The sequence below is a fragment of the uncultured Sphingomonas sp. genome (assembly GCF_937871615.1).
In the GTDB taxonomy this organism is placed as follows: Bacteria; Pseudomonadota; Alphaproteobacteria; order Sphingomonadales; family Sphingomonadaceae; genus Sphingomonas.
Window position 1 is genome coordinate 1 of sequence record NZ_CALMPA010000011.1, and the last position, 113754, is coordinate 113754.

109 protein-coding genes and 1 tRNA gene (1 of these 110 only partly in view) are annotated in these 113754 nt (G+C 67.5%); 54 read left to right on the top strand and 56 right to left on the bottom strand.

What is annotated here, in order from left to right; genetic code table 11:
- The first annotated feature begins 122 nt into the window (after positions 1-122).
- Positions 123-1589, top strand: a complete 1467-nt coding sequence (locus tag Q0316_RS01065) for a lipopolysaccharide biosynthesis protein (protein ID WP_298668354.1) — start codon at positions 123-125, stop codon at positions 1587-1589.
- 21 nt (positions 1590-1610) lie between these two features.
- On the opposite strand, the gene Q0316_RS01070 is transcribed toward Q0316_RS01065, so the two are convergent.
- From Q0316_RS01070 to Q0316_RS01100, 7 genes are all read right to left on the bottom strand, one after another.
- Positions 1611-1686 (bottom strand) — tRNA-Val (locus tag Q0316_RS01070).
- A 44-nt stretch (positions 1687-1730) separates the two neighbouring features.
- A complete protein-coding gene (locus Q0316_RS01075) occupies positions 1731-2675 on the bottom strand; it encodes a MarR family winged helix-turn-helix transcriptional regulator (protein WP_298668357.1) in 945 nt (314 codons plus the stop codon).
- 136 nt (positions 2676-2811) lie between these two features.
- Complete coding sequence (locus Q0316_RS01080; RefSeq protein ID WP_298668360.1) at positions 2812-4278, bottom strand: NAD(P)(+) transhydrogenase (Re/Si-specific) subunit beta; 1467 nt, start codon at positions 4276-4278, stop codon at positions 2812-2814.
- A gap of 101 nt (positions 4279-4379) precedes the next feature.
- Positions 4380-4679 carry an NAD(P) transhydrogenase subunit alpha gene (locus Q0316_RS01085; protein WP_298668363.1) on the bottom strand — a complete coding sequence of 100 codons (300 nt, stop codon included), beginning with the start codon at positions 4677-4679 and terminating at the stop codon, positions 4380-4382.
- 3 nt (positions 4680-4682) lie between these two features.
- On the bottom strand, positions 4683-5063 hold the full coding sequence (locus tag Q0316_RS01090) for a hypothetical protein (protein ID WP_298668366.1): 381 nt from the start codon (positions 5061-5063) through the stop codon (positions 4683-4685).
- Complete coding sequence (locus Q0316_RS01095) at positions 5060-6181, bottom strand: NAD(P) transhydrogenase subunit alpha (protein WP_298668369.1); 1122 nt, start codon at positions 6179-6181, stop codon at positions 5060-5062. Before Q0316_RS01095 ends, Q0316_RS01090 begins: the two co-directional genes overlap by 4 nt.
- Before the next feature lie 5 nt (positions 6182-6186).
- Positions 6187-6312: an aa3-type cytochrome c oxidase subunit IV gene (locus Q0316_RS01100; RefSeq protein WP_298668371.1), complete on the bottom strand. Its 126-nt coding sequence runs from the start codon at positions 6310-6312 to the stop codon at positions 6187-6189.
- Between the two features lie 157 nt (positions 6313-6469).
- Between Q0316_RS01100 and Q0316_RS01105 the strand changes: the two genes are divergently transcribed.
- Positions 6470-7891: a sigma-54 dependent transcriptional regulator gene (locus tag Q0316_RS01105; protein ID WP_298668374.1), complete on the top strand. Its 1422-nt coding sequence runs from the start codon at positions 6470-6472 to the stop codon at positions 7889-7891.
- Between the two features lie 3 nt (positions 7892-7894).
- On the opposite strand, the gene Q0316_RS01110 is transcribed toward Q0316_RS01105, so the two are convergent.
- From Q0316_RS01110 to Q0316_RS01135, 6 genes are all read right to left on the bottom strand, one after another.
- Positions 7895-8590, bottom strand: a complete 696-nt coding sequence (locus Q0316_RS01110; RefSeq protein WP_298668377.1) for an HAD family hydrolase — start codon at positions 8588-8590, stop codon at positions 7895-7897.
- A gap of 7 nt (positions 8591-8597) precedes the next feature.
- Positions 8598-9653: a dihydropteroate synthase gene (gene folP / locus Q0316_RS01115; RefSeq protein ID WP_298668380.1), complete on the bottom strand. Its 1056-nt coding sequence runs from the start codon at positions 9651-9653 to the stop codon at positions 8598-8600.
- A gap of 47 nt (positions 9654-9700) precedes the next feature.
- Positions 9701-10825 carry a site-specific DNA-methyltransferase gene (locus tag Q0316_RS01120; RefSeq protein WP_298668384.1) on the bottom strand — a complete coding sequence of 375 codons (1125 nt, stop codon included), beginning with the start codon at positions 10823-10825 and terminating at the stop codon, positions 9701-9703.
- A gap of 322 nt (positions 10826-11147) precedes the next feature.
- Positions 11148-11756, bottom strand: coding sequence for a ribonuclease HII (locus Q0316_RS01125; RefSeq protein ID WP_298668387.1), 609 nt, complete (start codon positions 11754-11756; stop codon positions 11148-11150).
- A complete protein-coding gene (gene thiD / locus Q0316_RS01130) occupies positions 11744-12925 on the bottom strand; it encodes a bifunctional hydroxymethylpyrimidine kinase/phosphomethylpyrimidine kinase (RefSeq protein WP_298668390.1) in 1182 nt (393 codons plus the stop codon). The genes Q0316_RS01125 and thiD overlap by 13 nt, the downstream gene beginning before the upstream one ends.
- 7 nt (positions 12926-12932) lie before the next feature.
- Positions 12933-13157, bottom strand: coding sequence for a DUF1272 domain-containing protein (locus tag Q0316_RS01135; RefSeq protein WP_298668393.1), 225 nt, complete (start codon positions 13155-13157; stop codon positions 12933-12935).
- 74 nt (positions 13158-13231) lie between these two features.
- Between Q0316_RS01135 and Q0316_RS01140 the strand changes: the two genes are divergently transcribed.
- Positions 13232-14515 (top strand): amidohydrolase family protein, encoded by a 1284-nt coding sequence (locus Q0316_RS01140; RefSeq protein ID WP_298668396.1) that lies wholly within the window; start codon positions 13232-13234, stop codon positions 14513-14515.
- A 40-nt stretch (positions 14516-14555) separates the two neighbouring features.
- Here Q0316_RS01140 and Q0316_RS01145 read toward each other — a convergent pair whose 3' ends face one another.
- A complete protein-coding gene (locus tag Q0316_RS01145; protein WP_298668399.1) occupies positions 14556-15182 on the bottom strand; it encodes a TonB family protein in 627 nt (208 codons plus the stop codon).
- Between the two features lie 105 nt (positions 15183-15287).
- Complete coding sequence (gene glmM, locus Q0316_RS01150) at positions 15288-16640, bottom strand: phosphoglucosamine mutase (protein WP_298668402.1); 1353 nt, start codon at positions 16638-16640, stop codon at positions 15288-15290.
- 82 nt (positions 16641-16722) lie between these two features.
- Here glmM and Q0316_RS01155 point away from each other — a divergent pair, with 82 nt between their 5' ends.
- The 5 genes from Q0316_RS01155 to gyrB all read left to right on the top strand — a co-directional run bounded on the left by Q0316_RS01155 (position 16723) and on the right by gyrB (position 24028).
- Complete coding sequence (locus Q0316_RS01155; protein ID WP_298668405.1) at positions 16723-17985, top strand: cation:dicarboxylase symporter family transporter; 1263 nt, start codon at positions 16723-16725, stop codon at positions 17983-17985.
- A 70-nt stretch (positions 17986-18055) separates the two neighbouring features.
- Entirely contained in the window at positions 18056-18862 is an 807-nt protein-coding gene (locus Q0316_RS01160) for a Coq4 family protein (RefSeq protein ID WP_298668408.1), read from the top strand.
- A 181-nt stretch (positions 18863-19043) separates the two neighbouring features.
- Complete coding sequence (gene recF, locus Q0316_RS01165; protein WP_298668752.1) at positions 19044-20087, top strand: DNA replication/repair protein RecF; 1044 nt, start codon at positions 19044-19046, stop codon at positions 20085-20087.
- A 154-nt stretch (positions 20088-20241) separates the two neighbouring features.
- Positions 20242-21480: an MFS transporter gene (locus tag Q0316_RS01170; RefSeq protein ID WP_298668411.1), complete on the top strand. Its 1239-nt coding sequence runs from the start codon at positions 20242-20244 to the stop codon at positions 21478-21480.
- Between the two features lie 67 nt (positions 21481-21547).
- On the top strand, positions 21548-24028 hold the full coding sequence (gyrB, locus tag Q0316_RS01175) for a DNA topoisomerase (ATP-hydrolyzing) subunit B (protein WP_298668414.1): 2481 nt from the start codon (positions 21548-21550) through the stop codon (positions 24026-24028).
- Between the two features lie 43 nt (positions 24029-24071).
- Here gyrB and Q0316_RS01180 read toward each other — a convergent pair whose 3' ends face one another.
- From Q0316_RS01180 to betI, 3 genes are read right to left on the bottom strand one after another with little or no spacing between them, the layout of a single operon-like run.
- Complete coding sequence (locus Q0316_RS01180) at positions 24072-25049, bottom strand: copper resistance protein B (protein WP_298668417.1); 978 nt, start codon at positions 25047-25049, stop codon at positions 24072-24074.
- Entirely contained in the window at positions 25046-26818 is a 1773-nt protein-coding gene (locus Q0316_RS01185) for a copper resistance system multicopper oxidase (RefSeq protein ID WP_298668420.1), read from the bottom strand. The genes Q0316_RS01180 and Q0316_RS01185 overlap by 4 nt, the downstream gene beginning before the upstream one ends.
- 50 nt (positions 26819-26868) lie before the next feature.
- Positions 26869-27468 carry a transcriptional regulator BetI gene (gene betI / locus Q0316_RS01190; RefSeq protein ID WP_298668423.1) on the bottom strand — a complete coding sequence of 200 codons (600 nt, stop codon included), beginning with the start codon at positions 27466-27468 and terminating at the stop codon, positions 26869-26871.
- An 82-nt stretch (positions 27469-27550) separates the two neighbouring features.
- On the opposite strand from betI, the gene Q0316_RS01195 reads away from it, so the two are divergent.
- The 3 genes from Q0316_RS01195 to Q0316_RS01205 all read left to right on the top strand — a co-directional run bounded on the left by Q0316_RS01195 (position 27551) and on the right by Q0316_RS01205 (position 31266).
- A complete protein-coding gene (locus Q0316_RS01195; RefSeq protein ID WP_298668426.1) occupies positions 27551-28723 on the top strand; it encodes an aromatic ring-hydroxylating dioxygenase subunit alpha in 1173 nt (390 codons plus the stop codon).
- A 265-nt stretch (positions 28724-28988) separates the two neighbouring features.
- A complete protein-coding gene (locus tag Q0316_RS01200) occupies positions 28989-30599 on the top strand; it encodes an NAD(P)/FAD-dependent oxidoreductase (RefSeq protein ID WP_298668430.1) in 1611 nt (536 codons plus the stop codon).
- A gap of 4 nt (positions 30600-30603) precedes the next feature.
- Entirely contained in the window at positions 30604-31266 is a 663-nt protein-coding gene (locus Q0316_RS01205; RefSeq protein WP_298668433.1) for a DUF1275 family protein, read from the top strand.
- On the opposite strand, the gene Q0316_RS01210 is transcribed toward Q0316_RS01205, so the two are convergent.
- The gene (locus Q0316_RS01210) at positions 31242-32513 is read right to left on the bottom strand and encodes an amino acid permease (RefSeq protein WP_298668437.1); all 1272 of its coding nucleotides are present in this window, start codon (positions 32511-32513) and stop codon (positions 31242-31244) included. The genes Q0316_RS01205 and Q0316_RS01210 overlap by 25 nt on opposite strands.
- A gap of 154 nt (positions 32514-32667) precedes the next feature.
- On the opposite strand from Q0316_RS01210, the gene Q0316_RS01215 reads away from it, so the two are divergent.
- A complete protein-coding gene (locus Q0316_RS01215; RefSeq protein WP_298668440.1) occupies positions 32668-33636 on the top strand; it encodes a cell wall hydrolase in 969 nt (322 codons plus the stop codon).
- 210 nt (positions 33637-33846) lie between these two features.
- Here the strand turns inward: Q0316_RS01215 and fghA are convergent, their stop codons facing one another.
- From fghA to Q0316_RS01230, 3 genes are read right to left on the bottom strand one after another with little or no spacing between them, the layout of a single operon-like run.
- The gene (fghA, locus tag Q0316_RS01220; RefSeq protein ID WP_298668443.1) at positions 33847-34683 is read right to left on the bottom strand and encodes an S-formylglutathione hydrolase; all 837 of its coding nucleotides are present in this window, start codon (positions 34681-34683) and stop codon (positions 33847-33849) included.
- A 5-nt stretch (positions 34684-34688) separates the two neighbouring features.
- A complete protein-coding gene (locus Q0316_RS01225) occupies positions 34689-35795 on the bottom strand; it encodes an S-(hydroxymethyl)glutathione dehydrogenase/class III alcohol dehydrogenase (protein WP_298668446.1) in 1107 nt (368 codons plus the stop codon).
- Positions 35796-35814: 19 nt separating this feature from the next.
- Positions 35815-37047: an FAD-dependent oxidoreductase gene (locus Q0316_RS01230; RefSeq protein ID WP_298668449.1), complete on the bottom strand. Its 1233-nt coding sequence runs from the start codon at positions 37045-37047 to the stop codon at positions 35815-35817.
- Between the two features lie 140 nt (positions 37048-37187).
- Between Q0316_RS01230 and Q0316_RS01235 the strand changes: the two genes are divergently transcribed.
- Together Q0316_RS01235 and Q0316_RS01240 are read left to right on the top strand one after the other, a co-directional pair.
- Positions 37188-37862, top strand: coding sequence for a response regulator transcription factor (locus Q0316_RS01235; RefSeq protein WP_298668452.1), 675 nt, complete (start codon positions 37188-37190; stop codon positions 37860-37862).
- 2 nt (positions 37863-37864) lie between these two features.
- Positions 37865-39211 carry a HAMP domain-containing sensor histidine kinase gene (locus Q0316_RS01240; RefSeq protein ID WP_298668455.1) on the top strand — a complete coding sequence of 449 codons (1347 nt, stop codon included), beginning with the start codon at positions 37865-37867 and terminating at the stop codon, positions 39209-39211.
- 65 nt (positions 39212-39276) lie between these two features.
- Here the strand turns inward: Q0316_RS01240 and Q0316_RS01245 are convergent, their stop codons facing one another.
- Both Q0316_RS01245 and Q0316_RS01250 read right to left on the bottom strand, forming a co-directional pair.
- Positions 39277-41739, bottom strand: a complete 2463-nt coding sequence (locus tag Q0316_RS01245; protein WP_298668458.1) for a TonB-dependent receptor — start codon at positions 41737-41739, stop codon at positions 39277-39279.
- 551 nt (positions 41740-42290) lie between these two features.
- On the bottom strand, positions 42291-42731 hold the full coding sequence (locus Q0316_RS01250) for a winged helix DNA-binding protein (protein ID WP_298668461.1): 441 nt from the start codon (positions 42729-42731) through the stop codon (positions 42291-42293).
- Between the two features lie 68 nt (positions 42732-42799).
- Here Q0316_RS01250 and Q0316_RS01255 point away from each other — a divergent pair, with 68 nt between their 5' ends.
- Genes Q0316_RS01255 through Q0316_RS01265 form a run of 3 tightly spaced genes read left to right on the top strand, consistent with a single transcriptional unit; the run spans position 42800 to position 46969 of the window.
- The gene (locus Q0316_RS01255) at positions 42800-43957 is read left to right on the top strand and encodes an HlyD family secretion protein (protein ID WP_298668463.1); all 1158 of its coding nucleotides are present in this window, start codon (positions 42800-42802) and stop codon (positions 43955-43957) included.
- On the top strand, positions 43954-45534 hold the full coding sequence (locus Q0316_RS01260; protein ID WP_298668466.1) for an MDR family MFS transporter: 1581 nt from the start codon (positions 43954-43956) through the stop codon (positions 45532-45534). The genes Q0316_RS01255 and Q0316_RS01260 overlap by 4 nt, the downstream gene beginning before the upstream one ends.
- 13 nt (positions 45535-45547) lie before the next feature.
- Positions 45548-46969, top strand: coding sequence for an efflux transporter outer membrane subunit (locus Q0316_RS01265; protein WP_298668469.1), 1422 nt, complete (start codon positions 45548-45550; stop codon positions 46967-46969).
- Here Q0316_RS01265 and Q0316_RS01270 read toward each other — a convergent pair.
- Positions 46966-48366, bottom strand: coding sequence for a short-chain fatty acyl-CoA regulator family protein (locus tag Q0316_RS01270; protein ID WP_298668472.1), 1401 nt, complete (start codon positions 48364-48366; stop codon positions 46966-46968). The two genes, Q0316_RS01265 and Q0316_RS01270, sit on opposite strands and share 4 nt — an antisense overlap.
- A 162-nt stretch (positions 48367-48528) precedes the next feature.
- On the opposite strand from Q0316_RS01270, the gene Q0316_RS01275 reads away from it, so the two are divergent.
- Positions 48529-48684 (top strand): hypothetical protein, encoded by a 156-nt coding sequence (locus Q0316_RS01275; RefSeq protein ID WP_298668474.1) that lies wholly within the window; start codon positions 48529-48531, stop codon positions 48682-48684.
- A 96-nt stretch (positions 48685-48780) separates the two neighbouring features.
- The gene (locus Q0316_RS01280; RefSeq protein WP_298668477.1) at positions 48781-50376 is read left to right on the top strand and encodes an isocitrate lyase; all 1596 of its coding nucleotides are present in this window, start codon (positions 48781-48783) and stop codon (positions 50374-50376) included.
- Between the two features lie 147 nt (positions 50377-50523).
- Here the strand turns inward: Q0316_RS01280 and Q0316_RS01285 are convergent, their stop codons facing one another.
- The 4 genes from Q0316_RS01285 to Q0316_RS01300 all read right to left on the bottom strand — a co-directional run bounded on the left by Q0316_RS01285 (position 50524) and on the right by Q0316_RS01300 (position 54536).
- Entirely contained in the window at positions 50524-51891 is a 1368-nt protein-coding gene (locus Q0316_RS01285; RefSeq protein ID WP_298668480.1) for an L-serine ammonia-lyase, read from the bottom strand.
- A 65-nt stretch (positions 51892-51956) separates the two neighbouring features.
- Entirely contained in the window at positions 51957-53273 is a 1317-nt protein-coding gene (locus tag Q0316_RS01290) for a HAMP domain-containing sensor histidine kinase (RefSeq protein WP_298668483.1), read from the bottom strand.
- Positions 53273-53941 carry a response regulator gene (locus Q0316_RS01295; protein ID WP_298668485.1) on the bottom strand — a complete coding sequence of 223 codons (669 nt, stop codon included), beginning with the start codon at positions 53939-53941 and terminating at the stop codon, positions 53273-53275. Before Q0316_RS01295 ends, Q0316_RS01290 begins: the two co-directional genes overlap by 1 nt.
- Positions 53942-54002: 61 nt before the next feature.
- Entirely contained in the window at positions 54003-54536 is a 534-nt protein-coding gene (locus tag Q0316_RS01300) for a hypothetical protein (RefSeq protein WP_298668488.1), read from the bottom strand.
- A gap of 172 nt (positions 54537-54708) precedes the next feature.
- On the opposite strand from Q0316_RS01300, the gene rph reads away from it, so the two are divergent.
- Together rph and rdgB are read left to right on the top strand one after the other, a co-directional pair.
- On the top strand, positions 54709-55422 hold the full coding sequence (rph, locus tag Q0316_RS01305; RefSeq protein ID WP_298668491.1) for a ribonuclease PH: 714 nt from the start codon (positions 54709-54711) through the stop codon (positions 55420-55422).
- Positions 55419-56045 (top strand): RdgB/HAM1 family non-canonical purine NTP pyrophosphatase, encoded by a 627-nt coding sequence (gene rdgB, locus Q0316_RS01310; RefSeq protein WP_298668494.1) that lies wholly within the window; start codon positions 55419-55421, stop codon positions 56043-56045. The genes rph and rdgB overlap by 4 nt, the downstream gene beginning before the upstream one ends.
- Positions 56046-56165: 120 nt before the next feature.
- Here the strand turns inward: rdgB and Q0316_RS01315 are convergent, their stop codons facing one another.
- Positions 56166-57035 (bottom strand): 3-hydroxybutyryl-CoA dehydrogenase, encoded by an 870-nt coding sequence (locus Q0316_RS01315; protein WP_298668500.1) that lies wholly within the window; start codon positions 57033-57035, stop codon positions 56166-56168.
- Positions 57036-57107: 72 nt separating this feature from the next.
- Here Q0316_RS01315 and Q0316_RS01320 point away from each other — a divergent pair, with 72 nt between their 5' ends.
- Entirely contained in the window at positions 57108-57269 is a 162-nt protein-coding gene (locus tag Q0316_RS01320; RefSeq protein WP_298668503.1) for a hypothetical protein, read from the top strand.
- On the opposite strand, the gene Q0316_RS01325 is transcribed toward Q0316_RS01320, so the two are convergent.
- The 13 genes from Q0316_RS01325 to Q0316_RS01385 form a co-directional block, all read right to left on the bottom strand.
- Complete coding sequence (locus tag Q0316_RS01325) at positions 57242-58150, bottom strand: flagellar motor protein MotB (RefSeq protein ID WP_298668506.1); 909 nt, start codon at positions 58148-58150, stop codon at positions 57242-57244. The genes Q0316_RS01320 and Q0316_RS01325 overlap by 28 nt on opposite strands.
- A 64-nt stretch (positions 58151-58214) precedes the next feature.
- Complete coding sequence (gene motA, locus Q0316_RS01330) at positions 58215-59078, bottom strand: flagellar motor stator protein MotA (RefSeq protein WP_298668509.1); 864 nt, start codon at positions 59076-59078, stop codon at positions 58215-58217.
- Between the two features lie 111 nt (positions 59079-59189).
- Positions 59190-60080, bottom strand: a complete 891-nt coding sequence (locus Q0316_RS01335; RefSeq protein WP_298668511.1) for a flagellin — start codon at positions 60078-60080, stop codon at positions 59190-59192.
- Positions 60080-61426: a flagellar hook-associated protein FlgK gene (gene flgK, locus Q0316_RS01340; protein WP_298668513.1), complete on the bottom strand. Its 1347-nt coding sequence runs from the start codon at positions 61424-61426 to the stop codon at positions 60080-60082. The genes Q0316_RS01335 and flgK overlap by 1 nt, the downstream gene beginning before the upstream one ends.
- Positions 61426-61767, bottom strand: coding sequence for a rod-binding protein (locus tag Q0316_RS01345; protein ID WP_298668516.1), 342 nt, complete (start codon positions 61765-61767; stop codon positions 61426-61428). Before Q0316_RS01345 ends, flgK begins: the two co-directional genes overlap by 1 nt.
- Positions 61764-62915, bottom strand: coding sequence for a flagellar basal body P-ring protein FlgI (locus Q0316_RS01350; protein ID WP_298668518.1), 1152 nt, complete (start codon positions 62913-62915; stop codon positions 61764-61766). The genes Q0316_RS01345 and Q0316_RS01350 overlap by 4 nt, the downstream gene beginning before the upstream one ends.
- The gene (locus tag Q0316_RS01355; protein ID WP_298668755.1) at positions 62915-63613 is read right to left on the bottom strand and encodes a flagellar basal body L-ring protein FlgH; all 699 of its coding nucleotides are present in this window, start codon (positions 63611-63613) and stop codon (positions 62915-62917) included. Before Q0316_RS01355 ends, Q0316_RS01350 begins: the two co-directional genes overlap by 1 nt.
- Positions 63614-63630: 17 nt before the next feature.
- Positions 63631-64419: a flagellar basal-body rod protein FlgG gene (gene flgG, locus Q0316_RS01360; RefSeq protein WP_298668520.1), complete on the bottom strand. Its 789-nt coding sequence runs from the start codon at positions 64417-64419 to the stop codon at positions 63631-63633.
- Between the two features lie 12 nt (positions 64420-64431).
- Positions 64432-65184: a flagellar basal body rod protein FlgF gene (locus Q0316_RS01365; protein ID WP_298668522.1), complete on the bottom strand. Its 753-nt coding sequence runs from the start codon at positions 65182-65184 to the stop codon at positions 64432-64434.
- Between the two features lie 26 nt (positions 65185-65210).
- Positions 65211-66473 carry a flagellar hook protein FlgE gene (locus tag Q0316_RS01370; protein WP_298668524.1) on the bottom strand — a complete coding sequence of 421 codons (1263 nt, stop codon included), beginning with the start codon at positions 66471-66473 and terminating at the stop codon, positions 65211-65213.
- A 20-nt stretch (positions 66474-66493) separates the two neighbouring features.
- Complete coding sequence (locus tag Q0316_RS01375; protein WP_298668526.1) at positions 66494-67180, bottom strand: flagellar hook capping FlgD N-terminal domain-containing protein; 687 nt, start codon at positions 67178-67180, stop codon at positions 66494-66496.
- A gap of 3 nt (positions 67181-67183) precedes the next feature.
- On the bottom strand, positions 67184-67591 hold the full coding sequence (gene flgC, locus Q0316_RS01380; protein WP_298668528.1) for a flagellar basal body rod protein FlgC: 408 nt from the start codon (positions 67589-67591) through the stop codon (positions 67184-67186).
- A 2-nt stretch (positions 67592-67593) separates the two neighbouring features.
- Positions 67594-67938, bottom strand: a complete 345-nt coding sequence (locus Q0316_RS01385; protein WP_298668531.1) for a flagellar basal body protein — start codon at positions 67936-67938, stop codon at positions 67594-67596.
- 324 nt (positions 67939-68262) lie between these two features.
- Here Q0316_RS01385 and Q0316_RS01390 point away from each other — a divergent pair, with 324 nt between their 5' ends.
- The 8 genes from Q0316_RS01390 (at position 68263) to Q0316_RS01425 (ending at position 74361) form a co-directional block, all read left to right on the top strand.
- Positions 68263-68937, top strand: a complete 675-nt coding sequence (locus Q0316_RS01390; RefSeq protein ID WP_298668534.1) for a MotA/TolQ/ExbB proton channel family protein — start codon at positions 68263-68265, stop codon at positions 68935-68937.
- Positions 68934-69482 (top strand): flagellar motor protein MotB, encoded by a 549-nt coding sequence (locus Q0316_RS01395; RefSeq protein ID WP_298668536.1) that lies wholly within the window; start codon positions 68934-68936, stop codon positions 69480-69482. The genes Q0316_RS01390 and Q0316_RS01395 overlap by 4 nt, the downstream gene beginning before the upstream one ends.
- Positions 69479-69979, top strand: coding sequence for a flagella basal body P-ring formation protein FlgA (locus tag Q0316_RS01400; protein ID WP_298668538.1), 501 nt, complete (start codon positions 69479-69481; stop codon positions 69977-69979). Before Q0316_RS01395 ends, Q0316_RS01400 begins: the two co-directional genes overlap by 4 nt.
- A 63-nt stretch (positions 69980-70042) precedes the next feature.
- Positions 70043-70345, top strand: a complete 303-nt coding sequence (gene flgM, locus Q0316_RS01405) for a flagellar biosynthesis anti-sigma factor FlgM (protein ID WP_298668541.1) — start codon at positions 70043-70045, stop codon at positions 70343-70345.
- Positions 70332-70646: a flagellar protein FlgN gene (locus Q0316_RS01410; protein ID WP_298668544.1), complete on the top strand. Its 315-nt coding sequence runs from the start codon at positions 70332-70334 to the stop codon at positions 70644-70646. The genes flgM and Q0316_RS01410 overlap by 14 nt, the downstream gene beginning before the upstream one ends.
- Positions 70647-70699: 53 nt before the next feature.
- Positions 70700-71551, top strand: a complete 852-nt coding sequence (locus Q0316_RS01415; protein ID WP_298668547.1) for a lytic transglycosylase domain-containing protein — start codon at positions 70700-70702, stop codon at positions 71549-71551.
- Positions 71552-71557: 6 nt separating this feature from the next.
- On the top strand, positions 71558-73618 hold the full coding sequence (gene flhA / locus Q0316_RS01420) for a flagellar biosynthesis protein FlhA (protein ID WP_298668550.1): 2061 nt from the start codon (positions 71558-71560) through the stop codon (positions 73616-73618).
- The gene (locus tag Q0316_RS01425) at positions 73615-74361 is read left to right on the top strand and encodes a sigma-70 family RNA polymerase sigma factor (protein ID WP_298668553.1); all 747 of its coding nucleotides are present in this window, start codon (positions 73615-73617) and stop codon (positions 74359-74361) included. The genes flhA and Q0316_RS01425 overlap by 4 nt, the downstream gene beginning before the upstream one ends.
- Before the next feature lie 575 nt (positions 74362-74936).
- Here the strand turns inward: Q0316_RS01425 and Q0316_RS01430 are convergent.
- Positions 74937-75755 (bottom strand): flagellin, encoded by an 819-nt coding sequence (locus Q0316_RS01430; RefSeq protein WP_298668557.1) that lies wholly within the window; start codon positions 75753-75755, stop codon positions 74937-74939.
- A 263-nt stretch (positions 75756-76018) separates the two neighbouring features.
- On the opposite strand from Q0316_RS01430, the gene Q0316_RS01435 reads away from it, so the two are divergent.
- The 19 genes from Q0316_RS01435 to Q0316_RS01525 all read left to right on the top strand — a co-directional run bounded on the left by Q0316_RS01435 (position 76019) and on the right by Q0316_RS01525 (position 92656).
- Positions 76019-77281 (top strand): sigma 54-interacting transcriptional regulator, encoded by a 1263-nt coding sequence (locus tag Q0316_RS01435; RefSeq protein ID WP_298668560.1) that lies wholly within the window; start codon positions 76019-76021, stop codon positions 77279-77281.
- Positions 77278-77628 (top strand): flagellar hook-basal body complex protein FliE, encoded by a 351-nt coding sequence (gene fliE, locus Q0316_RS01440; protein WP_298668563.1) that lies wholly within the window; start codon positions 77278-77280, stop codon positions 77626-77628. The genes Q0316_RS01435 and fliE overlap by 4 nt, the downstream gene beginning before the upstream one ends.
- 1 nt (position 77629) lies before the next feature.
- The gene (gene fliF, locus Q0316_RS01445) at positions 77630-79345 is read left to right on the top strand and encodes a flagellar basal-body MS-ring/collar protein FliF (RefSeq protein ID WP_298668566.1); all 1716 of its coding nucleotides are present in this window, start codon (positions 77630-77632) and stop codon (positions 79343-79345) included.
- Positions 79342-80373, top strand: coding sequence for a flagellar motor switch protein FliG (gene fliG, locus Q0316_RS01450; RefSeq protein ID WP_298668569.1), 1032 nt, complete (start codon positions 79342-79344; stop codon positions 80371-80373). Before fliF ends, fliG begins: the two co-directional genes overlap by 4 nt.
- Positions 80366-81115, top strand: a complete 750-nt coding sequence (locus Q0316_RS01455; protein WP_298668572.1) for a FliH/SctL family protein — start codon at positions 80366-80368, stop codon at positions 81113-81115. Before fliG ends, Q0316_RS01455 begins: the two co-directional genes overlap by 8 nt.
- Positions 81116-81122: 7 nt before the next feature.
- Positions 81123-82451 (top strand): FliI/YscN family ATPase, encoded by a 1329-nt coding sequence (locus Q0316_RS01460; protein WP_298668575.1) that lies wholly within the window; start codon positions 81123-81125, stop codon positions 82449-82451.
- A 92-nt stretch (positions 82452-82543) separates the two neighbouring features.
- Positions 82544-82963, top strand: a complete 420-nt coding sequence (locus tag Q0316_RS01465) for a hypothetical protein (RefSeq protein ID WP_298668578.1) — start codon at positions 82544-82546, stop codon at positions 82961-82963.
- Positions 82964-83003: 40 nt separating this feature from the next.
- A complete protein-coding gene (locus Q0316_RS01470) occupies positions 83004-84569 on the top strand; it encodes a flagellar hook-length control protein FliK (protein ID WP_298668581.1) in 1566 nt (521 codons plus the stop codon).
- Positions 84570-84586: 17 nt separating this feature from the next.
- Positions 84587-85225 carry a flagellar basal body-associated FliL family protein gene (locus Q0316_RS01475; protein WP_298668584.1) on the top strand — a complete coding sequence of 213 codons (639 nt, stop codon included), beginning with the start codon at positions 84587-84589 and terminating at the stop codon, positions 85223-85225.
- Positions 85226-85231: 6 nt separating this feature from the next.
- Entirely contained in the window at positions 85232-86170 is a 939-nt protein-coding gene (locus tag Q0316_RS01480) for a flagellar motor switch protein FliM (RefSeq protein WP_298668587.1), read from the top strand.
- Positions 86167-86469 (top strand): flagellar motor switch protein FliN, encoded by a 303-nt coding sequence (fliN, locus tag Q0316_RS01485; protein ID WP_298668592.1) that lies wholly within the window; start codon positions 86167-86169, stop codon positions 86467-86469. Before Q0316_RS01480 ends, fliN begins: the two co-directional genes overlap by 4 nt.
- Positions 86470-86479: 10 nt before the next feature.
- Positions 86480-86746: a flagellar biosynthetic protein FliO gene (locus tag Q0316_RS01490; RefSeq protein WP_298668596.1), complete on the top strand. Its 267-nt coding sequence runs from the start codon at positions 86480-86482 to the stop codon at positions 86744-86746.
- A complete protein-coding gene (fliP, locus tag Q0316_RS01495; protein WP_298668599.1) occupies positions 86743-87627 on the top strand; it encodes a flagellar type III secretion system pore protein FliP in 885 nt (294 codons plus the stop codon). Before Q0316_RS01490 ends, fliP begins: the two co-directional genes overlap by 4 nt.
- Positions 87628-87774: 147 nt before the next feature.
- Positions 87775-88047, top strand: a complete 273-nt coding sequence (gene fliQ / locus Q0316_RS01500; RefSeq protein ID WP_298668601.1) for a flagellar biosynthesis protein FliQ — start codon at positions 87775-87777, stop codon at positions 88045-88047.
- Positions 88048-88050: 3 nt separating this feature from the next.
- Positions 88051-88824, top strand: coding sequence for a flagellar biosynthetic protein FliR (gene fliR / locus Q0316_RS01505; protein WP_298668605.1), 774 nt, complete (start codon positions 88051-88053; stop codon positions 88822-88824).
- Positions 88824-89951: a flagellar biosynthesis protein FlhB gene (locus Q0316_RS01510; RefSeq protein WP_298668609.1), complete on the top strand. Its 1128-nt coding sequence runs from the start codon at positions 88824-88826 to the stop codon at positions 89949-89951. The genes fliR and Q0316_RS01510 overlap by 1 nt, the downstream gene beginning before the upstream one ends.
- A gap of 54 nt (positions 89952-90005) precedes the next feature.
- Positions 90006-91514: a flagellar filament capping protein FliD gene (gene fliD, locus Q0316_RS01515; protein ID WP_298668613.1), complete on the top strand. Its 1509-nt coding sequence runs from the start codon at positions 90006-90008 to the stop codon at positions 91512-91514.
- The gene (locus Q0316_RS01520) at positions 91493-91915 is read left to right on the top strand and encodes a flagellar protein FliS (protein WP_367179605.1); all 423 of its coding nucleotides are present in this window, start codon (positions 91493-91495) and stop codon (positions 91913-91915) included. The genes fliD and Q0316_RS01520 overlap by 22 nt, the downstream gene beginning before the upstream one ends.
- 171 nt (positions 91916-92086) lie before the next feature.
- Complete coding sequence (locus tag Q0316_RS01525) at positions 92087-92656, top strand: HNH endonuclease (RefSeq protein ID WP_298668615.1); 570 nt, start codon at positions 92087-92089, stop codon at positions 92654-92656.
- A 94-nt stretch (positions 92657-92750) separates the two neighbouring features.
- Here the strand turns inward: Q0316_RS01525 and Q0316_RS01530 are convergent, their stop codons facing one another.
- The gene (locus tag Q0316_RS01530; protein ID WP_298668618.1) at positions 92751-96320 is read right to left on the bottom strand and encodes a hydantoinase B/oxoprolinase family protein; all 3570 of its coding nucleotides are present in this window, start codon (positions 96318-96320) and stop codon (positions 92751-92753) included.
- A gap of 112 nt (positions 96321-96432) precedes the next feature.
- Here Q0316_RS01530 and Q0316_RS01535 point away from each other — a divergent pair, with 112 nt between their 5' ends.
- The 5 genes from Q0316_RS01535 (at position 96433) to Q0316_RS01555 (ending at position 101045) form a co-directional block, all read left to right on the top strand.
- The gene (locus Q0316_RS01535; protein ID WP_298668621.1) at positions 96433-96942 is read left to right on the top strand and encodes a winged helix DNA-binding protein; all 510 of its coding nucleotides are present in this window, start codon (positions 96433-96435) and stop codon (positions 96940-96942) included.
- 11 nt (positions 96943-96953) lie between these two features.
- Positions 96954-97622, top strand: coding sequence for a DUF969 domain-containing protein (locus Q0316_RS01540; RefSeq protein WP_298668623.1), 669 nt, complete (start codon positions 96954-96956; stop codon positions 97620-97622).
- Positions 97619-98581 (top strand): DUF979 domain-containing protein, encoded by a 963-nt coding sequence (locus Q0316_RS01545; RefSeq protein ID WP_298668626.1) that lies wholly within the window; start codon positions 97619-97621, stop codon positions 98579-98581. The genes Q0316_RS01540 and Q0316_RS01545 overlap by 4 nt, the downstream gene beginning before the upstream one ends.
- Entirely contained in the window at positions 98578-99573 is a 996-nt protein-coding gene (locus Q0316_RS01550; protein ID WP_298668629.1) for a DUF2891 domain-containing protein, read from the top strand. The genes Q0316_RS01545 and Q0316_RS01550 overlap by 4 nt, the downstream gene beginning before the upstream one ends.
- Positions 99574-99653: 80 nt before the next feature.
- Positions 99654-101045 carry an amidohydrolase gene (locus Q0316_RS01555; RefSeq protein ID WP_298668632.1) on the top strand — a complete coding sequence of 464 codons (1392 nt, stop codon included), beginning with the start codon at positions 99654-99656 and terminating at the stop codon, positions 101043-101045.
- A gap of 60 nt (positions 101046-101105) precedes the next feature.
- Here the strand turns inward: Q0316_RS01555 and Q0316_RS01560 are convergent, their stop codons facing one another.
- From Q0316_RS01560 to alr, 11 genes are all read right to left on the bottom strand, one after another.
- On the bottom strand, positions 101106-102359 hold the full coding sequence (locus Q0316_RS01560; RefSeq protein ID WP_298668634.1) for a TolC family protein: 1254 nt from the start codon (positions 102357-102359) through the stop codon (positions 101106-101108).
- A complete protein-coding gene (locus Q0316_RS01565; RefSeq protein WP_298668637.1) occupies positions 102356-102655 on the bottom strand; it encodes a DUF3240 family protein in 300 nt (99 codons plus the stop codon). Before Q0316_RS01565 ends, Q0316_RS01560 begins: the two co-directional genes overlap by 4 nt.
- Entirely contained in the window at positions 102648-105725 is a 3078-nt protein-coding gene (locus Q0316_RS01570) for a CusA/CzcA family heavy metal efflux RND transporter (RefSeq protein ID WP_298668640.1), read from the bottom strand. The genes Q0316_RS01565 and Q0316_RS01570 overlap by 8 nt, the downstream gene beginning before the upstream one ends.
- Positions 105726-105739: 14 nt before the next feature.
- Positions 105740-106858: an efflux RND transporter periplasmic adaptor subunit gene (locus Q0316_RS01575; RefSeq protein ID WP_298668643.1), complete on the bottom strand. Its 1119-nt coding sequence runs from the start codon at positions 106856-106858 to the stop codon at positions 105740-105742.
- A gap of 28 nt (positions 106859-106886) precedes the next feature.
- Positions 106887-107927, bottom strand: a complete 1041-nt coding sequence (locus Q0316_RS01580; protein ID WP_298668645.1) for a HAMP domain-containing sensor histidine kinase — start codon at positions 107925-107927, stop codon at positions 106887-106889.
- Positions 107924-108601, bottom strand: a complete 678-nt coding sequence (locus tag Q0316_RS01585) for a response regulator transcription factor (protein WP_298668648.1) — start codon at positions 108599-108601, stop codon at positions 107924-107926. The genes Q0316_RS01580 and Q0316_RS01585 overlap by 4 nt, the downstream gene beginning before the upstream one ends.
- Positions 108602-108626: 25 nt before the next feature.
- Positions 108627-109595 carry an ornithine cyclodeaminase family protein gene (locus Q0316_RS01590; protein WP_298668651.1) on the bottom strand — a complete coding sequence of 323 codons (969 nt, stop codon included), beginning with the start codon at positions 109593-109595 and terminating at the stop codon, positions 108627-108629.
- Positions 109570-110709, bottom strand: coding sequence for a membrane dipeptidase (locus Q0316_RS01595; RefSeq protein ID WP_298668762.1), 1140 nt, complete (start codon positions 110707-110709; stop codon positions 109570-109572). Before Q0316_RS01595 ends, Q0316_RS01590 begins: the two co-directional genes overlap by 26 nt.
- Positions 110699-112036, bottom strand: a complete 1338-nt coding sequence (locus Q0316_RS01600; protein ID WP_298668765.1) for an amidohydrolase family protein — start codon at positions 112034-112036, stop codon at positions 110699-110701. The genes Q0316_RS01595 and Q0316_RS01600 overlap by 11 nt, the downstream gene beginning before the upstream one ends.
- A 104-nt stretch (positions 112037-112140) precedes the next feature.
- A complete protein-coding gene (locus Q0316_RS01605) occupies positions 112141-113400 on the bottom strand; it encodes a D-amino acid dehydrogenase (RefSeq protein ID WP_298668654.1) in 1260 nt (419 codons plus the stop codon).
- A protein-coding gene (alr, locus tag Q0316_RS01610; protein WP_298668657.1) for an alanine racemase crosses the window boundary here: on the bottom strand, positions 113397-113754 show its final stretch. It continues 758 nt past the right edge of the window; 358 of the gene's 1116 nt are visible here — the last part of the coding sequence; its start codon lies off the right edge, out of view — the gene reads right to left on this strand; it ends in the stop codon at positions 113397-113399. The genes Q0316_RS01605 and alr overlap by 4 nt, the downstream gene beginning before the upstream one ends.

A 113754-nucleotide genomic window follows, 5' to 3' on the forward strand; every position in this document is an offset into this window, starting at 1 on the left:
TTCTATGCCCACCCCACCAAACCGTCAAACACTTTTTGCAATTTTATTTCCTAAAGCAGGAAAAGACCGGAAAACCGTGACTTTAACCCGTTGTGAAGGGCGCCCCGGCTAAGCGCGGCACGATGGACGCGACCACCCACCAACCGAATCAACCGACAGAATCGCTCGCAAAGCAGGTGCGCAACGCCGTGATCTGGCGATCGGGAAGCCAGATCCTCGCCCAGTTGGTGCAATGGGCCGCGACCTTCCTCGTGATTCGGATTCTGAGCCCGCACGATTACGGCCTTTACGCGATGACCAGCGTGGTGCTGGTGTTCCTCAACATGCTCAACGGCTATGGGCTGGCGAGCGGGCTGGTGCAGCGGCAGGCGATCACGCGACATGAGGTCCGCCAATTGTTCGGTATGCTGATCGCGCTCAACCTCACGCTGGCGCTCGTGCAGCTCGCGCTCGCGCCGGTCGCGGCGAGCTATTACCGCCAGCCCGAGGTGGCGACGCTGCTGCGCGTGCAGAGCCTGCTCTATATCGCCACCCCGTTCATCGCGCTCCCATACGCGCTGCTCAGCCGCGAAATGGATTTCCGGCGCCAGGCGAAGGTCAATATGATCGCCTCGATGGTCAGCGCGAGCACCGCGCTGGGCGGGGCGCTCGCCGGGCTCGGCGTATGGACGCTGGTGTTCGCGCCGATGGCGCTGTTCTTCACCCGCGCGATCGGCATGACGATCGCCGCGCGCGCGCTGGTGTGGCCGTCGTTCGATTTTCGCGGCGCCGGCGGGCTGGCCCGGTTCGGCGGGGTGATGGCGGCGAGCCAGTTGTTCTGGTTCCTCCAGAGCCAGGCGGATGTGTTCATCGCCGGGCGGCATTTCACGCCGCACATGCTGGGCATCTATACCACCAGCCTGTTCCTGACGCAGATCTTCGTCTCGAAGTTCGTGCCGCCGCTGAACGAAGTGGCGTTTTCCGCTTATGCCCGCATCCAGCACGATGCAGACGCCACCGCCGCCGCGTTCCTCAAGGCGGTGCGCATCATCATGCTGGTCGCGCTGCCCTTTTATTTCGGGCTGGCGACCACCGCCGAGCCACTGGTGCTGACGATGCTGGGTGACAAATGGGCCGAGGCGATCCCGGTGGTGCGCCTGCTGGCCTGCGCGATGCCGTTCATGACATTGCAGGTGCTGTTCAGCCCGGCGTGCGACGCGCTGGGGCGACCGGGGATCGGCGTGCGCAATGGCGCGACCGGGGCACTGATCCTTGCCACCGCCTTTCTGATCGCGGTGCGCTGGGATGCGATCGGGCTTGGATGGGCGTGGATCGGCGCTTATCCGATCTATCTGGGCTTCACCTGCTGGCGCTCCCTGCCGGTGATCGGCGCGAGCTTCCCGCGCATGGCGGCGGCGATCGCGCCGCCACTCGCCGCGGCCTCGGCGATGGCGGCGGGGGTGCTGCTGGTCGATGCGCAATTGCCGCCGCTCGCTCCCCTATTTCATCTGGCGGTGCTGGTCGCGGTGGGGGCGGGGATCTACGGCGCCACGCTGCTGACGTTCGCGCGCGGCACGATCATGGAACTGGTGGCGCTGATCCGGCACTGAATCGCGTGCCGAACGACAAAATGGTGGGCGGTGACGGGCTCGAACCGCCGACCCTCTCGGTGTAAACGAGATGCTCTACCAACTGAGCTAACCGCCCTTGCGATGACGCCGATGGCAGAGGGCGCGCGATATCGCAAGCGTTCAGACGAGCGGCAGTGCCATCGCCCGCGCCATACCGACATAGGCGCGCATCCCGTCGAGCGCGGTTCTCGTCAATCCCATGAACGCGCGGCGGCGATCGAACGGATCGGCGCGACGCTCGAACAGCCCTGCGTCGCTCATCCGCCCGATCCAGCGCAGCGCGGTGGTCGGCGGCACGGCGGCGGCAATGCACAAGCTCGATACCGACACTTCCGCGCGCTCCAGATGGGCGGCGAACAGATCGAGCATCATGTCCCACGCCGGATCCTCGAACAGCCCCTTGCCGAATTGCTTGTCGCGCAGCCGACGCGCCCGGATGACCTGGCGGATTTCGACCGGATCAATCGCGATCGGCTCCTCGGCGCGTGCGGCAAACGAGGCGCGCCCGTCCGCGACCGAATCGCGCGGATCGCCGACCGGCTCCTGCGGACGGCTGAGCCGGGCGAGCACATCGGCGATCCGCGCCACTTCCGCGTTGAGCCGGGAAAGCCGCGCCGCCTCGCTCTCGGCGACATGATCGTGCATCGTCGCGCCGTTTAGCGCACGCCACACCGCAACCGTGGCGGCCCAGTCGCCCGGCTCCGGATCGCACAGCAATTCGACGCGGCGACCGATCAGCCCCGCGCCGGCGATATCAATCTGTTCGCGCGTCACCCCGGCGACAATCGCGAGATCGCGCCCGGTGGCGATGCCGTCGATCCGGTAGAGTGTCGCCGCGAGCCGTTCGTCATCCACGTCGCGCGCATCGAGCAGGAGCAGCGGCGCGGTGGCGGTCGCTTCGAGGTGATCCGGCGCTTCGGCCCATCCCACGCTGGCGAGCACCCGGCCACCCGCCACCGTCACCGCATCACGCAGCGGGCATTCGTGGGAGAATCGCGGCGTGGCGACGATCAGCGCATCGAACCGTGCCTGGCTTTCGGCGGCTGGTATCATCTCGTGGAACATTCCGGGCTCCGATCAGCAACGACCGGCGGCAAATTACGCAAACAACCGAAACGGTGCAGCGCGTTCATCTCCGTTTCGGATCGTTGGCACCCATGCAGGGCGAGCGTCGATCCGAAATGGATGTATCGCCCGACCATCAATCGAGCGACTTGACGATTTCCTCGACCATCTTCTTCGCGTCGGCGAGCAGCATCATCGTATTGTCCATATAGAAAACGTCGTTGTCGACGCCGGCATAGCCGACCCCGCCCATCGAACGCTTCACGAACAGCACCGTCTTCGCCTTCTCCACGTCGAGCACGGGCATCCCGTAGATCGGCGAGGTCTTGTCGGTCTTGGCCGCCGGATTGGTCACGTCGTTGGCGCCGATCACGAAGGCCACGTCGGCCTGCGCGAACTCGGAGTTGATATCCTCCAGTTCGAACACCTCGTCATATGGCACGTTCGCTTCGGCGAGCAGCACGTTCATATGGCCGGGCATCCGCCCTGCGACCGGATGGATGGCATATTTGACGCGGACGCCATGCTCCTTGAGCTTGTCTCCCATTTCGCGCAGCACGTGCTGCGCCTGCGCCACCGCCATGCCATAACCGGGAACGATGATGACCTGTTCGGCCTGGCTCATCAGGAACGCCGCGTCCTCCGCCGATCCGCGCTTCCACGGCCGATCGGCCTTGGCCGCCCCGCCGCTCGTCACCGCCTCCGCGCCGAACCCGCCGGCGATCACGCTGATGAAGCTGCGGTTCATCGCGCGGCACATGATGTAGCTGAGGATCGCGCCCGACGAGCCGACCAGCGCGCCGGTGATAATCATCGCCGTATTGTGCAGCGTGAAGCCCATCGCCGCCGCCGCCCAGCCCGAATAGCTGTTGAGCATCGACACCACCACCGGCATGTCCGCGCCGCCGATCGGGATGATGAGCAGGAAGCCGATCGCGAAGCTGAGCGCCGTCACCGTCCAGAACACCCAAGGCGCCTGATCCTGCGTGAAATAGGCGATCAGGATGAGGATGCCGACCAGCACGCCGAGGTTCAGCACATGCCGCGCGGGCAGCAGGATCGGCGCGCCGCTCATATTGCCGTTCAATTTGGCGAAGGCGATCACCGAGCCGGAGAAGGTGATCGCGCCGATCGCGACGCCGAGCCCCATCTCGATCCGGCTGACCGTCAATATCTGCCCCGCCGCATCGACTATGCCAAACGCGGTCGGGTTAAGATAAGCGGCGGCGGCGACCAGCACCGCGGCCATGCCGACGAGGCTGTGAAACGCGGCGACGAGCTGCGGCATCGCCGTCATCGCGATCTTGCGCGCGGTGACAAGGCCGATGGCGCCGCCGATGCCGATCGCGGCGAGGATTTCGAGCAGGGCGACCGGATCGAGATCGAGCCCGGCAACCGCCTTGTGCTCCCCGATCTCCAGCGACGCGCCCAGCCCATGCGTCACCAGCGTCGTCACCACCGCCAGCCCCATGCCGATCATGCCGAAACGGTTGCCGCGCTGGCTCGATGTCGGGCTGGAAAGCCCGCGCAGCGCGAGGATGAAGCACACGCCGGCAATCAGATAGGCCAGTGCCGCCCAGGGATTCACCGCGACGTGTTCCATTCCATTCCCCCTAAACCTCACCCGGCAGGCACCGGGACTTTCTTATCGCAAGCGCGCGCCTGCGGCACACGATCCCGGCTTTCGCCGGGACGATGCCGGCGTCAGTGCCGGTTCGCTGCCGGCCGATCCTTCTTCTTGTACATCGCGAGCATACGCGCGGTGACCGCGAAGCCGCCGAAGATGTTGACGCTCGCCAGCGCCACCGCGATCAGCCCGAGCCATTTCGAGCTGGCGCTGCCCGCTGCCGCCGAGGCGATCAGCGCACCGACGATGATGACCGAGGAGATCGCGTTGGTCACCGCCATCAGCGGCGTGTGCAGTGCGGGTGTGACCGACCACACCACATAATAACCGACGAAGCACGCCAGCACGAAGATCGACAGGATCGAGATAAAGTCCACGGCTCAGCCCCCCACCTTGCGCGCTGCCCGCGCGACGATATCCGCCGCGCAGCGCGCGATCTGCGCCTCGCGGCACGACCCGTTGAACGATCCGAGCCGGCGCGACGACAAATTGCTGCCCGGCTCGACCAGATCGACCATGTAATCGAAACGGTCGCCCTTTTCGGTGACGTTGCCGAGAATGACCAGCGACAGCCCCGCCCGGTCATCGCCATCCGCCGGGCGCAGGCGCTTCGCCTCCCCCAGGCTTGCGATCAGCGCATCCGACAATCGCTGCGTCAGCGCGGCATCGCCGGTGGCGCGCACGTCCACCGCCCGGCGCTCCGCCGGCTGCGGCACGGCAGCCGCGAGCAGCGCGGCGGCGGTCGCCAGCACAAGGCTCACCCCAAAAGCCTCGCGTTCACCACCTTGCCATCGCGGGTCAACCGGATCGCATCGCCGATCTCCTCGTCGAGGATCGGGCGGCCCTGCTCCTTGTCCCAGAAGGCGGAGAGGAAATTGTAGAGATTGCGCGCGAACAGCGCGGAGGCGTCGGCCGCGAGCCGCGACGGCACGTTGCGATGCCCAACGATCTTCACGCCATGCCGCTCGACCACCTGACCGGCGACCGAACCCTCGACATTGCCGCCCTGCTCCACCGCGAGATCGACGATCACGCTGCCGGGCCGCATCGAGGCGATCTGCGCATCCGAAATCAGCCGGGGCGCCGCGCGACCGGGGATCAGCGCGGTGGTGATGACGATATCCTGTTTGGCGATGTGCGATGATACCAGTTCGGCCTGCGCCTTCTGATATTCCGCCGACATCTCGGTGGCATAGCCGCCCGATCCTTCGCCCTCGATCCCGGCGACATTCTCGACGAAGACCGGCTTGGCGCCGAGCGACTGGATCTGCTCCTTCGTCGCCGAGCGCACGTCGGTCGCCGAAACCTGCGCGCCAAGCCGCCGCGCGGTGGCGATCGCCTGAAGCCCCGCGACGCCCACGCCCATGACGAAACATTTCGCGGCGGAGATCGTCCCCGCCGCCGTCATCATCATCGGGAAAGCGCGGCCATATTCCCCCGCCGCGTCCAGCACCGCCTTATAGCCGGACAGATTCGACTGCGACGACAGGATATCCATTGATTGCGCGCGGGTGATGCGCGGCATGAATTCCATCGCCAGCGCCTCGATACCGGCAGCGGCATAGGTATCGACGCGCGCGCGCTCGCCGAACGGGTTGAGCCCGGCAGCGAGCCAGACGCCCGGCTTCACGCCGGCCAGCGTCGCCGGATCGGGGCCTTGCACGCCAAGCAGGATATCGGCGCCGGCGATGACAGCCGCGCGATCGCCCAGCGTCGCGCCGGCATCGGCATAGCCCTGATCGGCGACATCGGCGGCGCTTCCCGCGCCATGCTCGACCGCGACATCCGCGCCGAGCGCGATGAACTTGCGGACCGTTTCCGGCGTGGCGGCAACGCGCCTTTCGCCATCCACGGTTTCCTTAAGGACGGCGATCTTCATGCGGATCAGCGATGGATCAGCCAGATGACCAGGGCTACGATCACTATCGCGCCAACGCTTCCCCACTTGAGCAGATTCATAACGCCTGCATAAGTCGCGACATGCGCTTTCATTCCGGACTTATCGGCCATTGCGTCCTCCCGCTCCCCTGATTCGTCCTGCTCCTTATCGACGCTTAGGCCGGGCCTCAAGCCCGGTGGCCGTCACGCGCCGGTGCTTAAGCGAGCTTTTACCCATCCGGGCTATCTGCCGATTCCGTCCCCGCCGTATCGGAATGGAACAAAAAGAATGACGCGCAACGGGCAACGGCTGCTGATGCTGATCGACGATGATCCCGGCCGGCGCCGGCTGGTCGCGGCGCTCGCCGCGCGCGGCGGCTGGCGCACCGTGTTCGCGGATGATGCGGAAATGGCCATCGCGACGCTTGGCACCCAGGATGGGATGCAGCTCGACGCTGTGGTGCTCGATCACCATGGCGAGGACGATGGCGCGGGCACGCTGATCGGGGAATTGCGTGGCCGTCGCCCGGCGCTGCCGGTGCTGGTCGCCGCCACCGACGGATCGGTTTCCCATGCCGTCGCCGCGATGCGCGCCGGCGCGACCGACTTTCTGGTCAAGCCGCTTGCGCCGGAACGGCTGCTCGCCGCGCTGGAGGCGGCGGTGGCGGGGACGGAGGCTGGCGAATTGCGCCCGCTGACCGAAAAAATCCCGGCGATGCTGGGCTTCGACGAGATCGTCGGCTCGGCGCCCGATTTCCGCGCCGCGCTGGCGATCGCGGCCAAAGCGGCGCGCGCGCGCGTGGCGGTGCTGATCGACGGCGAAAGCGGGGTGGGCAAGGAAGTGGTGGCGGAGGCGATCCACGCCGCCTCGCCGCGCGGGCGAAAGCCGATGATTACGGTCGATTGCGGCGCCATCTCCGCCAATCTCATCGAAAGCGAGCTGTTCGGGCACGAGCGCGGCGCCTTTACCGGGGCGTTCGAGCGCAAGGTGGGCAAGTTCGTCGACGCCGATGGCGGCACGATCTTCCTCGACGAGATCGGCGAGATGCCGCTCGATGCGCAGGTGCAGTTGCTGCGCGTGCTGCAATCCGGCGAACTCCAGCCGATCGGCGCACGCCATGCCCGCGAAGTCGATGTGCGGGTGATCGTTGCGACCAACAAGAACCTGGGCGAGGAGGTGGAGGCCGGGCGCTTCCGCGAGGATCTCTATTACCGGCTCAATGTCGTGCAGGTGACGATCCCGCCGCTGCGCAATCGCGTCGGCGACATTCCCGCGCTGGCCCGTCACTTGCTCGCGCGCATCGCCCGCCAGCCGGGGCTGCGCCAGCTCGGCATTACCGACGACGCGCTTGCGCTGCTGGTCGAATATGACTGGCCGGGCAACGTCCGCCAGCTCCAGAACGCATTGTTCCGCGCGGCGGTATTATGCGACGGCGACGCCCTGACCCGCGGTGACTTTCCGCAGATCGCCGCGCTCGCGGCGCGCCGCGATGCCGTGCCAAGCACGCAGCGGATGGCGCCATCGGGCGGGGTGACATTGTTCAGCGCGGATGGCCATCTGCGCCCGCTGGAGGAGATCGAGGCGGATGTGATCCGGCTGGCGATCGGCCATTATCGCGGGCGGATGACCGAGGTGGCGCGCCGGCTCGGCATCGGCCGATCGACGCTCTATCGCAAGCTGGTGGAACTGGGCATCGACAACGCGGCTTAGGCGCTAGCCAAGTCCGTCGATCCAGCCCGGCAGATCGGCGAGCCGCGCCAGCGTCGCGAAACGCGCCCGGTCTTCGGGCGGTGCCGCGGCTTCGTGCGCCCATCCTCCGGGCTGCGGGATGAAGGCCGCCCAGGCGCCGGCGGCGAGCGCGGGCAATACATCCGATCGCATCGAATCGCCCGCCATCACGCATCGTTCCGGCCGTGCGCCGTGGCGTTCGAACAGGCGGCTGAAGGTTTCGGGCGTCTTTTCGCTGACGATCTCGATCGCGGAGAAGCGGTTGCCCAGCCCGGAGGCCGCGAGCTTCATTTCCTGATGCAGCAGATCGCCCTTGGTCACCAGCACCAGCCGCCCACGATCGGCAAGTTCCGCCAGCGTATCCTCGATCCCGTCGAACAATTCCACCGGGTGACCCAGCAAGGCGCGCCCGGCGGCGAGAATCTCGCGCACCGCGGACAGCGGCAATGCATCGCCCCCCAGTTCAAGCGCCGCCTCGACCATCGACAGCGTGAAGGCCTTGGCGCCATAGCCATAGAGCGCGAGGTTGCGCCGCTCGACCGCCGCCAGCGTCGCGCGGGCGATCCCGGCTTCAGCGAAGGGGGCGAGCATCGCGACCAGCGCCTCCTCCGCCACGGCGAAGAAGCGCATGTTGTGCCACAGCGTGTCATCGGCATCGAGGCAGATGAGATCGACGGGCATCGCGCGTTCAGCCAACCAGCGCCCGATCGCGCAAGCCCCGCCAGACACGCAGCGCCTGCACGGTTTCGGCGACATCATGGACGCGCAATATCTGCGCTCCGGCGTCCGCGCCCTTGATCGCCAGCGCGATCGAGCCGCCCAGCCGCTCATCCACCGGCGCCTCGCCGGACAAGGCGCCGATCATCCGCTTGCGGCTCACCCCCAGCATGATCGGGCAGCCAAGCCCGTGGAACAGCGCGAGGTGATTGATGAGCGCCAGATTGTCGGCGAGCGATTTGCCGAAGCCGATGCCCGGATCGACGATGATGCGCCCGCGATCGACCCCGGCGCCTACCGCCGCTTCGACGCGCGCCTCCAGCCAATCGAACACCTCACCCACCACATCGGCGTATCCGCTGCCGCCATGCGGGCCGGCCTTTGGGTCCGGCGAGTGCATCAGGATTACCGGGCAACCCGCACGCGCCACGACATCCGCCGAGCGTTCGTCCCACAACAGCGCCGACACATCGTTGACGATCCGCGCGCCGGCGGCGAGCGCCGCCTCCATCACCGCGGCCTTGCGCGTGTCGATCGAAACGAGCGCGCCCGCCGCCGCCAGCCGCTGCGCCACCGGCGCAACGCGCTTCGCCTCATCGCCTTCCCACACCAGCGGCGCGCCGGGGCGGGTCGATTCGCCGCCAAGGTCGATCAGCGCGGCGCCGGCGGCGAGCATGTCGATGCCCGCCGCCGTCGCGCCCGCCGGGTCGTCGGCATAAGCGCCGCCATCCGAGAAACTGTCCGGGGTGACATTCAGGATTCCCGCGACGAGCGGCTGATCGAACCGCAACACCCGCTCGCCCAGCGTCAATGCGGGGCGCGGCATGGTGATGCGTTCGTGGAGCAACTGCGCGCGCGCGCCGAATGCAGCGATATCGCTGACCGGCGCGACATAACGCGCCGCACCGTCGCGCACCTCATAGGCGCCGAACCACAGCATCCCCCCGGCAAGCCGCGCGACGCTGCCCTCCGGCAGCCCGACCGGCGTATCGACGAAATGAATCGGGCGAATCTGGAGGCTGCTCACGTCATGTCACCCCGAACCTGTCGTCGACATGATGCCCGATAGCGATCTTATATCTGTGTCGCGAGCAGATAGGTTTGCCGCAATGCGTCGATCGGCTTGAGTTGACCGTCGGCCTCATAATGCCAGAACGTCCAGCCGTTGCACGCTGGCGCCTTCTGCAATGTCGCGCCAAGCTTGTGGATCGAGCCGATCGTGCCGCAATCGCTCGCCAGGCTACCGTCCGCGCGCACCGTGGCGCGGAAGCGGCGCCTGGCGTCGGTGACGATGCTGCCCGCCGGAAGCATGGCGTTTTCCACCAGCACGCCGAACGCCACCTTGGCCTGCTGGCGCGGGGACTGCATCGTCGAAAGCGCGGATTCGTCGAGCGGCAGCGCATCGGTGATGCGCTCGATCGCCGCCGCGCAATAGCCCGGCTCGCGCTCGATCCCGATCCAGCGGCGCCCGAGGCGCTTCGCCACCGCGCCCGTCGTGCCGGTGCCGAAGAACGGATCGAGCACCACGTCGCCCGGCTTGGTGCAGGCGAGCAGCAGGCGATAGAGCAACGCCTCCGGCTTCTGCGTCGGATGGACCTTCTGCCCATTTTTCTTCAGCCGCTCGCCACCACCACAGATCGGGAATTCCCAATCCGATCGCATCTGAAGCTCGTCGTTGAGCGTCTTCATGCTGCGATAGTTGAAGGTATATTTCGCTTTCTCGCCCTTTGACGCCCAGATCAGCGTTTCATGCGCGTTGGTGAAGCGCGTGCCGCGGAAGTTCGGCATCGGATTGGCCTTGCGCCAGATGATGTCGTTGAGGATCCAGTAACCCAGATCCTGCACCGCCGTGCCGACGCGGAAGATGTTGTGATAGCTGCCGATCACCCAGATCGTGCCGTTATCCTTCAGGATGCGGTGCGCCTCCTTGAGCCAGGCGCGGGTGAACGCGTCATAGGCGGCGAAGGTGTCGAACTTGTCCCAATCGTCGGTCACCGCGTCGACATGGCTGCCGTCGGGCCGGAACAACTCGCCGCCGAGCTGCAGATTATAGGGCGGATCGGCGAAGATCATGTCCACCGACTTTGCCGGCAGCGTCTTCATCGTCGCGATGCAATCCCCCATGAGGATCTGGTCGAGCGGCAGAACCGCTTCCTCGGCGCGCTCGCGCTTCGCCGCAACCTTCTCGATAACCCCCATGCGTACCCCCTTAATGAAGCGCCAGAAGCGCGAAGGAGATGGAATCCGTCAAGCGTTCAATGGTTAACGCAATCCGTTTCCAATTCGTTAACGAGGCGGAACATTTCGAGGCCACGGGCAGATGTAGAGTCTCGCCCGACTCGCTTGACTCAATATCTCGCGGTGTGACGCGAAAGACTCAATCGCGCGCGGGACCGTGAAAAATTGTCGAACCGCCGCCCGATGAGCGCCGATCCGGCGTTCCGACGCCTCTCGCGTGATTCGGCGGCCATCCCGAATCAATCAGCGCGGCGCATGATTCACCGCCACGCCGCCACGCGCGCTACAACGCCAGTGCCGCCTGCGCGACGGGGGCGAAGCTGCGGCGGTGGAGTGGTGTCGGGCCGTGTTCACGCAGCGCGCTCAGATGCGCGGCGCTGCCATAGCCCTTGTTCGAGGCCCAGCCGTAATGCGGCCAGGTTTCGTGATGCCGGATCATGATCGCGTCGCGCGTGTGCTTGGCGATGATCGAGGCGGCACCGATCGACAGCGACAGCGCATCGCCGCCAACCAAAGCGGTGGCGGCATAATCCCAGCGCGGCAGACGATTGCCGTCGACCAGCACGTGCCCCGGCGCGTGGCCGAGTTGCGCGGCCACCGCGTCCACCGCGAGGGTCATCGCCTTCATCGTCGCCCAAAGGATGTTGAGCGTATCGATCTCCTCCGCCTCGATCACCCCCACCCCGACGATCGCGCAATCGCTGATCCGCGCGAACAGCGCCGCGCGCGCGGTGGCGGACAGCCTTTTCGAATCGTCGATCCCGCGCGGCACGCCCTTTGCCGGCAACACCACCGCGGCGGCGACCACCGGCCCGGCGAGCGGCCCGCGCCCGGCTTCATCCACCCCGGCCACGGGGGACGGATAGCGGCGTTCATGCGTCAATCCGGGCACGGCAGGCGCCACGGCGGGAAGCGGCGATTCTCGCCCGCCGTATAGAGACACAATGGGTTGCCGGCGGGATCGGCGAGCCGCGCCTCGCGCCAGCCCCACGGCTGGTCGATCGGCTCCGCGACCGTGATACCGCGCGCGCGGGCGGCGGCAACGGTGGCATCCATGTCCGCCACTTCGAGGAAGACGATCGCCCGATGCCCGATCTCGCCCGCCGCTTCGATCGACAATGTCGTGCCCCCTGCGCTCTCGAACCGCGCATAACGCGCTTCGCTGTCCACGATCGGCACCAGCCCAAGCGCGCGGTAGAAGGCGAGGCTCGCCGCATGATCGGTGGCGGGCAATGTGATCTGGTTTGGCAGCATCCCGCCCAGATCCGCATCGAGCCGCACCCGCTGGTGCCCCATCGGGCCATGCCCCGCGCCGAACCCCGGCGCCTCGCGCAGCGCGATACGCACGAACAGCCGCGCGCGGGAGATCGCGTCCGGCAGCGTCATTCCCCGCCCCAGCCCCTCGGCGATGGCGCTGGCAAGCGTGCAGCCCGTGCCATGGCTATGCTTCGTGTCGATGCGCGGTGCGGACCAGCACGCGATCTCGCCATCACGTCCAACCAGCCGATCGACGATCGTGTCGCCCTCGGCGTGCCCCCCCTTCACCAGCACCGCCACGCCGCTCGCCCGCGCATATTCGGTCGCCGCCATCGCCGCCGCGTCATGCGACGACACATCGCCCCCGGTCAGCGCCGCCAGTTCGGGCAGGTTGGGCGTAATCACCGTGGCGCGCCGCGCCAGCCGCGCCATCCCCGCGATCGTCCGCTCATCCGCCAGCACGGAGCCGCTCGTCGCCACCATCACGGGATCGAACACGATCGGCACGCCATAGCACCCGGACGACAATTCATCGACGATCGCATCCACCGTCTCGCCGCCGCCCAGCATCCCGATCTTTACGGCATCCACGCCGATATCCCCGGCAACGCACGCCATCTGCCCCACGACGAACGCGGGCGGCACCGCATGGACCGCCTCCACCCCCAGCGTGTTTTGCGCGGTGAGCGCCGTGATCGCGGTCATCGGATGGCCGCCGAGCATCGTCACGGTGCGGATATCCGCCTGAATGCCGGCGCCGCCGCCCGAATCGGAACCGGCGACGATCAGGACGCGCGGGGTCATTTCCGGCTCAGCCCTTGAAATGGCGCCTGGTGGAGGCGGGGTGCTTCCTCAGCGCGTCGCCGACCCGCGCCGGGCGATCGAGCAACTCCCCGCCGCAATTCGGGCAATGCTCGTCAAGCCGATCCGCGCAATCCGCGCAGAAAGTGCATTCGAACGAACAGATGAAGGCGCCGCCCTCGTCGGCGGGCAAATCGACGCCGCAGCGTTCGCAATCGGGGCGCATCTCTAGCATGAAGGCGTCATAGTGCCGGATAGACGCCGGTGGAAGCGGCGCGACGCCGGTTCGACGAAAAGGGGAGACGGGAAATGGGGTGGATCGCGATCGCAGCGGCAACGCTCGCCGCCGGGGCGCTATCCTGCGCGGCGCAAGCCGAGACGCGCTATGTCCATGCCGGGCGGCTGATCGACACCGAGCACGGCAAGGTGCTGGAGGATCAGCGGATCGACATCGTCGATGGCCGCGTGGTCGCGGTCGCGCGCTGGTCCCCGCCGCCCGCCGGAGCGACGGTGATCGACTGGTCGGCGCTTACCGTGCTTCCCGGCCTGATCGACAGCCACACCCATGTCGCCGATGGCTATGCCGACAGCAGCGACCCGGCGGAGGCGCTCCACCATTCCGCCGCCGCGACGATCCTTAAAGGCGCACGCCGCGCACGCGAAACGCTGGAGGCCGGGTTCACCACGATCCGCGACGTTGGCGTGTTCCGCGGCCTTTCCGATGTCGCGCTGCGCGATGCGATCGAGAGCGGCGACGTGGTGGGGCCGCGCATGGTGGTGGCCGGCGCCTATGTCACCATCCCCAATGGCGGCGGCGCGGTGACCGGCGCGGCGCCCGACGTGGCGGTGCCGGCGGACATGCGCCTGGGCTATGTCCGCTCCGCCGACGATGCGCGCAACGCCGCCGATCTGCTGCTCGGGCGCGGCGCCGATTTCATCAAGCTGATCGCAACCGGCGCGGTGCTGGCGGTCGGCTCGACGCCGGGCGCGCTGGAACTGACGCCGGAGGAAATGAAGGCCGCCTGTGATGCGGCGAAACGGCGCGGCAGCTATTGCATCGCCCACGCCCATGGCGCGGAGGGCATCAAGGCGGCGATCCGCGCCGGGGCGCGCTCGATCGAACACGCCAGCCTGATCGACGACGAGGGGCTGCGCATGGCGAAGGACGCTGGCGTGTGGCTCGATATGGATATCTTCGACGGCGACTGGATCGACGCGGAAGGGACGAAAAACGGCTGGCCGACCGAATATCTCCAGAAGAACCGCGATACCACCGAGGCGCAGCGCCAGGGCTTCGCCAAGGCGGTGAAGATGGGCGTGAAGCTTTCCTTCGGCACGGATGCCGGTGCCTATCCCCACGGCATCAACGCGCGGCAATTCGCCTATATGGTGCGCTATGGCATGACCGCGATGCAGGCGATCCAGTCCGCCACCATCGTCTCCGCCGCGCTGCTGGGCAGGAGTGCGGATATCGGCGCGCTGTCACCGGGCCATTATGCCGATATGGTGGCGGTGGCCGGCGATCCATTGAGTGATGTGCGCGTGCTGGAGAAAGTGGCGCATGTGATGAAGGGGGGCGAGGTGGTGCTATAGCGGGCGCACTTCAAGCGAGGCGAGCGGAAGACGATTGCGATCACGGCGTCTGCGGTTGAACGACCAGCCTCACCGCCACCGATCGCACCGCCTCGGGCGTAACAGTCGCCGTCATGCTCTTCGGCGCGGAAATGGTCAGTTGCTGCCGGATTTGCTGACAGGCGATTTGATCCGCCGCATCGCTGCCGCTTGATTGCAGGATATCGCACGAACCGGCGTGACCGGTCGCGTCGAAGATCACCTTGGCCCGGACCGGCGACTGATAGCCGGCCGGAACACGGGAGACCTTCAGATCGAAACCGATTGTCGTGCTGGAAAAGTACGGGTCCGCTCCCCAGGCGACGGCGGTGCGAAATCCTGCGGATACCGGCTGATGGTTTCCGTCCGTCGCGGGATCGAATTTCGCCCGCGCCTTGAACAGCGCGCACGTCCGCTTGTCGAGCAGGTTCGATCCGCTGGTCTCGGTCACATCGCAGGACGTGACTTTTCCTTCCGTCGAAACACTCAGCGCGATGGACACGATACCATATTCGTCATGCTGCAACGCGGTCTGGGGATAATCCTGAAGGGTGATGACCGCAGCGGCATTGCGGAGGCGAGGTGGCTGCACCTCTCCCGCAATCGCCCCCGTCTGCGTAGCGGCAAGCATCAATATGGCGAACATCATTGCCCCCCGGATCGCGAGCCGCGATGATGACACAGAAGCCAAGGCGCGGCAAAATCAAAGCAAGCGCGCGATATCGGCCCGAGAAGCGCGAACAACCGCTTGAATCTACACCGCCGCCCGCACCGCCTCGCACACCCGGTCCACCACGGCCTCCACCTGCGCGCGATCATCGCCCTCGGCCATCACGCGGATCACCGGCTCGGTGCCCGAGGCTCGGATGACGAGGCGACCGCGACCGTCGAGTTCGGCCTCCGCCGCCGCGATCGCCTGCTTCACGGAGGGCGCCTCCAGCGGCTTTGCGCCGCGATCGAAGCGGACGTTCTTCAATAATTGCGGCAGCGGATCGAAGCGATGGAGCACCTCGCTCGCGGGCGCGCCCGAACGCTGCACCTCGGCGAGTATCTGTAGTGCTGCGACCAGCCCGTCGCCGGTGGTGCCGTAATCCGACAGGATGATATGGCCGGATTGCTCGCCGCCGACATTGTATCCGCGCGCGCGCATCGCCTCCAGCACATAACGGTCGCCCACCCCGGTGCGGATCAGCCCCAACCCCTGCGCGGCGAGGTGGCGCTCCAGCCCGAGGTTCGACATGATCGTCGCGACCAGCCCGCCGCCAGCGAGCCGCCCGCGCCGCGCATAGGCGGTGGCGATGATCGCCATGAGCTGATCGCCGTCCACCACCGCCCCGGTTTCATCGACCACGATCAGCCGGTCCGCATCGCCATCGAGCGCGATGCCGATCGCCGCCCCGCTTGCCACGACGGTTTCGGAAAGCGTCTGCGGCGCGGTCGAGCCGACGCCATCGTTGATGTTGCGGCCATTGGGGGTGACGCCGATCGCCACGACCTCCGCCCCCAATTCCCACAATGCGGCGGGCGCGACCTGATAGGCGGCGCCGTTGGCGCAATCGACCACCACCTTCATCCCGTCGAGCCTCAAATCATCGGGGAAGGTGGATTTGGCGAAATGGATATAGCGCCCCTGCGCGTCGTCGATCCGCCGCGCGCGGCCGATCTGCGGCGCGGGCGCGAGCGAAACCGCCCCGCTATCCACGCCGTCGATCAGCGCCTCTATCTCCATTTCCGCCTCGTCGGACAGTTTATACCCGTCCGGGCCGAACAATTTGATCCCGTTGTCGGCAAACGGATTGTGGCTGGCGGAGATCATCACGCCCAGATCGGCGCGCATCGACTGGGTGAGCATCGCCACCGCCGGGGTGGGCATCGGCCCGGTCATCACCACATCCATGCCGACGCTGGTGAACCCCGCGACCAGCGCGGATTCAAGCATATAGCCGGAAAGCCGCGTGTCCTTGCCGATCAGCACGCGGTGGCGGTGTTCGCCGCGCTGGAAATAGGTGCCGGCGGCCATGCCGACCTTCATCGCCATCGCCGCCGTCATCGGCGACATATTGGTGAGGCCGCGAATCCCGTCGGTGCCGAAATATTTTCTTGCCATCGCCTGCGTCCGCTTCCTCTATTCGCGCGCTGCGCTCGGCTGATAGCGTCGCGGAATCAAAAGGGCGAGCCAAAGGAACCGCATGTCGCCATCCTCACGCATTCTGCTGGCGCTGATCGCCGGCATCGTCGGCGGCATCGCGATCGCCGGCTTCGCGCCGCAGGCGGTCGATCCGGTCGCGGCGGTGGCCGGGCCGATCGGGCAGGCATGGCTCAACGGCCTGCAGATGACGATCGTGCCGCTGGTCTTCTCGCTGCTCGTCACCGGGATCGCCGCGACGGCGGAGGCGGCGCAGGCCGGGCGGCTCGCGGGGCGCGCCGTGGGGCTTTACCTGATCGTGATGGCCTCCTCGGCGATCGCCGCCGCGTTCCTCACGCCGCTGTTCCTTGATATCGCGCCGCTGCCGATCGAATCCGCCGCCGCGTTGCGCCATGCGCTGGCCGGCGCCGAGACCGTGCCGCCCGTCCCTCCGGTCGGCGATTTCCTCGCCGGCATCATTCCGGCCAACGCGCTGAGGGCATCCGCCGACAGCAATTTCCTGTCGATGATCGTCTTCGCGCTGATCTTCGCCTTCGCGCTGATGCGGATCGAGCCGCGATTGCGCGATCTGCTCACGCGCTTCTTCTCGGCGATCCGCGATACGATGCTGGTGGTGATCGGCTGGGTGCTGTGGATCGGCCCGCTCGGCGTGTTCGCGCTGGCGCTGGTGGTGGGCGCGAAGGCCGGGAGCGGGGCGTTCCACGCGCTCGTCCACTATATCCTCACCGTCTCGGCGGTGGGGTTCACGGTGTCGCTGCTCGCCTATCCGCTGGCGGTGATCGGCGGGCGGGTCGGCCTCGGCCAGTATATCCGCGCGGGATTGCCGGCGCAGGCGGTGGCGATCTCGACGCAATCCTCGCTCGCCTCGCTGCCGGCGATGCTGGCGAGTTCGCGCGCGATGGGCGTGCCGGTGGCGACCGCCGGCGTCACGCTGCCGCTCGCCGTCGCGATTCTGCGGGCGACCGGGCCGGCGATGAACTTCGCGGTGGCGATCTATGTCGCGACCTGGTTCGGCGTGCAGCTCCATCCCGCGACGCTGGCGGCGGGCGCGCTGGTGGCGATGCTCACCTCGCTCGGATCGGTGAGCCTGCCGGGCACGGTGAGCTTCGTCGGCGCGATTTCCCCGGTCTGCGCCACGCTTGGCGCGCCGGTCGCGCCGCTCGGGCTGCTCGTCGCGGTGGAGACGATCCCCGATATCATGCGCACGCTGGGCAATGTGATGTGGGATCTCGCCACCACCGTCACGCTGGCGCGCGGCCAGCGCGTGATCGAGGACGAGGCCGATGCGATCGTGGAACAGATGTGAGGCGTCGCGGATTATTGACAAAGGGTGTGAACAACACTTATTGACATATCTGTCAGTAAGGAGCGATTCGATGGCCGCCACCCTTCCTCCCCTGCCCGGCACGACTGGCCGGCGCGATTGGCGCACCGCGTTCGACGCGATCCGCAAGCTGCTCGCCAACGGCGACGATACGGTGCAGGTGTTCCGCATCATGCGCTCGCTCAACGTCGGCGCGACCGAGACGGGTTACGCGCGGCTGATCGCCACCGAACAGGGCGGGCGGATCGCCTATGAGCAGGTCGAGCTGGCGCAGGTTTTCTCGCGACCGGGCTTCGCCAGCCAGTTCGCGCCGGGCACGATCGGCGCGGCCTATCGCGATTTCCTCGAAACCACCGGCTATTCCGCCGACGGCCTCGCCGATGTGAGCCGCGAGGGGATGAGCGACGAGGATATGCCGCATCCCTATGCCTGGTTCGGGCGGCGGGTGCGCGATACGCACGATATCTGGCACGTCCTGACCGGCTATAAGGCCGATGAGAGCCTGGGCGAAGCCGCGCTCGTCGCGTTCAGCTATGCGCAGGTCGGCGGGCTCGGCTGGGCGTTCATCGCCGCCGCCGCCTCGCTCAAGAGCCTGCGGGTCACCAAAGGCACGCTGTTCGCCAGGGCGGTATGGGAAGGCTATCGCCACGGTCGCGCCGCGAAATGGATTTCGGGCGAGGATTACATGACGCTGCTGCACGAGCCGATCGAGGCCGCGCGCGCGCGATTGGGGATTCGCACGCCCACCGCCTATCTGAAGGCGCAGCACGAACTGGGGCCGGAAATGGCCTCCTATCTCAGCGAGCGGCGCGAAAAGGCCGCCGCCGTTGAACCGGAACCGCGGCGCCTCGCCGCCTGAGAGATATCCCGCTCCCTCGGGAGAGAGGATGGAGGGGGGCCACGGTGCGCCGAGATTCAAATGGCGCACCGCCCTCCATCGAAATGACCGCCATCCGGCATCCATGCCCCCCATCACCGCGAGCAATGCCGCGCGCCAAGCGCTGTCGCCAGCGCCGCCGCCAGCGCCTATGGCCGGTGCGATGCTCGACCGGCTGGTTCTCACCGACTTCCGCAACCATGATGCGCTGACGCTCGCGCCCACGCGCGGCTTCGTCGTGCTCATCGGGCCGAACGGCGCGGGCAAGACCAACGTGCTGGAGGCGGTGTCGCTGCTCGCGCCGGGCCGGGGCTTGCGCCGCGCCGCGCTGGGCGAAATCGCGCGGACGGGCGGCGCGGGCGGGTTCGGCGTCGCCGCGACGCTCGCGGACACGACCGAAATCGCCACCGGCACATTCGCCACCGCGCCCGAGCGGCGCGTCGTGCGCATCAACGGCGGCGGCGCCACCGCGAACGCGCTGGCCGAGCGGCTCTCGATATTGTGGCTGACCCCGGCGATGGACCGATTGTTCGCGGAGCCCGCCTCCGGCCGCCGCCAGTTTCTCGATCGGCTCGCGCTGGCGCTGTTTCCCGGCCACGCCACGCACGCGGCGCGCTATGATGCCGCGATGCGCAGCCGCAATCGGTTGCTCGCCGAGGATCGCCCGGACGCCGAATGGCTCGCCGCGCTCGAACGCCGGATGGCGGAACATGGCGCCGCGATCGACGCGGTGCGGCGCGAGACGGTCACCGCGCTGGCCGAACGGCTGGCGGGGCAAGCAGCCGGCGACTTCCCCCGCGCGACGCTGGCGCTGGAGGGGTGGAGCGGCGATGCGGCCACGCTCGCGGACCAGCTCCGCGCCGGGCGCACCCGCGATATCGCCGCCGGTCGCACATTGGCGGGGCCGCATCGCGCCGATCTGCTGGTGCGGCATCTGGAAAAGGATCGCGCGGCTGCACTCGCCTCCACCGGCGAGCAGAAGGCGCTGATGCTCGGCATCGTCCTCGCCCATGCCGAACTGGTCGCCGCGCGCACGGGGGCACCGCCGATATTGCTGCTGGACGAAGTGGCCGCCCACCTCGATCCCGCCCGCCGCGCGGCGCTGTTCGCGCGATTGTCCGGGCGCGGGCAGGTGTGGATGACGGGCACGGAACCGGCGCTGTTCGCCGATGTCGATGCCAGCGCGTCCCGGATCGCGCTCGGCTGAAGCCGTTGCCGCGCACCCGTTCTGACAGGTTCGCACGCAAAGGGGTTTACCCCGGCGATCACGCCGCTACGCTGCAACCATGGAGCGGGAACGAGTAGCCGCCACGGAACACCGTGGCGAGTGGCGTGGCGGTTGGCGGATTGTCGCCGCGGCGATGATCGGCATCGGTTTCGGGCCGGGGCTGGTGCAGAATCTGTCGAGCCTGTTCGTTCCCGGCCTGACCGCGACGTTCGGCTGGACACGCGGCGATATGGCGACCGCCGCCGCGATCGGGCTGATCGGGGCGCTGATCGTGCCGCTGATCGGGCGGCTCGCCGATCGCATCGGCGCGCGCCCGGTGATCGTGGCGGGCACGTTGCTGCTTGCCGGCGCGCTGACTGGTTTCACCGTGACGAACGGCTCGATCTGGTCCTATCAATTGCTCATCTTCTGCTCGGCGCTCAGCGTGGGCGGGACGAGCGCGGTGGTCTATGGCCGGATCATCGCGCCGCGTTTCGTGCGGCATCGCGGCATCGCGCTTGGCGTCGCGACTTCCGGGCTGTCGCTGTCGACATTGTTGCTCTCGCCGGTGATCGCCGGGGTGATCGCCGATCACGGCTGGCGGGCGGGCTTTCTGACGCTCGCCGCGCTCGCCGCGCTGATCGGGTTGCCGCTCGTCCTGCTGCTGCTGCGTGGCGCGGTGGTCGCGCCGGTGCATCATGCCGGCGCGCCCGAGGATATCGCACCCGAGACGTTTCTCGCCGGCATGACCGGGCGTGAGGCACGGCGCGATTCGCGCTTCTGGCGGCTGGGCGCGGCGGCGGCGCTCATCAACATCGCCAGCGTCGGGCTGGTTACCCAACTCGTCCCGTTCGGCATTGATCGCGGGCTAAGCCTCGAACATGCGGCGCTGCTCGTCACCAGCTTCGCCGCGGCGCAGATCGTCGGGCGGCTGGCGATGGGGCTGATGGTCGATCGCTTTCCCGCGCAGCGCACCGCCGCGGCATTCGCGGGCGTTTCCGCCATGGCGTTCGCGGCATTGCTGATGCCGCTGCCCGGCGCGGTCGCGATGATCGCCGTGGTGTTCTTCGCGCTGCTGATGCACGGCGCGGAGAATGACCTTCTGCCCTATCTCACCGCGCGATTGTTCGGCCTGCGCGCTTATGGCGAAACCTATGGCGCGCTGCTGACGCTGGCGCTGTTCGGCACGGCATCTGGCGTGATGATGTTTGGCCGACTCCATGATTCCACCGGCGATTACGCGATCCCGCTGGCGGTCTCCGCCGGGGCGCTGGCGCTGGCGGCGCTGCTGTTCCTCACACTTGGCGATCGCCGCGCGCCGGCCACCGCGCGGCGCGACCGCACCCGATATGACGGCGCCGCCGCAGGCGTCGCACCGACAGCGGCGTCTTAGCGTTCAACCCAATCGCCCTTCCGCCATTTCGCTTTCGTTGCACCGCGGCAATGCCTATATGATCGGCATGGCAGATCCTCAGAATTCGGAATACGGCGCTTCTTCGATCAAGGTGCTGAAGGGCTTGGACGCGGTGCGCAAGCGGCCGGGCATGTATATCGGCGACACCGACGACGGATCGGGCCTCCACCATATGGTGTTCGAGGTTTCCGATAACGCGATCGACGAGGCGCTGGCCGGCCATTGCGATCGCGTGGACATCACGCTCAACGCCGACGGATCGGTTTCGGTGACGGATAACGGGCGCGGCATCCCGACCGGCATTCACCCGGAAGAAGGCGTATCGGCGGCGGAGGTCATCATGACCCAGCTCCACGCCGGCGGCAAATTCGAGAATACGTCGGACGACAACGCCTATAAGGTATCGGGCGGGCTGCACGGCGTCGGCGTCAGCGTGGTCAACGCGCTCAGCGAATGGCTCGATCTCACCATCTGGCGCGATGGCGAGGAGCATTACATGCGCTTCGCCCATGGCGACGCCACCGCCCCGCTCAAGGTGGTCGGCAAGGCGGAAGGGAAGAAGGGCACGCGCGTCACCTTCCTGCCCTCTCCGGCGACGTTCAAGATCGTCGAATTCGATTTCGAGAAGCTGGAACATCGCTATCGCGAACTCGCCTTCCTCAATTCGGGCGTGCGCCTGTTCCTGAGCGACGCGCGGCACGAGGAGCCGAAGACGGTCGAGCTATATTACGAGGGCGGGATCGCCGCGTTCGTGAAGTGGCTCGATCGCGCCAAGCAGCCGCTGATCCCGGAGCCGATCGCGATCACCGGCGATCGTGACGATGTGGGCATCGAAGTCGCGCTGGAGTGGAACGACAGTTATTACGAAAACGTCCTGTGCTTCACCAACAATATCCCGCAGCGCGACGGCGGCACCCACCTCGCCGCGTTCCGCTCCGCGCTGACCCGCACGCTCAACGCCTATGCAGACAAATCCGGCATCCTGAAGAAGGAGAAGGTGAGCCTGCAGGGCGACGATATGCGCGAGGGGCTGACCGCGATCGTTTCGGTGAAGCTGCCCGATCCGAAATTCTCGTCGCAAACCAAGGACAAGCTCGTCAGTTCCGAGGTGCGCCAGCCGCTCGAAAGCCTGATGGCGGACAAGATGGCTGAATGGCTGGAGGAAAATCCGGCGCACGCGCGCACGATCATCCAGAAGATCATCGACGCCGCCGCCGCGCGCGAAGCCGCGCGCAAGGCGCGCGAGGCGAGCCGCAAATCGGTGATGGGCATCGCGAGCCTGCCCGGCAAGCTCGCCGACTGTCAGGAAAAAGACCCGGCCAAGTCCGAGCTGTTCATCGTCGAGGGCGATTCGGCCGGCGGCTCCGCCAAGCAGGGCCGCGATCGGCATTTCCAGGCGATCCTGCCCCTGCGCGGCAAGATTCTCAATGTCGAGCGCGCGCGGTTCGACCGGATGCTCGGCAGCCGCGAGATCGGCACGCTGATCCAGGCGATGGGCACCGGCATCGGTCGCGACGAATTCAACGCCGAGAAGCTGCGCTACCACAAGATCGTCATCATGACCGACGCCGACGTGGACGGCGCGCATATCCGCACCCTGCTGCTCACCTTCTTCTACCGGCAGATGCCCGAATTGATCGAGCGCGGGCACCTCTATATCGCGCAGCCGCCGCTCTATAAGGCGACGCGCGGGCGCTCCGAAGTCTATCTCAAGGACGAAAAGGCGCTCGACGATTATCTCGTCGATGCCGGTGTGTCGGCACTGGTCCTGGAAACGGTGGGCGGCTCGCGTTCGGGGCAGGATCTCGCCGAACTGGTCGAGCACGCACGGCGGATGCGGACGCTGATGCGTTATGCGCCGCGCCGCTACGATCCGGTCATCATCGAGGCGCTGGCGCTGGGCGGCGCGCTCAATCCCGATATTGATCGCGCGCGGCGCGAGGCGGCGGTTACGGAAGTGACGCGGCGGCTCGATTCCGGCGATCGCGAGGCGCGCTGGTCCGCGCGGCTGACCGATGAGGGCGGCATCCATTTCGAGCGGCTGTGGCGCGGGGTTACCGATCACCACGTTATCGAGGGCACGTTCCTCGGATCGGCGGAGGCGCGCAAGCTCCACACGCTCGCCGCCGAGCAGGCCGAAGCCTTCGCCGCCGCGGGCAAGCTGGTGCCGCTGAAGGGCGCCACGCCCGCCGAGGAGATCGCCGAGGACGAGGATGAGGGTGGCCAGGCGGCGACGATCGGCAAGGGCGAAAGCCTTGTCGCGCGCCCCTCGCAATTGCTCGACGCGGTGCTCGCCGCCGGTCGCAAGGGGCTGTCGATCCAGCGCTACAAGGGGCTGGGCGAGATGAACCCCGAGCAATTGTGGGAAACCACGCTCGATCCGTCGAACCGCTCGATGCTCAAGGTGGCGATCGACCAGGCGGATATGGCCGACGAGATCTTCACCCGGCTGATGGGCGACGTGGTGGAGCCGCGCCGCGAGTTCATTCAGGAAAATGCGCTCTCGGTCGCCAATCTCGACGTGTGAGGGCTGGCGTCAGGCGCGCCCCGGCGCCTGACGCCACCACGCTTCAGAACCACGTCCGGATGCCGAGCACCAGCGCGGCGGCGCCAGTGTCTTCGCCACGCGCGCGCGCGAAATCGGCGGTGCGCCCGATACGCCGCTGCCACGCCACGCCGACATAGGGCGCGAATTCGCGCGCGATCTCGTAGCGCAGCCGCAAGCCCAGTTCCGCCTCGCTCAGGCCGGCGCCGATGCCGGTCGCGCGGATATCCTGCGCGGCCAGATTCAGCTCGACGCGCGGCTGAAGGATCAGCCGTTGCGTCACGCGTTGATCGTAATACCCGCCGACGCGCGCGGTCAGTTCGCCGCTGGTCGACAGGAAGGCGGCGGCATCGACCTCGAACCAGTAAGGCGCCAGCCCCTCCACGCCGATCGTCGCATGGGTGCGCGGGACATCGCCGCCGAAATCCTGCCGCACACCGGCCTGAAGGTTGAAATACGGCCCGATCGCGCGGCTGTAGAGCGCCTGCGCCTCGCCGCCGTCGAGCTTGCCGCCGAACGCGCCTTCGCCCTCGCTCTTGATGACGAAGCGGTTGATATCGCCGCCGAACCAGCCTTCGCCGCTCCAGTGATAGCCGTCATGCCCGGCGCCGATGCGCACCTCGGCCAGATCGATCATCACCTGCGAGAAATTGCTGCCACCATGCTCCCGCCGCAACACGGCGCGCGACGCGGCCATCGCCTCGGCGCCCCAGAAGCGATCGGCGTAATTGGCGACGGGCGCGGGCGGTGGCGGGGCGTTGCCAGCGGGCAGCGCGGTGCCACCCGTCGCCGGCATCGCATGGCCCGCGTGCGCATCGGCCGGCGCGGCAGGCTTGCAATGCCCCATCGCCGCATGTTCCGGCGGGCAGGCCTGAGCGGCGGGCGGCGTGTCGGCGGCGGGCATCGTCATGCCGCCATGCCCGGCGTGATCCATCGTCTGCGCCATCGCCGCGCCGCTCCACAGCAGCGTCGCCAGCCCGAGCGGATAGGCGAGCCGCCTCATGCCGCGCCTCCCGCGCGCGGGCGAACCGAGACGACCTGCATCATCCCGGCGTGCATATGATAGAGCAAATGGCAGTGGAATGCCCAGTCGCCGACCGCGTCGGTCGTCACGTCGAACGTCACCGTGCCGCCGGGCTGCACCTGCACCGTATGTTTGCGCGGCGCATATTCGCCATGCCCGGTGACCAGTTCGAAGAAGTGGCCGTGGAGGTGGATCGGATGGCCCATCATCGTATCGTTGACCAGGGTGACGCGGACCCGCTCGTCCTTCGTGAACGGGATCGGCGCCTTCACCGCGCTCAGCTTCTCGCCGTCGAACGCCCACATATAACGTTCCATATTGCCGGTGAGGTGGATGCGCATCTGCCGACCGGGCGCGCGGACATCGGGGTTGCGCGCCGCCGCGATCAGATCGCGATAGACGAGCACGCGGTGCCCCACATCGGCCAGCCCCTGCCCCGGCTCTCCGGTGCGATCGACCGGCATGGGTGAGATCGTCTGGACGGCGGGGGTTTTCTTCACCTCGGGCGCCACCGCGAAATCGCGCATCCCATGCTTCATCGGCGCGGATGCGGGCGCGCCGGGGGTACAATGCCCCATCGCGGCATGTTCGGGCGGACAGGCGGCATCCCCCGCCGGCATCGCGGCCATCGCGCCATGATCCATCCCCCCCATCCCCATATCACGCATCGTGGCGAGCGGGCGCGGGCGGAGCGCGGGCACCGCCGCCACCATGCCCGCGCGCGGGGCGAGCGTGGCGCGCGCCATGCCCGAGCGATCGACGCTTTCGCCGACGATCGTATAGGCACGGTCCTCGCGCGGCTCGACGATCAGGTCATAGGTCTCGGCCACCGCGACCTGCAGTTCATCGACCGTCACCGGGCGCACGGGCTGGCCGTCGGCCTGCACCACCGTCAACGCGAGGCCGGGGATGCGCAGGTTGAACGTCGTCATCGCCGAAGCGTTGATGACGCGCAGCCGCACCCGCTCGCCCGGCGCGAACAGCGCGGTCCAGTTATCCCGCGGGCCATGGCCGTTGACGAGATAGGTATAGGTGGTCGCGGTCACGTCCGAAATATCGGTCGGGTCCATCCGCATCCGCCCCCATTCCAGCCGCTCGCGCTCGGGCTGGTCGCGCCCGGCGAGCAGGCCGGCAAGCGTCTGCTGCTGGCGGTTGTAATAACCGCCCTGCATCTTGAGCTTGCGGAACAGGGCATGGGGATGGAGCGCGCTATAATCCGACAGCACGATGACATGCTCGCGATCGGAACGGATCGGATCTTCGCCCGCCGGGTCGATCACGATCGGGCCGTAATGGCCGAGCTGTTCCTGCAACCCCGAATGGCTGTGATACCAATAAGTGCCCGACTGAACGATCGGGAAACGATAGGTGAAGGTCCGCCCCGCCTTGATTCCGGGGAAGCTCACGCCGGGAACGCCATCCATCTCGGCGGGAAGGATCAGCCCGTGCCAGTGGATCGAGCTATCCTCATCCAGCGCGTTTTCGACATGCAGCCGCACCTGCTGCCCCTCGGTCAGCCGGATCAGCGGCGCGGGGACGGTGCCGTTGATGCCGATCGCGTGGCGGGCCTTGCCGTCGATCGACAGCATCTGGCGGGCGATGCGCAGGTGGATATCCTCCCCCGCAACCGACGGGAGCGGGCGCGCGATGCCGGGTGACACGGCGCGCGCCCAGGATGGGAAGGCCGCCGCTGCGCCCAAAGCGGCGCTGCCGCGCAAAACGGCACGGCGATCGAAGGCGATGGTCATCATTGCTCCCGGTTGAACTCGGCTGGAGGTAGGGATGCCGGGCCGCGCTGTCACCCCGTCCGCAGCAATGCCGCGATCTGCATCTCGGCGATCGAGCGCGCCTCGCCAGCATCGAGCACATCGGGCGACAGGCACAATTCCAGCCACAGCCCGTCGACCAATGCGGTGATCGCGATCGCGGCGCGGCGCCGCGCAACGTCGGCGATCCCACAATCGGCGAGCAACCGCTCCAGCCCGGCGCGGAAACGGGCATATTGCTCGTCATGCAGCCGCGCCACATCGTCGCGCGCGATGACGAGGCTCCAGAACGCCACCCATGTCGCGAGCAGCGCGCGATCCGCGATCGGCGGGGCGAAGCTCGCCGCGACATAGGCGGACAGGCGCGCGCGCGGATCGCCGCCCGCCGCCGCCACCGCCGCGTCCAGCGCCGCGGTCACCTCGCTGCCCACCTGCGCATAGGTTGCCGCGATCAGCGCATCGACCCCGCCGAAATGATGCGTGACAAGGCCGGGCGACACCCCCGCCTCCTGCGCGATCGCGCGGACCGAGGCGCCGCTCGCCCCGTCGCGCGCCAGCACGCGCGTCGCCGCCGCGATCAGCAGCCTGCGGCGTTCCTCGGCATCGGTGCGGGTGAAGGCGGCTTTGGTCACGTCACGTCGCTATCACGGACGGGGATTGTCCGCGCGCGTTTCTTATTATACGATCGTATAGCAAGCAACCGGAGTCGCGCGCATGGCCACCCTCGCCCAGCCCCTTGTCGATCCCGATGCGGATTTCTCGCTGCCGGGGTGGATCTACACCGATCGCGAATTTTACGAGGCGGAGATGGCGCGGGTGATCCGCCCTTCGTGGCAGATCGTCTGCCATGAAAGCGATCTCGCCCGCCCCGGCGAGTGGCGCACGATCGCCTATCTCGGCGAACAGGTGGCGGTGGTGCGCGGCGAGGATGGGGCGATCCGCGCGTTCCACAACGTCTGCCGCCACCGCGCGATGCGGATTCTGGAGGGCGCTTCGGGCTGCGCGAAGAAGCTGGTCTGCCCGTATCACGCCTGGACCTACGAACTCGACGGGCGGCTTTCCGGCGTGCCGATGAAGCGCGATTATCCCGCGCTGAAGCTGGAGGATAACGGCCTGGTCCCGGTGGGGGTTTCGGTATGGCGCGGCTTCGTCTTCATCCGGCTGGAAGATGATGGCGGCCCATCGGTGGCGGAGATGATGGCGCCTTACGACGCCGAGATCGCGCCCTATCGCTTCGAGGAGATGCGCACGATCAGCGATGTGCGGCTGCGCGATCGCGCGGTGAACTGGAAGAATGTCGGCGACAATTATTCCGACAATCTCCACATCCCGGTCGCGCATGACGGGCTGACGCGACTGTTCGGCAAAAGCTACGCGATCGAGGCGGCAGGGTGGGTGGACAAGATGTCCGGCCAGCTCGTCGATCGCCCGTCGGACAATGTGTGGGAACGCTTCTATCAGAAGCATCTGCCGCGCGTGGAGCATCTGCCGGAGGAAAACCAGCGGCTGTGGCTATATTACAAACTGTGGCCGAACATGGCGTTCGACATTTACGCCGACCAGATCGACTTCATGCAATGGCTGCCGACTTCGCCCACCACATGCGTGCTGCGCGAGATGTGCTTCGCGCTGCCCGATGCGCGGCGCGAGATGAAGCTGGTGCGCTATGCCAACTGGCGGATCAACCGCGTCGTCAACGCGGAAGACACCTGGCTGATCGAGCGCGTGCAGCAGGGCATGGCCTCGTCAAGCTATACGGTCGGGCCGATCGGCGCGAGCGAAGTGTGCCTGCGCAGTTTCGCCGCGAAGATCAGGGATCGCATACCCGAAGCGCGGCTGCATCGCGCGCCCGCGCCGGGCTGGTCGCGCCGGCCGCACGGGATTTGAAGGAAAAGACGCACGCCACACCGTTCGCCCTGAGCTTGTCGAAGGGCCGCCCTTCCTCCGCGGAAGAAAAGGACAGGGCTTCGACGGGCTCAGCCCGAACGGTACAAGGGCTTGAGGGAAACGCCCCGTCATTCCCGCGAAGGCGGGAATCCGGATGCGCTACCGTTCCGGCTCTATCGAAATGGCCGGTGCGAATGGATTCCCGCCTTCGCGGGAATGACGGATGAGAGGTTTTGAGCGGACGGAAGTGAGGTCGGGGACGAAAATGAGCAGGAAATACGACGCGATCATCATCGGCGGCGGGCATAACGGCCTCGTCTGCGCTTTCTATCTCGCCCGCGCGGGCCTCAGGGTGCGCGTGCTCGAACGGCGCGATATCGTCGGCGGCGCGGCGGTGACCGAGGAGTTCCACCCCGGCTTCCGCAATTCGACCGCGAGCTACACCGTCAGCCTGCTCCGCCCCAAGGTGATCGCGGACATGAAGCTGCACGAGCACGGCTATCGCATCATCGAGCGGACGATCAGCAACTTCTTCCCGTTCGAGAACACCTATCTGAAGCTCGGCGGCGGCACCTTGCGCACGCAGGCGGAGTTTGCCCGCTTCAGCCAGAAGGATGCGCAAACCTATCCGCATTATGATGCCGCGCTGGAGAAGGTGGCGCAGGTGCTGCGGGATATCGCGCTCAAGGTGCCGCCCAATGTAGGCGGCGGGCTGCGCGCGCTGATGTCCGGCGCGACGCAGGGCTGGCCGCTGGCGAAGATGGGGATCGAGGCGCAGCGCGATCTGCTCGACGTGTTCACCAAATCGGCGCGCGATTTCCTCGACGGCTGGTTCGAGGACGATCACGTCAAGACGGCCTTCGCGTTCGATGCGGTGGTGGGCAATTTCGCCGGCGTCTCCACACCCGGATCGGCCTATGTGCTGCTCCACCACGTCTTCGGCGAGGTGAACGGCAAGCTTGGCGCCTGGGGCCATTCGGTCGGCGGCATGGGCGCGATCACCCTGGCGATGGCGCGCGCGTGCGAGGAGGCGGGCGTGGAGATCACGCTCGAAGCGCCCGTCGATCGCGTGCTGGTCGATGGCGGCAGGGCCGTGGGCGTGCGGCTGGAAAGCGGCGAGGAGATCGCGGCGAAGATCGTCGCCGCCAATGTCGGCCCGGCCTTGCTCTATCGCCGGATGGTCGATGCGAGCGACCTGCCCGCCGATTTCCAGCGGCGGATCGACAATTACAAGCTCGGCTCGGGCACGTTCCGCATGAACGTCGCTTTGTCCGAACTGCCCGATTTCACCGTGCTGCCGGGCAAGGAAAAGGCCGAGCATCACACCGCCGGCATCATCATCGCGCCGGGCATGGATTATATGGACGCGGCGTATGACGACGCGAAGAAATCCGGCTGGTCGAAAAAGCCGATCGTCGAGATGAAGATTCCGACCACCGTGGACGACAGCCTCGCCCCGCCGGGCGGGCATGTCGCGAGCCTGTTCTGCCAGCAATTCTCGCCGGTGCTGTCCGAAGGGCGCTCGTGGGACGACGTGCGCGAAGAGGTGGCGGACCTCATCATCGACACGGTCAACGATCACGCGCCCAATTTCAAGGCGAGCGTGATCGCGCGGCAGATCCATTCGCCGCTCGATCTGGAGCGCAAGTTCGGGCTGATCGGCGGCGATATCTTCCATGGGCACATGAGCCTCGATCAGCTCTGGGCGGCGCGCCCGGTGCTCGGGCATGGCGATTATCGCTCGCCGGTGAAGGGGCTATACATGTGCGGATCGGGCACGCATCCCGGCGGCGGCGTCACCGGCGCGCCGGGGCATAACGCCGCGCATGAGATTTTGCGCGATCGCTCGCTTGTCGGGCGTTTCCTGCCTATCTGAACGCATGATCCACTATGATCGCCGTCGCCAGTCGCTCGCCACCGCGCTCGCCGCGCTGGCGGGCTTTGTCGACGCGATCGGTTTCGTGAAGCTCGGCGGCCTGTTCGTCTCCTTCATGAGCGGCAATACCACCAGGATGGCGGTGGGGCTGGCCGGCGGATCGGCGGTGGCGGCGATCGCGGCCGGACTGATCGCGGCGTTCGCCGCCGGGGTGGTACTGGGGGCGTTGGTCGCCGCCGCCACCGGCACCGCGCGCAAGATGGCGGTGCTCTCGCTGACGGCGGCGCTGCTCGCGGTCGCGGCGGCGATGGACAGGTTCATCGCTGGCGGCTGGACCGCGCTGGCGATGGCGGCGGCGATGGGCACGATCAACAACGTCTTCCTGCGCAACGGCGAGGTGTCCGTGGGCGTCACCTATATGACCGGCACGCTCGTCAAGCTCGGCCAGCGCATCGCCGCGGTCGTGCTGGGCGACGATGCGGACGGCTGGATCGCCTATCTGCGATTGTGGCTGGGGCTGCTGGCGGGCGCGGTTAGCGGCGCCATGCTCTATCCGCGCATCGGCTCGCTCAGCGTCGCGCTGGCGGCGGCGGGGGCGGCGGTGCTGGCGCTGATCGCGCGGCGGATGGGGCCGTCCGAGCCCTATCCGCGCCGCACCCACCAATAAACGGGCAGGCCGAGCGCGAGCAGCGCCAGCCCCCACAGATCGGCTTTCAGCCCCAGCCCATAGGTCATCCACGCGACAAACCCCGCCGCGATCACCGCCGCGAGCTTCACCGGCACATCGCCCCGCAGCAGCTTCAGTGCCGCCAGCGCACTCGCGAAATAAGCGAGCATCCCGGCGGCAAGGCTGATCGAGGCCACCTCGGCGAACAGATCGCCCGTCTTGCCGGTGTAGTTTAGCACCATCACCAGCGTCACCAGCACGCCCGATACGAGATGCGCGCGCGCGGGCGTGCCGTTCGCGCTTTCCTTGCCGAACCAGGCCGGGAACACGCCGCCGCGCGCCATCGCCCAGGGCATTTCACCTTGCAGCAGGATGAAGCCGTTGAGCGCGCCGAACGCGCTGACCGCCGCGAACAAGGCGACCAGCTCCCCCGTCCCCTCGCCGAACGTGCGCGCGAGAAACGCCGCGACCGGCGCGGGCGAGGCGGCGATCTCCCCGCTTGGCATCAGCAGCGCGATGGCGGCGGCAACCGCGAAATAGACGGCGCCGGTGAGCGCCGTGCCCGCCAGCGTCACCAGCGGGACTATGCGCGTCGGGTTTTCCACCTTGTCCGCCGGCACCGTCGCGGATTCGACGCCGAGAAACCCCCAGAAGGTGAGCGCCGCCGCCCCCGCCACCGCGCTCGGGCCGATCGGCACCGGCGGGTTGGCGGCCAGCGCGCCGCCGCCGTCGCGCAGCAGCAGCCACGCGGCGAGCAGCACCACGCCAGCGAGCGGCACCAGCTTCACCCCCGCCGTCACCATCTGCACGCGCCCCGCGAGCCCGACGCCATGGATGTTGACCGCCACCAGCCCCCAGATCAGCATCAGCGCGACAAGGATCGCCGGCAATCCGCTGCCAACCACCGGAAAGGGCACGCTGAGCGCGCTCACCACCGCCACGGCCACCGCGCCGTTGCCGGCCCACACCAGCACCCAATAGCTCCACGCCACCGCGAAACCGATCGCCGGGCCGAAAGCCGCATTGGCGAATGCGTAGGGGCCGCCCGCCGCCGGCACGATCCCCGCCAGCCGCGCGAAGACGAAGGCGAGGCACATCGCGCCCGCGATCGTGATGCCCCAGCCGATCAGCGCGTTGGTGCCGAGCGGCGCAAGCGTGGCGGGCAGCAGATAGATGCCCGATCCGATCATATTGCCGACAACCAGCGCCAACGCCGGCCAGACCCCAAGCGCGCGCCTGTCGTGCATCCCCGGTCATCCTCTCAACATTGGCGCGGCAGACGGCGCGCGCAATTTGTGGGGCAAGAGCGCGCGCGCGGCAAGCCGCCACGGAGGGGCGGCGTTAACCGTGCCTTAGCCCGTCTCCTTTACGCTGGCGTGATTGCAACTCGCGCCGGAGCCGATGCTGAGGCCCATTCTTCTCGCCGTCCCCGCTCTCGTGCTGGCGACATCGTGCGTGCCCAAGGCCGGCCCGCCGACATACGCCCCCGCGGCGACGGCGGCGGCGCGCCCGATCAAGAACCCGCGCGAACTGCTTCAGCGGCTCGATCTCGACGTGCCGATGGATATCGTGGAGGAAGCCGCGCTGGCAAAGCTCGCGCCCCCGGCGGTGCGCAATGGCGCGCCCGCATTCGAGGTGGCCGGCCAATCGCCCGACGATGCCGCGCGCGCGCTCGATTGCCTGACGCAAGCGGTTTATTACGAGGCGCGTTCCGAGCCGCTCGATGGCGAACGCGCGGTTGCGCAGGTGGTGCTCAATCGCGTGCGCGATCGCGCCTTTCCCAAAAGCGTGTGCGGCGTGGTCTATCAGGGATCGGCGCGGCGCACCGGCTGCCAGTTCACCTTCACCTGCGACGGATCGTTGCTGCGCCCGCGCGAACCGGGCGCCTGGGCACGCGCCAGCGCGGTGGCGGCGGCGGCGCTGGCGGGCGAAGTCTATGCGCCGGTTGGCTCGGCCACGCATTATCACGCCAATTATGTGCTGCCGTGGTGGGCATCGAGCCTGACGCGGATCGGCGCGGTCGGCACGCACATCTTCTATCGCTGGCGTGACGCGATGGAAAACGCGCTCGCCTTCCGCCAGCGTTACGATGGCGCCGAACCCGATATCGGATCGCCCCTCACCATGGCCGAGGCGCTGGGGGTGACGGTGCATCGCAGCGGTGACGCGGCGGAAAGCGGCGGCAGCGAGGCGATCGGATCGGTGACGATCCACCGCACCGGCGCGAGCGCGAAAGCGGCGATCGCGAATGCCGGCGCGGCAAAACTCATCGCGCCCGCCGTCCGCTCGACGGTCAGCGCGGGGGTGCGCGTCCATCGCGACGTCGCGCCGCCGGAGGAAATCGATTCGGTCGATGAGGGGGCCGGTTAGAGCACCCCGCGAAAGCAGGGAGGGGATAGTCGGGACACCTATCCCGTTCGGGTTGAGCCTGTCGAAGCCCTGCGCTTCCTCTCAAGAGCAAGCAGCCCTTCGACAAGCTCCGGGCGAACGGAGGGGGAGAGCGCGATTCACCACGCCATGCCTGGCTAGGGCGCATATTTCCCTCGTCATCCCGCCCTTGAGACGGGGTGACGGGCGGGTTCAGCTCAGCCGCTCCGCGTGCCAGCGCAAGTGGTCCGCCATGAAGCTGGAGATGAAATAATAGCTGTGGTCGTAGCCGGGTTGCATCCTGAGCGTCAGCGGGATGCCGGCACGCGCGCAGGCGGAGGCGAGCAGCTCGGGCTTCAACTGCGCTTCGAGAAACTGATCCGCCGCGCCCTGATCGACCAATAGCGCGGGGACGCGCGCGCCATCCTCGATCAGCGCAACCGCATCATGCGCGCGCCAGCCCGCGCGATCCGGCCCGAGATAGCCGCCCAGCGCCTTCTCGCCCCATGGCACCTGCGATGGCGCGACGATCGGCGCGAAGGCGGAAACCGCGCGATAACGATTGGGGAAAGCAAGCCCGATCGTCAGCGCGCCATGCCCGCCCATCGAATGGCCCATCACCGATTGCCGCGCCGGATCGGCCGGGAAGTTCGCCGCGATCAGCGCGGGCAACTCCTCGGTAATGTACGACCACATACGATAATGCGTCGCCCATGGGGCTTCGGTCGCATCGACATAGAAGCCAGCGCCGAGCCCGAAATCATAGGCGCCGTCCGCGTCATCCGGCACGCCTTCGCCGCGCGGGCTGGTATCGGGCGCGACGAGAATCAGGCCAAGCTCCGCGCAGGCACGGCGGAACTCGCCCTTTTCGGTGACATTGGCGTGCGTGCAGGTGAGGCCAGAAAGATACCACACCACCGGCAGCGCCGCGCCGGCCTCATGCGGCGGAACATAGACCGAGAAGGTCATGTCCGTGCCCGTCGCGGCGGAGGCGTGGCGATACACGCCCTGCGTACCGCCGAACGCCGTGCTGGTGGAAGCGGTTTCCATCGCGATCAGTAAACCACCACGCTACGGACGCTTTCGCCCGCGTGCATCAGATCGAAGCCCTTGTTGATCTCGTCCAGCGACAGCCGGTGCGTAATCATCGGGTCGATCTGGATCAGCCCGTTCATATACCAGTCGACGATCTTCGGCACGTCGGTGCGCCCGCGCGCGCCACCGAACGCGGTGCCCTTCCACACCCGCCCGGTGACGAGCTGGAACGGGCGGGTGGCGATTTCCTTGCCTGATTCGGCCACGCCGATGACGATGGATTCACCCCAGCCACGATGCGCGCATTCCAGCGCCTGCCGCATGACGACGGTGTTGCCGGTGCAATCGAAGGTATAATCGCCGCCGCCATCGGTCATCGCGATCAGATGCTGGACGATATCGCCGACATTGTTCGGATTGACGAAATCGGTCATGCCGAACTTGCGGCCCCATTCCTCACGATCCGGATTGATATCGACGCCGATGATGCGCGCGGCACCGGCGAATTTCGCGCCCTGGATCACGTTGAGCCCGATCCCGCCAAGCCCGAACACGATGACGGTCGCGCCCGGCTCCACCTTTGCGGTGTTGACCACCGCGCCGACCCCGGTGGTGACACCGCAGCCGATATAGCAGCTCGTGTCGAACGGCGCGTCGGTGCGAATCTTCGCCACGGCGATTTCGGGCAGCACGGTGAAGTTCGAGAAGGTCGAGCAGCCCATGTAATGATGGATGGTCTGGCCCTTGTAGCTGAAACGGCTCGTGCCATCGGGCATCAGCCCCTTGCCCTGGGTGGCGCGGATCGCGGTGCACAAATTGGTCTTGCCGCTGAGACACGATTTACACTGGCGACATTCCGGCGTGTAGAGCGGGATGACGTGATCGTCGGGCGAAACGCTGGTCACGCCCGCGCCCACCTCACGCACGATGCCGCAGCCTTCGTGGCCGAGGATGGATGGGAACAGCCCCTCGCTGTCCAGCCCATCGAGCGTATAGGCATCGGTGTGGCAGATGCCCGTCGCCATGATCTCGACCAGCACCTCGCCGGCCTTGGGGCCTTCGAGATCAAGCTCGACGATTTCGAGCGGCTTCTTCGCTTCGAACGCGACGGCGGCACGGGTTTTCATCTCAGGCCAAGCTCCTGTCTTACGCGGCGAGCATTTCCTTAAGCGGAACGCTGGCGTCGGCAAGCCGCTCCGGCGCGATCGCGGCGCGGGCGAGCACCAGCGCGCGGCCCTGCACGTAATCCTTCGTCGCGTTCACGCAGTCGAGCGCGATCACGCGCCCCTGCTTCAGATAGATCACGCTGAACGACCGCGCGGCGATATCGCCACGCACCACGACCGCATCATGGCCGGTCGAGAGGCCAACCGTCTGGAGCTTCAGATCATATTGGTTCGACCAGAACCACGGCACCGCATCATAAGGCTGCGGCTCGCCCATGATCGCCTTGGCCACCGTCGTCGCCTGATCGTTGGCGTTCTGCACCGATTCGAGCCGGATGCGCGCGCCATCCGCAAAACCATTCTCATGCGCAGCGCAATCGCCGATCGCATAAACGTCGGGCAGGCTGGTGCGGCAATGTGCATCGACATCTACGCCATTGCCGCCGCCCGCGCCCGCCGCGAGCAGCGGCTCCACCGCGGGCACGATGCCGATGCCGACGATCACCATCTCGCATTCGAGCAACCCGCCATCGGCCATCCTGACGCCGCTCACCGCGCCGCCATGTTCCTCGATCCCCGCCACCGAAGCACCAAGCCGCACCGCCACGCCATGCGCGCGATGCTCCGCTTCGTAGAAGCGCGACAGCGGCTCACCGGCGACACGCGCGAGCACGCGGGGCAGCGCCTCCAGCACCGTCACCTGCTTGCCGAGCTTGGACAGCACGGCGGCTGCCTCCAGCCCGATATAGCCGCCGCCGATCACCACGACGCGGCTGGTCGCCTCAAGCTCGCCCATCAGCCGATCGACATCGGCGCGGGTGCGCACCGCGTGGACACCGGCAAGATCATGGCCGTCGCACGTCAGCCGGCGCGGGCTGCCGCCGGTGGCCCAGATCAATGTGCCATAACCGATCGTCGCGCCGTCCGCCGTCGTCACCCGATGCGCCGCCGGATCGACCGTGATGACGCGCCGCCCAAGCAACATCGTCACCTGCTTGTCCGCCCAGAAGCTCGCCGGGCGGATCAGGATGCGGTCAAACTCCTTCTCGCGCGACAGATAATCCTTGGAGAGCGGCGGGCGTTCATAGGGCAGTTCCGGCTCATCGCCGACAAGCCCGATCGTGCCGGCGAACTTGCGCTGCCTGAGCGCCACCGCCGCCTGCGCGCCGCCATGGCCGCCACCCACGATCAACACGTCGAAATGTTCGGCCATCACGCGCCCTTTTCGCCCTCGCCTCGCCTGTCGCGCTTTCCACCACGCGAAAGCGCCCGCCGAGTCAATGACAGAACTGTCACTTGGTATGCCGGCGCAACGATCATATGTCGGCGCGAAGGGGGGCGCGGAGAACGGCGATGAACCTGCTGCTGGTGGAAGACGACGAGGGCTATGCCACGACGCTGGCGGAGGAATTGCGCGCGCTCGATCATGAGGTGACGGTCGCGCCCAACGGGGCCGCCGCGCTCCAGATCGCCGATCGCGAGCCGTTCGACGCGGCGATCATTGATCGGATGCTGCCGCAGATGGACGGCACCGCCGTGCTGCGCCGCCTGCGCGAAAGCGGCAAGATGCTGCCCGTGGTGATGCTGAGCGCGCTCGGTCGATCGAGCGAGAAGGTGGAGGGGCTGGATGCGGGTGCCGACGATTATGTCGTGAAGCCGACGCCCGCCGCCGAACTCGACGCGCGGCTGAAGGCGCTGCTGCGCGGGCGGCAATGGACGCATGGCGCAAGCGACACGGTGCGCGCCGGCGATATCACCGTAAGCCCGGCGCGTTTCCGCGCGTGGCGCAACGATCGCCCGCTCGATCTTGTCCGCCTCGAACTGCAATTGCTTGCCGAACTCGTTCGCAACGCGGGCACCGTGCTGACCCGCGCGATGCTGATCGAGCGCGTCTGGGGCTATGATTTCGAACCGACCACCAACATCGTCGATGTCCAGATCCGCGCGCTGCGCCGCAAGCTGACGGCGAACGGCGAAGACGATCCGATCGTCACCTTGCGCGGCATCGGCTATATGCTGCGCGACTGACCGTGCCGGCGCTGCGATCTCTGCGATCGCTGACACTCGCCTTCCTCGGCGCCCTTTTTCTCGCGATCTCGCTGACCGGCATCGCCACCTATAGCGCGATACACCGCTCGATCGCGGAACTGGTCGACAAACGCATCGCCGGATTAAGCGAAGACATATTGAGCGAATCGCCGCCGGGCGATGCGCGGGCGATCCTCGCGCATCTCGCCGCATTGTCGCGCGATCGCGACACCGCCGATGTCGGCTTCGCGCTCACCGATGCGCAGGGGCGGTGGCTGGGCGGCAATCTGCGCCTCCCATGGCCTTTACCGCAAGGATCATCCACGTTTACCGCCAATGATGGCATCGCCGGGCTGACTGCGGGCCGCGCGCTGGTGCGCGACGCGGGGCACGGGCTGACGCTGACCCTGATCGCCGAGACGGACCCGATCGACAAGCACGGCGCCGCGCGCAACCGGCTCTATCTGTTCGGATTCGGCTCGATCGTGGCGATCGTCGTCGCTGGCACGATCCTGTTCGTCACGCTGGTCAGCCGGCGCATCGGGGAGGTGCAGGAGACCGCGCGCGCGATCATCAATGGCGATATGCAGCGGCGCCTGCCGGTCGATCCGTCCGGCGGGGCGTTCGCCGAACAGGCCACCACCTTCAACCGGATGCTCGATCGCATCGCCGGATTGATGGCGGAGATCAGCAACGTAAGCAACGATATCGCCCATGACATGCGCACCCCGCTCGCGCGGCTGCGCAGCCGGCTGGCGCTGATCGCGCAACGCCCGGAGGCGCAGGGGCTGAGCGATGAGATCGCGGAGACGATCGCGCAATGCGACGCGCTGCTGGCGATGTTCGCCGCGGCGCTGCGCATCGCCGAAGTGGAAGGCGGAGACCGTCGCGCGGGCTTCGCGATGCTCGATCCGGGGCAATTGCTGGCCGAGTTCGGCGAGATGATGGCCCCCGTCGCCGCGGAAAGCGGACACGAGCTGGTCGTCGGGCGCCATGACGCGGTGCTGATCGAGGGGGATCGGCAATTGCTGAGCCAGGCGCTCATCAACCTCGTTGAGAATGCGCTGCGCCACACGCCCGCGGGCACAAGGATCGCGCTCGAACTGACAGCAAAGGACGATGCGGCAGAGCTATCGGTGCGTGATAACGGGCCGGGCATCGCGCCGGAGAATCGCGAACGCGCGCTGCGCCGCTTCGGGCGGCTGGAGCCGAGCCGCAATCGCGCCGGCCACGGCCTTGGCCTGCCGCTGGCCGATGCGGTGGCGCGGCTGCATCAGGGAGCACTGACGCTCGGCGATGCCCGGCCCGGCCTTATCGTGACGATCCGCCTGCCACGCATCCGCGCATGAAAAACGGGGCGGAAGGTTGATCGCCTCCCACCCCGCTATTCCGTTTCCCGTTTCCGTAATGTCGATCAGAAGTTGATCGCGCCCTCCACGCCGAAGGTGCGCGGCGGATTGAAATTGGCGTAATAACCAAGCGTCTTCGCATTTTCGCTGCTGACGCGATACATATGCTGTTCGTTGAGCAGATTGCGGCCCCACACCGAAACGGTCAGCTTCTGGCCGTTCCCCGAAAGCGGGATATCGGCCAGCGCGATGCGGCCGTTCACGACAAAGCTCGAATCGGTCAGCAGGCTCTGATCCTGGAAGCTGTGCTGCGGATCGGCATAATTGGCATCGAGGTGGAAGCGCAGCTTGCTGTCGCTGCCCACCGGAAGCCAATAGTCGATGTTGCCCGAGGCGGCGTTCCGCGGCGTATAGACCGTGTACACGTTGGTGATAACGCCAAAGGTCGCGCCGGGGATCGGGTTCGGCGTCGGCGGCACGTGGGTATATGTATATGCGTATGACAGGCCGAGCGTCAGGTTGTCGACCGGCTTCACGGTCAGATCGGCCTCGATGCCCCGGATGCGCGAAATGCCCGGCGCATTGGCGGTGTTCTGCGTATGCAGGTTGAAGGTCGGGTTGGGGATATTGGTGCCCGGCAGGAACTGGTTGGTGTCGACATAATCGAAGTCGATCTGGGTGCCGGAGCGGTCCATCATGTAACCCGCGAGGTTCAGGCGGACGCGATTCTGGAGGAAGTCCATTTTCGCGCCGAGTTCATAGGCCTTGACCGTTTCCGGGCCGAAAGGTCCGAAATCCGATGAGCGGCCATTCGCGCCGCCCGCGCGATAGCCGGTCGAATATTTGGCATAGAGATTGACGCCCGGCGCCGCATCAAACGCCAGCGTGACCATCGGATCGAGCCGGCTCTTCTTGTAATGAAGCTGCCAGTTCGTCGAAACGCCCGATACGATATAGAGCGTGCCGTCGCGCTTGTCGTTGGTGTAGCGCGCGCCGGCGGTCAGGTGCAGGGCCGGCGCCCAGTCCGGCGTATAGGTGAACTGGCCGAACGCCGCATAGCTGCGCGCGCGGGCGAAGCTGCCGCGCTGCAGGAAGCGCGAATTATAATCCCACCCGTTGTTGCCCGACGTGATCGGGCCAAAGATCTGCGACGGCAGGATCGTATAGCCGGAGCCATCGGCGTTCCACTGGTTCGACGACGGGGTCGCCGCGGTTTCGCGGGCCTGTTCGTAGAAATAGTAGAGGCCGGCGACGTAATCGAGTTGAGGGATGCTGCCGACCGCCTGAAGCTCCTGGCTGAACTGGCTCTGATAGAGATCGGACAGCGAATAACGGCTGAACTTGCCGTTGGGCGCGAACGGCACGCGCGCCGCGCCGCCCGAATTGTCGAACTGGTTGGTCGAGACCTTCCGCCAGGCGGTGATCGAGCGCAGTTCCAGCTCGGGCGCGACCTTGTACTTCATGTTGAGGCCGACGCCCTGCGTCCTGTCCACCGACCATTGCTGCGGCACGCCGATATCGGAGGCGCTCTGGCGATCGCCATGCACGCTGACCAGCGGCGACAGCGGCGCGATACAGGCGTTGGCGGCCAGCGGCGCCTTCTGGTTGCAGGGGGTGCCGTTGAGCGTCAGCGTGTTGCCGACGAACGTGCCGACGGGCAGCCCGGTCGGGTTATAGTTCACGAGCTGGCTGAAGAACGGGGTGTTCTTGTCCTCCGCCTTGTCGAAAGTGACCTCGGCGCTGAAATCGCTCGTCGGGGTCCACAGCGCGGCGACACGACCGCCGACGCGGTCATAGGCGTTCCAGCCGAGTTGCCCGGCAAGCGGGTTCTTCACCGTGGCATCCTGATGCTGATAGACGCCGTCCACCTTGATCGCGATATTGTGCCACGCGGGCAGGTCGATATGCGCCTCCCCGGTGCGGGCGCCGTAATTGCCCACGCCCGCGCTCACCCGGCCGCCGAATTCGCCGGTCGGCGCCCTGGTGACGATGCTGACCGCGCCGCCTTCGGTGTTGCGACCGAACAAAGTACCCTGCGGCCCCTTGAGCACTTCGATCCGCTCGACATCGAACAACGCGGCGTTCAGCCCCTGCGAACGGCCGAGATAGACGCCATCGACATAGACGCCGACGCCCGGCTCACGCGCGGTCTGGTTCTGATCGAACGGCACGATGCCGCGAATGCCGACGGTGAGCGCGGACTGGCGCGCCTCGAACGTCGCGACGCGGAGCGAAGGAACGCCGCCATCGGCGAAGTCGATCAGGCTCTGGATATGGCGATCCTTGATGACCGTGGGATCGACGACCGCGATCGCGATCGGGGTCTTTTGCAGGCTCGTTTCCCGCTTGGTCGCGGTAACGACGACATCCTTGAGGCCGCCGTCCGCATTGGCATCAGGCTCGGCAGTGGCCGCGGCATCGGCAGGGGCCGCATCAGCGGCGGTCGGCGCGGCATGAGCCACGGCGGGCAGCGCGAACAGCGCGGCACCGGCAAGGAGACGCAGCCGCGCCCGCGAAAGAATCGTCATGTGTTCTATCCCCAAATACGGGCTGCTTCGGCCCGTCGGAGGCCGCCCTATTTCGGTCGCGCGGCAGCGCGGTGACACTTCGATGACGATGAGCGACCAATTGAGTTCATTTTAATTTCATATTGAGGCGCGCGGCCTCAACCGGGAACGGACGCGCCTCGGATGAAAATCCACAAATGACAGGGAGTTAGCGCGCGAGGCGCAATCGCCAACCAGCCGGCGGCGCGTGGTTCGCGCGCGACTTTCGACTATCTGAAAATAAACCGATCGGGGGAAACGGCGTTCATCACCACGCGGCACAGGCCGGTGTGCGAGGAAGGCGCTCCGCTATCGTGCCGGCATCAGCCGAGCAGCGCGAAAGCGACGCCGAAGATCGTCAGGGCGATGCCGCTCGCACAGGCCAGCAAGCCCATGTCACATTGGCAAACCCCGGAATTGATCCGTTCCATCATCCATCTCCTGTCCGTCGCGACGCTCTGGCGGCATCTTGCAACAGGAATGATGGAGCGTATCACATGCGTGCGCGGACGCAAGCACATGATGAAGGGCGATCATGCTTCCTTCAGCGACTCGGCCAATTTGCCCAGCAACGCCGCGAGCACCCCATGTTCCTCGTCGCTGAGCGCGGCGAATTGCTCGGCGAGCAGGCGCTGGCGCAGCGGTTCGCCGGCGGCGAGCGCACGCGCGCCAGCCGCGGTGATCGCGACTCGCTTGACGCGCCGGTCAGCGGGATCGGCAACGCGCTCGACCAGGTGATCGCGCTCCAGCCCGTCGAGCGCCTCCGTCACGGTGCGTGGCGCGAGATCGAACAACTCGGCGATATCCGCCGCGCGCGCCGTGCCATCCCGCGACTGGACGAACAGCAGCATCCTGGTCCGCGCAAGCGACGTGCCTTCACGCGCAAGCTCGCGATTCAGGCGCCGCTGGACGTGAAGATAGACGGTCGCGAGGTTCTTGATGAGTTGATCGTCGCATTTCATGAGGAACCTCAATACATGGTATTGCATTATGCTGCAACTGCGAGCATTGGGGCGCCCGCCAACCGAATCCAGGAACCATCATGGCCGATCAGACGCCCGACCCCATCGCGACGCAGCCGGCGGAGGAACGCCCCTCCCCGCTGAAGAATCCGCGCGTCCGCCTGATCCTCATCATCGTCATCGCGGGCGCGCTGATCGGCGGAATCGCCTGGTTCATCCGCTACGAAAGCTTCGGAAAGTTCCAGCAATCGACCAACGACGCCTATGTGCAGGCGGATGCGGTTACGGTGTCGCCGAAGATTTCCGGCTATGTCGACAAGGTGTTCGTCGCCGACAATCAGGCGGTGAAGGCTGGCGAGCCGCTGCTCCGGATCGACCCGCGCGACTATGATGCGCAGGCCGCGCAGAGCCGGGCGCAGATCGACGTGGCGAAAGCCAATGCCGCCGGCGTACAGGCGCAGATCAGCGAGCAGCAGGCCGCGATCGTCCGCGCGCGCGCCGATCTCGCCGCCGCGCGGACCGCCGCTGCCTTCGCGCATAGCGAGGCGGCACGCTACCAGCCACTCGCCGCGTCGGGCGCGGAAACCCGCGAGCGGCTCTCGCAGCTCCGCAACGACGCGGTTCAGGCCGATGCCAAGGTCGCGGCGGCTGGGGCCGCGCTGGTCAGCGCCGAACGCCGCGTCGGCACGCTTCTGGCACAGGTCAAACAGGCGCTGGCGCAGGGCGAGGGCGCGCGCGCGCAACTCGCCGCCGCGAACACCAATGTCGGCGCAACCCTGATCCGCGCCGCGATCGACGGGCGCGTCGGCAACAAGACCGTGCGGCAGGGCCAGTTCGTTCAGGCCGCGACCCGCCTGATGACGCTGGTGCCGGTGCGCGATCTATATATCGACGCCAATTTCAAGGAAACGCAGCTTGGGCTGGTGCGGGTCGGCCAGCCGGTGTCGGTGCGCGTCGATGCGCTTCCCGGCGTGGAGATTCCGGGCCGCGTCGCCAGCGTCTCGCCGGGCACGGGCGCGCAATTCTCGGTGCTGCCGCCGCAGAACGCCACGGGCAATTTCACCAAGATCGTCCAGCGCGTGCCGGTGCGGATCGCGATCAGCCCCGGGCCGGAGACGCGCGCGTTGCTCGTGCCGGGCCTGTCGGTCGAGGTTACCGTCGATACCCGTTCGGCAAAGGATGCCGCGAGCCGCATCCGGCGCGAGCAGGAACAGCATAACGAGCGGATCGGAAAATGAGCGCCGCCACCGCCGATGCGCCGCACGGCGCCGCGGCAACATCCCGACAGGGATTGCCGGAACGCGCCGACGCCGCCGCCTGGCTGGCGGTGGGCGCGGGCAGCCTCGGCGCGATGATGGCGACGCTAGACATCTCGATCGTCAATTCGTCGCTCCCCACGATCCAGGGCGAGATCGGCGCGAGCGCGACGGAAGGAACCTGGATCGCCACCGCCTATCTGGTGGCGGAAATCGTCATCATCCCGCTTTCGGCATGGCTGGAACGGATGCTCGGCCTGCGCACCTTCCTGCTGATCGCCACGATATTGTTCACCGGCTTCTCGATGCTGTGCGGCATTTCGACCAACCTGACGATGATGATTATCGGGCGGGTCGGCCAGGGCTTCACCGGCGGGGCGCTGATCCCCACCGCGATGACGATCATCGCCACGCGATTGCCCCGATCGCAGCAGCCGATCGGCAATGCGCTGTTCGGCGTCACCGCGATCCTGGGGCCGGTGCTCGGGCCGCTGGTGGGCGGCTGGCTGACCGAGAATGTGAGCTGGCATTACGCCTTCTTCATCAACCTGCCGATCGGCATCATGCTCGTCACGCTGCTGCTCGTCGCGATGCCGCATCGCAAGGCGCATCTCGGCGAATTGTTCAACGCCGACTGGATGGGAATCGCCGGCCTCGCGCTCGGCCTCGGCGGGCTGACCGTGGTGCTGGAGGAGGGCCAGCGCGAGCAATGGTTCCAGAGCCGCGAGATCGTTATCCTGTCGCTGGTTTCCGCGCTCGGCTTCATCCTGCTGTTCGCCGGGCAGGTTTTCGCCAAGCGCCCGGTAATCAAGCTTCGCCTGCTGCTCGATCGCCAGTTCGGATCGGTGGCGATGATGGGGATCGTCGTCGGCATGGTGCTGTACGGCACCTCTTACGTGATCCCGCAATTCCTCGCCGCGATCGCCGATTATGATGCGCTTCAGGCGGGCAAGATCGTGCTGCTGTCGGGCATCCCCAGCCTGATGCTGATGCCGTTCACCCCATTGATGATCCGGCACATTGATATCCGCATCGCCGTGGCCGCCGGCTTGCTCATCATGGCATCGAGCTGCTGGCTCGACACCACGCTCTCCGCGCAATCGGCCGGCGGCGCCTTCGTCGAATCGCAATTGCTGCGCGGCATCGGCACGATCCTGTGCTTCCTGTTCCTCAATCAGGCCGCGATCGCTTCGGTTTCGGCGGAGGATGCCGGCGACGCGGCGGGATTGTTCAACGCGGTGCGCAACCTTGGCGGCTCGTTCGCGCTGGCGGGAATCGCGACGGTCCAGGATCAGCGGATGTGGCTGCACAGCCGGCGGATCGAGGCGTCGCTCGATGCCAATTCGGGGCTGGTGCAGGATTATCTCGCGGGCCTCGGCCAGATGCTGGGCGGGGCGGATGCGGCGCTGCGTGCCATGGCCGGCACGATCCAGCGCGAGGCGCTGGTGATGACCTTCAACGATATCTTCTGGCTGCTCGCGGTCGGCATAGCGATCGTGGTTCCCCTCGTCCTGTTCCTGCGACCGCTGCCCAAGGGGCAGGCGATCGCGATGCACTGAGGTTTCCTGAAAAATGCGTACCCCCCTGATCCTTCTGCCGCTTGTCGCGCTGGCCGCCTGTACGGTCGGCCCCGATTATGGCGGCCCGGCACCCGCCGGCGCGGCCCGGCCCCCGGCCGGATTCGTCCGCGCCGCGGACGGCACGATCAACGCCGCGCCCGGTGTCGCGCCATGGTGGAACACGCTGGGCGACACCGCGCTTGACGAGCTGGAGCGCCGCGCGCTTGCCGCCAACCCCAATGTGCAGATCGCCGAGGCGCGGCTGAAACAGGCGCGCGCGTCGATGCGGCTGGAGCGGGCGAACGGCCTACCGAGCGGCAATGCGCAGGCAACCTTCGTCCACGCGCAATTGCCCGGCGTCAACTTCGGCGGATCGGGCGGGGGCGGATCGACCGCGCTCAACCTTTATAACGCCGGCTTCGACGCGAGCTGGGAGATCGATCTGTTCGGCGGCCAGCGCCGCAAGGTGGAAGCGGCGCAGGCTTCGATCGGCGCGGCTGAGGCCAGGCTCGCCGATGCGCAGGTGTCGCTGACCGCCGACATCGCCCAGACCTATATCAACCTGCGCGATCGCCAGCAGCGCATCGTGCTGGCGCGGCAGGCAGCCGAGCGCCAGCACGCGATGCTGAAGCTCACCGAACAGCGCCACACCGCCGGCACCGCATCGGCGCTGGATGTGGAACGGCTGCGCAATCTCGCCGAGCAGAGCGACGCCGCGATCCTGCCGCTCACCGCCGAGCGTGACGCCTATCTCAACGCGCTCGCCACGCTGGTCGGCGAGGCGCCGGGCGCGCTCGATGCGGTGCTGGGCGATACGCGCGCGGTGCCGCTGCCTCCGGCGCAAGTCGCGGTGGGCGATCCCGCCGCATTGCTCCAGCGCCGCCCCGACGTGCGCGCGGCGGAGCGTCAGCTTGCCGCGGCAACCGCGAAGATCGGCGTGGCGGAAGCCGCGAAATTCCCCCGGCTCAGCTTCATGGGGTTGATCGGGATCGGCGGCAGCAAGCCAGGCGACCTGTTCGATCTCGGCAATCTCTCCGCGATCGCCGCGCCGCAACTTTCGTGGAACTTCCTCGATTTCGGGCGCAATGCCGCGCGGGTCGGGCAGGCGGAGGGCGCGCGTGACGAGGCGGCGGCGCAATATCGCGGCGCGGTGCTGGGGGCGCTGCGCGACGCGGAGGATTCGCTCTCGCGCTATGCCGCGCGGCGGCTGACGGTGGCGAGCGCGGCGCGCAGCCTCGCCTCCGCCGATCGCGCGGCGCGGTTGATGCGCCAGCGCTTCGACGCCGGCACCGCGACGATGATCGACGTGCTCGATGCCGAGCGCCAGCGCGCGTCCGCCGAACAATCGCTGAGTCAGGCGACCGCCGTGATGACGAACGACTATATCGCGATCCAGAAGGCGCTTGGCCTCGGCTGGGAAACCGCCAGGCCTTAGTCTTCGGCGAAGCTGAGCGCGGAGAGGCCGCGCTCCCGATCGTTGACCAGCAGCGCGCGCCCCTCGGGCGCGGCGGAGCGTTGTGGGCAGGCGGCGCGCAGGCAGGCACGGCAGCCGAGCCCGATCGGCGTTGCCGCACCGCTCAGATCGAGCCCGCGCGCGGCGGCCAGCCCCGCCGAATGCGCCGCGGCGACGCCCAGCCCGACGGCGAATTCCGCCACCACCTCATGCGGGGCGGCATCGGCGCGGCCACCGGGCGCGCCGACAGCGCGCGCCTGCATCACCCAGCGCGCGCCATCCTCCAGCTCCACCAGTTGCACCGCGAGGCCGCCCGGCCGATCAAACGCGCGATGCAGCCGCCACAAGGGGCAGCGCCCGTTCGCCTCCACCAGCGCGGCCCCGCTCGCCCCGGCGTAACGCTTCGACACCTGCCCCGCGCGATCAATGCGGATCATGAAAAAGGCAAGGCCACGCGCGCCGACACGTTGCAGCGTGGTCAGCCGGTGGGCAACCTGCTCGAAGCTCGCGCCGAAGCGGCGTTCGAGCAGGCTCACGTCATAGCCGGTCGCCTCGCACGCCCGCAGGAAACGCGCATAGGGCATCATCACCGCGGCGGCGAAATAGCTCGCGAGATGGCGGCGGAACAACCGCTCGGCGTTGCGATCGGCGAAGCCCGCACCACGCGCGAGCGCGTCAATCTCCGCCCGCGCCTCAAGCTGCGCGAGTTGCGCCGCCAGCGCGAAGGTTCGCGCGGGCGGATCGAGCAGTTCATTGAGCTGCAATTGCCGCGCGTGGAGATCGAGGCGACGTAGCAGATCGGGCATCACGTCCGCCGGGAGGATGCGGATCGACAGGCCGTGCCTGACGCGCAGGCGCTCCACCAGCCCGGCGTAGAGATCCGCGCCGACCAGCCGCACCTCATCGGCGAGCGATTCCGCCGCCGCGTCGAGATCGGGGAAATGGTTGCGCCAGCGTTCGATCTCGCGGCGCACCGCGGTCATCGCATCGTCCCGCGCTTCTCCGACCGCCGCCACCCCGCCACCGGCGCGATCGAAGGCCCGCGCGAACGCCTCCGCCCCGCCGGGCGCGGCGGCAAGCCATTCCTCCACCTCATGCCGGTCGATTTCCAGATCGGCGAACAACGGATCCGCCAGCCGCCGACGGATCGCCGCCGCGCCCCCGCCCGGCTCGCCCGCCGCCAGCGCGCGCGGATCGAAATCGAATTGCTCCGCCAGCCGCACCAGGAGCGCGGCGGGAAGCGCGCGCTGGTTGCGCTCGATCAGGTTGAGATAACTCGGCGAGATCGCGAGCATCTCCGCCATCGCCGCCTGTGTCAGCCCAGTGCGCCGCCTGAGCCGCCGCACCGCATGACCCGCCAGCAGCTTGTCCCGCGCCATTGCCCTACCTTTTCGTAAAATACTTTACAATAATACTCATATTAACGCGTTTCACGCCACCGCGCGACACGATTTCGGTGCGATTACGGCTCTTGCGGCGCGTTTTCGTGGATTATCACACTTCCATCCGGCGGCCACGCCGAACGAAGCAGGAGCCACGACATGACCAAGGAGCCACAGCGCGCCCGCGCCGTGTTTTCGACCGAGGACTTCGATCTGATGAAGGAAGCGGTCGCCAGCTACGTGAAGCAGATCGCCGACGATCCGCGCTCGGCCAAATTCTCAAACCTCTATCACCGCCTCGGCCGCCTCGGCTGACCACCAGTTCCTGGGGAGGAAAGGTGTCCGCCGGCGCCGCGCGCGTCGGCGGACATTTCCAGCGCCCGGCCAGCATAGTCGAAGGAGCAATATTCCGTGACCTATCAGGAAAAGATCGCCGGCGCCGACACGCTGATCCGCAGCTTCAACGGAAGCTGGGACGGGATCGACGCGGAGGCGGTGGCGCGGATGCAGTTGCAGAACCGCTTCCGCACCGGGCTGGATATCGCGCGCCATACCGCCGCGATCATGCGCCGCGACATGGCCGCTTATGACGCCGATCCGGCGGCCTACACCCAGTCGCTCGGCTGCTGGCACGGCTTCATCGGGCAGCAGAAGCTCATCTCGATCAAGAAGCATTTCGGCACGACCAGGGGGAAATACCTCTATCTCTCCGGCTGGATGGTCGCGGCGCTGCGCAGCGATTTCGGCCCGCTGCCCGATCAGTCGATGCACGAAAAGACCAGCGTTCCCGCGCTGATCGAGGAACTCTACACGTTCCTGAAGCAAGCCGATGCGCGCGAACTGGGCATGATGTTTCGCGATCTCGATGCCGCGCGCGAGAGCGGCAATGAGATGGAGGCGCAGCGCCTCACCAACGCGATCGACAATTACGAAACGCATGTCGTGCCGATCATCGCCGATATCGACGCAGGCTTCGGCAATGCCGAGGCGACCTATCTGCTTGCCAAAAAGATGATCGAGGCCGGGGCCTGCGCGCTCCAGATCGAGAATCAGGTGTCCGACGAGAAACAGTGCGGCCATCAGGACGGCAAGGTCACCGTGCCGCACGAGGATTTCCTCCAGAAGGTCCGCGCCTGCCGTTATGCGTTCCTCGAACTGGGCGTGGACGACGGGATCATCGTCACGCGCACCGATTCGCTCGGCGCGGGGCTCACCAAGCAGATCGCGTACAGCACGGAAAAAGGCGATCTGGGCGATCAGTATAATGCCTTCCTCGATTGCGAGGAGGTGACCGACCTTTCCACCCTGCGCGGCGACGTGGTGATCGAGCGCGACGGCAGGCTGATGCGCCCGAAGCGGCTGCCGTCGAACCTCTATCAGTTCCGCGAGGGCACGGGCGCGGATCGTTGCGTGCTCGACTGCATCACCAGCCTTCAGAACGGGGCGGACCTGCTGTGGATCGAGACGGAGAAGCCGCATATCGAGCAGATCGCCGGCATGGTCGATCGCATCCGGGAAGTCGTGCCCAATGCGAAGCTGGTTTATAACAATTCGCCTAGCTTCAACTGGACGCTCAACTTCCGCCAGCAGGTCTATGATCGCTGGGCGGCGGCGGCGAAGGACGTATCATCCTATGATCGCGCGCGCCTGATGAGCGTCGATTACGACGATACCGATCTGGCACGCGAGGCGGACGAGCGCATCCGCACCTTCCAGAAGGACGCGGCGGCGCGGGCGGGGATCTTCCACCACCTCATCACGCTGCCGACCTATCACACCGCCGCGCTCAGCACCGACAATCTCGCCCGCGAATATTTCGGCGACGCGGCTATGCTGGGCTATGTCAAAAGCGTGCAGCGGCAGGAAATCCGCCAGGGCATCGCCTGCGTGAAGCACCAGAACATGTCCGGCTCCGACATCGGCGACGATCACAAGGAATATTTCGCTGGAGAAGCCGCGCTGAAGGCCGGCGGCAAGCACAATACGATGAACCAGTTCGCGGCGTAGTTCGCACGCAGGTAGCGATGCAACCTGCGAGACGAACAAGCCCGGCCGGCGGCGGGTGCCCGCACCCGCCGGTCGACGGCGCGGCTCCGCCGCGACGCTACTCCCTCAACAGCCCCTCCCCTTCAGGGGAGGGGCTTGCTCGCCCCCTCAACATTCCACCACGTTCACCGCCAGCCCGCCAAGGCTCGTTTCCTTGTATTTCGAGCGCATGTCCTCGCCGGTCTGGCGCATCGTCTCGATCACCTGATCGAGGCTGACGATATGCCGCCCATCGCCATGCAGCGCGAGATAGGCGGCGTTGATCGCCTTGATCGCGCCCATCGTGTTGCGCTCGATACACGGAATCTGCACCAGCCCGCCGATCGGATCGCAGGTGAGCCCGAGGTTATGCTCCATGCCGATCTCCGCGGCATTCTCGATCTGCGCGTTCGTCCCGCCGAGCGCCGCGACCAGCCCGCCCGCCGCCATCGAACAAGCGACGCCGACCTCGCCCTGGCACCCCATTTCCGCCGCCGATATCGACGCGCGCTTCTTGTAGAGCATCCCGATCGCCGCCGCCGTCAGCAACAGCCTGCGCACGCCTTCGCGCGTCGCGCCATGAACAAAGGTTTCGTAATAGCGCAGCACCGCCGGGATCACCCCCGCCGCGCCATTGGTGGGCGCGGTGACGACGCGGCCACCGGCGGCATTTTCCTCGTTCACCGCCAGCGCCCACAGGCTCACCCATTCGAACACGATGCTGGGGTCGCTGCGCGGACCGCGTTCGAGCAGCTTCTCGCGGATCGCGCGCGCGCGGCGCTGCACCTTGAGCCCGCCGGGCAGTTCGCCGGTCGCCGCGCAACCGCGCTCGATCGAGCCGCTCATCGCATCGCGCACGCGATCGAGGAACGCGTCGGTCTCCGCATTGTCGCGCCACGCCCGTTCGTTGGCGCGGACGATATCGGCGATCGCCAGCCCCTCCGCCGCGCCGATCGCGAGCAATTCCGCCGCCGATCCGAACGGATGGCGCGGCTGGCGATTGGCGCGTTCCGGCTCGGCGCCCTCCTGCCGGATCACGCCGCCGCCGATCGAATAATAACGCCGCACGACCTCGCTGCCGTCGTCGAGTGTCGCGGTGAACACCATCGCATTGGGATGCGCAGGGAGGAAGCCGGGGCGGAACAGCAGATCGCCCGCGATATCGAACGCGATTGGCACGCGCCCATCGAGCGCCAGCCGTCCGTCGGCACCGATCGCCGCGACCAGCCCCTCGATCGCGGCGGGATCGACCGCCTCCGGCGTCTCGCCCGACAGCCCGAGCAGCACCGCGCGATCGCTATGGTGCCCGCGCCCGGTGAGCGAGAGCGATCCGAACAATTCGCACTGCACCCGCGCCGGCACCAGCCCGGCATCGACGATTTCCCGCGCGAACGCCTTGGCGGCGCGCATCGGGCCGACGGTATGCGAACTCGACGGGCCGATCCCGATCGTGAACAATTCGGTGACGCTGACCGCAGACGGCTGGTCGGAGGGCATGAAACGCTTTCGTTGGAGCAAAGACGCGTCTTAAGGCGGGAGCCGCGCGGGTGGAAGGGCGCGCGCTACGGCAAAGGCGTCGCGTCCAGCCGCAGCCGGAGCAGCGCCCCGCCCGCCGGGCTGCTGCCGGTTTCGAGGCTGCCGCCGCACACGCCAAGGATTCGCTCGACGATCGACAGGCCCAGCCCCGCGCTGTCGCTGCGCGCGGTATCTCCCCGTCGAAAGCGTCGCGCGGCGGTATCGCGCGCATCGACCGCGAGGCCGGGGCCATCATCCTCCACCGTCAGGCAACCGTCCGCCGCCGCCGACACGACGATCGCCGAGCCGGGCGGGGTATGGCGCACCGCATTGTCGATCAGGTTGGCGATCGCGATCTGCAACAATTCCGCCACCCCGCGCACGCGACGCGGTGGCTCGTCCGGCTCCTCGAAGGCGATGCTATGGCCGGAACGATAGACGATCGGCACCATCGCCTCCACCGCGTCGCGCGCGACCGCCACCGAATCGACCATGCCAAGCTCGGGATGCAGCCGGTCGATCGCGGCAAGGTCGATCAACTGGCGGATGACGTGATTGGCCTGATCCACCGCGCGCCCGATCTGGTCGCGCTCGGGCGTCGCCGGAAGCTGCTCCAGCCTAAGCGAGATCAACGCGAGCGGGGTGCGCAGTTCATGCGCGACATTGCCGATGAAATCGCCCTGCGCGCGATACCCCGCCTCCAGCCGACCGAGCGCGCGATTGGTGGCATGGACGAGCGGCATCGCCTCGGTCGGCATCCGCGCCTCCTCGATCCGCGCGTCGAGCCGGGGCAGGCCGATCGCATCCGCATCGGTCGCCGCGTCACGGAACCTGCCGGTCACATGGCGCAGCACGATGAACGACAGCAGCAGCGACCCGAGCAGCGCCGCGCCGATCACCCAGGCGAAACGCCGGAGGAAGGAGCGGACCACGTCGTCGACGATTTCTTCGGGATGCGTGCGATCCTGCGCCACCACCACCCATCCGCGCGCGCCGCTGGCCAGGTTCACCGGGCGGGTGAGCACGTCATAGCGGCCCCAGGTGCCGAATGTCCGCGCCGGCCCATGCGGCAGATCGGCGAGATCGAACGGCAGCACCCGCGGACGCGCCAGCAGCGCATTTCCCTGCGCATCGAACAGGGCGAAGAAGCGGTTGCCGCGCTCGTGCGACGCCGGCCGTTCCCCCACCGCGCTGCCGTGCGCGAAGGCGGTGGCCTCGCGCTCGAGCCGAGCGGAGACGAAGGCATTGGCGGTGTCGTTCAACATGCGCGACAGCAGCAGCGGCAGCGCGATCGCCACGATCAGGATGATCGCGATCTGCCCGAGGAGCAATTTGCCAAAGAGGGAGCGTGGAAGGCGCGGCATCAGGCGGTGGATAGCATGTAACCTATCCCGCGCACCGTCTGCACCTTCACTGCCGCGCAGTCTTCGAGCTTGCGGCGCACGCGATGGACATAAACGTCGACCGCGTTCGAGCCAAGCGCGTCCCCTGCGCCGAACAGTTGATCGGCCAGCACGCGCTTGGGCACGACATGCCCCGCGCGGCGCATCAGCAGTTCGAGCAGTTCGATCTCGCGCACCGACAGCGACACCGGCGCATCGCCCGCGCGCACCTCGCGGCTGCGCGTGTCGAGCGTCAGATCGGCGGCGCGAAGCACATCCTCGACATAGCCGCCCTGCCGCCGCAGCACCGCCGCCAGCCGGGCGTGCAGCTCGACGAACAGGAACGGCTTGACCAGATAATCGTCCGCGCCGCTTTCTAGCCCGAGCACCCGCATCTCGCCCGTACCGCGCGCGCTGAGCACGATGACCGGCACGTTGAGGCGCCGCGCGCGCAGACGGCGGAGCAGCGCCAGCCCATCCTCGTCTGGCAGACCGAGATCGAGCACCATCGCCGCGTAATCGGTGGTGGTGACAAGCTGTTCGGCATCGCGCGCGGTGGTCGCGATGTCGCACCGGATGTCGCGCCCGAGAAACGCCGCAGCCAGCGCCTCGGCCAGTTCGGCATTGTCGTCCACGATCAGCAGCCGCACGCGCTCACCTCCCGGCTCGAGACCCGCACCGTTCGCTCATCAGGCGCGCACCGCCGCCCGCTCATCGCGATGGCGCGAAGGTTGCGTTCAGCGTGCCGCCACCGGGAAGCTGGCACTGGCCTTCGCCGCCGCCGCCCATCCCGCCGGATGGCCGGATCAGCGTGAAGCGGCAGCGCATCCGCCCATCCGGGCCAGTGAGATTGGCGAGAACCTTGCCCGAATAATGCGTCAGGAATTCCTGTGACGGACCCCAATAGCCCCAGCCACCCCAGCCACCCCAGCCGCCGCGCCAGTAACCGCGCCGGCCATAGAAGCCGCCGCCCATCGGCCCCCAGCCGGCCCAGAGCGGGCCGAGATCGTCGACACGCGTTTCGCTGGTGATCTGGAAGAAGGTGCCGGTATAATTCTGGCCGTTGCTGAGCTGCGCCATCATCTCGCCGGTGCGCGCGCCCTGCGCCTTCCAGCTAAACGTCGCGGTCAGCCCCGACGCGCCCGAATCGCCCACGCCGGTGCCGGTGGTGGTGCAGCCCGCAAGCGCCCCGGCGGCGATCAGCGCCACCAGCGGGAGCACCGGGAATTTCGAAACCGTGGTCATCGCCATCACTCCTGCAACCCCGGTGGCGCGCCTGCCGCGCGCCAGCAGCATATTGTCTCACCCGATGCTGACAGGCGCCTTACGCCCTACGGGTTTTCACGCAGGCCCGGCCATTGCCACCGCCCGGCGCACCTCGTAGGGCCGCTCGCCGGAACCACAGGAGATTTCAGGGATGCGTCCCAGCGGCCGCGCGGCAGATCAGATGCGCGCAATCACCATCGAACCCCGCTTCACCCGCCATGCGGAAGGATCGGTGCTGATCGGCTTCGGCGACACGAAAGTGATCGTCACCGCAAGCATCGAGGAACGCGTTCCCCCCTTCCTGCGCGGCAAGGGCCAGGGCTGGGTCACCGCCGAATATGGCATGTTGCCCCGCGCCACCCATACGCGCGGCAGCCGCGAGGCGGCAAAGGGCAAGCAATCCGGCCGCACGCAGGAAATCCAGCGGCTGATCGGGCGATCCCTGCGCGCCGTTACCGATATGGCCGCGCTCGGCGAGCGCCAGATCACGCTCGATTGCGATGTGATCCAGGCCGATGGCGGCACCCGCACCGCCGCCATTTCCGGCGCGTGGGTGGCGCTCAGGCTCGCGGTCAACGGGTTGCTGCGCGACGGCAAGCTGACGAGCGATCCCATCACCCAGAAGGTGGCGGCGGTGAGCTGCGGCATCTTCCAGGGCAATCCGGTGCTCGATCTCGATTACGACGAGGATTCGAACGCCGACGCCGACGGCAATTTCGTGCTGCTCGAAAACGGCCATATCGCCGAAGCGCAGGCCACCGCCGAACACGCCACCTATGACGAGGAATCGCTGCTGCGCCTGCTGCGCCTCGCGCGGATCGGCTGCGGCGAGATCTTCGCGGCACAGGCGAGGGCGGTCGCGTGAGCGGCGAAGGCCGGGAGCCGCAGGCGATCCGCAAACTCGCGGCGGGCAAGCTGGTCATCGCCAGCCACAATCCGGGCAAGGTGCGCGAGATCGCCGAGCTGCTTGCCGGCCACGGGCTGGAGGTGGTTTCGGCCGCCGCACTCGACCTGCCCGAGCCGGAGGAGACCGGCACCACATTCGTCGCGAATGCCGAGCTGAAGGCGCGCGCGGCGGCGGACCTGTCCGGCCTCCCTGCGCTGGCTGACGATTCGGGGCTGTGCGTTGCCGCACTCGATGGCGAGCCCGGCATCTTCTCGGCGCGCTGGGCGGGCGAGACGAAGGACTTTGGCGAGGCGATGCGCCGGATCGAGGGCAATCTCGCGCGGATCGACGATGCGCCGCGCGACGCGCATTTCGTCTGCGCGCTCGCGCTCGCCTGGCCCGACGGCCATGTCGAATGGTTCGAGGGCCGCGTCGACGGCACCCTCGTCTGGCCACCGCGCGGGGAGAAGGGCTTCGGCTATGATCCGATGTTCCTCCCCGATGGCGGGAGCGAGACGTTCGGCGAGATGGATCAGGCGAAGAAGCACGCGATCAGCCACCGCGCGGATGCGTTCCGGCAATTGGTAGCGGCGGTGTTCTGAATCACCTTAAGCCCCTCCCCTTCAGGGGAGGGGTTGGGGTGGGGCAGTCAAAGGGATAGCCTCGGTGAGACATCCCCCACCCCCTACCCCTCCCCTATAGGGGAGGGGCTTTAAGCAGGATCAGCGCGTCGGAACCGGCGCGTCGCCCGAATAATCGTAGAAACCGCGCCCGGTCTTGCGGCCATACCAGCCGGCCTCGACATATTTCACCAGGAGCGGCGCGGGGCGGAATTTCGGATCGCCGGTGCCCTCGTGCAGCACGCGCGTGATCTCAAGGCACGTATCCAGCCCAATGAAATCAGCGAGCGTCAGCGGCCCCATCGGGTGATTGAGGCCAAGCTGGCAGGCGAGATCTATGTCGCGGATCGTCGCCACGCCCTCGCCCAGCGCGAAACACGCCTCGTTGAGCATCGGCATCAGGATGCGGTTGACGATGAAGCCCGGCGCATCATTGGCATGGACCACCTGCTTGCCGAGCGCGCCCGCGAATTCCTCGACGCGCTTCACCGTCGCATCGGCGGTGGCGAGCCCGCGGATCACCTCGATCAGCCCCATCACGGGGACGGGATTGAAGAAATGCACCCCGATGAAGCGCGCCGCATCGGGCGATGCCTGCGCCAGCCGCGTGATCGGGATCGAGGAAGTGTTCGACGCGAGCACCGCATCCTTGCCCAGCACCTTGCTCACTTCGGCGAAGATCGCGCGCTTGATCTCCTCGCGCTCGGTCGCCGCCTCGATCACCAGCGCGCACGGCGCCATCGCCGCCACGCCATCGACCGGCTCGATCCGCTCCAGCACGCGATCGCGCGTCGCGGCGTCGATCTTCTCTTTCTCCACATCGCGGGCGAGCCGCTTGGCGATGCCCGCCTTGCCAGCCTCGGCGCGCGCCTTGTCGACATCGGCGAGCAGGACGCGATAGCCCGCCTGCGCGGCGACCTGCGCGATCCCCGCACCCATCTGCCCCGCACCGATCACGCCAACTGACTGCATCTACGCCTCCATGAATTACGCGGGCTCGCATAGCGGGTTTCGCGCGCCGCGCCAGCCGGGTAGGATCGGGCGATGCGCTGTTGCCGGATGATCCCCGCGCTGATCCTGCTCGCCGGCTGCTCCGCCGAGCCGGCGAACGTCACCTCGCGCACCGGCCCCGCCGAAGTGCGCGAACGCCCGGTCGCGAATAGCAATATGCCGGATGCTCAGCGGCCGAACACGCCCGCGCGATAAAGCAGGGTGATCGCCACGCGGCGGTTGCGCGGGTCGCCGGGATCATCGGTGATGATCGGCTCGCGATCGGCGACGCCCTCGATCCGGTTGAAGCGCACCTCGGGAATACCGGCGAGCGCCAGCCGCCGCCGGGTCGCCTCGGCGCGGCCGGTGGCGAGCGTCCAGTTGTTCATCGCGCGCGGATCGCCATAGGGCACCGAATCGGTATGCCCGCGGATCATGATCGGATTGCTCGTCTTGCCGATACTGTCGCCGACCATCCCGATCAGTTCAGACGCCGCCGGCTCCAGCACGGTCGTGCCAAGCGCGAACATCGAATAATTGGCGTCGTCGATCAGATCTATGCGCATCCCGTCCTGCGTCATCACGAAGCGGATATGGCGGGATAGCCTGGCGAGATCCTTGCGCGCGCCGATCTGCTCCAGCACCTTGCGGCGCAGTTCGGCGAAGTTGCGCCGGTCCTCCGCCGCCACCGCCTCCGGGCTGCGCAGCGAGCCTTTCTTGCCCGCGCCCATCATCTTTCCGCCCGCCTCATTGTCGATCCGCGCGACGAGCGTTGGGAGGCGCGAATTGCCTTCCTCCGGCCCGGTCTTCTGATCGCTGACGACGGATTTGCCCCCGAACAGGCCCGAGCCGCCGATGCCGAGCGATTTGGTGTTGAGCACGGTGGGCGCGAAATAGTCCGCGATGCCCTTGCGCTGCTTCTCCGTCGTCGCGCCAAGCAGCCACAAGAGCAGGAAGAACGCCATCATCGCGGTCACGAAATCGGCATAGGCGACCTTCCACGCCCCGCCGTGGTGGCCGCCATGGCCCTCGATATAGACCTTCTTGTAGATGATCTTGGGCGGCTGGTTGGTGCCGTGCGGCGCGCGCGCGGGCATTATTCGGCGCCTCTGGCGCACCGGCGTGGTCCGGCGCCGCCCATCGACGTGAGCCGATCAGGCATCACCGCCCCCGCAAGCCATCGAACACTTCGGCGAAGCCGGGCTGGTTCTTGTGTGCGATGCCGGAGCGCGCGGCCTCGATCACCAGCGGCTGCGGATGGCCGTGGAGCGAGGCGATGATGATCTGCTTCACCACATTGTAGATCGCGGCATCCGCCTCGATCACCTGCTTCAGCCGGTTGGCGAGCGGATTGACGATGCCATAGGCGAGCAGCACGCCCATGAAGGTGCCGACCAGCGCCGATCCGATCATCGCGCCGAGGATCGACGGCGGCTTGTCGATCGACCCCATCGTCTTGACGATGCCCAGCACCGCCGCGACGATGCCGAGCGCGGGAAGCGCATCGGCCAGGCTGCTCAGCGTGTGCTGCGGCCCCTCCACCTCATGGTGATGCGTCTTGATCGCATTATCCATCACCTCCTCCACGGCATGAACGTCAAGCGTGCCGGAGGAGACGACGACGAGCCGCAGCGTGTCCGCGATCAGGCTGACGAGCGTATGATCGGCGACAAGCCGGGGATATTCGGCGAAGACGGCGGAAGATTTCGGGTCTTCGACATGCGGCTCAAGCGCGATCGGCCCTTCCATCCGCAGCATCTTCATCAGCTTCGACACGAGGAAGATCGTGTCGAGATAATCCTGCTTCTTGTATTTCGGGCCTTTGAAGACCTTGCCCAGGCCCGCGCCCATCGCCTTCAGTTCCTTGCCCGAATTGCCGATGATGAGCGCACCGGCGGCGGCGCCGCCGATAATCAGCATCTCGTGCGGAATGGCTTCGAACACCGGCCCCAGCGCGCCGCCGGTGATCACGAAGCCGCCGAAAACCATCCCGAGGAGAACAACAAGGCCAATGGCCGGAAACATCGAGCAACCCCCCAGGGCAAACAGAAATCCGATTCGTGGTTATCGTGCGTTCGTCGCCATCAGGTTAACCACCGTTGTTTTTGGTTGATCGACGCGATGCCACGCGCCGGATCAACGCAGATATTGGAACAGCGACATGCCGGAGAGCTTGGAAAAGCTCGCCTGCGTCGCCTGCAGCACGGTCATCGTCTTTTGCAAATCGGTGATCGCGGTCGAATAATCGAATCCGTCGACATCGGTGCGCGCAGCCGAACGATCAATCTTCGCGCTTTCGATCTGCCCCGCGACGATATCGACCCGCGCCGCGCGCGCGCCGATCGACGCCTGCGTGCCGGTCACCTGATCGGCGACCTTGCGCAGCGTATCAGTCGCGCTCGCCGGGATATCGGTATTGGCGTTGAGCGCGGCGATCATCGCGGTGATCGCGGTGCCCAGATCGCTCGTGCCGGTCTTTAGGAAACCCGCGGCGTTGTTGCCCGGCTGCACCGACTGGCCGTCGCCGATCGGGATCGACGCCGCCTCGCCGCTACCGAAGCCGAGCGAGCCATCGGCATTCTGCACCACCGCCGGTCCGCCCTCGCTGCCGCCGAACAGCGGCCCGCCGCGAATGTCGCTGGCGTTCGCGGTGGTGAGAATCGTGGTCAGGATATCCTTGAGCTGGCTGGCGACCGCGGCCTTGCCCGCCGGCGTGATCGTGCCGCTTGCCGCCTGGACGAGCAGCGTCGAAACCTGCTGCAACTGATCGCCGATCTGGCCGAGCGCCGAATCCGATTGCGCCAGCACCGATTTCGCGATCGACACATTGCCGGAATATGCCGTGTCATTGGCGTCCGCGCGCGACAGATCCTGCAGCCGCTGCCACGCGAGGCTGTTGTCCGACGGCGCGAGGATGTTGGTCTGCGCGGTGATCTGCTGATTGGCGCGGGCAACCTGCGCGGTGAGCGAACGCATCGACGCAGCCGAGCGATCATAGAACAGATTGGTGGAAGGAGCGATCGTCATCAGTGGATATCCAGAATCGACTGGAAGGTATCGCGCGCCACCTGGATGATGCGGCTCGACGCGGAATAGGCTTGCTGAAACCTGAGCAGATCGACCGCCTCGGTATCGAGATCGACGCCGGAAACCGCATCGCGCGCCGAAATCGCGCCATCATGGATCGCGCCCTGCGCGGCGGCCACGGTATTGCGGCTCTGTAGCGCGGCGGCATTGGTGGAGATCATAGTCGTCAGCTTGTTCTCGAACCCGGCGGTGGTGCGCAGGCTGTCGAACTGGAGGATGTTGCTGTTATCGCGCGTGCCCCCGCCCACGGCGGCGGCGGCGATGCCCGAAGGATCGGCGAGCGCGAGCGATATGTCGGTCGGCGCGGCGCCGACGGCGAACATCGGCTGGCCGGCATTGTTGTTGAGATCGCGCCCCTGCGCCTGAAGCGCGTTGACGCCGCTCACGAAGCTGGTCGCAAGATTGTTGAGTTGATCGCGGGTGTCGGCGATGCGCTGCGCCCCGTCGACGATGCCGCCCAGCGCCCCACCGTTCGGCGCGAGCGCGGCATAATCGCCGCCACGCTGCACCGCGAAGGATACGGCGCCCGATGCGTTGCGCGCATAAGTGACGGTCGCGGCATCATTGCCCGATACGAGCACCGGCCCGCCGGAGCCGCCCGCACGGACGGCGGCGCGGCCCGCCGCGTCGAACGTGACGTTCACGTCAACCAGCGCGCTCATCTGATCGAGGATCGCGTCGCGCTGGTCGGAGAGGCTGGCGGATTGCGCACTGTTCGCGCCGACACGCCCCAGCCCCTCGTTCACCTTGGCGAGCGATGTGGCGAGCGCGTTGAGGCTGGCGGTCGCCTGATCGGCGGTGGCATCAAGATCGGCGGTCACCTGCGCCAGCGCATCGCCCGTCGCGGCGAACGCGCCGGCAACGGTGGTGGCGTTTTCCAGCATCGTCGCGCGCGGCCCGCTCGATCCCGGATCGGCGGCGACCGCCTTGGCGGCGTTGAAGAAACTCGTCAGGCTCGTCGAAAGGTCAGGCCCGGTAAGCGCGGACTGGATGCGACCGAGCCACACCGATCCCGCCTCTGTCCGCGCGAGGTCCGCGCCCGATGCGCGCACGGCGGCCGATTTGAACATGTCCGACGCGCGATTGACGCCCGCCGCGATCGAGCCATAGCCGTTCATCGCCGAGGCGGCGGTGAGCAGCCCCGCCGGCGCGGCGACCTCCTTCACGTTGATCGAGCGGCGCGAATAAGACGTATTGCCGACGTTCGCGATGTTCTCCGACACCGTCGAAAGCGCCGTCTGATACGTGCGCACGCCCGAAGCGCCGATGGAGAGCAGGTCGGCCATCAGCTTTTCGTGGAGCCATCATGGTTAAGATCGGGTTGCGATCGCGCGAGGAAATCGGTCATCGCCTTGCCGATGCCGATCGGCGCGTGCTGCGCCATCTGCTGCACGATCTTCTGATCCTGCATGTCGCGAAACGTATCGAGCGCTTTGCTGTCGAACAGCGGATCGGCAAGCTTTGCGCTGCGCATTGATTTCAGCATCATGCCGGTGAACACCGCCTCGAACTGCTGCCCCGCTTTCGCGAGATTTTCCTTCGAGGCCGCGCGCGACAGGCCGGTATCCAGCCCGGTCGCGCCGGTGATCTGCGTCTTGGCGACGGCGCTGGCGATCGTGTCGGTCATAGCACGATCAGCTCCGCCTTGAGCGCGCCCGCTTCCTTCAGCGCTTCGAGGATCGCGACGAGATCGGCGGGCGAGGCACCGATCGCGTTCACCGCCTTCACCACATCGGCCAGCTTTGGCCCCGGCGCGAGCAAGAACATCGGGCGGTGCTCCTCATCGACGGCGAGACGCGACTTCTGCTGCATCGCGGTCTGCCCCTGGCTGAACGGAGCAGGCTGGCTGATCCGCTGGCTTTCATCGATGCGCACGGTCAGCTTGCCGTGCGTCACCGCGGCCGGACCCACCCGAACCGCAGAGTTTATAACGACCGTTCCCGTCCGGGCATTAACGATTACTTTCGCGGGCGGCTCGGCGGCGACCACATCGAGGTTCTCGATCTCGGACATCAGCGTCGCGCGCACATCGGCGCCAACCGGCGCGCGCACCGAGACGGATACCGCGTCGGTCGCCTGCGCGGTGCCGAAGCCGAGCCGCTGGTTGATGACCGCGGCGACATTCTGCGCGGTGGTGAAATCGGCACGCGCGAGGTTGAAGGTGAGCGTCGGCGTCCGATCGAAGCCGGTGGCGACCGCGCGCTCGACGGTCGCGCCCTCGGGGATACGCCCGGTGGAGGGCACGTTGACGACGATCTGCGATCCGTCCTTCCCTTCCGCGCCCAGCCCGCCGACCGCGAGATTGCCCTGCGCCATCGCATAGACCTGCCCGTCCGCGCCGAGCAGCGGGGTCAGCACCAGCGCGCCGCCACGCAGCGATTTCGCCTTGCCGACCGATGCGACGGTGATGTCGATCCGCTGGCCGGGCTTGGCGAAGGCGGGCAGTTCGGCGGTAATCATCACCACCGCCGCGTTCTTGAGGCCGGGATTGACGTTCGGCGGCAGTTGCAGGCCGAAGCGCGAGGCGACCGCCTTCACCGATTGCACGGTGAATTCAAGGTTGTCGTCCCCGGTGCCGGGCAGGCCCACGACGATGCCGTAACCCGTCAACTGGTTGGAGCGGATGCCCTGAAAGCCGCCGAGATCCTTGATGCGATCGGCGCCGGCGGGATTGGCCGGCAGGATCGCGACAAGAAGCGCGATCAACGCGAGCCACCAGCCGCCGTGACGGCGGGTGTGGCGCGCGGAAAGGCGGGGCAGAACGAGGCTGGTCATCAGAACGGGCTCACCACCTGGAAGAAGCGGCTCAGCCAGCCCTGGCGGCTGGCGCGGGCGACATCGCCCCGGCCGGTATAAGCGATCTGCGCATCGGCCACGCGGGTCGACAGCACGTTATTGTCCAGGTCGATATCCGCGATCCGGACGATGCCCTTGATCTGGACCACCTCGTCCCCGCGATTGAGCGTGACATGTTTCTGGCCCTGCACCAGCATCGTGCCATTGGGGTAAACCTGCGCCACCGTCACCGAAATCGCGCCGGTGAGCGAATTGGCCTGATCGGTCGTGCCGGTGCCCTTGAAGTTGCGCGTGCCGCTCGCCGCGGCGTCGGTCGGCTTGAACAGCGAAAGCGGGCCGGTGCTGGGCGGGGTAAGGCCGAAGCCGCCACCCGAATCGAGCTTCGACGAGGCTGATTTGGATGCGGCGGTGCGCTCGACCAGCACGATCGTCAGCGGATCGCCGACCCGGCGCGCGCGCCATCCCTCATAGAGCGCGGCATAGCCGCCCGACGCCTGAAAGATCGCCCCGTTGGGCTGGGGCGCGGCCTCGGGCTGCGCCACGGGCGCGAGGCGGGCGGCGGAGAAATCCTCCGCCGGCCCCTTCTTGCCGAACAGCCTGGCATCGGCGGGCGACACCGCGACCAGCGCGACCGCGATGCCGATGCCGATGCCGGCGAGGGAATGTGAAGCGCGCATCATGTCCGATCCCGGCATCAGATGTTCTGGTTGACGTATTTGAGCATGTCGTCGGTCGCCGAGATCATCTTGGAATTGACCTCATAGGCGCGCTGCGTCTCGATCATGTCGACTAGCTCCTCGACGACATTGACGTTCGATGCCTCCAGCATCCCCTGCCGCACCGTGCCGCGCCCGCCCTCGCCCGGCACGCCCAGATTGGCGGCGCCCGACGCGGCGGTTTCCTTGACGTAATTGTCGCCCGCGCTTTGCAGGCCGGCGGCATTGGGGAAGTTCGCGATCTGGATCTGCCCCAGCGTCTGCGCGTTGCTCTGGCCCGGCACCGTCGCGGAAACGGTGCCGTCGGTGCCGATCGTGATCGAGGAGGCGCCTTCGGGTACGGTGATCCCCGGCATCACCTGATAGCCGTCGCTGGTGACGAGCAATCCCTCCGGCGAGCGCGAGAAATTGCCCGCGCGGGTATAGCCGAGCTGCCCGCCGGGAAGCTGCACCTGGAAATAGCCGTCGCCGTCGATCGCGAGATCGAGGCTGTTGCCCGTGGGGTTGAGCGATCCCGGCGTATCCATCCGCGCGGTGCCCTGCACGCGCACGCCGGTGCCGAGGTTCAGCCCGGTCGCATATTGCGTCGACTGGGTCGATTGCGCGCCGGGCGCGGTGACGGTCTGATATCCCAATGTCGCGAAGGCGGCGCGATCGCGCTTGAACGCGGTGGTGTTCACGTTCGCGAGATTGTTCGAGATGACGCGCATACGCATGTCCTGGGCATCCAGCCCGGTGCGCGCGATATGCATGGCGGCGGTGGTCATCGTTCAGTTTCCTCAGGCTGGAAGGCGCATGATCGAAGCAGCGCCCTCATCCATGTCTTTGGCGTTCTTGAGCAGGTTGGCCTGCACCTCGTAGCTGCGCTGGTTCTCGATCATGTCGACCAGCGCCTGCGTCATGTTGACGTTTGATCCCTCAAGCGTACCCGACACGACCTGCGCATCGAGATTTTCCGGCAGCGCACCGCCGCCGCGAACGTGAAGCAGATTGTCCACCCCCTTCACGGTGTCGGCGCCGGTGTCGGCGACGAGCTTGATCTTGTCGATCACCTCGGGCTTGCCGCTGGCATCGCCCTGCGCGACGATCGAGATCGAGCCATCCGCCCCGATCGAGAGCGAATTATACGGCGGGATGGTGATCGGGCCGCCCTGCCCCATCACCAGAAAGCCGTCGCCGGTCTGCAACGTGCCCGATGCTGAAACCGAAAGGTCGCCGCGCCGCGTATAGGCCTCGCCGCCGTCTGGCGCCTGCACCGCGATCCAGTCGTTGCGGCCCGAAACCGCCACGTCGAGGGTGCGCCCGGTGGAGATCAGCGTGCCCTGCGAGCGATCGGCATCGGTAACTTCGGACGAGGTAGGCGAACGCGCCATCAGCTCCGCGCCGCCGCCGCGCATCTGGATCTGATCGAACACGACCCGATCCGCGCGAAAGCCGGTGGTGGAGGCGTTGGCCATATTGTTGGCGATCGCGGCCTGGGCCTGCATATGCGCCCGAAGCCCCGTCGCCGCCGTATAGACCAATTTATCCATTCACGCCTCCCGCCCGTCTTTCGCGATCACGACCGGATGTTGAAGATCGTCTGCGAAATCTGGTTCGCGGTATCGAGCGCCTTGGAATTCGCCTGGAAATTGCGCTGCGCCGCGATCAGATTGACCAATTCTTCGGTGATATCGACGTTCGATCGCTCGATCGTACCCGTCATCAGCGAACCCAGGCCGTTCTGGCCGGCGGAGCCCGCCATCGCGGCGCCCGACAGGCCGGTTGCCGACCAGTAGCTCGCCCCCTCCTGCCGCAGCCCCGCCGGATTGGTGAAGTTGACGACCGCCACCTTGCCGAGATTGGCGATGCTGCCGTTCGAATAGCTCGCCTTGACCAGGCCGCCCTCGTCGATCGTCACGCCTTCGAGCTGGCCGACCGCGGAACCATCCTGCGAACGCACCGAGACGTTGAAGGGCGATGCCACCTGCGAGGTGCCGCTGTTGAATGCGAGCTTCACGGTCTGCGCCACGCTCGCCCCCGCCGGGGTGACGGGATCGAAGGTGGTCGAGCTGCCCGAGGTGAGCTGGCCGGCACTGTTGAACGTCATCGTCACCGCGCCGGAACCACCCGATTGCAACGCCTGATCGCCAATGAAGCTATGCGCCGTCCAGGTGGTGTTGCCCGCCGCGTCCGGCACCGTCTCGCGCCGGAAATAAGTGGTCATCGTCACCGCATTGCCGTTGCCGTCGTAAACGGTGCTCGACGTGGAATTGTTGTAGCTCGACGGATCGAAGCGATTGAACGTGCTGGTCGTCGGAATGCCCGCACTCGACGAGAGGTTCAGCGTATATTTGACGTTGGCGGTGGGCACCGCCACGCCGTTGGTCGCCGGCAAGTTGAGCGACACGGTCGAATCGAGCCCGCTGGCAACCACCGCGCCCGAGCCATCCACCGGATAGACCTGCAGATAGCCGCCGTTCGAATCGACGACATTGTGATTGGCATCGACGCTGAAGCCGCCGTTGCGGGTGAAATTCACCTTGGCGGATTCGGGGTTGGCCTTGACCGCGAAGAACCCGTCGCCCGAAATCGCGAGATCGAGCACGTTGGTGGACTGGATGAAGCTGCCCTGGCCGAATTGCTGGACGTTGCCCTTCACCGTCACACCCGAGCCGACCATCGAGGTGGGCGAGGTGGAGACGTTGCTGGCGATCACGTCGGCGAATTCGCTGCGCGATTTCTTGAAGCCGTTGGTGGCGACGTTGGCGAGGTTGTGGCTGATGACCGACAGATCGGTCTGCGCCGCCTGAAGGCCAGTGAGCGAGGTGTAGAAGGACATCTGGATTACTCCTGTTGAACTCAGCCGATCTGGCGGACGGTGGAGGCATCGACATCGCCGATGCCGGGAAGCGAAAGCATCGCCTTGCCACTGGCGATCGAAACCGATTGCACCGGCGCCCAGACGAGCCCGGTCGCTGGAACGGTGACGCCGCTGTTCTGGGCGGTGACGGTGACGGTGAATGGCCCGGTTCCGGCGTCGGCGCCCTGATCGGTCTTGCCGTCCCAGTCATAGAGCGCGGTGCCCTTGGCATGGGCGCCGAGCTTCATCGTCTTCAGCACCTGCCCGTTCTGATCGGCTATGGTGACGTTGACGTTGGTGGCATCGCCGCTCAGCTCGACCCCGCCGGTAAGCCCGCCGGAGGTGCGGCCATAAGCCGTGCCGCCGGGCACCAGCACCGTCTTTCCGATATAGCTGACGGCATCGGCGGTGGTGGTCGCGCCGAGCTTGTCGGAAATCGCCTTCAGCGTCGTCGACATGTCGCTGATGCCGGCGAGCGAGGAGAATTGCGCCATCTGCGCGACCATCTGGGTGTTGTCGACCGGCGCGAACGGATCCTGGTTCTGCATCTGCGCGGTCATCAGCTTCAGGAAGTCGTTCTGGCCGAGCGTGGTCGCGCCACCCGTCGTCTTGCCGGTCGCGGCGGCGCCCGTGGTCCGGTTGATGCCGAGCGAGGTGAGCGTCGAATCGAAAGTGCTAGCGGTCATTTATCAGCGCCCCATCTTGATGGTGTCGAGGATCAACGACTTGGCGGTGTTCATCACCTCGACGTTATTCTGGTAGCTGCGCGCCGTTTCCATCATGTCGACCAGCTCGCGGGTCTCATCGACGGCAGCCTCGTAGACATTGCCGTCCTTGTCCGCGATCGGGTTGGTCGGGTCGTAACGCTTGGTCGGCGTGCCGCCCGCGGTCACTACCTGCTCCACATCGACGGTGGACATGCCGGACGCCTTGTCGAAGCTGGTGCGGAACACCGGCTTGATCGTGCGATAGGCGGTATCCTCGGAACCGGAGATTCCGCCCGCATTGGCGAGATTCGACGCGGTGGTGTTCATGCGCACGAGTTGCGCGGACATCGCGCGCCCGGCGACCTGGAAGATCGACATCGGCGTGGCCATGCTCATTCTCCCCTCAGCGCGCGGGTGATCTGGCTGATCCGCCCGTTCAGAAAGGAAAGCGTCGTCTGATACTGGACGGCGTTTTCGGCGAAGGCGGTCTGCTCCTGGCTCAGATCGACGGTGTTGCCGTCCATCGAGGTCTGCAGCGGCACGCGATATTTGATGCTCGCATCGAAGCCGCCGGCACCCATCTGCTCGACCGCCGACAGCGCCTGGTGAAAATTGACATCGCGCGCCTTGAAATTGGGCGTGGAGGCGTTGGCGATGTTCGACGCGAGCAGCCCCATGCGCTGCGAGCGCACCTCTAGGGCGGAAGCGTGAACGCCGAACAACGTATCGCTGGCCATCGGCCGGGTCTCCTGCACGGGAATGTGCGCGGAAGGATCAGCAAGGCGCGTGCCAATTGTCGCCACGACGGGAAACGAGCGCGTGGCGCGGCGCGAAACGGCAAGATCTTGCCGGGCGGGCGGCAACTTTTGCCGCGCCACCGCGGCGATCCGGCAACCACATAGCCCATCTCCCCCGTCATTCCCGCGAAGGCGGGAATCCAGATGCGCGCCCGTTCCGCCTCCATCGGGATGGGCGGCGCGAATGGATTCCCGCCTTCGCGGGAATGACGGAGCGATCACACGGTATCAGGCAATTGGCACGCCCCTTGCGGAAGGGCGGGCATGACCCCCGGCACGTTCCTTGATCCCTATGCCGCGATCATCGTCGGCGGCGGCACGATCGTCGCGGCGATGCTGCGCACGCCGTCTGCCGATCTGGCGCGCGCGCTCCACGCGCTCGTCACGCTGCCGCGCCGGCGCTTCACCGCCGAGCCGCTACTCGAACAGGTCGGCGCCCTGTCGCGCATCGCGCGGCGCCACGGCACGATCGCGCTCGATCGTTCGGTGATCGTCGACGGCGATGTCGCCATCGCGATCGCGCTGATCGTCGATGGCGAGGGGGCCGAAGGCGTCGCCCGCGAATTGCGCCACCGCCGCCGCGCGCGGATCGAGCGCCACGCCGCCGCCGCCGATGCCTGGACCGGCATGGCCGAGGTGGCGCCCGCGATGGGCATGGTCGGCACGCTCGTCGGGCTGGTCGCGATGTTCACGCAGATGAGCGATCCGCGCGCGATCGGGCAGGCGATGGCGGTGGCGCTGCTCGCCACGCTCTATGGCGCGCTGATCGCCAATCTCGTCGCGATGCCGATCGCCAGCCGGTTGCGCGCCGCCGCGCGCGCCGAGGCGTTCGAGCGCGCCCGGCTCGAAGCGCCGCTCGCCGCACTCGCCGCGCGTGAGGCGCCGCGCGCGCCGGTCGCCCCGGTCAGCTTCTCACCCGCGCGGGAGGACGCATCGTGAGCGACGACGCCGCGTTCGATGAATTTCCCGCCGCCGCCCCCGCTCGCCCGCTGTGGCTGATAACGCTCGCCGATCTGGCGCTGCTGCTGATCGGCTTCTTCGTGCTGTTGCAGGCCAATCACCAGCTTGATCCGCGCCGGCTCGCCGATGGGTTGCGCGAAGGCTTCGGCGGCAGCGTCGCAATGCCGGAGCCTGCCGCGCGCGCGCCCCTGCCGATGCCGCTCGCCGCCAATGCGATGCCGGGGTTCGCGCCCGGAAGCGCCGCCTTGCCCGCATCGCCCGGCGCGCTGATCGCCTGGGCGACGGAGGCCGCGCGCGATCCGCGCGTCGCGCTCACGGTAACGGGAAGCACCGATGGCTCGGCCACCGATGTCGATGCCGCGACCGGCAGCGCCGCGGTGCTCGCCGCCGATCGCGCCCGCGCGGTCGCCGCCGCGCTCGGTGCTGTCGCGCCCGGACGCATCCTCGTCACCACCACCAACCGGCCCGGCCACCGCCAGGTCACCGTCACGTTCGCTTTCGCGGGCGAAGGAAATTCCCGATGATCGCTCTCGCCCTTCTCGCCGCCTCGTTTCAGGATATCGCCGCGCTCGATCGCGGGGTCGCCGCCTTCACCGCGCGCGCGATCGGGCAGGAGGGCGGGCCGCGCGCGGCGATTGATCCGCGCCTACGGCTCACGCAATGCCCCACCCTATCCATGGCGTGGCGCACCGACGCGCATGACGCGGTGGTCGTCTCCTGCACCGGGCCGCAGTGGCGCATCTTCGTGCCGGTGGTGATGCCGGCGAACACCACGGTCATCTCCGGCGCCGCCGCACCCGGCGCGGTGGCGCGCAATGCGGAAAAGGTCATCAAGCGCGGCGACCCGCTGACGATCGAGGCCGGATCGAACGGTTTCTCGATCACCCGCGAGGGTGTCGCGATGGGCGATGCCGCCGTCGGGGAGCGATTGATGGTGAAGGTCGAAAACGCCCGGATGCCGGTTCAGGCGGTCGCGGTCGAGGCCGGGCGCGCGACGCTTCCCGGCTGGAGCGAACAATGATGTTAAAACTTTTCCGGCGCCGGCCGTTTAACTCCACGTCAGCGATGCCGGAAAGGTGCGGACATGGTGGATTCGATCGGCGCAAGACCAGCCACGACAAGCGACCTTCCGGTCGCGCCGGTCGCGCGCGTGCTCGGCACCCAGGCGGTGCCGCCGATTTCTGCCCGATCCGAAACGGCGGTGAACGCCAATGCGCAGCCGCAGACGCTCGCATCGCGGCTCGCGGCGAAACCACCGGTGGACAGCGATCGCGTGCAGCGGATCAAGAACGCGCTGGCAAACGGCACGTTTCCGATCTCTCCCGCAACCCTCGCCGATCAGTTGATCGCACTGCGCTACGATTGGCTGTCCGATGACAAGGCGTGACGCGCTGATCCGCGTGATCGACACGCTTCACGCCGAGATCGCGGCGCTGAAGGCGAACGATATCGCCGGGCTCGAACGCGCGACGGCGGAAAAGCTCGTCGCGATCGAAACGTTGCGCGCGCTGGGCGATGGCCCCGCCGGCCCCGAATTGCGCGAACTGGCGAGCGAGGCGGATCGCCTCAACGACACCTGCCGCATATACGTCAACCTGATGGCCGCCAACGTCCGCCGCCGGTTGCAGATGCTGTCGGGCGAGGGTGGCAATGCCTATAGCCGCGGGCCGGTCTCCGCCTACGCCTGATTTTGGCACAATTATTGCTGCGTCATCCCTGAACAGGGAATCGAACGCAGCATATGACCGTCAACGCCATCACGAACGTCGGCCGCATCCAGTCCGCGATCCAGCGGGCGGCGGCGCGGACGGGAATTGATTTCGACTATCTGATGGGTCAGGCCAGGGTCGAAAGCGGCCTCAACGCCAGCGCGCGCGCCACGACATCCTCCGCATCGGGCCTGTATCAGTTCGTCGATCAGAGCTGGCTTGCGGTAATGAAGCGCCACGGTGGCGAATATGGCCTTGGCTGGGCCGCCGACGCGATCGGTCGCAACGCGTCGGGCCGCATGACGGTGAGCGATCCGGCGACGAAACAGGCGATCCTCGCGCTGCGCAACGATCCCGAAATCGCCTCCGCCATGGCCGCCGAGCACGCCGCCGACAACAAGGACGCGCTGGAAAGCTCAACCGGGCGCGCCGCCACCGGCACCGATCTCTATATGGCGCATTTCCTTGGGCTTGGCGGCGCACGGCGCTTCCTGAGCGGGATGCGGAACAATCCCGATGCCAGCGCCGCCAGCCTGTTCCCGGCGGCGGCGCGCGCCAATCACGGCGTGTTCTACGACAGCGACGGCGGCGCGCGATCGCTGTCCGAAGTCTATCAGCGCTTCGCGAGCAAGCTGGGCGACGGGGCCGGCAATGCCGGCAATACCGGCAACAATTTGCCGTCGATGCAATTCGCCGCGCAGACGCTCGACATGGATGGCGCCACGATCGTCACCGGCGCGAACCAGAATGCGACCGACGCGCTCGCCTGGGCATCGAGCGCGCTCAGCGCGCGATCGGGTCAGGCGCAGGCGGCAAGCCTGATGCGCCCGACACCGGATACCGCGCGGCTCGCTTATCTGATGCTCGCGAAGATGGGGGGCTAAGGCCAGATGAGGTTGCTCACCAACGCGCGCGGCGCGGCGCTTCCGCTGGCGATCCTGCTGCTGATGATCGTGCTCGTCGTGCCGATCCCGGCGGCGCTGCTCGATGTGTTCTTTGTCGCCAATATCGCGATCAGCCTCGCGGTGCTGATGGTCGCGCTCAACGCGCAGAAGCCGCTCGATTTCTCCTCCTTCCCCACCGTGCTGCTGTTCGCCACTTTGTTCCGCCTCGGTCTCAACGTCGCCTCCACTCGCGTCGTGCTGGTCCACGGGCATGAGGGCGAGGCGGCGGCGGGCCATGTGATCGAGGCGTTCGGCACCTTCCTGATCGGCGGCGATTATGTCGTCGGCATCTTCGTCTTCGCGATCCTGATGATTATCAACCTGATCGTGGTGACCAAGGGCGCGGGGCGCGTTTCCGAGGTGTCGGCGCGCTTCACGCTCGATGCGCTGCCCGGCAAGCAGATGGCGATCGACGCGGACCTGAACGCCGGCCTCATCACGCCCGACGAAGCCAAGGCGCGCCGCGTCGAGGTGTCGACCGAGGCGGATTTCTACGGCTCGATGGATGGTTCGTCGAAATTCGTGAAGGGCGATGCGATCGCGGCGATCCTGATCCTCGCGGCGAACATCATCGGCGGCCTGATCCTCGGACCCGTAAGCCACGGCATGTCGATCGGCGCCGCAGCCAAGGGCTATACCCTGCTCGCGATCGGCGACGCGCTGGTGGCGCAGCTTCCCAGCCTGATGCTGTCGATCGCCGCCGCCGCGATCGTCACGCGCGTCTCCTCCGAAAAGGATCTCGCCGGGCAGATCGGCAGCCAGTTCGGCTCATGGCGGACATGGGCGCCGGTCGCCGCGATCCTGGGGCTGCTCGGCATCCTGCCGGGTATGCCGCACATGGTGATCCTGCCCGCAGCCGCCATCGCCGGCTTCACCGCGTGGAAGCTGCGCCAGCTATCCACCCGCCCCGCGCCGGTGGCGGAGGCGAAGGCCGAGCCGGTCGACCAGTCCCGCATCAGTTGGGAGGAAGTGACCGACGGCATGATGGTGAACCTCGATATCGGCTACGGGCTGGTGCCGCTGGTCGACGAGCGCAAGGGCAGCCCGCTGATGTCACGCATCACGGGGGTGCGCCGGCAGCTTTCCAAGGAACTCGGCTTCGTCGTGCCGCAGGTGAAGGTGCGCGACGATATCAACCTCGCGCCCTACACCTATCGCCTGCTGGTCGGCGGCGTGGTGCTGGGCGAGGATCAGGTATCGCCCGACGAGATGCTTGCGCTCGATACCGGCACCGGCTTCGGCGAGCTTCACGGCAAGAAGGCGAAAGACCCGACCTTCGGGCTGGACGCGACATGGATCGCGCCGGGCGACGCGGACGCCGCGACCGGCGGCGGCTATCTGGTGGTCGATTCGGGCACGGTGATCGCGACGCATCTCAACCATGTGCTCGGCGCCAATGCCGCCGATCTTTTGAGCGCGGACGAGGTGCAGGCGCTGCTCGATGGCCTGAAGGAGCGCAATCCCCAACTCGTCGCCTCGCTTTCGCCACAACCATTGCCGCTCACCACGCTGACGACGGTGCTCAAGAGCCTGCTCGCCGAGGGCGTGTCGCTCAAGGAATTCCGCCGCATCGCCGGAGCGATCGCGGTGGTGGCGCAGAAGACGCAGGACGCCGAGGAAATCGTCGAGCTGATCCGCCCCGATCTTGGCCCGCTCATCATCCAGAAACTGTGCGGCGTGCGCGAGCCGCTGCGCGTGATGACGCTGGAGGGTCAGCTCGAAGGATTGCTCGGCCAGGCGATGCGCGGTGATCCCGCGCGCCGCCATGTGATCGAGCCCGATCTCGGGCGCCGCATCGTCGATGCGCTGCAACGCGCGGCGCAGCCGCTGCTCAACGAAGCGAAGCCGTTCGCGCTGGTCGTCCAGCCCGCGATCCGCATCGCGATCCGCAAACTCGTCAAAACCGTGCTGCCGGATACCCCTGTCATGAGCTTCTTCGAAGTACCCGAAGACAAGGCCGTCGAGGTCGTCGCCGTGATCGGCGCGCCAGAGGCACTCCCCGCATGAGCGCCGAGCCGCATCGCGACGCATTCGCGAACGCCACCCCGCTCACTTATAGTCCGCGCGCGCGCGCGATGGATGAAAACGCGTTGGTGCGAGAGCATCTGCCGCTCGTCCGCAAACTCGCTTGGCATGTCCACGCCAGCCTTTCGACCGCGGTGGAGGTGGAGGATCTCGTCCAGGTCGGCCTTGTCGCGCTGGTCGAGGCGGTCGGCGCGTTCGAGGATCGCGGGCAGGTGACATTCAGGCAATATCTCGCGACGCGGCTGCGCGGCGCGATGATCGACGAGCTGCGCCGTCATGCCGCCATGACGCGCGGCGCGATCCGCCGCCGGCGTGACTATCGCCGCGTCACCGCGCAGCTTTCGAACGAGCTTGGCCGCGCCCCGAGCGATGCCGAAGCTGCTGAACGGCTGGGCGTGACGGTGGAAAAGCTGCGCAGCGATTACGTCACCGCAGAGGCGGTGCGCTTCGATCCGATCGACGAGGTTTACGCCGACGATCAGCCCTGGTTCGCGAGCGACGAGCCGAACGCGTTCGATCAGCTTGCCGAAGGCGAAGTGCGCGATCTGCTGATCGCCGCGATCGAGGCGCTGCCCGAACGCGAAAAGACGGTGATCCACCTCTATCACGTCGAGGAACTGAATCTGGAGGAGATCGGCCAGGTGATCGGCGTGGGCGCCGCGCGCGTCTGCCAGATCAAGGCCGCCGCCCATGCCCGGCTGAAAAAGGCGCTCGCGCCGCGTTAGGCGGCTCCGGCCACACGCAATATCTCCGTTCGCCCTGGGCCTGTCGAAGGGCTGCCCTTCCGCGTCCGAAGTAAAGTGCAGGGCTTCGACAAGCTCGGCCCGAACGGATTCATGGATACCGCCTCTCCCTCGAAAGTATGGGCCGGGGGCGGGTCGCGTTCGGGTGAAACGATGGAGGCCCTGCAAGCCGCACACCGTATCGCGATCCGTCCCCCCACCCCAAACGGAAAGACCCCGGCGGCCAGGCGTCCCGCGCGTCTGCCCGATCAAGGCCGCCGCACATGCCTCGCTGAAGAAGGCGCTCGCGCCGCCTTAGCCGGTTCCAGCCACACACAATATCTCCGTTCACCCTGAGCTTGTCGAAGGGCTGCCCTGCCTCGCCCGAAACAAAGTGCAGGGCTTCGACAGGGTCAGCCCGAACGGATTGATGGATACCGCCCCTCCCCTGAAGAGGAGGGGCTTTTTGTCACCGTCTTCCCCGCGCAAATGAAAACCCCGGCGGCCTCATCGGCTGCCGGGGTTCGCAATCGGCTCCGACACCCGTTGGGGGGGCGGTGCCGAAGCCGATCTCTCGCTTACTGGAGCAGCTTCATCACGCCCTGCTGCGACTGGTTCGCCTGGGCGAGCATCGCGGTCGAGGCCTGTGCCAGGATCTGCGCCTTGGCGAGGTTGGTCGATTCGGTCGAGAAGTCGGCATCCTCGATCCGGCTCTTGGCGTCGGACAGGTTGTTGACGTTCGAGGTCATGTTGTTGACCGCCGACTGAAGCTGGTTCTGCGTCGCGCCCAGGCTGGCGCGGCGCGTGGAGACCGCCGCGATCGCGGTGTCGTAATTCGCCAGCGTGGCGCTCGCCACCGAGGCGCCGCTCGCGACGACGGAGGTAAGGCTCGTGCTGAGATCGCCGCCCAGCGCCAGATCCACCTTGTCGACGGCGTTGGCGCCCGCCTGGATCGAAATCGTGCCGCTCGTGCCGGCCGAACCGTCAAACAGCTTCGTGCCGTTGAACTGGGTGTTGCTCAGCACGCTGGTGATCTGCTTGGCGAGTGCGTCCTGCTCCAGCTTGATGTTGCTCACATCGCTCGCCGAATAGCTGCCGTTGCCGGCCTGAACCGCCAGTTCGCGCATACGCTGAAGCATGTTGGTCACTTCGTCGAGCGCGCCTTCCGCGGTCTGCGCCATCGAAATGCCGTCATTGGCGTTGCGGATGCCCTGGTTCATGCCGCGAATCTGCGAGGTCATCGACGCGGCGATGGCGAGGCCGGCGGCGTCGTCCTTGGCCGAATTGATGCGCTTGCCGGTCGACAGGCGATTCATCGCCTGGGACAGGTCGCGGTTCGCGGAAGCCGAGGCCGCGTTGGCGCGCATCGCGGCGGTGTTGGTTGCGATAACCGTCATGTTAGTTCTCCGTCGTGTCTGACGGGTCCGCCGCCCCCCGATATGCGGATGGCCGGGCCGTCACCTGTTCGAAACGACCGTGCGGCGGGGCGATTTAGCGCCCGATGTGAAATTTGCGAATTTTTCCAGCGCCAACGCGCGCGGGTCGCCCACGCTCGTATACGTGTGCGCGCGCCCGGAAAAAATCTGCCGCCCGGCAACTTCCTATACTTGCCGTTAACCTTTTTCGCTCATTCCGGTCTCACAGGGAAATGAGGGGGAAAATGCGCTCGATCGTTCCGTCCTCGGCAATTGCCGAACGCCATGTCGCGCTGGTCTCGTCGCTTCGCGCACAGGGCTTCGCGGTCGCCAGCCCCGGCGCCCGCGCCACCGCCGAAACGACCTGGCTCGCCGCACCGGGCGAACCGACCACGGCGCCCGCGCGCACCGTGGTGATCGGCGAGGGCGCGCGCGCGATCGTTCCGGCACGCGATGGCGCCCCGGCGCTTGTCACCTTCTCGCGTGAGGATGCGGTGATCGGCAACGCCTTCGCCCGCGCGCTGATCGCCGGCGCCGATGCCCCCACCGCCGCCGATCCGGAAAGCCTCGCGCTGTTCGCGCTGGCCGAGCGGGTCGCCGAAGCCGATATCACCGTGCTCGTCAACGGCCCCACCGGCACCGGCAAGGAAGTGCTGGCGCGCGCGATCCACATGAATTCCTCGCGGGCGAACGGTCCGTTCATCGCGATAAACTGCGCCGCCCTCCCCGAAACCATGCTGGAAGCGATGCTGTTCGGCCACCAGAAGGGCGCTTTCACCGGCGCCTCGTCGGGTGGCGAGGGCTTTTTCCGCGCGGCGCATGGCGGGACGATCCTGCTCGACGAAATCGCGGAAATGCCGCTCGCGCTGCAATCCAAGCTGCTGCGCGTGCTGCAGGAGCGCGAGGTGGTGCCGATCGGCGCCACGCATCCGGTTGCGGTCGACGTGCGCGTCATCGCCTGCGCCAACCGCGATCTTCAGGCGGAGGTGGCGGAAGGCCGCTTCCGCGCCGATCTTTACTACCGCCTGTCGGTGTTCCCGCTCGCCACCAAGGCGCTGGCGGATCGCCCGCAGGATATTCCCGCGCTCGCCGCGACGATGATCCTGCGCCATGCGCGCAACCGCGCGATCGTGCCATGGCCGTCGGCGGAGGCGATCGCCGCGCTCGCCGCGCATGACTGGCCCGGCAACGTCCGCGAGCTGGAAAACGTCATCCAGCGCGCGCTGCTGTTCGCCGCCGGCGACACGATCGAGGCGAGCCACATCCTGTTCGATCGCCCCGCCGCCGCGCCGCGCCCGATCGGCGACGAACCGGCGACGCTGGGCAAGGTGGTGCAGCTTTCCGAATTCGCCGCGATCCGCGAGACACTGCGGGCCTGCAACGGCAGTCGCATCGAAACCGCGCGGCGGCTCGGCATTTCCGAACGCACGCTACGTTATCGCCTCGCCCGCGCCCGCGAGCAGGGTGAGGATATCGCGGCGGCGCATGGCCGGGTCGCCTCGGCATGAGCGGGATCGACAGCCTTGGCGGCATTGATCGGGTGATGGCGCTTCGCGCGCAGATCCTCGAACGCAACGCCGCGCTTTCCAGCGCGAGCCAGACGGCGGCGAAGCCCGCCGGGGCGGCGACGCAGGGCGCGAACTTCGCGCAGTCGATGGAGACCGCGCTCTCCAAGGTCAACGACACGCAGCAGAAGGCCTCCGCGCTTTCCGAAGCCTATGAACGCGGAGAAACGGTGGACATCGCCAAGGTGATGCTCGCCCGTCAGGAAGCCTCGGTCGGCTTCGAAGCCACGCTCCAGGTCCGCAACAAGATCCTGTCCGCCTACAAGGACATCATGAGCATGCCGGTGTAACATGGCCAACGCACTCGCTCCCAACAATCCGGTGATCCCCGAACGGTTCGCCAATCCGCTCCGGCAAATCCAGGGCGCGCTCGCGCAGCCCGCGGTGCGCCGCGCCGGCCCGATGGCGTTGCTGATCGGGCTGATCGGCGCGGCGGCGCTCGCCTGGGCGATGCTGTCGACGCCGCCGCAGAAAACGCTGTTTTCGGGGCTGGCGGATAGCGACAAGGCGGCGGTAACCTCCGCGCTCACCGCGGCGAACATCAAGAGCCGCGTCGACAGCGGCACCGACACGATCACCGTGGCGGAGGATGATTTTGCCCGCGCACGGATGCTGTTGGCGAGCCAGGGCCTGCCGAAGGCGACCCCCGCCGGCTATGCGATCCTCGATCAATTGCCGATGGGCGTATCGCGCGCGGTGGAGGGCGAACGGCTGCGTCAGGCGCGTGAGACTGAACTTGCCCGATCGATTCAGGAAATCGACACGGTGGCGGAAGCGCGCGTCCACCTCGCCATGCCCGAATCGAGCGTGTTCGTGCGCGACAATGCCGCGCCATCAGCCTCGGTCGTGCTCAAGCTGCAACCGGGGCGTTCGCTGAGCGACGCGCAGGTCGGCTCGATCATCAACCTCGTCGCCTCCTCGGTGCCGGGGATGAAGCCCGATAACGTCACGGTCGTCGATCAGATGGGCGGGCTGCTGTCCAAATCCGGCGGGCAGGACAGCAATGGCGGCGAACAGCGCATCCGCGTCCAGCGCCAGATCGAGGACAAATATCGCCAGCAGCTCATCCAGTTGCTCACGCCGCTGGTCGGTGCGGGGAATTTCACCGCCGAGGTGCAGGCCGACGTCAACCTCGACGAGACGCAGGCGACGCGCGAAAGCTATGACAAGCAGGGCGCGCTCCGCGCCGAGGCCGGCAACTGGACGGGCAATCAGGCCGCCAACGGATCGCAGGCGCCCGGCGGCATCCCCGGCGCGCTCAGCAACACACCGCCGCCCGCCAGCACGCTCCAGAAGGCGCAGCCGGCAACGGGCGCGCAGCCGACGCCCGCCCCCTCGCCAGTGGCCGGCGGGCCTGCGCCGGATGCCAACAAGCAATCCGATCAATTCCAGCGCGCCTATGATCTGGGCAAGGAAGTCTCGGTCACGCGCGCCGCGCCGGGCGGGATCAAGCGCCTCTCGGTCGCCGTGCTGCTGCGCGAACCCGAGAAAGGCCGCCGCACCGCGATGGAAGTGGGCCAGATCACCGATCTGGTGAAATCGGCCGTGGGCTTCGATGCCACGCGCAACGACAATGTGACGGTCATCAGCAAGAAGTTCGCCGATGCCACAACCGCTTCGACCGGCCCGAAATGGTATGACAATAGCTGGCTGCCGGTGATCGCGCGCAATCTTACCGCGATCGTCATCGCGCTGCTGGTGCTGCTGCTCGGCGTCCGCCCGCTGGTCAAGGCCCTGATGAAGAAGCGCGATGATGCTGGCGACGGGCCGCGCGCGGCGCTCGGCGCGCCGATGGGCAGCGCAAGAGGCGAAGGCGGTATAGGTGGCGAAGGCGGCGAAAACGGCGAAGGTGCGGGCATAGCGGTGACCGATCCGGTCGGGATCGAGGATCTCGAGCGCGCGCGCGGCTATGAGGAACGGATCGGCGCGGTTCGCGGCTTCACGCGAGACAATCCCGCGCGGGCGGCGCTCGCCGTGCGCGACATGATCAAGGCCGACGCCCGGTGAACGCGCCCACCATCGCCCCTACCACCGCCATCGTCCGCAGCTTCAGCGGCATAGAACGCGCTGCTGTGCTGATGATGCTCGTCGGGGAGGAGGAAGCCGCCGCCATCCTCCAGAAGCTGGAGCCCGACGAGGTGCGCCAGCTCGGCAAGGCGATGTTCACCGTAGCGGACGTCAGCGAGGCCGAGGTGGAGGGCGTGCTCGACGATTTCGTCGATCGCGCGCGCGATCGCACCGGCATCACCTTTGACCCGCGCCCCAAGATCGAGGCGGTGATGCACCGCGCGCTTGGCGCCGAAAAGGCCGATAGCGTGCTCGCCCGCATCACCCCGCCCGAAGCGGCGTGCGGGATCGACCTGCTCGACTGGCTCGACGCGGGTGAGATCGCCGCGATGATCGAGAAGGAGCATCCGCAGATCGCCGCCGTGCTGATCGCCAATCTCGATCCGTCGGTGGGCAGTCAGGTGCTCGAATTGCTGCCGGGCGCCGTGCAGCCCGAAATCCTGCATCGCATCGCCAAACTCGGCCCGATCACGCCGGAGGCGGTGGACACCCTGCGCACGATGCTCGCCAACCGCAGCGTATCGAACCAACAGGCCACCCAGGTGCAGCTCGGCGGCACGCGCGAGGCGGCGAAGATCCTGCAAGGCGCGCGCAAAGCGACCGAACAGCGCGTGATGCCCAAGCTGTTCAAGCTCGACAAGGAAACCGCCAAGGCGATCGAGGAGGCGATGTTCGTGTTCGACAATCTACTCGACATGGACGACAAGAATCTCGGCACGCTGATCCGCAATATCGACGGCGACATCCTGACCCGCGCGCTGAAGGGCGTGGACGAGGCGGCGCGCACGCGCTTCCTCGGCTGCATGTCGGCACGCGCGGCGGACGGCATCCGCGACGAGATGGAGGCACGCGGCCCGATGAAACTCTCCGAGGTGCTGGATGCGCAGAAGGCGATCATCCAGATCGCGCGCAATCTGGCGAAGGACGGCACGATCATGATGGGCGCGGGCGAGGACGATTATGTCTGAGCCGGCACGCGGTTTCGTCGCGGGGCTTTCCGCACGGCACAACGATGCGGCGGTGCGGCTGCGCCGCGTGCTCTCGGAGCGCCCGGCGGGTTTTGCGCCGGCCGATCTGATCGACCGGATCGAACATGCGTTCGGCACGCCCGCCGCGCGCCAGCCAGGCGGCTACACCCCCGCCAGCCGCGATCCGGCACCCACCGAAGAATGGGATTTGGTCGAACCCGATGCCGAACCCGCGCCGTTCCTCGATCCGATCGAGGCCGCGCGGCAAGCGGGCCATGAACAGGGCCTTGCCGCCGCGCGCGCCGAACAGGGCGAAGCGGCGGAGCGCGATCGCGCGATGCTCGCCCGGCTGATCGAGGCGCTGCGATCGGATGCGCGGATCGACCGCGAGCGGCTGGCACGCCAGCTTCGCCAGACCGTGCTGCATCTGGTATCGCGGATCGTGGGGGAGGCGGATATCTCGGGCGAATTGCTCGGCGCGCGCGTCAGCGCCGCGAGCGATCTGATCGCCGAGGCCAGCGAAAGCGCGGTGCTGCGCGTCAACCCCGCCGATATGGCGCTGATCGCCGGGCATCTGCCCTCGACGATCGCCCCGATCGGCGACACAGGGATAGCACGCGGCAGCTTCGTGCTGGAAGCCGCATCAACGATCGTTGAGGACGGGCCGGAACTGTGGCTCGAACAACTCGCGCGGACGCTGGACAAGGTGGCGGTGCCGGCCTTTTCGCCCGCGAACGACTGACGCCGCGATGCTCAACGGCTTCACCGACGATTATCTTGCCGCACTGGCCCCTGGCGATTTCCATCCGGCACCGAAAGTATCGGGGCGGCTCGCCTCGTTCGACGGGCTGCTGATGGAAGCGATCGGGCTGAACCTTCCGGTCGGCACCGTCTGCCAGGTCGGCGAACGCGCAGGCTCGGTCGAGGCCGAGGTGATCGGTTTCCGCAACGGGCGCACGCTGCTGATGAACCTTGGCGGCCCGGCGCCGCTTCTTCCCCATGCGCCGGTGCGCCCGATCGGCCCGCCCGGCGAGGCGGAGGTGGGCAAGGCGCTGCTTGGCCGCGTCGTCGATGGCGCGGGGCGCCCGATCGACGGGCTTGGCGCGATTCGCGGGGCGGGGGCGTGGCCGCTCGCCGGAAAGCTGCAATCGCCGCTCGATCGCGGGCGCGTGCTCCATCCGCTCGACGTGGGCGTGCGCGCGATCAACGGGCTGCTCACGATCGGCAAGGGCCAGCGCATCGGCATCATGGCCGGATCGGGCGTCGGCAAATCCGTGCTGCTCGGCATGATGGTGCGCGCGGCGAAAGCGGATGTGATCGTCATCGGCCTGATCGGCGAGCGCAGCCGCGAAGTGGCCGACTTCCTCGAAACCAAGGTGGCCGGAGACGCGCGCGCCAAGAGCGTCGTCGTCGCGGTGCCCGCTAATCACTCGCCGGTGCTGCGCATTCGTGGCGCGCTGCGCGCCACCGCCATCGCCGAAGCCTTTCGCGCCGAGGGCAAGGACGTGCTGCTCATCATGGATTCGCTGACCCGCGTGGCGCACGCCGGGCGCGAGATCGGGCTGGCGCTGGGCGAGCCGGCGTCGGCGCGCGGCTATCCGCCGTCGGCCATCGCGATGCTGCCCAATCTGATCGAACGCGCCGGCACCGACGTGGCATCCGGCGGCTCGATCACCGCGATCTACACCGTGCTGGCCGATGGCGACGACGGCAATGATCCCGTGGTCGATTCGGCGCGCTCGATCCTCGACGGGCATATCGTGCTGAGCCGCCAGCTTGCCGAACGCGCCGTCTATCCCGCGATCGACGTATCCAAATCGGTGAGCCGGGTGATGACCGATATCGGCACGCCCGCGCATCTCCATGCCGCGCGCGTGCTGCGCCGTCATCTCGCCACCTATGAGGAAAATCGCGATCTGGTGTTGATGGGCGCCTATCGCAGCGGCAGCGATCCCGAGATCGACGCGGCTATCGCCTATCACCCCGCCGTGATGGAATTCGTGCGACAGGATGCCGATGCGATCATCCCGCTGGAGGATGCGGTGGCCGAGCTTACCGGCGTGTTCGGCGATGGCTAGGCCTGTGCCGCCCCGCTCCCTCACCCCGCCTATCGCAGCGCATCCTGATCGGGAGGCGGGGTGGTGGAGCAGGCCCGCGCCGTTCGTCAATAATGGCTGACGCGAAGAAACTTGCCCGCGTCCTCAGGGTGCGGACGCTGCAACTGGGGCTGGCGCAGGCGCAGGAGGTGCGGCTGCGCGAAACCCACGCGCATGAGGCGGCCTTGTCCTCGCGCATCGCGCGGCTCGCGGCGGATGTCGCGCCGACCGCCGACAGCGCCGCGGGCGTCTCGCTCGCGGCGGCGGCCTATTATCGCGAGCGGCTGCATCGCTCCGCCGAAACCGCCGCCAACCGTGTCCGCACCGCCGAGGTGGAAGCCGAGCGCGCTGCGGAGGCGACCCGCGCCGCGAAACGCGATCAGAGCGCGGTGGAGAAACTGATCGCCCGCGCCGAGACCGCCGCGGTGCTGCGCGAGATCGGCAAGCTGCGCGACGCGCCGCCGACACGGAAAGTTCGGCACGATCCTTGCTAAATGATCTGCGAGGGGCCGACCCTCCGGGATGCAGGGGCTCATGACCGCAGTTTCAAATCTGGCGCCAGCCATCGTAAAGCCCGGCAATCCCGTGGCGCCGCCCGGCGTCGCGCCATCGGGCGCGGCGTTTCCGGCCCTGCTCGCCCTCTCACCGGAAACACCGGAAGACGCGCCGCCCGCCCGGCAGGACGATGCCGCGCCCGGCAAGGATTTGCCGGATGCGGGCGATCTCGCCTGGATCGCGCCTGCGCTCATCATGTTGCCGGCCACCCCGATCGCGCCGACGGGTGCCGTGCCAGACGCCGCTGCCGCCGCGCCCATCGCCACCGCTGGCGGGCGCCCGGAAATACGCGAGCCGGCGCTGCCCGCTTCGCCACAGCCCGATGGCGATCCGGCGCCGGTGGCAAACGCGGGCGCCGGATCGCCGGTGGCGGCAGCCGGATCGCTGGTTGCTGGCGTTCCGCGCCCCGCCGATACGGTGCCCGAGGCAGCGGATGCGCCGGTCGGGCGTGTCGCTGCCGCGCGAAACGTCGCCGCCGAGCGGATCGCGATCGCCCCGTCCATGGTACGTGCCGGCCAGACCGCGACGCCAATCACATCCGCCGCGCCAGACGCCGCACCGCAGCGCGAAGCCGTGCAGCCGATCACGATTGCGCCGCTGGCGATGTATCCCGGCGTGGTCGCCGCTCCTGAAGACGCGTCGCGGAATGCCGCCGGTCTGCCGGTCCTGCCCGCCGCGATTCCCGCGTCAGCCGCCCATGCCGGGCCAACGGCTCCTGCGCCGCAACCCACGCGAGGCATAACCCCGGTTGCCGGGCCGGGGGGCACGGCGGAACCGCCGCCAGCCCCTATGGCACCAGCCGTCGCCGGCGCGGTCACGGTCACCGCGCGGCCTTCCGCCATGCCGCCGATCGAGATCGAAGCGCCGACCGTTCCTGCTGGGCAAGCACGCGCCACAGCGCCGCGCCCGGTCGCCAGCCCCGCCGCCATCGCCGTCGCGATTGCACCGCCCGCGCCGCCCGCACCCACCCCGCTCGCGCGGATCGCGCCCGCCGCGCAGGTCTTCGCCGCCGCGATCCAGCGTGCCAGCGCCGATGATCGCGCGACGACCGCGCCCCAGCCCGCGCTTGCCGCGATCGCGCTCGGCACCGATGATGCGCTTCACGCCGTCTCCGCGCTCGTCGATCCGCGCCATGCCGCGATTGATCTGAAGCAGGATGACTGGCCCGGCCAGATGATCCAGCGGATCGAGGCGCTGCGCGATGCCGTCAACGCCAACGACAGCAGCATCCGGCTGATCCCCGATGCGCTGGGCAAGATCGACGTGGCGCTGAAGCGCGAGGGGGACGGCGTTTCCGTCCGCCTCGTCGCGCACCAGCCCGAAACGCGTCAGATACTGGCCGATGCGCAACCGCGCCTGATCGAACTCGCCGAGGCGCGCGGGCTGAAGCTATCCACCGCGACCGGGGGCACCGCCGACACCGGCGGGCAGGCCATGCCGCAACAACAGCAGCAGCAACCCCGCGCACAGCAAGCCGCCGCTCCGGCGCACCGCACGCCGACACCAGCCGACGACACAAACATGACCGATGATCGCATCGCCTGAATCCCGAGGACAATGACATGAGCGATACCGAAACCACGCCCGCCGCCGCCCCCGCCAAGCCCAAGGGCAAGCTGCCGAAGATCATCATGCTGGTCGTCGGCGTATTGGTGCTGATCGGCGGCGGAATCGGCGCGGGCCTCTATGCGGCAGGCTCCGGCCTGATCGGTGGCAAGAGCGCGAAAGCCGGGCCTGCCGGGCCGCGCCTTGTTCCCAAGAGCGAACAGAAGCACCCCGGCGAAGGCAAGGAGGGAGGCGGGCATGGCGGCGGCGAGAGCGCCGAGGCCAAGCCCGCCGAGGATCACGGAATGCCCACGCCCGCGGGCGAAGGCGGCGAACGCTATGCCTCCAATTACTATGCGATGGAGAAGGATTTCACCGCCAACCTGCAGGATTCGGTGCACTTCCTCCAGGTCGGCATCGCGATCTCCACGCCCTATGACGACACTGTCATCCGCAACCTCAAGACCAACGATATCGCGGTGCGCTCCGCCGTGCTGATGACATTGGGCGATACCAGCGAGGATCAGGTGTTCACTTCCGAAGGCAAGCAGGCGCTAGCGAAGCGGCTGGCGGTGGCGATCAACCGGGTTCTTAAGGAAAAGGAAGGATTCGGCGGCGTTGGTAACGTCTACTTTACCAATTTCGTTGTTCAGTGAGCAGGCATGGTTAACGCCGCTTCACCTTCCGACGCCGAACGTCGCGAGCGCGCCCGCAGCGAAACCGTCCAACCGGGCGGCCTCGGGCAGGCGAAGCTCAATCCGTTCGGCGATCTGCACACGTTGCAGCATCTCTCCACGCGCCTCGCGCGGAGCCTGCGCGGCGTGTTCGAGCCGCTGCTGCGGCAAGAGGTGAGGACATGGGCGGAGCCGCTGATGGTCCAGCGTTTCGCCGATTACCGGCTCGAACGCCCCGATCTGCTCACCGCATGGCTGCCGCTCGGCATGGACGATCGCACCGCCTTGTGCGTGTTCGATGGCCGATTCGTGCTGGAACTGCTCGATCTGTTCTTCGGCGGGGTCGGCTATGCGCCGCCTGAACTGCCGCTTGAATTCACCCCCGCCGCCGAAGCGATGGTGGCCCGGCTGGGCGAGATGATCGCGCCGCCGCTCGCCGCCGCCTGGGAGCCGCTGGCCCGCGTTTCCTTCACCGTCGGGCGGTGCGAGGGCAATGCCGCGATGCTCACCAATATCGAGGCGGACGACGCGATGATCGTCACCCGCTTCGGCATCGCGCACGGCGCGGCGCGCCCGGTGTTCGTCGATCTCGTCTATCCCGTTTCCGCGCTGAAGCCGCACGGCACCGCGCTGACCGGCAAGGTCGTCGCCAAGGCAGCGGAGCAGGATGCGCAATGGACCGCGGCGCTGACGCGCGCGGCGATGCAGGTGCGCTTTCCCGTCCGCTCCGTGCTGGCGGAGCCGGTTATCAGCCTCGCCAGGCTGATGGAATTGCAGCCCGGCGACGTGATCCCGATCCACTTCACCAACGACGTGCCGGTGATGGTCGGCAACGACCGGCTCGGCACCGGCACGGTCGGCACCGCCAACGGCCATGCCGCGATCCGGCTTACCAAACTCGCGAGCCTTGAAGGAATCATCGCATGAATGACATGACGGGCGCCTTCCCGGCCGATCCCGACGCTTCCGGCGCGGTCGCCGCCAATTTCCGGCTGCTGCAGGATGTCGACGTCAAGCTGACGGTCGAGATCGGCTCGACCCAGCTCACGCTGCGCGAATTGCTGGCACTCGGCGAATCGAGCGTGATCGAGCTTGATCGCCAGGCCAACGAACTGCTCGAAGTGTTCGTCAACGGCACGCTGATCGGGCGCGGCGAGGTGGTGACGGTGGGCGAGCGTTTCGGCGTGCGCATGACCGAACTGGTCAACCCCGAGAAGCGCGGCTGAACGCGCGATGATGTGGTCCTACATCCTGAAGCTGGTCATCCTGCTGCCGCTGGTGTGCGGGCTGATGATCGGCTCGCTCTATCTGTGGCGCCGGCTGGAAAGCCGGATGCCGGGCAAATCGCCGACGCGGATGATCGCGGTGCGCGAGACGATGATGATCTCGCCCAGCGTCAAGCTCGCGGTGGTCGATTTCGAGGGGAGCCGGCTGCTCGTGTCTGTCGGGCGCGGCGGCGTCTCGCTGATCGACAAGACGCACGCGCGGAGTGACATCGCATGACATTGGTGCGCACCGGCGGGGGGCCGGCGCTGTTCAGCCAGACCAGGCGGCGCGCGCACGGCGGCGGCTTTTCATGGGCGAAGGCGGCGCTGGCGCTGCTTGCCATCGCGGTGGCGCTGATGATCGCGCTGCCCGCCTTCGCGCAGGTGGCGCCGCCCGCCGCCCCGGCGGCCCCCGGCGTGGGCGACGCGGTGGATCGCGCGCTCGGCCAGCTTTCCAGCGGCGCGGCATCGGGCCAGACCGGCAGCGGCTCGCTCTCGCTGTCGCTGCAAGTCCTCATCATCATGGGGCTGCTGACGATCCTGCCGGGGATCATCCTGATGATGACCAGCTTCACGCGGATCATCATCGTGCTCTCGCTGCTCAGGCAGGCGCTCGGGCTGCAACAGACCCCGCCCAATCAGGTGCTCATCGGGCTTTCGCTGTTCCTGTCCTTTTTCGTGATGGCGCCGGCGATCAACCAGATCAACACGCAGGCGATCCAGCCCTATGCCGCCGGCAAGCTGGCGGGCACCGACATGATCCGCACCGCCGGGGAGCCGCTCCACGCCTTCATGACCAAGCAGACGCGGGTGAAGGATCTGACGATGTTCGCCGAAATGGCGAAATCCGGCCCCTACGCCAATGCGAAGGACGTGCCCTTTTCTGTGCTGCTGCCCGCATTCGTGACGAGCGAACTGAAGACCGCGTTCCAGATCGGCTTCCTGATCTTCCTGCCGTTCATCGTCATCGATCTGGTGGTGGCAACCGTGCTGATGGCGCTCGGCATGATGATGCTCTCGCCCTCGATCATCTCGCTGCCGTTCAAGCTGCTGCTGTTCGTGCTGGTCGACGGCTGGGCGCTGACGATGGGCAGCCTCGCCAATTCGTTCGCGACGTGACGGGAAGCGGGCCAGTGCAACAATATCATCGCCATTCGCGCGCAGCCGGAAATCCGGGAGCACCTCCGCTACGCTTGCATCATGGCGGCCAGCCAGAATGGATTCCCGCCTGCGCGGGAATGACGGAAGAATGGTCGGGGCAGGATCATGGTTGACGCGGATTATTTCCTGGCGGTCGCGAACCAGGCGATGTGGGTGCTGGCGCTGGCCGCCGCGCCGATCCTGATTCCGGCGCTGGTTTCGGGCCTGATCCTCGGCATGATCCAGGCGGCGACCTCGATCAACGAACAGACGCTGACCTTCGTGCCCAAGCTGATCGTCGTGGCGATTTCGATCATGGTGTTCGGCGGCATGATAATGGGCCTGCTGGGTGATTTCACGATCGGCATCTTCGATCGGATCCCGGATCTGGTGAAATAGGCGATGCTCGGCTTCGGCCTCGCGATCGAGCCGCAATTATGGGCGCTCATCTTCGTGATGGTGCGCGTCGGCAGCGCGTTCGTCGCCGCGCCCGTATTCGGCAACGTATCGGTGCCGTTGCAGGTGCGCGTCGCGCTATCCGGCGCGATCGGCGTGATGGTGCTCGGCAGCCACCCGATCCAGCCGCCGGCGCAGATTTTCGCGGTCACCACCTTCCTCGCGGTCGCGGCGGAGGCGCTGGTCGGCCTCGCGCTCGGCTTTGTGCTGCAGATCGCCTTCGCCGCGCCATTGGTCGCGGGCGAGGTGATCGGCGGCTCGATGGGCATCGGCTTCGCCAACATGCTCGATCCCACCACCGGGCGATCGTCGCCCGCGATCGGGCGCTTCCTTTCGGTGATGCTGACGCTGCTGTTCCTGTCGCTCGACGGGCATCTCGTCCTCGTCGACATGATCCTGAAAAGCTATGTCGCGATGCCACCCGGCGCGGCGTGGCTGGCGGCGGGGCAGATGCGCGATATCGCGATGTTCGGCGGCTATATGTTCCTCGCGGGCCTGTTGCTCGCGCTGCCGGTCGGCTTCCTGCTGCTATGCCTCAACCTCGTGGTGGGGATGCTTTCCCGCTCGGCGCCCGCGCTCAACCTGTTCGCGGTCGGGTTGCCGGCGAGCCTCGCGGTGGGCGTCGTCAGCCTCGCGATCGCCTTCCCTGCAATGGGTGATTACATGCAGGTGGTGATCCGCGAGGCGCTCGCCGCCACCTCCTCGCTGGTGCTCGGCTGATGTCGGAACAGTTCGGCGAACGGACCGAAGCCCCAACCCCAAAACGGCGCAAGGACGCGCGCGAGCGCGGCGAGCTGCTCAAGAGCCGTGATTTCGCCACCGCGATCGTCGTGCTGGCGGGCGTCGCGTGGGTGGCGCTGTTCGGATCGTCGCTGCTCAAGGCGTGCAAGGCGATCATGGCCGCCTCGTTCCGCTTCGATCGCGGCGATGTGGAGGATTTCCAGCCGTGGCGGCCGCTGGTGGATGCCGGCTGGCAACTCGTGCCCGCGCTCGGCTCGCTGTTCGCGATCACCGTCGTCGCGGCGATCGTCAGCCAGGGCGGGCTCGGCTCGCTCGGCTTCAATCCCTCGCTGCTCGCGCCCAAGGCGTCGCGAATCAACCCCGCGTCGGGGCTGAAGCGCATCTTCGGCCCGAACGGGCTGATCGAGCTGGGCAAATCCTTGCTCAAGGTGGTGCTGCTCGGCTCGATCGGCGCGTGGCTGCTTATGTCATCCTCCCGCACGATGTTCGGCCTCGCCTCGTCCGATATCGAGGTGGCGGTGGGATCACTCGGCGGCACGCTGACGCATATCCTGATCGTCATGGCGCTGGGGCTGGTCGCGATCGCGATGGTCGATGTGCCGGTGCAGATCATGCAATTGCTCGGCAAGCTGCGCATGACCAAGCAGGAGGTGAAGGACGAGCACAAGGAAAGCGACGGCAACCCCGAGGTGAAGGGCCAGATCCGTGCGAAACAGCGCGCGATCCTGTCCCGTTCGATGAAGAAGGCGCTGGCTTCCGCGCATGTCGTGCTGACCAACCCGACGCATTTCGCCGTCGCGCTGCGCTATGATCGCGGGCAGGATCAGGTGCCGGTGGTGGTGGCCAAGGGCCGCGGCGCGACGGCGCTCGCGATCCGCGAGGCGGCGGGCGAATTCGCGGTGCCGGTGCTCGAATATCCGCAGCTCGCGCGCGCCGTTTACTACACCAGCCGCGAAGGCCAGGAGGTGCGCGACGACCTCTATCTCGCGATTGCGACGGTGCTGGCGTTCGTGTTCAACCTCAACGCGGCGGCGGGCGGTCGCGCGCCGCCCGCGATCGAGGTGCCGCTCACCGCGCGCTTCGACGAAAACGGCGCGAAACAGTGATCCCGCGCGCCCGGAAACCCTAAAGAAGCGTGCGCCTCGGCCGTTTGAATCACCATGACGACGACCAGCAGCACCAGCGGATCGGCCACCTCGCCGACGACCGCGGCCACCACCGCGAGCGTCAACTCATCCGCCGCGCAGCAACTGCTGAGTTCGCTCAACGCCGGATCGGGCGTCGACACCAGCTCGCTCGTCACGTCACTGGTCAACGCGCAATTCGCCACCAAGGCCGCCGCGCTGAAGGCGAAATCGGATGCGCTGACGACCAAGATTTCCGATGTCGCGACGCTCAAGGGCCAGATCAGCGATTTTGCCGCTGCGCTCGAAAGTCTGGTGAAGGGCGGCACGCTCGTTTCGCAGCCGGCAAGCTCGAATACCGGGGTGTTGAACGTCACGCCGCTGGTCGGCGCGAAGCTCAACGGGCTGTCGGGGAGCATCACGGTCAGCCAGCTCGCCAGCGCGCAAACCGCCGTCAGCGCCACTGCGGTCGCCAGCAGAAACGCGCCGATCGGCACCGGCCAGTTCACGCTGACGCTGGGCACCGCCAGCTATAACAGCGACGGATCAATGGCGTCGTTCGCCGCAGGCAGCGGCGCGCCCGCGACGATCACCATCGGCAGCGGCAACAATTCGCTCGCGGGACTCGCGGATGCGATCAACAATGCCAGCGCGGGTGTCACCGCCTCGATCGTCACCAACGTCGATGGATCGGCCTATCTCTCGCTAAAGGGCGCGAGCGGCGCGGCGCAGGCCTTCACGCTGACCGCGACGACCGACGATAACGGCACGCTTTCCGCGTTCAACGTCGGGCCAGGCGCCGCGATGAAGATTTCCAGCAAGGCGCAGAACGCGAAGCTGACGCTCGACGGCGTCGCGGTGGAGCGCACCGGCAACACGATCACCGATCTCGTGCAGGGCCTGCAAATCAACCTGACCGGCACCTCCACCGTGCCGGTCACGCTCTCCTCCTCCACGCCGACCACGGCGCTGACGAACGCGGTCAACGATCTCGTCGATACGTACAATCAGGTGTTCGCCGCGCTGAAGGCGCAGGTCGATCCGATCACCGGCGATCTGCGCGCCGATACCGCGGCACAGGCGCTTTACCGCTCGATGCGCGGGCTGACGACGCGAACACTGATCGGCAATGCCGCCCCCGGCGCGCCATCCACGCTCGCCGATCTCGGGGTCACCACCAATCGCGATGGCTCGATCTCGGTCGACGCGACCAAGCTCACCAACGCGATCACCAATAACCCGGCTGGCGTGGAGGCGATCTTCTCTTATGCCACGATCGGCACCGACGGCATCAACGCCGCGATGCAATCAATCAAGCTCAACGCCACCAGCACGCTCTACGGGCTGGGCGCATCGACGGCGACCTACACCAAGGCGCAAGGCACGATCGCAACGCAGCAGGACGATCTGACCACCAGGCAGCAGCAGATGACCGATCGCCTGACGCAGCAGTTCGCGGCGATGAACGCCAAGGTCGCGGCATACAAGTCCACCCAGGCCTATATGACGCAGCAGATCAACATGTGGACGAAATCGGGCAATTGACGGTGGCTTATGCAAGCGCGCTGCTGCGCAACCCGGCACAAACCTATCGCGAGATTGATCTCGCCGGGCGCACCGCCAACGCAGACGGCCCGGCGCTGGTATCCTTGCTCTACGAGGAATTGATCCAGGCGCTGCGTGTCGCCGCCTGGGCGGCGGAACGGCGCCAGTTCACGACCAAGAGCGAACGCGTCACCCGCGCCACCGCGATCCTGTTCGCGCTGGAGGCGAACCTCGATTTCGAGAAAGGCGGCGAAATCTCCAAGACGCTCGCGCGGCTTTACGCCGGCGCGCGCGCGCAGGTGATCCGCGCCAGCCTGGGCCATGACGGCGCGCCTTTTCGCGATATCGCGGACAATCTGGCCGAAATCGCCAACGCCTGGTCGCAGGCGCGCGCCGCCTGATCGAGCGGCGCCAAGGCGCCAGCCAGCCGTTTTCCCTCGCGAAATCGCCCCCCGCCCCGTGCGGCGGGCGATTCACGCATTCACTTGACCGCGTGAATCGCCGTCTGTCATCATGCGGTAACGGCAAACGTCGTAAGGCGTGCGCCACACGGTATCGAAGGGGACAGAAGTTTGTTCCATCCCGATCTGATCCGCCATCCGGACAGTTGCCCCACGCTCGTCCTGAATGCCGATTACACGCCGCTTTCCTATTATCCGCTCAGCATCTGGCCATGGCAGACGGCGGTGAAGGCGGTATTCCTCGATCGCGTCGATATCGTCGCGCATTATGAACGCGAAGTGCACAGCCCGAGCTTCGCGATGAAGCTGCCCTCGGTGATCGCGCTCAAGCAATATGTGAAGCCGTCGCAATTCCCGGCCTTCACGCGCTTCAACCTGTTCCTGCGCGATAAATTCGCCTGCCAATATTGCGGCACCACGCATCGCGACCTGACGTTCGATCATGTCATCCCGCGCGCGCAGGGTGGGCGGACGACATGGGAGAATGTCGTCACCGCCTGCGCGCCGTGCAATCTGCGCAAGGGCGGGCGCACCCCGCGCGAGGCGTCGATGCCGCTGCATATCGAGCCGATCCGCCCGACGAGCTGGCATTTGCAGGAACACGGTCGCCGCTTCCCGCCCAATTACCTGCATGATACATGGCGCGACTGGCTCTATTGGGATGTCGAGCTGGAGGCGTAAACCCCCGCTCGCCCCAAGCCTGTCGAACGGCTGCCCTTCTTGCGACGAAAGGACAGGGCTTCGGCAAGCTCAGCCCGAACGGCGCTGATTTGGCTCAGCCATATCCCCCGCCGCCGGGTGTTTCGATCACGAAGCGATCGCCCGGCTCCAGGGCGGCCTCGTCGCGCCCGCTGAGCATTTCGCGCGCGCCATCGCGCCGCTCGACCCATTGCGCGCCGCCTGCGCCATCGCCGCCACCCGCCAGCCCGAACGGCGCGATCGTGCGGCGCGAGGCCACGATCGTCGCGGTCATCGGCTCCAGCGCGGTGATCGCGCGGATCGCACCATTGCCGCCGCGATGGCGCCCCGCCCCGCCCGATCCGCGCCGGATCGCGAACCTGTCGAGCCGCACCGGATAGCGCATCTCCAGTATCTCGGGATCGGTGATGCGGGTGTTCGTCATATGCGTATGCACGGCGCTCGCGCCGTCGAAATCGGGGCCTGCGCCCGCGCCGCCGCAGATCGTTTCATAATATTGGAAGCGATCGTTGCCGAACAGGAAGTTGTTCATCGTCCCCTGCGATGCCGCCGAGGCGCCAAGCGCGCCGAGCAGCGCGTTGCACACCGCCTGGCTCACCTCCGTATTGCCCGCCACCACCGCGCTGCCTGGCGGTGGCGACAGGAAGCTGCCATCGGGTAGGATGATGGTGAGCGGCGCGAGGCACCCTTCGTTGAGCGGCAGATCCTCGCCGACGAGGCAGCGAAAGGCATAGAGCACCACCGCGCGCGTCACCGCAGGGGGCGCGTTGAAATTGCCGGTGCTCGCCGCGCTGGTACCGGTGAAGTCGATCGTCGCGGCGCGGCCCGCGTGATCGACCGTCACCTTCACCGCGATCCGTGCGCCATCATCCATCGGATAATCGAACGCGCCGTCGGACAAACGGGTGATGACACGGCGGATGCTCTCCTCCGCATTGGCCATCACATGCCCCATATAGGCGCTGACCATCGCCCAGCCGCGCGCCGCGACCAGCGCGCGCAACTCCGCGATCCCGGTTTCGTTGGCGGCGAGCTGCGCCTTGATATCGGCAAGGTTCACGTCCGGGCTGCGCGCCGGCCAGCGCGCGCCGGCCAGCAAAGCGCGGAACTCGCCCTCGCGCAGTTCCCCGCCGTCGACCAGCAGGAAATCGTCGATCACCACGCCTTCATCCTCCAGCGTGCGCGAATCGGGCGGGGTCGATCCCGGCGTGAGCCCGCCGATATCGGCGTGATGCCCGCGATTGGCGACAAAGAAGCGGATTTCCTTCCCCGCATCGTCGAATACCGGGGAAATCACCGTCACATCGGGCAGATGCGTGCCGCCGTTGAACGGATTGTTGAGCGCCACCGCATCGCCCGGCTTCAGCCTGCCGGCGCGGCTGGCGATCACCGTGCGCACGCTCTCCCCCATCGCGCCAAGGTGGACCGGGACGTGCGGCGCATTGGCGATCAGATTCCCGCTCGCATCGAACAGCGCACAGGAAAAATCGAGCCGTTCCTTCATGTTGACGCTGCTTGAGGTGTTGCGCAGCACCACGCCCATGCGATCGGCGATGCCCATGAACTGCGAGTTGAACAGTTCCAGTTGCACCGGATCGACGATGGCGGGATCGGCGGCGGCCTCGCGCGCGGCGGCTTCGTGGTGGAGCACAAGTTCGCCCGCCGCGCCAACCTCCACGCGCCAGCCCGGCTCCACCACGGTGGTGGCGATCACCTCGCGGATCAGCGCGGGGCCGTGGATCAGATCGCCGGGGCGCAGGCCATCGCGATCATGGACCGGCGCGTCATGCGCGCCGCCGCCGCTCCACAAAGCGATCGTCTCCAGCGGCGCGGGCATCGCGCCGTCGCGCGGCGCGAGCACGGGCAGCGCGACCGGGGTGCCGGGGAGGATCGCCTCCACCACCACGCTTTCGACGACGATCGCGCGATCCGGGCTGATGAAGCCGAAGCGCGCACGATGCGCCGCCTCGAACGCCTCGCGCATCGCCGCCAGCGTGCCGACCGGCACGGGGAGCGCGGTATCGGTGCCGGCGTAGCGCAGGTTGACGCTCGCCTCGCGCCTGATGCCTTCGCCGCCGATCTCGCGCGCGGCTTCCTCGCCGAGCGCCCTTGTCAGCGCGTCGATCGCATCCAGCGCGGCGGCGTCTAGCGCGCATTCGAGCGAGCGCTGCCGCATCGCCGACTGGTCCGCCAGCCCCATGCCATAAGCGGAAAGCACCCCGGCGAAGGGATGGATCAGCACGGTGCGCATCCCCAATGTCTCCGCCACGCGGCACGCATGTTGCCCGCCAGCCCCGCCGAAACATTGCAGGGCGAAGCGGGTGACATCCTCGCCACGCTCCAGCGCGACGCGCTTGATCGCGGCGGCCATGTTGGCAACCGCGATCGTCAGGAACCCCTCGGCCACGTCACGCGGATCCTGCGCGCGGCCCGTGGCGGCGGCGATTCCGGTGGCGAGTTCGGCGAAGCGCGCTTCCACCGCCGCGCGATCGAGCGGCTGATCGCCATCTGGGCCGAAGATTGCCGGGAAATGGCCGGGCTGTATCTTGCCGACCATCACGTTCGCATCGGTGACGGTGAGCGGCCCGCCGCGCCGATAGCAGCATGGCCCCGGATTGGCGCCCGCACTATCCGGCCCGACGCGATAGCGCGCGCCATCGAAATTGAGGATCGAGCCGCCGCCCGCCGCGATCGTCTCGATCGCCATCATCGGCACGCGCAGCTCTACCCCGGCCACCTCGGTATCGAAGGCGCGCTCGAACCGCCCGGCATAGAGCATCACGTCGGTGGATGTACCGCCCATGTCGAAACCGATCACGCGGTCAAAGCCCGCCGCCTCAGCCGTCCGCGCGGCGGCGACCACGCCGCCCGCCGGGCCGGAGAGGATCGCATCCTTGCCCTGAAACGCGCGCGCATCGGCCAGCCCGCCGTTCGACTGCATGAAGGCGAGCGGCGTATCGCCGAGCGCGCGCGCCACCGTATCGACATAACGCCGCAGCACCGGCGACAGATACGCGTCCACCACCGTCGTCCGCCCGCGCGCGACCAGCCCGGTGAGCGCGCTCGTCGCATGGCTTGCGGACACCTGTGCGAACCCCGCCTCGCGCGCGAGCGCCGCGATGCGCGCTTCGGTTTCGGGGAAGGCCCAGGCGTGGGCCAGCGCGATCGCCACCGCCTCGAACCCCTCGGCCCGGCGACGGACGAGCATCGCGCGCACCGCTTCCTCGTCGAGCGGCACGAGCGTGTTGCCCGCCGCGTCGATCCGCCCGCCGACTTCCTCCACCGCCTCATGCAATGGTTCGGGCAGGCTGATGCCGAGATCGAACAGGCGGGGGCGCGCCTGATTGCCGATCGTCAGCAAATCCGCGAACCCGGCATCCACGATCAGCAACGTGCGCGCGCCCTTGCGTTCGAGCAGCGCATTGGTGGCAACGGTGGTGCCCATCCTCACCTGGTCGATCAGCGCGGCGGGCAGCGGCGCCTCCGCCGCGAGGCCGAGCACCGCGCGAATGCCCGCGATCGCCGCATCGGCATAGCGTTCGGGATTTTCGCTCAGCAGCTTGGTGGTGGAAAGCGTGCCGTCGGGCGCCCGCGCCACGATATCGGTGAAGGTGCCGCCACGATCAATCCAGAACTCCCAGGCCACCGATCACCTCCATTTTATCGACAAATTATCAATGATACGACGATCAATCGTTGACAAGCCCGATTCGCCGCGCGAACCTCCCCGCCCAACGATCGGGAAAGGGATGCACCGGGTGAGCAATGCGAAACGCGCGATCGTTTCCTCGGCGCATCTTGCCGATGGCGCGGCGCCGGCGCTGTCCGAACTGGAATTCAGCCTGACGCTCGCTGCCACCGCCTATCAGCGCTGGCTGGCGCGCTGCGCGGTCGCGGCGGGCGCGCCCTTGTCGCCGATCGAGGTGCTGATCCTCCACACCGTGCGCCATCGCGACCGGCCCAAGCGATTGGGCGACATCACGCTCGTGCTCGATATCGAGGATACCCATCTGGCGACCTACGCGATCCGCAAGCTCGAAAAGGCCGGGCTGGTGGAAACGCGGCGACAGGGGAAGGAAAAGCTGGTCGCGGCGACCGGGGCGGGGGTCGCCTTCTGCGACGCCTATCGCGCGGTGCGCGAACGGTTGCTGGCGGATGCGGTGGCGACCGAGGGGCCGGGCGAGACGGCCTTGTCCGACATGGCCGATCTGCTGCGCCGCATCTCGGGCCAGTATAATCAGGCGGCGCGCGCCGCCGCGACGCTTTAGGGGCCGCCGCCATGCTGGTGCTGTCGGGAATCGCGATCATCGTCATCGGCTTCGCGCTGGGGATAAATCCGATGCTGGTGGTGACGCTCGCCGCCTTCGCCAGCGCGCTTGCCGCGGGGCACGGGCCGATCGAGGTGATCGGGATGATCGGGAAAGCGTTCGTCGACGGGCGCTTCCTTGCCGTCGCCTGGCTCGCGCTGCCGACGATCGGACTGCTTGAGCGCGCGGGCTTGCGCGATCATGCGCGCGGGCTGGTGCGGCGGCTGCGCGGCGCGACGACCGGGCGGGTGCTGATCGGCTATCTCGGGCTGCGCCAGTTGACCGCCGCGCTTGGGCTCACCTCGCTTGGCGGGCATGTCCAGATGGTCCGCCCAATCGTCGCGCCAATGGCGGAAGGCGCGGCGGAGCGCGACGAGGATGTGCCGCTCGATGAGGATACGCGCGAACTGATCCGCGCCAATGCCGCGGCGGTGGACAATATCGGCCTGTTCTTCGGCGAAGACGTATTCATCGCCATCGGCTCGATCCTGCTGATCCGCGCGGTGCTGGAGCAGAACGGGATCATCGTCGCGCCGCTGCATGTCGCGATCTGGGCGATCCCGACCGCGATCTCAGCCTTCGTGATCCACGGGTTGCGGCTGTTGCTGCTCGATCGGCGGCTGAAGGCGCGGCGCGCATGATCGGGCTCGACGCGATCGGCGCGGTCGCCGGGCTGCTGCCCGCCGCCGTCGCGATCCACCATACCACGCACCGCACCACGCGCGGCTGGTGGCGCAGCGCCGGCTTCTGGGCGTTGTTCGCGATCAGCCTGGTGGCGGGGCCGTGGCTGCCAGATGTCGCCAATGGGGTGATCGTGCTGGCGATGGTCGCGCTGGCCACGACGGGCCTGCGCCCGGCGCACGTCCCCACCACAAGCGAGGCGCAACGCGCGGCGAGCGCGCGGCGGCTCGGCTCGCGGCTGTTCCTCCCCGCGCTGTGCATCCCGGTGGTGACGTTGGCGGGCACCCTGCTGATCCCCGACGGCAAAATCGCCGGCCATGCGCTGATCGACCCCAAGCAGGTGACGCTCGTTTCGCTCGCGGTTGGGGCGATCGTCGCGCTCGCGTTCGCGATCCGGCTGACGCACGCGCCACGCACCGCCCCTGCCGCAGAAGCGCGGCGGCTGACCGATGCGATCGGCTGGGCGATGGTGCTGCCGCAGATGCTCGCCGCGCTCGGCGGGATATTCGCCTTGTCTGATGTCGGCAAATGGGTCGCGATCGGGGTGACGAGCGTGATGCCGCTCGATACGCCGCTTGTCGCAGCACTCGCTTATTGCCTCGGCATGGCGCTGTTCACGATCGTGATGGGCAATGCCTTCGCCGCCTTCCCGATCATGACCGCCGGAATCGGCCTGCCCTTCATCATCCACCAGTTCGGCGGCGATCCCGCGCCGGTGGCGGCGCTCGCCATGCTTTCGGGCTTCTGCGGCACGCTGATGACCCCGATGGCCGCCAATTTCAACATCGTGCCGGTCGCGGCGCTGGAACTGCGCGATCGCCACGCCGTGATCCGCGCGCAGATACCGACCGCGCTGATCCTGCTGGCGATCAACATCGCGATCATGGTGATCTTCGTCCTGCCGGGAGCGCATCAATGACGACCGAACTCACCGCCGATCGCGCCACGCATTTCGCGCGGATCGCGCTCGGCCATGTCCGCCGCGAATATCCGCACAAGGCGGATCATGTGATGACGGGTGACAGCGACGCCTATATCCCGCGCGCCGTCCATCCGATCTTCTATGGCAGCTTCGACTGGCATAGCTGCGTCCATGGTTACTGGCTGCTCGCGCGGGTGCGGCGGCTGTTCCCCGATCTGGCGGAGGCGCAAGCGATCGACGCGCTGTTCGCGGGCGCCTTCACGCCCGCGAAGGTGGAGGCCGAACGCGCCTATCTCGATCGCCCGAGCACCCGCGGGTTCGAACGCCCCTATGGCTGGGCATGGCTGCTGATGCTCGCCACCGAACTGAAGCTGGCGAATTCGCCGCATGAAGCAACGTTGCGCCCGCTGGCCGACGCCTTTGTCCGCCGGTTCCACGATTTCCTGCCGCTGCTTACCTATCCGGTGCGCGCCGGCACGCACGCCAATACCGCCTTCGCGCTGGTGCTCGCGGCGCAATTTGCCGATGTGGCGGGCGACACCGCGCTGCATAAGCTGCTCGTGAATCGCGCGCGCGGCTGGTTTGGAAGGGATCGCGACGCGCAGGCATGGGAACCGAGCGGCGACGATTTCCTGTCGCCCGTGCTGATGGAGGCAAGCGCGATGGCCGCGCTGTTGCCCGCCGACGAATTCCGCGCATGGTTCGCGCATTTCCTGCCGCGTATCGCATCGCGCGAACCAGCCACGATCTTCACCCCCGCCACCGTCAGCGATCGCAGCGACGGCAAGATCGCGCATCTCGACGGGCTGAACCTCAGCCGCGCCTGGGCCTTCCGCGCGATCGCCAGCGCGATCGACACGCCGGGCGTGCAGGCGATCCTGCGCGATGCCGCCGATCGTCACCTCGATGCCGCGCTTGGCGAGGTGGCGGGGGATTATATGGGCGAACACTGGCTGGCGAGCTTCGCGCTGCTCGCGTTCACGGGATAGCGGCGCATGGCATTTCGCGCGTCCCATCCATAAGATGCGGGAATATTCATCCCCAATAACAGACCGGACGATTCCCACCGATGCGCAAGACCCTGCTGATGCTCGCCGCCACCTTCATCGCCGTGCCCGCCGTGGCGCAGATCACCCCGGCGGTGTCGGAGGGCGCGCCGCCCACCCCGATCCCCGCGATCGCGCCGGGCTTCGATGTCGCGGCGGCGGTGGCGCGGATCAACGCCTCGCTCGATCGGCAATATCCCAAGCTCGATGCGCTCTATAAGGATCTCCACGCGCATCCCGAGGTGGGTTTCCAGGAAATCCGCACCGCCGGCATCCTCGCCGCGGAAATGCGCAAGCTCGGCTTCACCGTCACCGAAAAGGTCGGCCAGACCGGGATCGTCGCGATCTACCGGAACGGCGACGGGCCGGTAGTGATGGTGCGCACCGAGATGGACGCGCTGCCGATGGAGGAAAAGACCGGCCTGCCCTATGCCAGCCGCGCGCAGCAGACGGTGGACGGCAAGCTGAGCTACGTCGATCACGCCTGCGGGCATGACAGCCATATGGCCTGGTGGGTCGGCGCGGCGAACGCGCTCTTGGCGATGAAGGATCAGTGGCACGGCACGTTGATGTTCATCGGCCAGCCGTCCGAGGAAACGCTGCTCGGCGCGAAGGCGATGCTCGACGATGGCCTGTTCAAGCGTTGGCCGAAGCCCGATTACGGCTTTGCCGCGCATGTCGGCCCCGACGCGATCGGCCGCGTGGTGGTGAAGGAGGGCGCGGTCACCTCCGCTTCCGACAAGGTCAACGTCACCTTCAACGGCGTCGGCGCGCATGGCTCGATGCCCGACAAGAGCATCGACCCGATCGTGATGGGCGCGCATTTCGTGAACGACGTGCAGACCGTGATAAGCCGCGAACGCGATCCCAATCTGTTCGGTGTGATCTCGGTCGGCAGCTTCAACGCGGGCACGGTCGGCAATATCATCCCCGATCACGCCGATCTGCAATTGACCGTGCGCTCACGCGATGCCGCGACGCGCAAGCTGCTGCTCGACGGCATCCAGCGCACCGCGCGCGCGGTGGCCGATATGGCGCGCGCGCCGGCACCGATCGTTGCGCATCCGGGCGGCACCGGGGTGGTGGAGAATGATTCGGCGCTGTCCGCGCGCACCGCCGCCGTCCTCGCCACCGCATTCGGCAAGGACGTTGCCTTTGTCCCCTCGGCCAACCCCGGCGGCAATGCGAGCGAGGATTATTCCGCCTTCATCGAAGCCGGCGTGCCATCGGTGTTCATCGCGGTCGGCGGTTATGATCCGGCGACGATCGCGCGCTACAAGGCGGAAGGAAAGCCGGTGCCGGTCAACCATTCGCCGTTCTTCGCGCCGGTGCCGGAGCCGACGATCAAGCGCGGCGCCCAGACACTGGCGCTCGCCGTGCTGTCGGTCGCGGGGAATGGCGTGACGGTGAAATAACGCGGCTGGTGCCCCGCGAATGTTCCGGGAGTTCGCCGCCGGCGCGCTCCCGAAACGCGTTCAGGCGTGATCGTCCTCGTCGATCCAGATCACGTGCGAATCGATCTCCAGCCGGATCAGCGCGCGCAACGCCTCCGTCCGGGCGCGAATCTCCTCGCGCCGGGCGTCATTGGCCTGGCGCTCGGCATAGAGCAGGTCGGTAAGGTCGATCGCGCCAAGCCGGTTGCCGGCGCGCATCCGATCGGCCACCGCCCGCGCGCTGACCGCAGCGTCACGCAACGATTGCCAGCCATCCAGCCGCGATCGCGCCAGCGCCACATCGGCGGCGGCGATAGCCTCCACGGTGCGGCGCACGGCGGCGAGATCGCTCAGCGCGGCGGCGGATTGCGCCGCCGCCTCCTCCGCCAGATACCGGCGATAGCCGCCGCCGAGCGGCATCGAGGCGACCAGCCCGACGCCGCGCTCCATCCCGCCGCGCTCGCTGAACGCGCGGACGCCCACCGACGGGTCCGCGATGCGATCGGCGCGTGCGCGGCGCGCGGTGAAGCCAAGCCTGTCCGCCTCCGCCTGTGCCGCCTCCACCTCATGGCTGCGCTCGATCACCAGCCGCCCGAGCGTCGCGAAGCCCTCCACCGGCTCGCCGGGCTCGTCGGGCGATGGCGCGGTCGCCGGCAAGGGGATGGTCGGGAAGGTCGCGCGCAGCTTCGCCTCCGCCTCGGCCAGCGCCGCCTGCGATTCGGCGAGCTGGCCGCGCGCGCGCGCCGCAGCGGCCATCGCCTGATCGACATCGAGCGCGGCGGCATCGCGCAATTGCGCGCGGCGCTCGGTCGCCCCGGCCTCACGCGTCAGATTGGCGAGATTGCGCTGATCGCTCTCGGTCAAGGCGCGCGCACCGATCCAGTCGAGCCACAATTGCGCCAGTTCAAGCGCCGCCTGATGCCGCGCATCCGCCATGCGATTCTGCGCCGCCGCCACGCCTGCCTCACCCGTGCGCCGATCGAGCGCCGCCTTGCCCGGCAGGCGGAACGCGCGCGTCAGCGTGGCATCGAACTCGGCATAATCGCGCTCGCGATCGACGCCACGCCGCATCGCGCTGCCGGCAAGCACCGCTTCGTGGCTTCCCTTCGCCAGCGCGCCCGCCTGCGCGCGCGCCACATCGACACGGTGCCCGGCGGCAAGGACCGCCGGATGATTGTCCAGCGCGTCGCGCACCGCCTCGGGTGGCGGCAACCCGCGGCGCGCGGGGCGCGGCTCGCCATGAAGGGGGCTGGCGCACACCACCGCCACGCCTGCGAGCCACAACAAGCGCCTCATGCCAGTCTACCTCGTGCGATAATCGGGGTCGCGTGCCAGCGCACCGGCGCGTCGCGCCGCGCTTGCTCGACAGCCGCGACCAGAATGGTGAGTTGTTCATCCGCCACGATCAGCTCGATCACGCGCCGATCGAGCCGCCCGGTAACCCGTTCAGCGGTGGTCGCGTCCGAAAAGTCATGGCCCAGCACCGCCTCGGCCCGGATATGGACCGGGGCGCCGCTCGCGGTGCGGAGCAATTCGCCAAGCGGCCCGGCATCGGCGGCGCCACAGTGAAACGACAGCAAAAGCTCAGCCATCAGCGCGCTCCCGATCGGATTCGCCGAACCGCGCGAACAGCATCGGCAAGAGGATGAGTGTCAGCAGGGTGGAGGTAATCAGCCCCCCGATCACCACGATGGCGAGCGGGCGCTGGATTTCGGAGCCCGGCCCGCTCGCGAACAGCAACGGCACCAGCCCGAAGGCGGTGATGCTCGCGGTCATCAGCACGGGCCGCAGACGCCGCTCCGCCCCCAGCCGCACCGCATCGGCAATCGCCATGCCGCCTGCACGCAACTCGCGGAAATAGGCGACGAGCACCAGCCCGTTGAGCACCGCGATGCCGAGCAGCGCGATGAAGCCGACCGATGCGGGAACCGAGAGATACTGGCCCGACGCCCACAAAGCGACGATCCCGCCAACCATCGCGAACGGAATGTTGACGAGGATCAGCAAAGCCGCGCGCAGCGAGCGCAGGGTTCCGAGCAGGACGAGGAAGATCAGCGCCAGCGCGACCGGCACGACCAGCGACAGCCGCGCCGCCGCGCGCTGCTGGTTTTCGAATTGCCCACCCCAGACGAGGCGATAGCCTGCCGGAAGCGGCACCTGCGCCGCGACCGCCGCCTTTGCCTCCTCGACATAGCCGACCAGATCGCGGCCCGAGACGAACGCCTGCACCAGCGCATAGCGCGCGCCATTTTCGTGGTCGATCTTCACCGGCCCCGCGACCGGGCGGATCGTGGCGACATCGCTGACGCGCACCGTTTTGCCATCGGGGGAGCGCAGCAGCAGATCGGAGAACAGCCGCGCGTCGTCGCGCTGCGCGTCGCCCCCGCGGATCACGATCGGGATGCGGCGATTGCCTTCGGCGACGATCCCTGCACGCATCCCCTCAAGCTGGGTGCGCAGCGCATCCTCGATCGTATCGACCGACAGCCCGGCGCGCCCGGCGGCCAGGCGATCAATGTCGATCTGGAGATAATCGACGCGATCGTTCGCGACGGTCATCACCTCGGTCGCGCCGCGCGTCTGCTGCAACACCTGCTGAATCCGCGCCGCGAGCCGCCCGAGCGTCGCGCCGTCGCTGCCGAAGATCTTGATCGCCAGATCGCCGCGCGCGCCGGTGAGCATTTCGGATACGCGCATCTCGATCGGCTGGGTGAAGCTCGCCTCCATCCCCGGCAGCCGCTGCATCGCGACGCGCATCGCCTCGACGACATCCTCCTTGGTGCCGCGCCATTCCGCGCGCGGGCGCAGCGTGACGAAGGAATCGCTTTCGTTGAGCCCCATCGGATCGAGCCCGAGTTCATCGGAGCCGACGCGCGTGATGACGCGCTCCACCTCGGGCACATGGCCGATGAACGCACGCTCGACGGCGGTATCGCCGCGCACCGAATGCGCAAGGCCGATGCTGGGATTCTTGACGAGCTGCATCACGACCGCGCCCTCGTCCATCTGCGGCATGAAGGTCTTGCCGACCGCGCCATAGGCAACGACCGCGATCGCGAGGCCCGCCGCCGCCACGCCATAGACCAGCGGCTGGCGCGCGAAGGCGCCGGCCAGCAGCGCGCGATAACGCGGCGTCAGCACCCGCATGATCCACGGATCGCGATGCGCCCCCAATTTCAGCCCGAGCGAGGCCAGCACCGGCACCAAAGTGAGCGCGAGCAGCAGCGAGCCGACGAGCGCGAAGATGATGGTGAGCGCGACAGGGGCGAACAGCTTGCCCTCCAGCCCCTCAAGCGACACGAGCGGCAGGAAGACGAGGGCGATAATCAGCAATCCGGCCGAAACCGGAACGATCACGCCGCTCGTCGCGCGGAACACATGGTTGAGGCGCGGCGCCCCTTCCTCGTCGCGCGAATGGCCCAGCCGCTCGACGACATTTTCCACCACCACCACCGCGCCATCGACCAGCATCCCGATCGCGATGGCGAGACCGCCCAGGCTCATCAGATTGGCGGTCAGCCCCCAATAATGCATCAGGAGGAAGGTTATCAGCGTCGCCATCGGCAGCGTCACCGCGACGATCGCCGCCGCGCGCCAGTTGCCGAGGAACAGGATCAGCAGGATTACCACCAGCACCGTTGCCTCAAGCAACGCGTGCTCGACCGTGCCGACCGCGCGCGCGATCAGATCGGAGCGATCGTAGAAGACGTTGATCGTCGTGCCCGCCGGCAGGCCGCGCGACAATTCGGCGACACGCTGCTTGACGCCCGCCACCACCTTGCGCGCATCCGCGCCGCGCAGCGCGATCACCAGCCCCTGCACCGTCTCGCCGCGCCCGTCGGCGCTCACCGCGCCGTAACGCGTCAGGCTGCCGGTGCCGATGCTCGCGATATCGCCGAGCCGCAGGACGCGGCCGTCATGCGCGCGGAGCACCAGCGCCTTGAGATCGTCCACCGTGCGGATCGCGCCGACCGCGCGGACGATCAGCGCATCCTCGCCGTTGTTGAGGCGCCCGGCGCCGTCATTGCGGTTACCCGCCTCGATCGCGGCCTTCACCTCGGCCAGCGTCAGCCCCGCCGCCGCGATCGCCACCGGATCGGGGCGCACCTCGAACGTGCGCACATGGCCACCGAGCGCGTTGACGTCCGCCACCCCCGGCACGGTGCGCAGCGCCGGCCGGATCGTCCAGTCGAGCAGCGTGCGCTTTTCCTCGAGGCTGAGCGGGCCGTCGATCGTGAACATGAACAGTTCGGACAGGGGGGTCGATATCGGCGCGAGGCCGCCGCTCACCGTGGCGGGAAGATCATCCTTCGCCTCGGCCATGCGCTCGCTCACCTGCTGGCGCGCCCAGTAGATGTCGGTGCCGTCCTCGAAATCAATCGTGAGATCGGCCATCGCATATTTCGCGGTGGCGCGCAGGACCGACTGGCGCGGGATACCCAGCATCTCCTGCTCGATCGGCGCGATGACGCGGGTTTCCACCTCGTCCGGCGTCATCCCCGGCGCCTTGAGGACGATCTTCACCTGCGTCGGCGCGATATCGGGATAGGCGTCGATCGGCAGGTTCACGAAGGTCCACGCGCCAAGCCCCGCGATCACCAGCGCAATCGCGATGACGAGCAGCCGGAACGACAGCGCATAAGCGACCAGATTGCGCAGCATCGTGTCTTCGCCCTTTAACGCGCGCCGGCGAGCATCTTCAGCTCGCTGATTCCGCTTGCCACCACACGCTCGCCCACGCGCAGCCCCGCGGTGATGACGGCATGGTCGCCCGCGCCGTGGATCGTCGTCACCGGGCGGATGACGACCCCGCCTTTGGCCAGCACGAACACGCTCGCGCGGCCATCAATATCGGTCAGCGCGCGCGCGGGAATGCGCACCGCGCCATCGGGTGCCGGCCCGTCGATCGTAACGGGCATCGCGCCGCCGGCAATCACGCCGGGCGCGGGAGGAACGCTCGCGGTCACATTGGTCGAACGGGTTTCGGGGTTGATCGCGCCGCCCACCGCCAGCACCGTGCCGACGCCATGATCGCCGACGCGCACGCGCATACCGGGGCGCACCGCGCCGATCAGCCGCTCGGGAAGCTGCGCGGTAAGCTGCAACGCGCCGCCGCCGTCGATCACGAACGGCGCGGTGCCGACATCGAGCACCTTGCCCGTCTCCGCGCTCATGCTGCTGACACGGCCGCTGATCGGCGCGACCAGCGTATAGCCGGCCCCGCCGCCGCCCGCGCCGCCGGCCAGCGCGATCAGCCGCACCTGTTCGCCCACATCGACATCGCTCTGCCGCGCCAGCGCCTGCGCCTGATCGGCGCGCGACGGCGCGATAATGCCTTCGCGCGCAAGTTGCCCCTGCCGCGCGGCATCGGCGCGCGCCACCGCCTGGCGAGATCGCGCGCGCGCCAGATCGGCGTTGAGGCTCACCATGTCGCGGCTGGCGACGGTGGCGAGCGGCTGCCCGGCGCGCACTTCCTGCCCGTCCACCACGAACACGCGCGTCACCACCCCGGCAAGCTGCGCCGCCACCGCGACGCGCGCATTGGGCGGCGGGGCGATCCGCGCGGGCAGCACGGCGAGCGGCACGGTTTCCGCGCGCTCGGCCACAGCAAGGCTGATCCCGAGCGCGCGCACCTGATCGGGCTTGAGCGCGATGAAGTCACGCGGCGGCTTTGCCGCGGCGACTGATGCGACCGGCGTGGCAGGCGAAACCTTGTCGGCGGGCGAAAGCCACCAGAATCCGGCGGCCGCGATGGCGGCAGCTGCTCCCCCGATCAACCAGATGCGACGTTCCATGCCACGCCGCTAGGGCGCATGGCTGACGTCAAGCTGACGGCGCTGGGTCGATCGGAAAGCCAAGCCGGATTTCGCGCCGCGCCGCATCCGAGGTGAGCGTGCCGCCATGCGCGCGCATGATGCGATCGACGATCGCCAGCCCAAGCCCCGCGCCGTGCTTGCTGGCATGATCGGCGCGGCGATGCCGCTCCACCAGCTCCGCCAGCCGCGCCTCGCTTAGCCCCGGCCCCTCATCCCGCACCGCGACGATCCGATCCGGGGTGACGCGGATCAGCACCAGCCCGCGATCCGGCGTCACCCGCAGCGCATTTTCGATCAGGTTGCGCAGCGCCGCCGCGATCGCCTCGCGCCGCCCGCGCACCACCACCGGCGCATCCGCCTCCAGTTCGATCCGCGCGCCGCGATCGAACGCGATCGGCGCGAGCCGCGCGATCACCGTGGCGGCGATATCGGCGAGGTCCACCGCCGCCGGCTGGAGCTGCGCCGCGCGATCCGCCTCGATCTGCGCGAGCAGCATCAACTGGTCGATCAGCCGGCGCATCTGCGCCACGTCGCCGCGCAGCCGATCGACCTCGGGATGATCGAGCCGCTCCAATTCGAGCGACAGCAAGGTGAGCGGCGTGCGCAATTCATGCGCCACGTCCGCCGCGAACGCCTCGTGCAGCCCCGCCGCGCGATCGACGCGATCGAGCACGCGATTGATCGCATCCGCGAACGGGCGCGCCTCGGTCGGGAAATCAGTGGTGTCGACGCGCACGCCGCGCGCGTCATCGGTGTGCGCATCGGCCACGCGGGCGGCGTCGATCAGCGGCTGCACGGAGGTGGCGATCGCCCAGCGCCCCGCCATCACCATCGGCACGATCAGCACCGCCATCGGCAGCAGCACATGTTCCGAAAGCTGGTGGATCACCTGCCCCAGCGCGGCGCGGTTGGAAAGGTTGTTGAAGGCATCGCTGAAGGTGGGACGGAATTCGATCCCGATGATGATGAGCAACAGCAGCGCGCCCAGCCCGCCGACCAGCGTGAGGCTGCGCGTAAGCCGGCTGGTGATCGACAGCGCCGGCTTCACGCTTCGCTCTCCCGCAGAAGATAGCCGACACCCCGGATCGTGTGCAGATAGCCGCTGGCCCCCGCCTCCTCCAGCTTGCGGCGCAGGCGGGAAACGGTCGCCTCGATCGCATTGGGCGTCACCGCCTCGTCGAACGTATAAAGCGCATCCTCGATCGCGCGCCGCCGCACGACCTGGCCGGCGCGGCGCATCAGCAGTTCGAGCAACGCGGTTTCGCGCCGCGTGAGATCGAGCACCACGTCACCCGCGGTAGCGACGTGGGCGGCGGCATCGAAGCGGATCGTGCCGAGCGTCAGCGCGGTTTCCTGGCGCGCGCCGGGGCGGCGCAGCATCGCGCGGAGCCGCGCGGCCAGCTCGTCCATCGCGAACGGCTTGGGGAGATAATCGTCGGCGCCGGCATCCAGCCCCTTCACGCGATCCTCCAGCGCGTCGCGCGCGGTGAGGATCAGCGCGGGTGGCGCGCCCGCCGCGCGCCGCCGCCTGAGCCACTCCACCCCATCGCCGTCGGGCAGCCCGAGATCGAGCACCAGCCCGTCGAACGCGGCAAGGCCCAAGGCGTCATCCGCCGCCGCCAGATCGTGCGCGACATCGCAGACATGGCCGCACTCCCCAAGCCCGGTAGCAACCAGGGTGGCGAGGCGCGGATTGTCCTCCACGATCAATATCCGTGCCATGTCCCGTCGTCGCTCGCCCGAACCCTTATGCCACCTGCCGATACAGATAGGCCGCGCAGGCGAGATCCTGCACGATCGAGCCGAGCGACTTGTAGATCGTCACCTCGCCCGCATCCCGCCGCCCCGGTGCGGCGCCGGCATAAACCGCGCCGATCTCCGCCAGCACATGATCTTCATCGACCAGCCCCGCCGCCTTCGCATTCAGATATTCGGCGCCCTGCGCAAGCACGCCCGCGCGATGATCGGGGAAGAAACGCGCGCGGCGCACAAGCGCACCGTCAATCTCCGCCGGGCCGGCACGGCTCGATCCCACCAGGTTGAGATGCGTGCCATCGGCGATATCGGCGGCGGCGAGGATCGGTTCGTGCGCGGCGGTGGTAGTGCAGACGATATCGGCGGCGCACACCGCCTCTGCCGGGGTCCGTGCGACTTCCACCGGCAGCGCGAGCGCATCGGCAACGCGCCCGGCAAGACCCGCCGCCTTTTCCATGTCCCGCCCCCATATCGTGACGTGTTCGATCGGGCGGACATGGCGGATCGCCAGCGCGTGCTGCCACGCCTGCTCGCCCGTGCCGAGGATCGCGAGCCGCGTCGCATCGGCGCGCGCCAGCGCATCGGTGGCGGCGGCGGAGGCGCAGGCGGTGCGGATCGCGGTCACTTCGCCCGCATCGACGACGCACACCGGCGCGCCGCTCTCCCGATCGAACAGCAGGATCGCGCCCTGATGCGAGCGTCCGCGCGCGGCGGCGGCGGGAAACACGCTCACCAGCTTCGCACCGAAGCCGGCGCCTTCCAGCGCGCCGGGCATCACGCCGAACGCGTCGCCGCCGCCAAGGTCGATGATCCCGCGCAACAATTGCTGCGAACGCCCGCCCGAAAGCGCGATCATCGCCTCGCGCATCAATGCGATGCACGCCGGATGAGCGAGTCTGCGCGCCACTTCCTCGGCGCCGATCACGATCATCGCGTCAGCCGCCCCATATTTCCTCGGCATAGCGCAGGAAATTCTGCCCCATGATCTTCTCCACGCGGCGCGGGCTATAGCCCTTCGCCTCCAGCAGCCGCGCGAGCTTGCGGAACTGATCCGGCCCGCGCAGATCGATCACGAAGGGATAGGTATCCGGCCCCTCGCCCGTGGCGCTGATCCCGGCGGCGCGGCGCTGGGCATTTTCCTCGGCGAGCTTCACGCGATAGGCTTGGAGATCGTCGATCTGCGTCACCGTGCCGTCGGTGCCGATACCGACATGATCCTCGCCGCAGACGTTCACCGCGTGGGCGATATGCGCCACCACATCCTCGGCGGTGGCGCGCCCCGTCTTGTTGAGGAACGGCATGAAATAGATGCCGACGAAGCCGCCGCGCTCCGCCACCAGCCGCAATTCGGCATCGGTCTTGTTGCGCGGCAGATCGGTTACCGCGCGACAGCCGGTGTGATTGATCGAGATCGGCGCGCGCGAAATCCGCGCCGCTTCAAGGCACGTCCGCTCGCCGCTGTGCGATAGATCGACCATCACGCGCCGCGCGTTCAATCGCTCGATCACCTCGCGCCCGAACGGGGTGATGCCACGATTTTCCGGCGCCATTGATCCGTCGCCGATCTGGTTGGCGGGATTATAGGTGAGCTGGAACACCCGCACGCCGAGATCGGCGAAGATATCGGCCCGCGTCGCATCCTTCCCCATCATCGCGCAATTCTGGAAACCATAGAGCAGGCCGATCTTCTTCTCGGCATGGGCGCGGCGGATATCGGCGGCGGACAGGATCTTCATCAGGTCGCGCGGATTTTCGCGGATCATCCGGTCGGTCGTCGCGATGTCGCGCACGCTATCCTCGAACGGATCCTCCGGCCCGGCGACATAGCCGAGCGTGATGTTGACCATCGTGAGGCCAGAAGCGTGCGCCTCCGCCAGCACGCGCGGGGTGATCGCGCTGCGCGTGTCGCTGGTCGGGTGATTGGGGTCGCCCAGCCCGCCCAGCGCATTGACGACGATCCAGCCCCTGATCGGATCGCTCGCCGCCTGCGCCGCCGCCAATGCGGGTGACGCCATCATCCCCGCGCCGGTGAGCGCGGCCGCCCCGCTTACGAACGCCCTTCGGTCAATCGCCATCGTCATCCCCCAATTCCGCCTTTGTCACCGGCGTATAGCTGCTTCGCGGATAGGCGCGACCGCGCTTCACCGTCATCTCGATCGCGCGGATATTCGCGATATCGGCAAGCGGATCGCGGGTCAGCACGACGAAATTGGCGAGCTTGCCCCTTTCCAGCGAGCCCATCTCGTCGCCCCGCCCCGCCGCCTCGGCGCCGATCAGCGTCGCCGAGCGGATCACCTGAAGCGGCGGCATCCCCACATTGCGCGCGAGGAACAGCAGCTCCTCATGCACCTCGGGCCATTGCCGGTCCGCGCCCGCCACATAATCGGTGCCGGTGGAGATCGGCACGCCGGCGCGCCACGCCTGTTGCGTCAGCCGCGTCGTCGCCGTGCCGGTGCAGCGCAGCGGGCGGCGCTCGGGATGCGCCTTGCGCGCGGCCTCCTCGCGCACGAACAGGCTGCCGGTCGCATCCAGGATCGTGCCGCGCCTGAGCATATCGCGATAGAGCGCGGCGATCACCGGATCGTCGCCCGTTTTCGCCAACAGCGCCTCGTCGACCGGGGTGTGATCCTCATAAGCCGCGAGTATCACCGGCGCCGCCTGATAGGCGAGATAGCAGACATGGCTCACCGTATCGGCGCCCGCCGCGATCACGTCCGCCGGGCGCGTCGGGAACACCGCGCTGTGCGCCCATACCCTGAAATGCTGGCGATGCGCTTCTTCGGTGATCGCGCGGACGAGATGCGGCGGAAGATCGGCATAGACCTTGATCGCGCTGGCCGACGTGCCGCGCGCGAGCGTCACCGCGGTGCGAAGATCGGTCGCGTCATCGATCGACTGCATCCATGGCGCCTTGCCCGGCTGCACCCCGACCGACACCGCCAGCACGCGGCGATCCTGGAAGAACGGCGGCCCGGCCATCAGCGCGGCATAATAGATATCGGGCGCGGCGATTTCCCCGGTCAGCGCCTCGCGCGCAAGCTCGCCGACCGGGCGCAGATCGTCCGCCATGTCGCGGATCGCGGTGACGCCGCCGAACAGGTTGCGCCGCAGGATCGCCTTCGCGCGGACATTGTTGGGCGGCGTGGCGATATGGACGTGGCTGTCGATCAGCCCCGGAATGACATAGCGCCCCGCAAGGTCCACGCGCCGCGCGATCGCGGCTTCAGCGATCGTGCCGCTGGCGCCGATCGCGACAATTCGCTCGCCGCGCACGAATATATCCTGATGCGCGCGCGCGGGCGCCCCGGTGCCGTCGATGACGGTCGCGTCGGCATAGAGCGTCGCATCGTCCGCCGCCGCCAAGCCCGGCGCGGCCAGCGCGACGATCGAGACGATCCCCAGCGCCGCCCGCGACAACCCGCGCAGCCAGCGACCCGAACTCCTGATGACCCTGTTCACATCGCTCTGGCTAAGCGAAGGCGCGGGCTTTGACCAGCCGTCGCGGGTCAGCGCGAATAACGCGCGATCCCCAGCCCCGTCGCGTCGACCGCCGGCTTCGTCCCGCCGATCAGGCTGGCGACGAGATGGCCCGAGCCGCACGCCATCGTCCAGCCGAGCGTGCCATGGCCGGTATTGAGGAACAGATTCTCAACCGGGGTCGCCCCGATCACCGGCGGGCCATCGGGGGTCATCGGGCGCAGCCCGCTCCAGAAATTGGTTTCGCCGCCGGTGAGCGCGCCATCGGGGAACAGATCGGTGAGCGAATGGAGCAAGGTCGCCTGTCGTCGCGCGGGCAGGCTGCGGTCGAAGCCGGAAATCTCCGCCATCCCGCCAACGCGCACGCGATTCCCCAGCCGGGTGATCGCGATCTTATATGTCTCGTCGAGCAGCGTCGAAACCGGCGCGCACGCAGGATCGGCGACTGGAACCGTGATCGAATAGCCCTTCACCGGATAGACCGGGAGCCGCATCCCGAACGGCTGGAGCAAGGCAGGCGAATAGCTCGCCAGCGCGACGAGATAGGCGTCCCCCCGCACGATGCCGCCACTGGTTCGAACGCCGGTGACGCGCGCGCCATCGCTTTCCAGCGCCTCGATCGTCGTATCGTAGCGGAAATCCACCCCGTTCGCCGCCAGCCACCCGGCAAGCGCGCGGGTGAACATCTGGCAATCGCCCGTCTCGTCGCCGGGCAGGCGCAGGCCGCCGACGAACTTGTCGCTGGTCGCGGCAAGCCCCGGCTCGGCCGCAACGCAACCGGTGCGATCGAGCAGCTCGTAATCGACGCCGAAATCGTCGAGCACCGCCATGTCCTTGGCGCTGCCGGCGAGTTGCTTGTCGGTGCGGAAAAGCTGGAGCGTGCCCTGCGTGCGATGGTCATAAGCGATGCCGAGCCGCTCGCGCAGCGCCTTCAACTCATCGCGGCTGAACTCGGCGAGTTCGACCATCCGGCTCTTGTTGAGCGCATAGCGCGCCTCGGTGCAGTTGCGCAGCATCGCGAACAGCCAGCGCAGCATCGCCGCGTCGGGCCTGGGGCGCAGAATCAGCGGCGCGTGGCGCATCAGCAGCCAGCGGATCGCCTTTTGCGGGATGCCGGGTGCCGCCCAGGGCGAGGCATAGCCGGGCGAAACCTCCCCGGCATTGGCGTAGCTCGTTTCGAGCGCCGGGCCGCCCTGGCGGTCGATCACCGTCACCTCGTGCCCGGCCTGCGACAGATAATAAGCCGAGGTGACGCCGATCACCCCGGCGCCGAGAACGATCACTCTCATTTGCGTGCTCCATCGACATAGCGGCGCTGGTGCCGCGCGCCGAGGCTGGTGAGGATTTCATAGGCGATCGTGCCGGCATCATCGGCAACGTCATCGAGCGACTGCGACGGGCCGATCAACTCGACGAAATCGCCCTCCGCCAGCACGTGGCCGGGCAGTGACGAGATATCTATCGTCATGCTGTCCATCGAAACGCGCCCGACGATCGGCAGCCGCCGCCCCTGATGCCATGCCGCGCCGACATTGCTCAGGTGGCGCGGCCAGCCATCGGCATAGCCGATCCCGATCGTGGCAAGCCGCCGCCGGTCCGCCGCGACATAATCGAGGCCATAGCCGACGCCCGCGCCAGCCTCG

Excerpts from the sequence above, each read along its gene's own strand:
- Q0316_RS01065 (WP_298668354.1), top strand. The coding sequence starts at position 123 with ATGGACGCGACCACCCACCAACCGAATCAACCGACAGAATCGCTCGCA.
- Q0316_RS01075 (WP_298668357.1), bottom strand. The coding sequence starts at position 2,675 with ATGTTCCACGAGATGATACCAGCCGCCGAAAGCCAGGCACGGTTCGAT.
- Q0316_RS01080 (WP_298668360.1), bottom strand. The coding sequence starts at position 4,278 with ATGGAACACGTCGCGGTGAATCCCTGGGCGGCACTGGCCTATCTGATT.
- Q0316_RS01095 (WP_298668369.1), bottom strand. The coding sequence starts at position 6,181 with ATGAAGATCGCCGTCCTTAAGGAAACCGTGGATGGCGAAAGGCGCGTT.
- Q0316_RS01100 (WP_298668371.1), bottom strand. The coding sequence starts at position 6,312 with ATGGCCGATAAGTCCGGAATGAAAGCGCATGTCGCGACTTATGCAGGC.
- Q0316_RS01105 (WP_298668374.1), top strand. The coding sequence starts at position 6,470 with ATGACGCGCAACGGGCAACGGCTGCTGATGCTGATCGACGATGATCCC.
- Q0316_RS01110 (WP_298668377.1), bottom strand. The coding sequence starts at position 8,590 with ATGCCCGTCGATCTCATCTGCCTCGATGCCGATGACACGCTGTGGCAC.
- Q0316_RS01120 (WP_298668384.1), bottom strand. The coding sequence starts at position 10,825 with ATGGGGGTTATCGAGAAGGTTGCGGCGAAGCGCGAGCGCGCCGAGGAA.
- thiD (WP_298668390.1), bottom strand. The coding sequence starts at position 12,925 with ATGACCCCGCGCGTCCTGATCGTCGCCGGTTCCGATTCGGGCGGCGGC.
- Q0316_RS01135 (WP_298668393.1), bottom strand. The coding sequence starts at position 13,157 with ATGCTAGAGATGCGCCCCGATTGCGAACGCTGCGGCGTCGATTTGCCC.
- Q0316_RS01140 (WP_298668396.1), top strand. The coding sequence starts at position 13,232 with ATGGGGTGGATCGCGATCGCAGCGGCAACGCTCGCCGCCGGGGCGCTA.
- Q0316_RS01145 (WP_298668399.1), bottom strand. The coding sequence starts at position 15,182 with ATGATGTTCGCCATATTGATGCTTGCCGCTACGCAGACGGGGGCGATT.
- glmM (WP_298668402.1), bottom strand. The coding sequence starts at position 16,640 with ATGGCAAGAAAATATTTCGGCACCGACGGGATTCGCGGCCTCACCAAT.
- Q0316_RS01155 (WP_298668405.1), top strand. The coding sequence starts at position 16,723 with ATGTCGCCATCCTCACGCATTCTGCTGGCGCTGATCGCCGGCATCGTC.
- Q0316_RS01160 (WP_298668408.1), top strand. The coding sequence starts at position 18,056 with ATGGCCGCCACCCTTCCTCCCCTGCCCGGCACGACTGGCCGGCGCGAT.
- recF (WP_298668752.1), top strand. The coding sequence starts at position 19,044 with ATGCTCGACCGGCTGGTTCTCACCGACTTCCGCAACCATGATGCGCTG.
- Q0316_RS01170 (WP_298668411.1), top strand. The coding sequence starts at position 20,242 with ATGATCGGCATCGGTTTCGGGCCGGGGCTGGTGCAGAATCTGTCGAGC.
- gyrB (WP_298668414.1), top strand. The coding sequence starts at position 21,548 with ATGGCAGATCCTCAGAATTCGGAATACGGCGCTTCTTCGATCAAGGTG.
- Q0316_RS01180 (WP_298668417.1), bottom strand. The coding sequence starts at position 25,049 with ATGAGGCGGCTCGCCTATCCGCTCGGGCTGGCGACGCTGCTGTGGAGC.
- Q0316_RS01185 (WP_298668420.1), bottom strand. The coding sequence starts at position 26,818 with ATGACCATCGCCTTCGATCGCCGTGCCGTTTTGCGCGGCAGCGCCGCT.
- Q0316_RS01195 (WP_298668426.1), top strand. The coding sequence starts at position 27,551 with ATGGCCACCCTCGCCCAGCCCCTTGTCGATCCCGATGCGGATTTCTCG.
- Q0316_RS01200 (WP_298668430.1), top strand. The coding sequence starts at position 28,989 with ATGAGCAGGAAATACGACGCGATCATCATCGGCGGCGGGCATAACGGC.
- Q0316_RS01205 (WP_298668433.1), top strand. The coding sequence starts at position 30,604 with ATGATCCACTATGATCGCCGTCGCCAGTCGCTCGCCACCGCGCTCGCC.
- Q0316_RS01210 (WP_298668437.1), bottom strand. The coding sequence starts at position 32,513 with ATGCACGACAGGCGCGCGCTTGGGGTCTGGCCGGCGTTGGCGCTGGTT.
- Q0316_RS01215 (WP_298668440.1), top strand. The coding sequence starts at position 32,668 with ATGCTGAGGCCCATTCTTCTCGCCGTCCCCGCTCTCGTGCTGGCGACA.
- fghA (WP_298668443.1), bottom strand. The coding sequence starts at position 34,683 with ATGGAAACCGCTTCCACCAGCACGGCGTTCGGCGGTACGCAGGGCGTG.
- Q0316_RS01225 (WP_298668446.1), bottom strand. The coding sequence starts at position 35,795 with ATGAAAACCCGTGCCGCCGTCGCGTTCGAAGCGAAGAAGCCGCTCGAA.
- Q0316_RS01230 (WP_298668449.1), bottom strand. The coding sequence starts at position 37,047 with ATGGCCGAACATTTCGACGTGTTGATCGTGGGTGGCGGCCATGGCGGC.
- Q0316_RS01235 (WP_298668452.1), top strand. The coding sequence starts at position 37,188 with ATGAACCTGCTGCTGGTGGAAGACGACGAGGGCTATGCCACGACGCTG.
- Q0316_RS01245 (WP_298668458.1), bottom strand. The coding sequence starts at position 41,739 with ATGACGATTCTTTCGCGGGCGCGGCTGCGTCTCCTTGCCGGTGCCGCG.
- Q0316_RS01255 (WP_298668463.1), top strand. The coding sequence starts at position 42,800 with ATGGCCGATCAGACGCCCGACCCCATCGCGACGCAGCCGGCGGAGGAA.
- Q0316_RS01260 (WP_298668466.1), top strand. The coding sequence starts at position 43,954 with ATGAGCGCCGCCACCGCCGATGCGCCGCACGGCGCCGCGGCAACATCC.
- Q0316_RS01265 (WP_298668469.1), top strand. The coding sequence starts at position 45,548 with ATGCGTACCCCCCTGATCCTTCTGCCGCTTGTCGCGCTGGCCGCCTGT.
- Q0316_RS01270 (WP_298668472.1), bottom strand. The coding sequence starts at position 48,366 with ATGGCGCGGGACAAGCTGCTGGCGGGTCATGCGGTGCGGCGGCTCAGG.
- Q0316_RS01275 (WP_298668474.1), top strand. The coding sequence starts at position 48,529 with ATGACCAAGGAGCCACAGCGCGCCCGCGCCGTGTTTTCGACCGAGGAC.
- Q0316_RS01285 (WP_298668480.1), bottom strand. The coding sequence starts at position 51,891 with ATGCCCTCCGACCAGCCGTCTGCGGTCAGCGTCACCGAATTGTTCACG.
- Q0316_RS01290 (WP_298668483.1), bottom strand. The coding sequence starts at position 53,273 with ATGCCGCGCCTTCCACGCTCCCTCTTTGGCAAATTGCTCCTCGGGCAG.
- Q0316_RS01300 (WP_298668488.1), bottom strand. The coding sequence starts at position 54,536 with ATGACCACGGTTTCGAAATTCCCGGTGCTCCCGCTGGTGGCGCTGATC.
- rph (WP_298668491.1), top strand. The coding sequence starts at position 54,709 with ATGCGTCCCAGCGGCCGCGCGGCAGATCAGATGCGCGCAATCACCATC.
- Q0316_RS01315 (WP_298668500.1), bottom strand. The coding sequence starts at position 57,035 with ATGCAGTCAGTTGGCGTGATCGGTGCGGGGCAGATGGGTGCGGGGATC.
- Q0316_RS01320 (WP_298668503.1), top strand. The coding sequence starts at position 57,108 with ATGCGCTGTTGCCGGATGATCCCCGCGCTGATCCTGCTCGCCGGCTGC.
- Q0316_RS01325 (WP_298668506.1), bottom strand. The coding sequence starts at position 58,150 with ATGCCCGCGCGCGCGCCGCACGGCACCAACCAGCCGCCCAAGATCATC.
- motA (WP_298668509.1), bottom strand. The coding sequence starts at position 59,078 with ATGTTTCCGGCCATTGGCCTTGTTGTTCTCCTCGGGATGGTTTTCGGC.
- Q0316_RS01335 (WP_298668511.1), bottom strand. The coding sequence starts at position 60,080 with ATGACGATCGCTCCTTCCACCAATCTGTTCTATGATCGCTCGGCTGCG.
- flgK (WP_298668513.1), bottom strand. The coding sequence starts at position 61,426 with ATGGCCGACCTGCTCTCCATCGGCGCTTCGGGCGTGCGCACGTATCAG.
- Q0316_RS01345 (WP_298668516.1), bottom strand. The coding sequence starts at position 61,767 with ATGACCGACACGATCGCCAGCGCCGTCGCCAAGACGCAGATCACCGGC.
- Q0316_RS01350 (WP_298668518.1), bottom strand. The coding sequence starts at position 62,915 with ATGACCAGCCTCGTTCTGCCCCGCCTTTCCGCGCGCCACACCCGCCGT.
- Q0316_RS01355 (WP_298668755.1), bottom strand. The coding sequence starts at position 63,613 with ATGCGCGCTTCACATTCCCTCGCCGGCATCGGCATCGGCATCGCGGTC.
- flgG (WP_298668520.1), bottom strand. The coding sequence starts at position 64,419 with ATGACCACCGCCGCCATGCATATCGCGCGCACCGGGCTGGATGCCCAG.
- Q0316_RS01365 (WP_298668522.1), bottom strand. The coding sequence starts at position 65,184 with ATGGATAAATTGGTCTATACGGCGGCGACGGGGCTTCGGGCGCATATG.
- Q0316_RS01370 (WP_298668524.1), bottom strand. The coding sequence starts at position 66,473 with ATGTCCTTCTACACCTCGCTCACTGGCCTTCAGGCGGCGCAGACCGAT.
- Q0316_RS01375 (WP_298668526.1), bottom strand. The coding sequence starts at position 67,180 with ATGACCGCTAGCACTTTCGATTCGACGCTCACCTCGCTCGGCATCAAC.
- flgC (WP_298668528.1), bottom strand. The coding sequence starts at position 67,591 with ATGGCCACGCCGATGTCGATCTTCCAGGTCGCCGGGCGCGCGATGTCC.
- Q0316_RS01385 (WP_298668531.1), bottom strand. The coding sequence starts at position 67,938 with ATGGCCAGCGATACGTTGTTCGGCGTTCACGCTTCCGCCCTAGAGGTG.
- Q0316_RS01390 (WP_298668534.1), top strand. The coding sequence starts at position 68,263 with ATGACCCCCGGCACGTTCCTTGATCCCTATGCCGCGATCATCGTCGGC.
- Q0316_RS01400 (WP_298668538.1), top strand. The coding sequence starts at position 69,479 with ATGATCGCTCTCGCCCTTCTCGCCGCCTCGTTTCAGGATATCGCCGCG.
- flgM (WP_298668541.1), top strand. The coding sequence starts at position 70,043 with ATGGTGGATTCGATCGGCGCAAGACCAGCCACGACAAGCGACCTTCCG.
- Q0316_RS01410 (WP_298668544.1), top strand. The coding sequence starts at position 70,332 with ATGACAAGGCGTGACGCGCTGATCCGCGTGATCGACACGCTTCACGCC.
- Q0316_RS01415 (WP_298668547.1), top strand. The coding sequence starts at position 70,700 with ATGACCGTCAACGCCATCACGAACGTCGGCCGCATCCAGTCCGCGATC.
- flhA (WP_298668550.1), top strand. The coding sequence starts at position 71,558 with ATGAGGTTGCTCACCAACGCGCGCGGCGCGGCGCTTCCGCTGGCGATC.
- Q0316_RS01425 (WP_298668553.1), top strand. The coding sequence starts at position 73,615 with ATGAGCGCCGAGCCGCATCGCGACGCATTCGCGAACGCCACCCCGCTC.
- Q0316_RS01430 (WP_298668557.1), bottom strand. The coding sequence starts at position 75,755 with ATGACGGTTATCGCAACCAACACCGCCGCGATGCGCGCCAACGCGGCC.
- Q0316_RS01435 (WP_298668560.1), top strand. The coding sequence starts at position 76,019 with ATGCGCTCGATCGTTCCGTCCTCGGCAATTGCCGAACGCCATGTCGCG.
- fliE (WP_298668563.1), top strand. The coding sequence starts at position 77,278 with ATGAGCGGGATCGACAGCCTTGGCGGCATTGATCGGGTGATGGCGCTT.
- fliF (WP_298668566.1), top strand. The coding sequence starts at position 77,630 with ATGGCCAACGCACTCGCTCCCAACAATCCGGTGATCCCCGAACGGTTC.
- Q0316_RS01455 (WP_298668572.1), top strand. The coding sequence starts at position 80,366 with ATGTCTGAGCCGGCACGCGGTTTCGTCGCGGGGCTTTCCGCACGGCAC.
- Q0316_RS01460 (WP_298668575.1), top strand. The coding sequence starts at position 81,123 with ATGCTCAACGGCTTCACCGACGATTATCTTGCCGCACTGGCCCCTGGC.
- Q0316_RS01465 (WP_298668578.1), top strand. The coding sequence starts at position 82,544 with ATGGCTGACGCGAAGAAACTTGCCCGCGTCCTCAGGGTGCGGACGCTG.
- Q0316_RS01470 (WP_298668581.1), top strand. The coding sequence starts at position 83,004 with ATGACCGCAGTTTCAAATCTGGCGCCAGCCATCGTAAAGCCCGGCAAT.
- Q0316_RS01475 (WP_298668584.1), top strand. The coding sequence starts at position 84,587 with ATGAGCGATACCGAAACCACGCCCGCCGCCGCCCCCGCCAAGCCCAAG.
- Q0316_RS01480 (WP_298668587.1), top strand. The coding sequence starts at position 85,232 with ATGGTTAACGCCGCTTCACCTTCCGACGCCGAACGTCGCGAGCGCGCC.
- fliN (WP_298668592.1), top strand. The coding sequence starts at position 86,167 with ATGAATGACATGACGGGCGCCTTCCCGGCCGATCCCGACGCTTCCGGC.
- Q0316_RS01490 (WP_298668596.1), top strand. The coding sequence starts at position 86,480 with ATGTGGTCCTACATCCTGAAGCTGGTCATCCTGCTGCCGCTGGTGTGC.
- fliP (WP_298668599.1), top strand. The coding sequence starts at position 86,743 with ATGACATTGGTGCGCACCGGCGGGGGGCCGGCGCTGTTCAGCCAGACC.
- fliQ (WP_298668601.1), top strand. The coding sequence starts at position 87,775 with ATGGTTGACGCGGATTATTTCCTGGCGGTCGCGAACCAGGCGATGTGG.
- fliR (WP_298668605.1), top strand. The coding sequence starts at position 88,051 with ATGCTCGGCTTCGGCCTCGCGATCGAGCCGCAATTATGGGCGCTCATC.
- Q0316_RS01510 (WP_298668609.1), top strand. The coding sequence starts at position 88,824 with ATGTCGGAACAGTTCGGCGAACGGACCGAAGCCCCAACCCCAAAACGG.
- fliD (WP_298668613.1), top strand. The coding sequence starts at position 90,006 with ATGACGACGACCAGCAGCACCAGCGGATCGGCCACCTCGCCGACGACC.
- Q0316_RS01540 (WP_298668623.1), top strand. The coding sequence starts at position 96,954 with ATGCTGGTGCTGTCGGGAATCGCGATCATCGTCATCGGCTTCGCGCTG.
- Q0316_RS01545 (WP_298668626.1), top strand. The coding sequence starts at position 97,619 with ATGATCGGGCTCGACGCGATCGGCGCGGTCGCCGGGCTGCTGCCCGCC.
- Q0316_RS01550 (WP_298668629.1), top strand. The coding sequence starts at position 98,578 with ATGACGACCGAACTCACCGCCGATCGCGCCACGCATTTCGCGCGGATC.
- Q0316_RS01555 (WP_298668632.1), top strand. The coding sequence starts at position 99,654 with ATGCGCAAGACCCTGCTGATGCTCGCCGCCACCTTCATCGCCGTGCCC.
- Q0316_RS01560 (WP_298668634.1), bottom strand. The coding sequence starts at position 102,359 with ATGAGGCGCTTGTTGTGGCTCGCAGGCGTGGCGGTGGTGTGCGCCAGC.
- Q0316_RS01565 (WP_298668637.1), bottom strand. The coding sequence starts at position 102,655 with ATGGCTGAGCTTTTGCTGTCGTTTCACTGTGGCGCCGCCGATGCCGGG.
- Q0316_RS01570 (WP_298668640.1), bottom strand. The coding sequence starts at position 105,725 with ATGCTGCGCAATCTGGTCGCTTATGCGCTGTCGTTCCGGCTGCTCGTC.
- Q0316_RS01575 (WP_298668643.1), bottom strand. The coding sequence starts at position 106,858 with ATGGAACGTCGCATCTGGTTGATCGGGGGAGCAGCTGCCGCCATCGCG.
- Q0316_RS01585 (WP_298668648.1), bottom strand. The coding sequence starts at position 108,601 with ATGGCACGGATATTGATCGTGGAGGACAATCCGCGCCTCGCCACCCTG.
- Q0316_RS01590 (WP_298668651.1), bottom strand. The coding sequence starts at position 109,595 with ATGCCGAGGAAATATGGGGCGGCTGACGCGATGATCGTGATCGGCGCC.
- Q0316_RS01595 (WP_298668762.1), bottom strand. The coding sequence starts at position 110,709 with ATGGCGATTGACCGAAGGGCGTTCGTAAGCGGGGCGGCCGCGCTCACC.
- Q0316_RS01605 (WP_298668654.1), bottom strand. The coding sequence starts at position 113,400 with ATGAGAGTGATCGTTCTCGGCGCCGGGGTGATCGGCGTCACCTCGGCT.